This is a genomic window from Corynebacterium sp. MSK041 (assembly GCF_030232265.1).
Taxonomy (GTDB): Bacteria; Actinomycetota; Actinomycetes; order Mycobacteriales; family Mycobacteriaceae; genus Corynebacterium.
On sequence record NZ_JASPJK010000010.1, the window covers coordinates 1 to 89487 of the forward strand.

At 60.2% G+C, this 89487-nt stretch carries 82 protein-coding genes and 1 tRNA gene; 50 read left to right on the plus strand and 33 right to left on the minus strand.

Annotated elements, in window-relative coordinates; genetic code table 11:
* Positions 1–252: 252 nt before the first annotated feature.
* The 4 genes from QP968_RS08335 to QP968_RS08350 form a co-directional block, all read right to left on the minus strand.
* Entirely contained in the window at positions 253–708 is a 456-nt protein-coding gene (locus QP968_RS08335) for a DUF4442 domain-containing protein (RefSeq protein ID WP_284855945.1), read from the minus strand.
* Positions 709–800: 92 nt separating this feature from the next.
* Positions 801–1664 carry a DsbA family protein gene (locus tag QP968_RS08340; protein WP_284855946.1) on the minus strand — a complete coding sequence of 288 codons (864 nt, stop codon included), beginning with the start codon at positions 1662–1664 and terminating at the stop codon, positions 801–803.
* 60 nt (positions 1665–1724) lie between these two features.
* On the minus strand, positions 1725–2588 hold the full coding sequence (rfbA, locus tag QP968_RS08345) for a glucose-1-phosphate thymidylyltransferase RfbA (protein WP_284855947.1): 864 nt from the start codon (positions 2586–2588) through the stop codon (positions 1725–1727).
* A gap of 14 nt (positions 2589–2602) precedes the next feature.
* Positions 2603–3943 (minus strand): sugar nucleotide-binding protein, encoded by a 1341-nt coding sequence (locus tag QP968_RS08350; protein ID WP_284855948.1) that lies wholly within the window; start codon positions 3941–3943, stop codon positions 2603–2605.
* A gap of 111 nt (positions 3944–4054) precedes the next feature.
* On the opposite strand from QP968_RS08350, the gene prpD reads away from it, so the two are divergent.
* Together prpD and QP968_RS08360 are read left to right on the plus strand one after the other, a co-directional pair.
* Positions 4055–5566, plus strand: coding sequence for a 2-methylcitrate dehydratase PrpD (prpD, locus tag QP968_RS08355; protein WP_284855949.1), 1512 nt, complete (start codon positions 4055–4057; stop codon positions 5564–5566).
* A gap of 19 nt (positions 5567–5585) precedes the next feature.
* On the plus strand, positions 5586–6731 hold the full coding sequence (locus QP968_RS08360) for a bifunctional 2-methylcitrate synthase/citrate synthase (protein WP_284855950.1): 1146 nt from the start codon (positions 5586–5588) through the stop codon (positions 6729–6731).
* Positions 6732–6764: 33 nt separating this feature from the next.
* Here the strand turns inward: QP968_RS08360 and rfbB are convergent, their stop codons facing one another.
* The 7 genes from rfbB to QP968_RS08395 form a co-directional block, all read right to left on the minus strand.
* The gene (gene rfbB / locus QP968_RS08365) at positions 6765–7751 is read right to left on the minus strand and encodes a dTDP-glucose 4,6-dehydratase (protein WP_284855951.1); all 987 of its coding nucleotides are present in this window, start codon (positions 7749–7751) and stop codon (positions 6765–6767) included.
* 182 nt (positions 7752–7933) lie between these two features.
* Entirely contained in the window at positions 7934–8887 is a 954-nt protein-coding gene (locus QP968_RS08370) for a putative endonuclease domain-containing protein (protein ID WP_284855952.1), read from the minus strand.
* A 168-nt stretch (positions 8888–9055) separates the two neighbouring features.
* On the minus strand, positions 9056–10342 hold the full coding sequence (locus QP968_RS08375) for a Dyp-type peroxidase (protein ID WP_284855953.1): 1287 nt from the start codon (positions 10340–10342) through the stop codon (positions 9056–9058).
* Between the two features lie 27 nt (positions 10343–10369).
* The gene (locus tag QP968_RS08380; protein WP_284855954.1) at positions 10370–11008 is read right to left on the minus strand and encodes a copper chaperone PCu(A)C; all 639 of its coding nucleotides are present in this window, start codon (positions 11006–11008) and stop codon (positions 10370–10372) included.
* A gap of 74 nt (positions 11009–11082) precedes the next feature.
* Entirely contained in the window at positions 11083–13083 is a 2001-nt protein-coding gene (locus tag QP968_RS08385; RefSeq protein WP_284855955.1) for a prolyl oligopeptidase family serine peptidase, read from the minus strand.
* Positions 13084–13190: 107 nt separating this feature from the next.
* A complete protein-coding gene (locus QP968_RS08390) occupies positions 13191–14339 on the minus strand; it encodes an alpha/beta hydrolase (RefSeq protein WP_284855956.1) in 1149 nt (382 codons plus the stop codon).
* 481 nt (positions 14340–14820) lie between these two features.
* Positions 14821–16254, minus strand: coding sequence for an alpha/beta hydrolase (locus QP968_RS08395; RefSeq protein ID WP_284855957.1), 1434 nt, complete (start codon positions 16252–16254; stop codon positions 14821–14823).
* 159 nt (positions 16255–16413) lie between these two features.
* Between QP968_RS08395 and lpdA the strand changes: the two genes are divergently transcribed.
* From lpdA to QP968_RS08440, 9 genes are all read left to right on the plus strand, one after another.
* Positions 16414–17826 (plus strand): dihydrolipoyl dehydrogenase, encoded by a 1413-nt coding sequence (gene lpdA / locus QP968_RS08400; RefSeq protein ID WP_284855958.1) that lies wholly within the window; start codon positions 16414–16416, stop codon positions 17824–17826.
* Positions 17827–17977: 151 nt separating this feature from the next.
* Positions 17978–19576 (plus strand): DUF4352 domain-containing protein, encoded by a 1599-nt coding sequence (locus QP968_RS08405; protein WP_284855959.1) that lies wholly within the window; start codon positions 17978–17980, stop codon positions 19574–19576.
* A 455-nt stretch (positions 19577–20031) separates the two neighbouring features.
* The gene (locus QP968_RS08410) at positions 20032–20790 is read left to right on the plus strand and encodes a succinate dehydrogenase cytochrome b subunit (RefSeq protein WP_284855960.1); all 759 of its coding nucleotides are present in this window, start codon (positions 20032–20034) and stop codon (positions 20788–20790) included.
* Between the two features lie 20 nt (positions 20791–20810).
* Entirely contained in the window at positions 20811–22832 is a 2022-nt protein-coding gene (locus tag QP968_RS08415) for a fumarate reductase/succinate dehydrogenase flavoprotein subunit (RefSeq protein ID WP_284855961.1), read from the plus strand.
* On the plus strand, positions 22832–23581 hold the full coding sequence (locus tag QP968_RS08420; protein ID WP_284855962.1) for a succinate dehydrogenase/fumarate reductase iron-sulfur subunit: 750 nt from the start codon (positions 22832–22834) through the stop codon (positions 23579–23581). The genes QP968_RS08415 and QP968_RS08420 overlap by 1 nt, the downstream gene beginning before the upstream one ends.
* Positions 23582–23611: 30 nt before the next feature.
* Entirely contained in the window at positions 23612–23989 is a 378-nt protein-coding gene (locus tag QP968_RS08425; RefSeq protein WP_284855963.1) for a hypothetical protein, read from the plus strand.
* Positions 23990–24075: 86 nt separating this feature from the next.
* Positions 24076–25398 carry a DUF445 domain-containing protein gene (locus QP968_RS08430; protein WP_284855964.1) on the plus strand — a complete coding sequence of 441 codons (1323 nt, stop codon included), beginning with the start codon at positions 24076–24078 and terminating at the stop codon, positions 25396–25398.
* Positions 25399–25446: 48 nt separating this feature from the next.
* Positions 25447–25770 carry a DUF2516 family protein gene (locus tag QP968_RS08435; RefSeq protein ID WP_502870033.1) on the plus strand — a complete coding sequence of 108 codons (324 nt, stop codon included), beginning with the start codon at positions 25447–25449 and terminating at the stop codon, positions 25768–25770.
* Between the two features lie 5 nt (positions 25771–25775).
* Positions 25776–26351, plus strand: a complete 576-nt coding sequence (locus QP968_RS08440) for a hypothetical protein (protein WP_284855965.1) — start codon at positions 25776–25778, stop codon at positions 26349–26351.
* Here QP968_RS08440 and QP968_RS08445 read toward each other — a convergent pair.
* Both QP968_RS08445 and QP968_RS08450 read right to left on the minus strand, forming a co-directional pair.
* On the minus strand, positions 26332–27108 hold the full coding sequence (locus QP968_RS08445; protein WP_284855966.1) for an LmeA family phospholipid-binding protein: 777 nt from the start codon (positions 27106–27108) through the stop codon (positions 26332–26334). The genes QP968_RS08440 and QP968_RS08445 overlap by 20 nt on opposite strands.
* A 100-nt stretch (positions 27109–27208) precedes the next feature.
* Positions 27209–27700 (minus strand): DUF2505 domain-containing protein, encoded by a 492-nt coding sequence (locus QP968_RS08450; protein WP_284855967.1) that lies wholly within the window; start codon positions 27698–27700, stop codon positions 27209–27211.
* Between the two features lie 24 nt (positions 27701–27724).
* Between QP968_RS08450 and QP968_RS08455 the strand changes: the two genes are divergently transcribed.
* The gene (locus tag QP968_RS08455; protein WP_284855968.1) at positions 27725–28786 is read left to right on the plus strand and encodes a UDP-N-acetylmuramate dehydrogenase; all 1062 of its coding nucleotides are present in this window, start codon (positions 27725–27727) and stop codon (positions 28784–28786) included.
* A gap of 6 nt (positions 28787–28792) precedes the next feature.
* On the opposite strand, the gene QP968_RS08460 is transcribed toward QP968_RS08455, so the two are convergent.
* From QP968_RS08460 to QP968_RS08470, 3 genes are all read right to left on the minus strand, one after another.
* A complete protein-coding gene (locus QP968_RS08460) occupies positions 28793–29854 on the minus strand; it encodes a hypothetical protein (RefSeq protein WP_284855969.1) in 1062 nt (353 codons plus the stop codon).
* A gap of 344 nt (positions 29855–30198) precedes the next feature.
* Positions 30199–33582 (minus strand): HtaA domain-containing protein, encoded by a 3384-nt coding sequence (locus QP968_RS08465; protein ID WP_284855970.1) that lies wholly within the window; start codon positions 33580–33582, stop codon positions 30199–30201.
* 316 nt (positions 33583–33898) lie between these two features.
* Positions 33899–35689, minus strand: a complete 1791-nt coding sequence (locus QP968_RS08470; RefSeq protein ID WP_284855971.1) for a long-chain-fatty-acid--CoA ligase — start codon at positions 35687–35689, stop codon at positions 33899–33901.
* 320 nt (positions 35690–36009) lie between these two features.
* Here QP968_RS08470 and QP968_RS08475 point away from each other — a divergent pair, with 320 nt between their 5' ends.
* Together QP968_RS08475 and mshA are read left to right on the plus strand one after the other, a co-directional pair.
* A complete protein-coding gene (locus tag QP968_RS08475) occupies positions 36010–37026 on the plus strand; it encodes a MinD/ParA family ATP-binding protein (protein ID WP_284855972.1) in 1017 nt (338 codons plus the stop codon).
* 11 nt (positions 37027–37037) lie between these two features.
* Positions 37038–38318 carry a D-inositol-3-phosphate glycosyltransferase gene (gene mshA / locus QP968_RS08480; protein ID WP_284855973.1) on the plus strand — a complete coding sequence of 427 codons (1281 nt, stop codon included), beginning with the start codon at positions 37038–37040 and terminating at the stop codon, positions 38316–38318.
* Positions 38319–38330: 12 nt separating this feature from the next.
* Here the strand turns inward: mshA and QP968_RS08485 are convergent, their stop codons facing one another.
* Complete coding sequence (locus QP968_RS08485; protein ID WP_284855974.1) at positions 38331–39605, minus strand: chymotrypsin family serine protease; 1275 nt, start codon at positions 39603–39605, stop codon at positions 38331–38333.
* 131 nt (positions 39606–39736) lie between these two features.
* On the opposite strand from QP968_RS08485, the gene QP968_RS08490 reads away from it, so the two are divergent.
* The 3 genes from QP968_RS08490 to QP968_RS08500 are packed head-to-tail and all read left to right on the plus strand — an operon-like array spanning position 39737 to position 42442.
* On the plus strand, positions 39737–40483 hold the full coding sequence (locus QP968_RS08490; RefSeq protein ID WP_284855975.1) for a phosphoglyceromutase: 747 nt from the start codon (positions 39737–39739) through the stop codon (positions 40481–40483).
* A gap of 15 nt (positions 40484–40498) precedes the next feature.
* On the plus strand, positions 40499–41704 hold the full coding sequence (locus QP968_RS08495) for a sensor histidine kinase (protein ID WP_284855976.1): 1206 nt from the start codon (positions 40499–40501) through the stop codon (positions 41702–41704).
* Positions 41705–41743: 39 nt separating this feature from the next.
* Complete coding sequence (locus QP968_RS08500) at positions 41744–42442, plus strand: response regulator (RefSeq protein WP_284855977.1); 699 nt, start codon at positions 41744–41746, stop codon at positions 42440–42442.
* 52 nt (positions 42443–42494) lie between these two features.
* Here the strand turns inward: QP968_RS08500 and QP968_RS08505 are convergent, their stop codons facing one another.
* On the minus strand, positions 42495–43364 hold the full coding sequence (locus tag QP968_RS08505) for a DUF3109 family protein (protein ID WP_284855978.1): 870 nt from the start codon (positions 43362–43364) through the stop codon (positions 42495–42497).
* A 34-nt stretch (positions 43365–43398) separates the two neighbouring features.
* On the opposite strand from QP968_RS08505, the gene QP968_RS08510 reads away from it, so the two are divergent.
* The 4 genes from QP968_RS08510 (at position 43399) to QP968_RS08525 (ending at position 46723) form a co-directional block, all read left to right on the plus strand.
* Complete coding sequence (locus QP968_RS08510) at positions 43399–44322, plus strand: Ppx/GppA family phosphatase (protein ID WP_284855979.1); 924 nt, start codon at positions 43399–43401, stop codon at positions 44320–44322.
* A gap of 20 nt (positions 44323–44342) precedes the next feature.
* The gene (locus tag QP968_RS08515) at positions 44343–45353 is read left to right on the plus strand and encodes an Rv0497 family membrane protein (protein WP_284855980.1); all 1011 of its coding nucleotides are present in this window, start codon (positions 44343–44345) and stop codon (positions 45351–45353) included.
* A gap of 73 nt (positions 45354–45426) precedes the next feature.
* Entirely contained in the window at positions 45427–46239 is an 813-nt protein-coding gene (proC, locus tag QP968_RS08520; protein ID WP_284855981.1) for a pyrroline-5-carboxylate reductase, read from the plus strand.
* A 280-nt stretch (positions 46240–46519) separates the two neighbouring features.
* Entirely contained in the window at positions 46520–46723 is a 204-nt protein-coding gene (locus tag QP968_RS08525; RefSeq protein WP_284855982.1) for a helix-turn-helix domain-containing protein, read from the plus strand.
* Positions 46724–46806: 83 nt separating this feature from the next.
* Here the strand turns inward: QP968_RS08525 and QP968_RS08530 are convergent, their stop codons facing one another.
* Positions 46807–47565: a hypothetical protein gene (locus QP968_RS08530; RefSeq protein WP_284855983.1), complete on the minus strand. Its 759-nt coding sequence runs from the start codon at positions 47563–47565 to the stop codon at positions 46807–46809.
* Positions 47566–47967: 402 nt separating this feature from the next.
* On the opposite strand from QP968_RS08530, the gene QP968_RS08535 reads away from it, so the two are divergent.
* Complete coding sequence (locus QP968_RS08535) at positions 47968–48069, plus strand: 30S ribosomal protein bS22 (RefSeq protein WP_003855542.1); 102 nt, start codon at positions 47968–47970, stop codon at positions 48067–48069.
* A 176-nt stretch (positions 48070–48245) separates the two neighbouring features.
* Here the strand turns inward: QP968_RS08535 and QP968_RS08540 are convergent, their stop codons facing one another.
* On the minus strand, positions 48246–49202 hold the full coding sequence (locus tag QP968_RS08540; protein ID WP_284855984.1) for an HAD family hydrolase: 957 nt from the start codon (positions 49200–49202) through the stop codon (positions 48246–48248).
* Between the two features lie 95 nt (positions 49203–49297).
* On the opposite strand from QP968_RS08540, the gene QP968_RS08545 reads away from it, so the two are divergent.
* From QP968_RS08545 to QP968_RS08575, 7 genes are all read left to right on the plus strand, one after another.
* Positions 49298–49516 (plus strand): glutaredoxin family protein, encoded by a 219-nt coding sequence (locus tag QP968_RS08545; RefSeq protein WP_284856017.1) that lies wholly within the window; start codon positions 49298–49300, stop codon positions 49514–49516.
* A 187-nt stretch (positions 49517–49703) separates the two neighbouring features.
* Positions 49704–51452 (plus strand): bifunctional uroporphyrinogen-III C-methyltransferase/uroporphyrinogen-III synthase, encoded by a 1749-nt coding sequence (locus tag QP968_RS08550; protein ID WP_284855985.1) that lies wholly within the window; start codon positions 49704–49706, stop codon positions 51450–51452.
* A 63-nt stretch (positions 51453–51515) separates the two neighbouring features.
* On the plus strand, positions 51516–52109 hold the full coding sequence (locus QP968_RS08555) for a hypothetical protein (protein WP_284855986.1): 594 nt from the start codon (positions 51516–51518) through the stop codon (positions 52107–52109).
* A 20-nt stretch (positions 52110–52129) separates the two neighbouring features.
* Positions 52130–52660 carry a hypothetical protein gene (locus QP968_RS08560; RefSeq protein WP_284855987.1) on the plus strand — a complete coding sequence of 177 codons (531 nt, stop codon included), beginning with the start codon at positions 52130–52132 and terminating at the stop codon, positions 52658–52660.
* Positions 52661–52700: 40 nt separating this feature from the next.
* Positions 52701–55418, plus strand: a complete 2718-nt coding sequence (locus tag QP968_RS08565; protein ID WP_284855988.1) for a heavy metal translocating P-type ATPase — start codon at positions 52701–52703, stop codon at positions 55416–55418.
* The gene (locus QP968_RS08570) at positions 55411–56445 is read left to right on the plus strand and encodes an FAD-dependent oxidoreductase (RefSeq protein ID WP_284855989.1); all 1035 of its coding nucleotides are present in this window, start codon (positions 55411–55413) and stop codon (positions 56443–56445) included. The genes QP968_RS08565 and QP968_RS08570 overlap by 8 nt, the downstream gene beginning before the upstream one ends.
* 31 nt (positions 56446–56476) lie before the next feature.
* Positions 56477–57265: a DedA family protein gene (locus tag QP968_RS08575; RefSeq protein ID WP_284855990.1), complete on the plus strand. Its 789-nt coding sequence runs from the start codon at positions 56477–56479 to the stop codon at positions 57263–57265.
* A 14-nt stretch (positions 57266–57279) separates the two neighbouring features.
* On the opposite strand, the gene galK is transcribed toward QP968_RS08575, so the two are convergent.
* From galK to QP968_RS08600, 5 genes are read right to left on the minus strand one after another with little or no spacing between them, the layout of a single operon-like run.
* Positions 57280–58491, minus strand: coding sequence for a galactokinase (gene galK, locus QP968_RS08580; protein WP_284855991.1), 1212 nt, complete (start codon positions 58489–58491; stop codon positions 57280–57282).
* A complete protein-coding gene (gene galT, locus QP968_RS08585; RefSeq protein WP_284855992.1) occupies positions 58488–59597 on the minus strand; it encodes a galactose-1-phosphate uridylyltransferase in 1110 nt (369 codons plus the stop codon). The genes galK and galT overlap by 4 nt, the downstream gene beginning before the upstream one ends.
* Positions 59598–59858 (minus strand): hypothetical protein, encoded by a 261-nt coding sequence (locus QP968_RS08590; protein ID WP_284855993.1) that lies wholly within the window; start codon positions 59856–59858, stop codon positions 59598–59600.
* A gap of 14 nt (positions 59859–59872) precedes the next feature.
* Complete coding sequence (locus QP968_RS08595) at positions 59873–61516, minus strand: sodium:solute symporter family protein (RefSeq protein ID WP_284855994.1); 1644 nt, start codon at positions 61514–61516, stop codon at positions 59873–59875.
* Between the two features lie 54 nt (positions 61517–61570).
* Positions 61571–62464: an aldose 1-epimerase family protein gene (locus QP968_RS08600; protein WP_284855995.1), complete on the minus strand. Its 894-nt coding sequence runs from the start codon at positions 62462–62464 to the stop codon at positions 61571–61573.
* A gap of 183 nt (positions 62465–62647) precedes the next feature.
* Here QP968_RS08600 and QP968_RS08605 point away from each other — a divergent pair, with 183 nt between their 5' ends.
* The 6 genes from QP968_RS08605 (at position 62648) to QP968_RS08630 (ending at position 67863) form a co-directional block, all read left to right on the plus strand.
* Positions 62648–63256 (plus strand): histidine phosphatase family protein, encoded by a 609-nt coding sequence (locus tag QP968_RS08605; protein ID WP_284855996.1) that lies wholly within the window; start codon positions 62648–62650, stop codon positions 63254–63256.
* On the plus strand, positions 63257–63856 hold the full coding sequence (locus tag QP968_RS08610; RefSeq protein WP_502870039.1) for a TlpA disulfide reductase family protein: 600 nt from the start codon (positions 63257–63259) through the stop codon (positions 63854–63856).
* Complete coding sequence (locus QP968_RS08615; RefSeq protein ID WP_284855997.1) at positions 63857–64639, plus strand: cytochrome c biogenesis CcdA family protein; 783 nt, start codon at positions 63857–63859, stop codon at positions 64637–64639.
* A 74-nt stretch (positions 64640–64713) separates the two neighbouring features.
* Positions 64714–66420, plus strand: a complete 1707-nt coding sequence (locus QP968_RS08620; protein WP_284855998.1) for a cytochrome c biogenesis protein ResB — start codon at positions 64714–64716, stop codon at positions 66418–66420.
* Positions 66421–66481: 61 nt separating this feature from the next.
* The gene (gene ccsB / locus QP968_RS08625) at positions 66482–67498 is read left to right on the plus strand and encodes a c-type cytochrome biogenesis protein CcsB (RefSeq protein ID WP_284855999.1); all 1017 of its coding nucleotides are present in this window, start codon (positions 66482–66484) and stop codon (positions 67496–67498) included.
* Positions 67499–67614: 116 nt separating this feature from the next.
* On the plus strand, positions 67615–67863 hold the full coding sequence (locus tag QP968_RS08630) for a helix-turn-helix domain-containing protein (RefSeq protein WP_284856000.1): 249 nt from the start codon (positions 67615–67617) through the stop codon (positions 67861–67863).
* A 100-nt stretch (positions 67864–67963) separates the two neighbouring features.
* On the opposite strand, the gene QP968_RS08635 is transcribed toward QP968_RS08630, so the two are convergent.
* Positions 67964–68248 (minus strand): hypothetical protein, encoded by a 285-nt coding sequence (locus QP968_RS08635; RefSeq protein ID WP_284856001.1) that lies wholly within the window; start codon positions 68246–68248, stop codon positions 67964–67966.
* 60 nt (positions 68249–68308) lie between these two features.
* Between QP968_RS08635 and QP968_RS08640 the strand changes: the two genes are divergently transcribed.
* Positions 68309–68647, plus strand: a complete 339-nt coding sequence (locus tag QP968_RS08640) for a DUF4229 domain-containing protein (RefSeq protein ID WP_284856002.1) — start codon at positions 68309–68311, stop codon at positions 68645–68647.
* An 8-nt stretch (positions 68648–68655) separates the two neighbouring features.
* On the opposite strand, the gene QP968_RS08645 is transcribed toward QP968_RS08640, so the two are convergent.
* Positions 68656–69597, minus strand: a complete 942-nt coding sequence (locus QP968_RS08645; protein ID WP_284856003.1) for an AEC family transporter — start codon at positions 69595–69597, stop codon at positions 68656–68658.
* A 42-nt stretch (positions 69598–69639) separates the two neighbouring features.
* On the minus strand, positions 69640–70611 hold the full coding sequence (locus tag QP968_RS08650; RefSeq protein WP_284856019.1) for a 1,4-dihydroxy-2-naphthoate polyprenyltransferase: 972 nt from the start codon (positions 70609–70611) through the stop codon (positions 69640–69642).
* A 100-nt stretch (positions 70612–70711) separates the two neighbouring features.
* Here QP968_RS08650 and QP968_RS08655 point away from each other — a divergent pair, with 100 nt between their 5' ends.
* Positions 70712–71593, plus strand: a complete 882-nt coding sequence (locus tag QP968_RS08655; protein WP_284856004.1) for a glycosyltransferase — start codon at positions 70712–70714, stop codon at positions 71591–71593.
* 4 nt (positions 71594–71597) lie between these two features.
* On the opposite strand, the gene QP968_RS08660 is transcribed toward QP968_RS08655, so the two are convergent.
* The 3 genes from QP968_RS08660 to menE form a co-directional block, all read right to left on the minus strand.
* Positions 71598–72743 (minus strand): type II toxin-antitoxin system HipA family toxin, encoded by a 1146-nt coding sequence (locus QP968_RS08660; RefSeq protein WP_284856005.1) that lies wholly within the window; start codon positions 72741–72743, stop codon positions 71598–71600.
* Positions 72740–72955 (minus strand): helix-turn-helix transcriptional regulator, encoded by a 216-nt coding sequence (locus QP968_RS08665; protein WP_284856006.1) that lies wholly within the window; start codon positions 72953–72955, stop codon positions 72740–72742. Before QP968_RS08665 ends, QP968_RS08660 begins: the two co-directional genes overlap by 4 nt.
* A gap of 202 nt (positions 72956–73157) precedes the next feature.
* Positions 73158–74306 (minus strand): o-succinylbenzoate--CoA ligase, encoded by a 1149-nt coding sequence (gene menE, locus QP968_RS08670; RefSeq protein WP_284856020.1) that lies wholly within the window; start codon positions 74304–74306, stop codon positions 73158–73160.
* A gap of 75 nt (positions 74307–74381) precedes the next feature.
* Here menE and QP968_RS08675 point away from each other — a divergent pair, with 75 nt between their 5' ends.
* The 5 genes from QP968_RS08675 (at position 74382) to QP968_RS08695 (ending at position 79998) form a co-directional block, all read left to right on the plus strand.
* Complete coding sequence (locus tag QP968_RS08675) at positions 74382–75536, plus strand: sensor histidine kinase (RefSeq protein ID WP_284856021.1); 1155 nt, start codon at positions 74382–74384, stop codon at positions 75534–75536.
* A 1-nt stretch (position 75537) separates the two neighbouring features.
* Positions 75538–76188: a response regulator transcription factor gene (locus QP968_RS08680; protein ID WP_284856007.1), complete on the plus strand. Its 651-nt coding sequence runs from the start codon at positions 75538–75540 to the stop codon at positions 76186–76188.
* 58 nt (positions 76189–76246) lie between these two features.
* Positions 76247–76960, plus strand: a complete 714-nt coding sequence (locus QP968_RS08685; protein ID WP_284856022.1) for an ATP-binding cassette domain-containing protein — start codon at positions 76247–76249, stop codon at positions 76958–76960.
* Positions 76961–76964: 4 nt separating this feature from the next.
* Complete coding sequence (locus QP968_RS08690; RefSeq protein WP_284856008.1) at positions 76965–78404, plus strand: ABC-2 family transporter permease; 1440 nt, start codon at positions 76965–76967, stop codon at positions 78402–78404.
* A gap of 136 nt (positions 78405–78540) precedes the next feature.
* On the plus strand, positions 78541–79998 hold the full coding sequence (locus QP968_RS08695) for a PepSY-associated TM helix domain-containing protein (RefSeq protein ID WP_284856009.1): 1458 nt from the start codon (positions 78541–78543) through the stop codon (positions 79996–79998).
* Here QP968_RS08695 and QP968_RS08700 read toward each other — a convergent pair.
* Positions 79995–80960 (minus strand): 1,4-dihydroxy-2-naphthoyl-CoA synthase, encoded by a 966-nt coding sequence (locus tag QP968_RS08700; protein WP_284856010.1) that lies wholly within the window; start codon positions 80958–80960, stop codon positions 79995–79997. The two genes, QP968_RS08695 and QP968_RS08700, sit on opposite strands and share 4 nt — an antisense overlap.
* Before the next feature lie 160 nt (positions 80961–81120).
* Between QP968_RS08700 and QP968_RS08705 the strand changes: the two genes are divergently transcribed.
* From QP968_RS08705 to QP968_RS08730, 6 genes are all read left to right on the plus strand, one after another.
* On the plus strand, positions 81121–82158 hold the full coding sequence (locus QP968_RS08705; RefSeq protein ID WP_284856023.1) for an o-succinylbenzoate synthase: 1038 nt from the start codon (positions 81121–81123) through the stop codon (positions 82156–82158).
* Positions 82151–82735 carry a hypothetical protein gene (locus QP968_RS08710; protein WP_284856011.1) on the plus strand — a complete coding sequence of 195 codons (585 nt, stop codon included), beginning with the start codon at positions 82151–82153 and terminating at the stop codon, positions 82733–82735. Before QP968_RS08705 ends, QP968_RS08710 begins: the two co-directional genes overlap by 8 nt.
* 27 nt (positions 82736–82762) lie before the next feature.
* Positions 82763–84406, plus strand: coding sequence for a 2-succinyl-5-enolpyruvyl-6-hydroxy-3-cyclohexene-1-carboxylic-acid synthase (gene menD / locus QP968_RS08715; protein WP_284856012.1), 1644 nt, complete (start codon positions 82763–82765; stop codon positions 84404–84406).
* An 84-nt stretch (positions 84407–84490) separates the two neighbouring features.
* Positions 84491–84880: a DUF3592 domain-containing protein gene (locus tag QP968_RS08720; RefSeq protein ID WP_284856024.1), complete on the plus strand. Its 390-nt coding sequence runs from the start codon at positions 84491–84493 to the stop codon at positions 84878–84880.
* 51 nt (positions 84881–84931) lie between these two features.
* A complete protein-coding gene (locus QP968_RS08725; RefSeq protein ID WP_284856025.1) occupies positions 84932–86095 on the plus strand; it encodes a glycosyltransferase family 4 protein in 1164 nt (387 codons plus the stop codon).
* A 16-nt stretch (positions 86096–86111) separates the two neighbouring features.
* Positions 86112–86798, plus strand: coding sequence for a demethylmenaquinone methyltransferase (locus tag QP968_RS08730; protein ID WP_284856013.1), 687 nt, complete (start codon positions 86112–86114; stop codon positions 86796–86798).
* A gap of 20 nt (positions 86799–86818) precedes the next feature.
* Here QP968_RS08730 and QP968_RS08735 read toward each other — a convergent pair whose 3' ends face one another.
* Entirely contained in the window at positions 86819–88069 is a 1251-nt protein-coding gene (locus QP968_RS08735) for a geranylgeranyl reductase family protein (protein WP_284856014.1), read from the minus strand.
* A 92-nt stretch (positions 88070–88161) separates the two neighbouring features.
* Here QP968_RS08735 and QP968_RS08740 point away from each other — a divergent pair, with 92 nt between their 5' ends.
* Together QP968_RS08740 and QP968_RS08745 are read left to right on the plus strand one after the other, a co-directional pair.
* Positions 88162–89178 (plus strand): polyprenyl synthetase family protein, encoded by a 1017-nt coding sequence (locus tag QP968_RS08740; protein WP_284856015.1) that lies wholly within the window; start codon positions 88162–88164, stop codon positions 89176–89178.
* 71 nt (positions 89179–89249) lie between these two features.
* Positions 89250–89335: transfer RNA gene (locus tag QP968_RS08745), tRNA-Tyr, on the plus strand.
* Positions 89336–89487 lie beyond the last annotated feature (152 nt).

The following is an 89487-nucleotide window of genomic DNA, read 5'->3' on the forward strand; positions in this document are numbered from 1 at the left end:
GTTCTTTGGCATTGGGTAACCGAACCACCGCTGCTTAGCACATTGCGACAGCCACACCGTGGATTGAGCGACGATGGACCAGATATACGCCTGCAGAGCATATACTTTCAACGTTAATGCAGGTCACCTACTGGAAATCAGCCAATCCAGACACACTTTTTGACCCTTAAGCCTCAAAGTCGGTTGCACGTCCTGCGCGTTTAGTGAAATCCTGTAGCGTTTTCAAAATCTGATCGCGGGGAGCCACCCGATCTACTGCTGCTTGCGGCGGTAGTAGACCTGGCGGCGCACGTGTGCGACGACGTCGCCTTCCTCGTCGACGATGTCTACGTCGAACCAGTGGAGGTACTTGTCGCCGTTCGCGGTCTTTTCCTTGATCAGCGCGTAGGTTTCCTCCGGGATGCGCATGTCAGCGGTGATCTTGCCGCGGCCCGGCTTGACGTACTTGATCTCGCCGGCGGTATCCCAGATGCGGTACTCCTTGCCCAGGCGGTGCATGGAGGCAAGCATGAAGAAGGGGTCCGTCATGGCGGACATGGTGCCGCCGAAGGCCACGCCCATGGCGTTCTTGGTCAGGATGTTTGCCTTGTGCGTGACCACGACGCGGGTGCCATCATCGGCGAATTCCTTGACTTTCACGCCGGCGCCCAAGAAGGGAGGCCAGAAGCTCATGAAGTTTTTCAGCTGGCGTGCAGTGTAGTGGGGCATGAAAAAGCTCCGTCTGAGTGTTGGTAATCATGGATCAAACGGAGCTAACTATACCGGGGTGCGGGGTGAGGTGTGGATCACACTCAGCCCGGTTAGTTGGCGGCGAGTTGGGTGTTGATGGCGGAGCGGAAATCGTCGATAGGCATCGCACCGGCAAGGAATTTCTTACCGATGATAAACCCGGGCGTCCCCGTGATACCCAGGCCTTGTGCGTAGTTGCGTGCCTCATCGATCGCGTCGTCGTACTTATCGCTTTGGGCATCGGCGATGAACTTATCGATGTCAGGGACTTCAGCCTTCCTGGCAAAACCGATGAAGTCCTCGAGTTCAAAGCCCGGGTGACCACCCTTCTCAGCCGCGGCAGCCATGTAGGCATCCTTGTAGGCGGCGAAACGGCCCTGCTCAGCAGCCGCGCGACCAGCCTTGGCAGCAGCGATGGATGCAGGGCCCTGGACAGCCAGGTCATTCCACTCGATGCGCACGTACCCTTCGTCCACGTATTCCTTGATCAGTTCCGGTTCCACGGTGGTGGCGTGGCGAATGCAGAACGGGCACTCCCAATCGCTGAATTCAGCGATAACGACGGGTGCGTCCAAAGCACCAACCGCCATCGGGTCCTTGGGGTCGCGGCGAGCAGCGTTATCAATCTCATCCTGGGAGGTGATGGGGGCGCTCGGCCCGTGGATGGTGGCGTCGAAGAAGCCATTGGAATTGGCCTTCACCGGGCTGAAATCGGTACCCGGGGTGGCGCCATCAGGAATACCGGCGCTGGTTCCTTCAACCACCGCACCGTCCGGACCAACGCCACCGACCTGCTCCGCCATCTGGTTCAGGGCGTTCTGCTGCCCATCGCGCTCACCGATGACGTAGCCGCCTACGGCGGAAGCCAGGGCGAAAACAATGGTGAAAGCCCACATCAAGGGCGGAATCTTGGTCTTTGGGGTGTTGTTGGTCATGGGGTCTCCGGTTGAGGGGTGATTCGCGGATAAGCGTGCGACCGCACGATACCGCAATTCTTACTCGCGGGCGGCATCGAGTAGATACTGCCCGTAGCCCGACTTCAGCATGGGTGCGGCAAGCTCCTCTAGCGTCTCCGCATCGATGAAACCTTGGTGATACGCGGCAACCTCGGGCGATCCGATGACCGTGCCCGTGCGCTTTTGCAACACCTCGACGTAGGCGCTGGCCTCGCTCATGGAATCGATCGTGCCTGTATCCAGCCACACATCCCCGCGGTGCAGGCGATGAACCTTGAGCTTGCCTTGCTTCAGGTAGGCATCGTTGACGCTGGTGATTTCCAGCTCCCCGCGCTCGCTGGGCTCGATGGATGCGGCTATCTCCACCACGTCATTGTCGTAGAAATACAGTCCGACCACGGCGAAGTTGGACTGGGGATGCTCGGGTTTTTCTTCAATGGCGGTGGCCGTGCCGCTGTCATCGAAGCTAACCACGCCGTAGCGTTCCGGGTCGCTCACCTCGTAGGCGAAAATCGCGCCGCCGTCAGGGGCCGTCGCCTCATTCATGAGGCGGGTGAGTTCCGTGCCGTCGAAGATGTTGTCCCCAAGGACGAGGGCCACCGAATCATCCCCGATGAAGTCTTTCCCGATGAGGAAGGCTTGTGCCAGGCCATCGGGGGAGGGCTGCACCGCGTAGTCGATCATGAGGCCCCACGCGGAGCCATCACCAAGCAAACGCTCAAAAGCCTCACGGTCCTCCGGCGTGGTGATCACCAGGATCTCCCGGATACCCGCGCTGATCAGCGTGGACAGCGGGTAGTAGATCATTGGCTTGTCATAAATAGGCATCAGCTGTTTCGAGATGCCCTTTGTAATCGGGTACAGCCGTGTGCCGGAACCGCCGGCGAGAATGATGCCCTTCATGTTTGGAAGTCTAGCTAGCCCAGATACAAGGCGAGTGCCACGCGCCAATTCGTCGGTGTGAACCCGGTAGCCTCAATCTTGTCCAACGCCAGCGTTGATTCCGCCGGGCGGGCAGCTTCTGGGCCGTTGAGCTCCTGGTACTGCGCGGTGGTCACCGGGGTCACGCCCGTTGGGTCGGAGCCGGTGGCGATGAAGGTGGCCATGGCGATCTCATTCCGCGATGCTGGATCCCCGCCGGAGGTGATGTTGTAGATGCCATACTCCGCGTTCACATCTAACAGGTGCACGATGCCCTTGGCTAGGTCCTCCGCCCACGTTGGCCGCCCGCGTTGATCGCTGACCACCTTGACCGTTGTGCCATTGGCGGCCAGCCGTGCCATCGTGGCCATGAAATTCGCTCCGTCACCGAAGACCCAGGCCGTGCGCACGACGTAATGGCGCGGGCACACAGCAGCCGCCGCCTCACCTGCGCTTTTCGACGCCCCATACACCGACAACGGACTCGGCACCTCTTCCTCCGTGTGCTCTTTTACGGTGCCGTCGAAGACGTAGTCCGAGGAGACGTGTACCAACGTCAGGTCATAGCGCGCGGCGATCTGGGCCAGCTTCGCCGGGCCGAGCGCGTTGACCTCCCATGCGGCTGTTCGGCCTTCTGCGGTTTCGGCGCTGTTCACGTCGTTGAAGGCAGCGGCGTTGATGATGGTGGAGTACTGCGTCCAGTCCCGTGCCGCCAGCAGGTCTTCCACGGGTGCGGTGAGGTCAAAGTCCTCGCGGGTGCAGAAGTCGGCGCCAGGCAAAACTTGCTGTAAAGCCCTGCCGAGCTGCCCATTCGCACCCGTCACCAGCGTGCGGCGCGGTGCCACGCGCTGTGCTTCGCTCAGTGGTGGGTGGGCCAGGTCTTTCTCCGATACCTCGGTGGGCTCCAGTGGCCACTCGATCTCCCGATAGGAACAGAATGCGTACTGCGCATCCGGGTTCCAGCGGGCATTGCACAGGTAGATGTACGTCGTGCCGTCTTCGAGTGCCTGGAAGCCATTGGCCACCCCGCGTGGCACGAACACGGCGGTATCGGGGCCGATCTCGCAGCCGAATTTCGCACCGAAGGTAGGGGAGTCCTCCCGCAGGTCCACCCACGCACCAAACACGCGACCCGTGGCCACCGACACGTACTTGTCCCACGGCTCCGCGTGCATGCCACGGGTCGCCCCGCGCGAGGCGTTGAAGCTCACGTTGTTCTGCTCCACGCGCATCGGCGGCTGCCCCGCCCAGTTCTCCTTGAACCAGCCGCGGTTATCGCCGTGGACCTGCAGTTTTCTGATAACAAGCCCATCGATGCCCGTGTTCGTGTCAGTCATGCCCGCCATCTTAATCCCCTGAATATTCACTGAATCGCACACGCTAGATAGCTAGTTTTGCAATACTAACCAGCACCCACTTTGGAGACCCTTTGAGGAGGCTGACCACGCATGATCAACCACCAGGTGCGCACGCACCGTTCCGCAGAAGATTTCCCGTATGAAGAACACCTCGCGTACAAGGTTGCCCAGGTAGCGGCTGATCCCGTGGAGGTGCCGGCCGAGACGACGGAGATGATCATCAACCGCATCATCGACAATGCGGCGGTGGCCGTGGCATCGGTGGTGCGCCGCCCGGTGACCTCGGCCCGCGTGATGGCTCAAGCCCACCCAGTGGACAAGCAGGGCGCCACCGTCTTTGGCATTGATGGCCACTACTCCGCCGAATGGGCTGCGCTGGCCAACGGCACCGCCGTACGTGAGCTGGACTTCCATGACACGTTCCTCGCCGCGGATTACTCCCACCCGGGCGACAACATTCCGCCGTTGCTCGCCGTGGCACAGCACAAGGGGCTGGATGGTAAGGCGCTTATCCGTGGCATTGCCACCGGGTATGAGATTCAGGTGAACCTGGTCAAGGGCATTTGCCTGCATGAGTTCAAGATCGACCACGTGGCTCACCTCGGCCCCAGCGTGGCCGCCGGCCTGGGCACGATGCTTGATCTGGACGTGGACACGATCTATCAGTCCGTCGGCCAGGCGCTGCACACCACCACCGCGACCCGCCAGTCCCGCAAGGGCCTCATTTCCTCGTGGAAGGCCTATGCGCCGGCGTTCGCGGGCAAGATGGCCATCGAGGCCGTCGATAGGTGCATGCGCGGCGAAGGCGCACCCGCCCCGATCTGGGAAGGGGAGGACGGCGTCATCGCGTGGATGCTGCACAGCCCGGACCGCACCTACACGGTCCCGCTGCCCGCGCCGGGCGAACCCAAACGCGCGATCCTGGACACCTACACCAAGGAGCACTCCGCGGAATACCAGTCCCAGGCCCCGATCGACCTTGCGCGTCGCATGCGCCAGACGCTTATTGACGCGGGACGTTCTACGACGGATATTGCCTCCATCGTGCTGCACACCTCGCACCACACCCACTACGTCATCGGCACCGGTGCGAATGATCCGCAGAAGATGGATCCCACCGCGTCGCGTGAAACGCTGGACCACTCGATCATGTACATCTTCGCCGTGGCACTGGAAGACGGCACATGGCACCACGTGGACAGCTACTCCCCGGAGCGTGCTGGCCGTCCGGAGACGGTGGAACTCTGGCACAAGATCTCTACCGTCGAAGACCCCGAGTGGACACGCCGCTATCACTCCACCGATCCCGCCGAGAAGGCATTCGGTGCCCGCGCCGTGATCACCTTCGCCGACGGCGAGGTCATCGAAGATGAGCTCGCGCTTGCGGACGCGCACCCGGACGGCGCCCGCCCCTTCACCCGCCCGGATTACATCCGGAAGTTTAGGACGTTGGCGGAGGGGCTCGTCGATAAGCAAGAGCAAGACCGCTTCCTCGCGGCCGCTGAAAATCTGGAAAACCTCACTGATTTGAGCGAACTCAACGTGCGTCTCACGCAGGACGCGCTCGCCACAGCCCCGGCAACGCCTGAGGGCATCTTCTAACCCGACTAAGGAGCTGAACATGACTGAGCAACCCGACATCCGCAAAGGCCTCTACGGTGTTGTCGCTGACTACACCCAGATTTCCAAAGTCAACCCTGACACCAACTCGCTGCTCTACCGCGGCTACCCCGTGCATGAGCTTGCCGAGGGCGCCAGCTTCGAAGAAGTAGCCATGCTCCTGTGGAACGGCGAGCTGCCCAACGAAGACGAACTCAACGAGTTCTACCGCGTTGCCCGCGCGCGCCGTGGTCTTGATGAAGAGCTCATTGGCGTCATCGAGGCGATGCCGAAGGACTGCCACCCGATGGACGTGCTGCGCACCGCCGTGTCCTTCCTGGGCACGCGCGACCCGGAGAAATTCACCCCGAATTCTGACCACATCCGCGACATCGCGCTGACCCTGCTGACCAAACTGCCCACCATCATTGCGCTGGACATTCGCCGCCGACGCGGGGAGGGCTACATCGAGCCCGACGTGAACCGCGGCTACGCGGAGAACTTCCTGTGGATGGTCTTCGGCGACGGTGAAGGCTCACCCGCCACCATCCCGTCTGACGTGGAAGCCTTTGAGAAATCCATGATCCTGTACGCGGAGCACTCCTTCAACGCGTCCACATTCACCGCGCGTGTGATCACATCCACCCAGTCCGACACCTGGTCTGCCGTCACCGGGGCGATCGGCGCGCTCAAGGGGCCACTGCACGGTGGCGCCAACGAGTTTGTCATGCACAACTTCGTTGAAATCGACGACCCGGCCAAGACCGAAGAGTGGACCCTGAACAAGCTCAAGAACAAAGAGCTCGTCATGGGCTTCGGTCACCGCGTGTACAAAAAGGGCGACTCCCGCGTGCCCACCATGGAAGCCGCGTTCAAGAAACTCGCCTCCGAACACCCAGAGAAGAACGCCGACAAGTGGGTAGAGATGTACGACATCATGGCCAAAACCATGTACGAGAACACGTCAATCAACATCATGCCCAACCTGGACTTCCCAGCGGGGCCGGCGTACTACATCCTCGGATTCGACATCGAGTTCTTCACCCCGCTCTTCGTCATGGCGCGCATCACCGGGTGGACCGCCCACATCATTGAGCAGTTTGAGAACAACACCATCATCCGCCCGCTCGCCGCGTACAACGGGCCGGATGAGAGGCATTTGGACTAAGGGGCTAGTAGGCCATGGCTTGTTGTCCGTGGCCTACTGGCCGTGCGCGGCGTAGTCCTGCTCAACAGCATCTTTTGCGTCGCGCCACCAGGCCTCGTTCTCGCGATACCAGGCAATCGTCTGCTCGAGCCCCTCGCGCAGATCCGTGTAGCGGGGTTTCCAGCCGAGTTCCTCAGTGAGTTTGGTGGCGTCCATCGCGTAGCGCTGATCATGCCCAGGGCGATCCGCGACATGCTCGTAGGTGCCACCCATTAATTCGCAGATGAGCTCGATGACGTCCTTGTTTGAGTGCTCGCCGTTGGCGCCGATGTTGTAGGTCTCGCCGATGCGGCCGCGCTCCAAGATGGCCAGAACAGCATCATTGTGGTCATCCACGTGGATCCAATCGCGCACCTGCTCGCCTGTGCCATACAACTTGGCCGGGCGACCGGTGAGCAGATTGGTGATTTGCCGCGGGATGAACTTCTCAATGTGCTGGTAAGGGCCGTAATTGTTGGAGCAGTTCGAAATCGTCGCCCGCACCCCAAAGCTGCGCACCCATGCTCTGACCAGGTGATCTGACCCCGCTTTTGTCGCCGAGTAGGGCGAGGACGGGTTGTACGCCGTCGTTTCTGTGAACTTAGCCGGATCATCGATGGCCAGATCCCCAAAAACCTCATCTGTGGAAATGTGGTGGAAGCGCTTGTCATATTTTCGTGCCGCTTCCAGCAGTGTGAATGTGCCCACCACATTTGTTTTTAGGAAGGGGGACGGATCGCGCAACGAATTGTCATTATGGGACTCCGCTGCAAAATGCACGATCGTGTCTACCCGCTGGCACAGCTCATCCACCAGTACGGGGTCCGCAACAGAGCCCTTGATCAGCTCGACCTGGTTGCCTGCACCTTTGAGGTTTTCCGCGTTACCGGCGTAGGTCAGCGCATCCAGAACAATGACGCGAGTATCCGGATAGCGCTGCGCCACCATGTGCACAAAGTTCGAGCCAATGAAACCGGCACCACCGGTGACGAGCATAGTCATGGCACTCATGCTAGCTGGCCCCGTTTGGGCTGGCTCGGTTCGGGCTGGCTCCGTTCGGGCGGTGAAAGATTTTGCATCCGGCCGAGATGTGGCCAGGGATCGCAGTGGCCTGACCTGCACTGATGGAAACTGGTGTTGGGGTGGCACTAAGGGCGCGGCACTAAATCCTTCACCCAGCCTGATTAGGCCGCCTGCGCCGCCCGTGTCAGGAACTCAGGCAAACGTGGGAGCGTACCGGCAGTCACTCGGATGACAGTCCAACCCTGCAATGCGGCTTCAACATTGACCAGCGAATCCCAATCACGCTGTTCCCGTTTCAGGTGGTGTTCGCCGTCGTACATGATGGCCACTTTCAATTCCGGAATCGCCAGATCAAACACAGTGACCAGAGAACCGGCAGCCCACAGTGGGTGCTGCTCAACAACCATCAAGCCAAGTTTTTTGCACAATGCGTGGGCCAATAGGCGCATCTCAGTTTCTTTGGGTGAGTCCGCTTTGGCTGTAGAGAACCCCACAACTTTTTGGAGCCAGTGCTTGTTCACTCTGTCCTTTCCAGCGGTGAAAATGTCCTCAGGACTAATAGCTAGGAACCGGCGTGCAGCGTCAATGAGCTGGATGGACTGCATTTCCTGGTGCGTAATTCCATCAATATGCGAGGCTGCCCACCGGTGAACGTTTGCCCGGATCATGTTCAAAGCAGAAATAACGGCAATGGACGGTGGTGAAATTTTGAGGGGCACTCCCTCGAAGTAGACATACCAATGTTCCAAGCTGGTTGGCCTTTGAACGAGGGGGCTGAACTGGGTTGGCGGTTTGTTCCGTTTTACGGGGCCGAACAGTGTGGTGTGGCAGTGATCAGCAAAGTAGGGCATCCCGAACACAGCCAACGCACTCATCCCCGCAATGATGTGGCCGGGGTGTTCCATCGCCATGGCTATTGCACGCGCCGCAGCCGGTGCGGGATAGAGGGGGCGCGCGAGGTTTGTGGGTAGTGACGTGTAGATGTTCTCAGTGACTTGGGTTCCAGGACCACCACGGAAGAGGCCACCCGGCACAGAGGGGGTCACATCCATGGAATCGTGTAGTTCGCGGTAGGTCCGTAGGTTGTTCGGTAGGTTTTTCTGAACGTTGCTCATACCTACTTAGACCGCCGCTGACCCCGCTTCGGTTCCCTTGAACTTTGAGAGGGTGAAAGATTTAGCATCCGGACGCGCGCCAGTTTTTGTAAAAGCGCAGGTCATCGCAATCTGGTTGTCGGTGGCCTCCGCGGGAAGGCGCACATCCTTCACCCGGCAGAGTCTTAGCTAGACCTCAAACAGATCCTGGCCCCAGTATTCGCCCTCTTTCGTGCCGCGTGGCACCGCGAACACAGCGGAACCGATGTGGGTGATCCACTCGTTGAGGCGATCCGCTTCGTCGAGGCGTTTTTGGATGGGGTCGAACTGTTTCAGCGGGTTCTTTTGGAAGCAGATGAAGATCTGGCCGGCGTTGGAAGTACCGCGTGTGTCTGGGCCCGGTGGCATGTCGTAGTTGTAGGGCCGGCGGTAAATCCGTTCGGAACGGTCGGTGGAAAAAGCGCGCGCCATGTGGGAATTCGGGTCGATGACGGGCAGGCCGTATTCATCGAGCGCATCAAAATCGGGTTGATCGAATTCGTCGGTGCCAGTCAGTGGGGCGCCGGTATCGATTGTTCTGCCCATGGCCACTTCACGGGATGCGCGGTCAAGAATGTCCCATTCATCCATCAGCATGGCTACGCGCCGAATCACCATGGCGGTGCCACCGTGGAGCCACTCGGGGCCTTCATTGATCCACACGATATCGTCCAGCTCGTCCAGGGCTGGGTTGGCGGTGCCGTCGAGCTGACCGAAAAGGTTGCGTGGCGTGGTGCCCGGCTCGATGGAGCCACGGGCATGCAGGAAGCCATCCTGGACCCATGCAGCGTCAACGTAGGTGCGTGCCGTCTTGGTCATGAACCGAGCAGCGTGGGACAGGGTGAAGCGGTCATCAGAACAAATCTGGAGGCAGATATCACCGCCACTCCAGGTGTCTACGAGCTCATCCCGGGAATACTCAGGCAGATCATCGAGCCAGTCCGGCGCTTTATCGCTGAGACCGATTTTGTCCAGCAGGCTACGCCCGTAACCAACCGTGATGGTTAGGTTCGCAGTTGATTCGAGATTTTCGGGCTCCAAGTCGGCGAGCCCGGCTACACCACTGCACATGCGGCGTGCATCATCGGTCCAAAGGCGCATCAGCCGGATCACGTCGTCGCGGTTGGTTTTGCTGTCCTTGAGATTGAACGCGATGAGTTTGATGAAGGCCTGCTCGGGCGTGGAAATACCCGCTTGGTGGGGGCCATCAAAAGGAACCCGGGCTTCCGCAAGAAAGTCATTATCGCCGGATTCGTTTGAACCTTGGCCCGGCCATGTCTCGTTTGAAGGGGAGCCTTCAGCGCACCCGCCCAACCCCATCACCGTGAGTCCAGCGACACCTGCCGCACCGGCAGTACCTGCGCCACGTAAGAATTGGCGGCGGGTTGCTTCGGTTGGCTGCTGTTTCGCGTTCTCTGGATGGTGCTGTTCAGTCATGGCGGGTGGCGCTGCTCCTTTCGGGCTTTAGTGGCCGGCGTGGTCGCCGTGGTCCATGTGCTCCATGTTGTCCATGTCCCCTGCGTAGTTTTCTTCACCGGAAGGCTGTTCACGCACCGGGATTTCGGTGGTGATGGTGGAACCATCATCCAGCTTGAGCTCGACGGTCAGGCTATCACCGGCCGGGATGGCGTCAGGGTAGTTCATGATCATCAGATGGTCCCCACCCGGGACCAGGTCGTAGGTGCCGCCGGCCGGGATGGTGAAGCCGCCTTCCTTTTCGCGCATCATGCCGTCCACAGTCTCGTGGAGTTCGGTGCTTGCGCCCTCGAGGGTCGGGGAGGAGAAGGAAACCACGTTGATGTCTTTGTCGGACATGTTCTTGAACTGGCCGAAGCAAGCAGTCATGTCGGCGTGCTTCATGTCCTTCTCGGTCATGTGCTCATGTGCATCAGTGTCATCCACAGCTGCCTTGGCGCGACAGTAGCCGTCGACCAGCTGGATAGCTGCTGCGCTGTTGTCAGCCTCAACAGCTGTGGTGCTTTCCACGGCGGAGGTGGTTGTAGAGGTGTCAGTTGAGTCGCCGTTGTCAGAGCAGGCGGCCAAGCCGAGAGAGCCGGCGCAGAGTGCAGCGGCCAGAGCAATGGTCTTCTTTGAGTTCAGCATCGTAGTGGTCCTTCTGTCGGTGGAACGATGTGTTGGATTAGTCGCGTTAAGAATCCGGAAAGTTCCCGAAAAGTTTACCTTTCTTCCAACTTTTTATTGATCCATTGGTAGATGAGTGTTTCTACCCGTGCGACCTGTTGGTTATCCGCGGCACCGGCATGACCGCCGGCAGTGTTTTCAAAGTAGTCCACCGGTTGCCCGGCCTTGGCCAGCGCAAGGGCGAAGGTGCGTGCGTGGGCTGGGTGAACGCGGTCATCGCGAGTGGAGGTGGTCACTAGCGCCGGCGGGTATGGGACGTTGGAGGCAATATTCTGTAAGGGCGACCATGTCTCAATTGCTGCCCGCTCCTGGGGGATGTCTGGGTCACCGTACTCGGCCATCCAGGACGCGCCGGCGGACAGCGTGTGGTAGCGCAGCATGTCCGTGAGCGGGACTTGGATGACGGCGGCGCCGAAGAGCTCCGGGTATTGGACCAGTGCGCCGGAGGTGAGTAGGCCACCGTTGGAGCCGCCGCGAATGGCCAGCATCGAAGGGGTGCTGTAACCCCTAGCCACCACGTCTTCGAGGACGGCGCGGTGGTCTTCCCACACTTTGTGCCGGTTGGTCTTCACTACTTGGGAGTGCCATTCTGGGCCGAATTCTCCACCACCGCGTAGGTTGGGCTGCACGAAGAAATTGCCTTGTTCCAGCCAGGCCATGCCGCGGATGGCGGAGTAGCCCGGGGTCAGTGAGACCTCGAATCCGCCGTAGCCGCCGATAAGGGTGGGGCGCGGCCCACGTCTGAAATCACCGGTGATGAAGTAGGGGATCTTCGTCCCATCGGCTGAGGTTGCCCAGTGCTGGCGGGTTTCCAGCCCCGAAGCGTCGAACTGGGCTGGGGCTTGGCGCACCACCGCACCGTCGCGAAGCAGTGTTGAGGGGGTGGTGAAGTTGGACACGTTGATCCACACTTCCTCACCATGAATTGGGTCCAGTGGGCTGGTGGCCACGACGGACGCGGTGGCAGCATCCGGCAGCTCCACCTCAGAGCGCTCCCAGGTGCCCAGCTCAAAGCGGGAAATACGCGTCACCACATTGTCCAGGGTGGTCACCAGGAGGTGGGTGGAGGTGATGGAGAGGTCGTCGATGGGGGAGTCGCTGATAAGCGTGCGGATGTCCCTGTCGCCAGCGAGGAACGCGTCGAGTTCGATGACGCCGAGCGCGCCGGCGGGCAGGCCCGCGAAGGGGGTGCGGGGGACGAGGAAAAGCCACTGTTTGTGGGGGACAACCGTGCAATCGGTGGGGGCGTCGATAAGCGTCATGCGGCCGGTCGCATCGCCCATGAATGTCAGCGACGTGTAGAAATCCAGCGCGCGCGAGAAGGTTACGCGCTCAAAACCGGGGGTGTGGTCCATCCGCGCGCCCACGGCAACATCGCTGTGCTCGCCGCGGAAAATCATCGGTGCGTCGGCCAGCTCAGTGCCACGTGTCCAGCGCCTCACCTCAACCGGGTAACCGGACTCCGTCACCGAATCCGCGCCCAGGTCCGTGCCCACGAGCAGCGTGTCCAGGTCCACCCAGCTCACATCAGATTTCGCCTCCGGCAGTGTGAAGCCATCTTCGATGAACTCGCCGCGCGCCAGATCAAACTCGCGCACGACCACCGCGTCCGCCCCGCCGCGCGAAAGCTGCAGCAGCGCGCGGTCATGATGCAGTGGGCGCACGGTCGCACCCTTCCACACCCAATCCTCATCTTCAGCATGCGCAAGCTTATCGACGTCCACCAGCACCTCCCACCCCTCCCCACCAGCGAGATACTCCTCCGTGGTGGTACGGCGCCACACCCCGCGGGGATGATTCCGGTCACGCCAGAAGTTATACAGGTGCTCCCCACGGCGACTGACATAGGGGATTTTGTCTTCCGTATCTAAGGCCTCACGCATCCGTTGCTCCAGCTCGGCTGTGCCGAGTTGGGCGCGGACGGCTTGCTCGGTGGCATCCGACCATGTGGTGGCCCAGGTGAGGGCTGCGGGGCCGGTGATTTCGTCGAGAAGCTCCGGCTTAATGCTGAGGTCAGGGGTGAACTGTGTGCTCATGCCCACCCACACTAATCACGTGCTCGAAACAGCGAAAAGCCCCTGCTAGCCAGCTCAAGCTGGCAAGCAGGGGATTGGGCTGCCTAGCAAGGGGTAGGGAAGTGTTCTTACATCTTGAAGGCTGGCTTAATGGTCTTCCACCAGGAATTCTCCAGATCCTTGCGCCAGTCCGGCCAAGAGTGGGTGCCCACGTTGCGGAACTCGTAGTGCGCCGGGATCTGCAGATTCTCCAGCTTGGCGCGCAGGTCATGGTTGCAGGAGTTGATAGCGGCCTCAATGACGCCACCTTCAATCTGCAGGGTCATGGCAGCGGCGGAAGCCTCAGCCTGGGTTGCGCCCTTGCCTATGAGGGTGCCCATCATGTCATTCTCAGAGGCAAGGCCAGTAGCGGTGGACACGTACAGTGCGGTGCCACGCAGCTTGTCGGCGTTGACCAGTGCGTCATTCCAACGGTTGTAGTCGCCGCCCATCGGGCCCCACATCTGCTCCGGGGTGACGTTCTGGTAATTCGCACCAGCAGCGCCTGCACCACGGTTCACGGTCAGGCGAGCGAAGTTGTACGGAGCCCAGGTGGACGTTGCGGCACAGCCAGAGAAGGAAGCAGCAGCGTCATAGAAGCCCGGGATCTTGGTGGGCAGCACCAGTGCGGAGGTACCCGACATGGAGAAGCCGACGATGGCGCGGCGGCTATCTGCGCCGAGCTGCTTCTCAATCGGGCCCGGAAGCTCCTTGGTCAGGAACGTCTCCCACTTCTGTGGGCCACGGAAGTACTGTGCCTTCGGGGTGTTCAGCCAGTCGGTGTAGTAGGAGAACGCGCCCTCCATCGGGATGACCACGTTCACGCCCTTATCCGCAAAGAACTTTTGGGTGTCCGCGTAGGTCAACCAGTCATTGTTCTGCTCCGCGCCACCGGCACCGTTGAGCAGGTAGATCGTCGGGGCGTTCTGCACCGGCTGGCCAGCTTCATTGCGCGCCGGGATGACCGCGACTGGGATGTCGCGTCCCATGGACGGGGAAGTGACCCAATAGGCCTGCACCTTGTTGCCGTCAACCTCATTGACCCACTCTGCGGTCTCGCCGGTGGAGATGGCCTTGGGTGCCGGGTTGGCATTCCAATTTTTCACGGTGCCCAGTGCGGCATCACCGGCTGCCTGCTCGGCGGTGACGGTTGCGGCGTTCGCTGGGGTGGTAACGGTGGCGCCAAAAGCAATCGCGGATGCTGCCGCGATGGCGAGGGCGGAGCGGAAAAGCTTCATGGTGTTCCTTTACTGCTTCGGGTTCACTCACATTATTCGCTTGAGTGGCGGTGGGTGTTACCGAGAGATACTTTAAGATCGCACTTGACTTTAACTGTGCGATCCCTGACCGACAAGCGATAAAAGTTACTAAAGTGACCCAAGTGAATCATGTTATTGTGGGGATTGGCTGTAACGACACTTTGTTTCCTCACGAATAACCGCGTGAAGGTAACTTAAAACGGTTCGGCCCACGGGGCATCGAGAACCAACACTCAAGGAAAAGGACACCATGAATCCCATCGAGCAGATCCAGCTTACGATCAACGAGTTCCTCGGCGGCCTGGTCCACGGGGCATCCTCTATGTCCTCGGGCATCGCACTGGCTCTGGGCATGTTCTAAGAACAAGCTCACTGCAGATAACTGCAGATAGAAATCGGCCGTCCCCACCGTCTTCACGAGGCAGCGGGGATGGCCGATCTTGGCTTAAATGCGGAGCTATCAGCTGGATTTATCAGCATCCCAGGACGAGGAGTCCGGCAGTTTCTCCGAGTCGGCCACGAGCTTGTCGCCGAGCAGGGCGGGCCCGATCACGGTTTCCCAGGAGCGACGCATGTCGTCCTTCCATACCGGCCAGGAGTGTGTGCCGGCATTCTTGAACTCGTAATGGGCAGGAATATTCAGGCTGTTGAGCTTCGCGCGTAGGTCATGGGTGCATGCGTTGGTTGCTGCCTCGATGACGCCACCTTCGATAGTGGTGGTCATGGAACCACTAAGGGCATCCGAGGGGCTTTGGCCACGATCGTTGCGGCGGTAGCCGTACATGTCCTGTTCTGCGGCCAGGCCGGACGCGTTGGAGATGTACAGTGCCGAACCCGCGAGCTTGTCCGCATTTACCAGTGCATCGTTATACCGGTTGTACGGGCTGCCCATTGGGCCCCAGATATCTGCCGGGGTGATGGAGGCGTAATTCGGGTTCTTAGCAGCACGGTTCACGGTGAGTGAAGCAAAAGCCCAGGGTATAGAGGTGGAGGTGGCGGCGCAGCCGGAGAAAGAACCAACGGCCTGGTACTCGCCCGGGTAGTGCTCTGCCAGGAGGAGTGAAGATGTGGCGGACATGGACATGCCAACAACGCCGCGCTTGGTGGCGTCAGCCCCCAAGTAGTTCTCCACCGGCTCGCGCAGTTCGCGGCCCAAGAAGGTGGTCCATTTTTGAGCGCCCTTGAAGTAGTTGGACTTCTGTGCCAGCTCCGGACCATCGGCGAGCCAGTCCACGTAGTAGGAGAAAGCTCCCTCCATGGGGATCACTACGTTGACGCCTTTGCCAGGGAAGTAGGTATGAGCCTTACCGACGTTGACCCAGTCAGCGTTCTGTTCAGAGCCACCGGCGCCATTGAGCATGTACAACGTCGGTGCGTTGGGGATACGCGTTGTCTTATCCGGTCCGGTGGCCGGAATGAGGGCCACTGGGATCCAGCGGTTCATGGACTCGGACCAGACTTCCCAGGCTTCGACGTGGGAGTCCGCGCCTGTGGTGGTGGCAAACCACGCTTGGGTTCCACCACTTGCCGTCCGTGGTGGGGTGGTTAGCTTACGCATCTGCGCGGCGGCCGGGGCTTGGGCAGCGTGATCCGGCTGGGACTGGGCCTCTTGGACAATCTCCTCGGGAACGTGAGTTTCAGCAGCATCAGCCTCAGCAACATCAGCCTCGTCCACAACCTCCACCGGGAGATCAGACGCGTCTTCTTCCGTAGTAGAGACTTCCTGCTCGTCCTTGGCCTCGGGGGTTTCGGGTGTGTCGGCGTCGCTGTTAGCGGTGACCTCGGTCGCGTCGACAAGCGGTGCGAAGACTGGCGCTGACTCGCTGGCGACGAATGAGCCTGCGATGAGTGCGCCTGCGGTGGCAGCGGCCAGCACGGGGCGGGAGGGCTTCATAGGGGGTCCTTCTTGGATGACGGGGCAACTTCGTACATCATGCCAAACCGTTCAGGAAGGCTCTGAATCAGAGGTAAAGGCCCCTATTTGGGCGCGGAAAATTCGGTTTGAGTAAACCTGTCCGAGCGTTTAGGCGCAAGCGCACGTATCCTAGTGGGCGTGGCTAATGAACATTATGACGTTGTAGTACTCGGCGCGGGCCCTGGTGGCTACGTCGCCGCTATCCGTGCGGCTCAACTGGGTAAGAAGGTTGCAGTCGTAGAGAAGCAGTATTGGGGCGGTGTCTGCCTGAACGTGGGCTGCATCCCGTCCAAGGCCCTCATTAAGAACGCTGAGGTCGCGCATATCTTCAACCATGAGGCGAAGACCTTTGGCATTAAGGGTGAGGTGTCCTTTGATTATGAGGACGCGCACAAGCGTTCCCGCCAGGTCTCCGAGAAGATCGTGGGTGGCGTCCACTACCTGATGAAGAAGAACAAGATCACGGAGATCCATGGTCTGGGTTCCTTCAAGGACGCTAAGACGATTGAGATCACTGAGGGCGATGACAAGGGGAAGGAAATCTCCTTTGATAACTGCATCATCGCTACCGGTTCTGTGGTGAAGACCCTGCCGGGCATTGAGCTGTCTGAGAACGTGGTGTCTTATGAGGAGCAGATCCTCAACCCGGAGGCCCCGAAGAAGATGGTCATCGTCGGCGCGGGCGCAATCGGCATGGAGTTTGCGTACGTGCTGTCCAACTACGGTGTGGACGTCACTGTCGTTGAGTTCATGGACCGTGTCCTGCCGAATGAGGACAAGGATGTCTCCCGCGAGATTGCGAAGGCGTACAAGAAGCTCGGCGTGAAGCTCTTGACGGGTCATGCCACCACGGCTGTGCGCGACAATGGTGACTCGGTTGAGGTTGATATTCAGAAGAAGGGCTCTGACGACACGGAGACCCTGACCGTTGACCGTGTCATGGTTGCTGTTGGCTTCCAGCCACGCACGGAGGGCTTCGGCCTGGAGAACACCGGCGTGGAGCTCACTGAGCGCGGTGCAATTGATGTGGACGAGCGCATGCGCACCAATGTTGAGGGCATCTACGCCATTGGCGATGTCACCGCGAAGCTGCAGCTCGCTCACGTGGCTGAGGCCATGGGTATCGTCGCTGCGGAGACGATCGCGGATGCAGAGACGTTGGAGCTCGGCGATTATCAGATGATGCCGCGCGCTACCTTCTGCAACCCGCAGGTCGCTTCCATGGGTTACACCGAGGAGCAGGCACGCGAGAAGTTCGCGGACAAGGAGATCAAGGTTGCTACCTTCCCGTTCTCCGCGAACGGTAAGGCGCTTGGCCTCGCTGAGTCCCAGGGCTTCGGCAAACTCGTTGTTGACGGTGAGTTCGGCGAGATCCTCGGCTGCCACCTCGTTGGCGCCAATGTTTCGGAGCTTCTCCCGGAGGTCAACCTTGCTCAGCGCTTTGACCTCACCGCTGGTGAAATCGCACGTAACGTGCACATTCACCCGACCCTGTCTGAGGTGCTCAAGGAGATCGCTCACGGCGTTGAAGGCCACATGATCAACCTGTAAGCACTTGCTTATCGACGGCTGGTAGGCCCCAAACTCCACCTGCGCAGGTAGAGTTTGGGGTTTTTTAAGCGCCTATTAAGCCAAACTGTTTTGTGGACGGTAAAGTTAGCGATGTTATTTACCGTATGAACTGAGCAAGAAGGGTCAAGACGTGTCAACGAACAACCCCAATGGCGGCCCCACCCCGGGCCCGAACGATCCGAAGGGTCCAGTAGATCCCAAGGATCCGAAGACTGGTAATGACTCTCAAGCCGGCTCGTCCGGCACGAGCGGCTACACCCCGTCGAGGTATTCCACCGGCGCCGGCGGCACCAATGGCACTAGCAGCACTGGTAGCACCAGCAGCGCCAGCACTTCTTCTGGGTACACGAGTTCCCCGTACGGCAGCACGCCGTCATCGAACAGCTCGAGCCCCACAACCCCCTTCGGCCAGGCCAACCAGTCGGCTTCTGCTAGTGCTTCGGGCCAGTCCGATAAGCCAGCTTCGTCTGGCCAGCCCAGCAAGCCGAGCGAGCCAAGCCAGCCGACGCAGTCAGGCCAGCCCGGCCACTACGGTGCGGGTGCTGGTTCCTCGTTCGGTGGGCAGCAGTACGGCGGACAGCAGTCAGGTTCCGGTTACGGTGCCTCCAGCTTCGGTGTGCAGGGTAGCCAGGGTGGTCAGAGTCGCCCGACTACGCCGGGTGGCGCGAATGAGACCCGTGAGTTTGGTGCACCGCAGTCGGCGTATGCGCAAGGTGGTCAGAACTCTGGCTTCCAAGGTGGGCCACAGGGCGGACAGCAGGCTGGTCAGCAGGGCTTCCAGCAGGGTGGTTACGGCTCGCAGTACGCGGGCGGCCAGTACGGGGCACAGGGGCAACCTGGCCAGCAGGGCCAGTACGGCCAGCAGGGCCCATATGGTGGTGGCGGCTACCAGAACCCGTACCCGGGTATGACGCAGCAGGCGGATGGGGAGAAGCCGAATATTGCGGGCATCATTGGTCTGATTCTCGCGGTCTTCGGTTTCATTCTCGCCTGCATTCCGGTTATTCAGGTCATCGGCTGGGTCGTGCTGTTTGTGGCATTTGTCCTGGGTATCGTCGGTCTGTTTATTCAGTCCAAGTCGAAGGTTCCGGCTATCGCGGCGATTGTAGCTTCGGTTCTGGGTGGCATCGTGGGAACGGTCGTGTCCTTGGGCATTCTCGGGGCGGCACTCGGCACTGATGATCCGGAGCCGACCACTACTGCGCCAAGCACCACAGAGGGTACGGAGGCTCCGGCTGCTACGGACACTTCAGCGGCAAAGCCGTCGTCTGATAACAAGCCGGATCCGAACAGCTCGCACAAGGGGACGCGTGAAGATCCGCTGCCGATCGGCACTCCGATTCAGTCCGGTGACTGGGTGATCACGGTGAATTCCGTTGACTTGAACGCGCATAACACGGTCATGTCTGAGAACCCGTTCAATGATGAACCGGGAGCTGACATGGAGTACATCATGCTGAACCTGACTATTGAGTATGTCGGTGACAAGGCAGATGGTGACCACGCTATGGCGGACGTGGACTATGTGGGAGTGGACGGGAATACCTACTCCTGGACCGACCACGTAGCTGTGGTTCCGGATGATCTGGAACTGTACAAGACCCTGTACAAGGGTGGCAGCGTTACCGGCAACATGGCTATCGCGGTGCCGAAGGACACGAAGGACCAAGGCGTTCTGTCTGTCCGCGCGGACTTCATGGGTGACAAGAAGTTCGTCGCTGTGAAATAGTGCTGTGAAATAAAAGCCTGATACTGTGCCCCCGGTTCCGAAATGGAGCCGGGGGCATTGCCATGAAAGCGTGAACAACAGGCGGTTTTATGCCGATTGGCAGGCCATATTCACTTAGGTTCATCTAACCAACCAAAGGTTGACACCCTTCGGGGTGAACCTGGTGGGGGTGACCAAAATTAGGGGTTGAAAGTGGGAAACCTCACACCTATGGGTGGGGGCAATGGGGAAAGTGTTGCCAGGCTTGCCGGGTGGGAGAGAAACGACAGCGCAAAGGGGGTAAATGAGGGGGATTGGGTCGGGGGACCGTGGGGCGCCCGAAAGTAACTGTGAAGAGATGCGCGTCAAATGGCCTAAAAAGTGGTGAGAAGCGGGGGTAATAACCAGAAGCAAACCTGTTTGACTCGTGAGAAATCTCAAAGAAACCGTAAAGTTAAATCGACACTGGAGGTGCCATGACTGTAAAAAACGCAGATCGTGACGCAATTCGTCACGGCAAAATCACTGAGGAGCCGCTGCGTGAGCGGCCCGGAGTGCCTACCTGGGCACTCAAGCTCATCATGGCCGTGACCGGCCTGTTCTTCTTCTTGTTCGTCATCGGCCACATGGTCGGTAACCTCAAGATCTTCATGCCGGACCACGGCGCGCAGCCGGCTATCGACGAGTACGGTGAGTTCCTGCGCTCGATGGGCCAGCCCATTTTCCCAGGTGAGTCGCTGCTGTGGATCATCCGCATCGTGCTGCTTGCCTGCTTGGTGCTGCACGTGTGGGGCGCATTCGCCCTGCACGGTCGTTCCCGTCAGTCGCGCGGTAAGTTCCGTCGCACCAACCTGATGGGCGGCCTGCAGTCCACCGCTGCTCGTTGGATGCTGGTGACCGGCGCGATTCTGCTGCTGTTCATCATCTTCCACCTGCTGGACCTGACCATTGGTGAGGTTGTGGCCTCCGACAGCTTCGTCGCAGGCTCCATCAAGGCGAACATGATCGCTACGTTCGATCCTGCTCGCTGGCCGGTCACCCTGTTCTACGTGGTGGCAATGCTCGCGCTCTTCATGCACCTCACCCACGGTGTGTACCTGGCTGTGTCTGACCTGGGCTGGCTGGGTAAGCGAGGCCACGCGATCATGGTCGTCCTGGCTTACTGGATCCCGGCCATCGTTGTGATTGCCAACATTGCGATGCCGCTGGCTATCGCATTCGGATTGGTGTCTTAGGAACTGCTGGAGGAACGTCAATGACTACTGCAACTAACCCGGCTACTGACGCCGACAAGAAGGACTTCACTAACCCGCAGTCCAAGGCCAAGGGTGTAACTCCGGGCACCATCCTGGAGAACAATGAGCCCAAGGGCATCCCGATGCGTGACATGTGGAGCTACCAGAAGGACCACATGGAGCTGGTCTCCCCGCTGAACCGTCGTAAGTTCACGGTCATCGTTGTGGGTACCGGCCTTTCCGGTGGTGCTGCCGCAGCCGCATTGGGCGAGCTGGGCTACAACGTGAAGAACTTCACCTACCACGATGCGCCGCGCCGTGCGCACTCCATTGCTGCTCAGGGTGGTGTGAACTCCGCCCGCGGTAAGAAGATGGATAACGACGGTGCGTACCGCCACACCAAGGACACCGTCAAAGGCGGTGACTACCGCTGCCGCGAGTCCGACTGCTGGCGCCTCGCCGTTGAGTCGGTCCGCGTGATCGACCACATGAACGCGATCGGTGCTCCGTTTGCTCGTGAGTACGGTGGCGCTCTGGCTACCCGCTCATTCGGTGGTGTGCAGGTCTCCCGTACCTACTACACCCGTGGTCAAACAGGCCAGCAGCTTCAGCTGTCCACGGCGTCTGCACTGCAGCGCCAGATCCACCTGGGCAACGTGGAGATCTTCACCCACAATGACCTGGTTGAGTTCATCATCACCGAGAAGGACGGCAAGAAGCGCTGCGAGGGCATTGTTACCCGTAACCTGATCACGGGTGAGTTGGTTCCGTTCACCGCGCACGCTGTGGTTCTGGCTACCGGCGGTTACGGCAACGTGTACCACAAGACCACGCTGGCGAAGAACTCGAATGCTTCCGCCATCATGCGTGCGTACGAGCACGGTGCGTACCTGGCATCTCCGGCTTTCGTGCAGTTCCACCCGACGGGTCTTCCGATCAACGCCAAGTGGCAAGCCAAGACGACCCTGATGTCGGAGTCCCTGCGTAATGACGGCCGTATTTGGGTGCCGAAGCAGCAGGGCGATGACCGTCCGGCGAATGAGATCCCGGAAGAGGATCGTGACTACTTCTTGGAGCGCCGCTACCCGGCCTTCGGCAACCTGGTTCCACGTGACGTTGCGTCCCGCGCTATCTCCCAGGAGATCAACGCTGGCCGTGGCGTTGGTGCCCTGCACAACGCTGCGTACCTGGACTTCGCTGACGCGATTGAGCGTCTGGGCAAGGACACGATCAAGGAGCGCTACTCGAACCTGTTCGAGATGTACTTCGACTCCGTGGGCGAGGACCCGTACGAGTCCCCGATGCTCATTGCCCCGACTGTTCACTTCACCATGGGTGGTCTGTGGACGGACTTTAACGAGATGACCTCCATCGACGGCCTGTTCGCTGCCGGTGAGTGCTCCTGGACCTACCACGGTGCTAACCGCCTTGGCGCGAACTCCCTGCTGTCCGCTTCCGTTGACGGTTGGTTCACCCTCCCGTTCACGGTGCCGAACTACCTGGCTGGCCACCTCAACGAGCCGCTGCTCGACCTTGAGGCGAAGGAAGTCACCGAAGCTGTGACCCGCTCCCAGGAGCTCATTGACCGCCTGATGAACATCAACGGTGATGAGCCGCACGGTCCGGACTACTACCACGAGCAGCTCGGCGCGATCCTCTACGAATCGTGCGGTGTTGCCCGTAACGTGGAGCTCATGGAGAAGGGCCTCAAGGCTGTCCGTGAGCTGCGCCGTGACTTCTGGGCAAACGTGAACATCCCGGGTGCCGCAATGGACATGAACCAGACGCTGGAGAACGCCATCCGTGTGGCGGACTACATCAACCTGGGTGAGCTCATGATCATTGACGCCCTGGACCGTGACGAGTCCTGTGGTGCGCACTACCGTGAAGACCACCTCTCTGAGGATGGCGAGGCCGAGCGTGATGACGAGAACTGGTGCTTCGTCTCCGCTTGGGAGCCGGCTGGTGAGGAGAAGTTCGTCCGCCACGCTGAGCCCCTGTACTTCGATTCGATCCCGCTGATGACAAGGAACTACAAGTAATGAAACTGACACTTGAGATCTGGCGTCAGGCCGGACCCGACACTGAAGGATCCTTCGAGACCGTTCAGGTGGATGACGCTGTTGAGCAGATGTCCATCCTGGAGCTGTTGGATCACGTGAACAACGCCCGCGTTGAGGAGGGCAAGGAGCCTTTCACCTTCGCATCTGACTGCCGTGAGGGCATCTGTGGTACCTGTGGTCTGACCGTCAACGGTCGTCCGCACGGTGCTGGCCAGAACATCACTGCCTGCCTGCAGCGTCTGTTCAACTACAAGGACGGCGACACGCTGAAGATTGAGCCGTTCCGTTCTGCTGCTTTCCCGGTGATCAAGGACCTCACCGTTGACCGCTCCGCACTGGACCGCGTCATGCAGCAGGGTGGTTACGTCTCCATCCAGGCTGGTACCGCTCCGGATGCAGATACTCTGCACGTGAACCACGAGACCGCTGAGAAGGCGCTCGACTTCGCTGCCTGCATTGGCTGTGGTGCTTGTGTGGCTGCCTGCCCGAACGGTGCTGCGCACCTGTTCACCGGCGCTAAGCTGAGCCACCTGAAGCTCCTGCCACTGGGCAAGGAGGAGCGCGGCAAGCGTGCTCGTCAGATGGTTGATGAGCTGGAGACCAACTTCGGCCACTGCACCCTCTTCGGTGAGTGTGCAGATGTGTGCCCGGCTGGTATCCCGCTTGAGGCTGTCGGCGCTGTCAACCGTGAGCGTGCCCGCGCGGCATTCCGCGGTAAGGACGACTAGGCTTCGCTTTAAAGGAAGAGAGGAATTTCCATGAGTGGACACCACGGACCTGCACCTGTTGCGGATCGTTCCGTCGAGACCTTCCCGGAGTACGGCCAGAAGATCCAGGACAGCTACATCGAGGGCTATGACCCGGTTTCGTTGGGTGCACCGCACTCTTCGCTGATGCGTAACACCACCTGGATCGGCATGGGCCTGATGCTGGCTTCCCTGGCTGGTATGGGCACGTTGATCTACGGTGCTGGCACCTACATTTGGGGCCACGGTGCTTCGGACAACATCACCAACGAGCTCTTCATCGCTGGTGCGGTGATGACTGCGGTGATGGTGATTGGTTCGATTGTTCTGATCGCTGTTGGTCGCAAGGACTACAAGGCTTACCGTAAGGAGACTGGTCGCCGGAACTAACGGCGCCACGAAAGCCTAAACAGGGAAACCTCCCACTTCACGTGTGTAAACGTGAGTGGGAGGTTTCTTTGCGCTTTAATCAAGCTATGGCTGAATACACTCTCGATAGTGCCGCCGCCGATTTGAATAGGTTGGGGGTTCCGGGCTTGTCCCTTGCGGACCAGGCAGAGAAGCGCCGTTCGCTGCGGATCCATAAAACGATCATGACGGGCTTGCTCGTCGTGGCGGCGATTATTTTTATCATCTGCACGTTGTGGCTAAAGCACCTGGATGGAAATGCTGCATGGTGGGTTGGTCTGCTACGCGCAGGCGCTGAGGCCGGCATGGTTGGTGGTTTGGCGGATTGGTTCGCTGTTACAGCGCTGTTCCGGCACCCGATGGGACTGCCAATCCCGCACACCGCGTTGGTGCCTCGTAAGAAGGATCAGATCGCTGGGGACTTGTCTAAGTTCGTTGGGGATAATTTTCTGAATGCGGATCAGATCGCGCAGCAGATCTCTAATGCGAATCTCTCGGAGAAACTGGGTTCATTCTTAGCGCAGCCGGAGAATGCGGAGCTGGTTACGGACAAGGCGTGCCAGTTCACTGTGCACGCCATCAATGCGATTGATCGTACGGAGGCAGAGGCCCTGATTAATCAGCAGGTGATCAGCCGGTTTACGGAACCAGCGTGGGGGCCTCCGTTGGGGCGGATACTTGATGCACTCATTGCGGACGGCAAGGTTGAGCCGGTTGTGCAGGAGATCATTTCATGGGGCCGCGTCAAGGTGCGGGAGATGGAACCCACGGTGGTCACCTTGATTGATGAGCGTATGCCACGTTGGGCACCGCGTTTTGCCAAGGAGCTTGTGGGGGAGCGGGTGTACCGCGAGCTGGTTGTGTTCATGGCGGAGGTGGATACTGATCCGCAGCATGAGGCGCGTGGCGCGATCCGCCGTACGCTTTCGCAGTTCGCGCAGGACCTCCAGTTTGATGCGGAGATGATCACGCGCATCGAGGAGCTGAAGCAGGACATCATGGGGTCGCGTGCAGCAGCGAATCTTGCGGGAGAGTTGTGGGATGCGGCCTCAGAGTCGCTTATCGACGCTGCGGTGGACCCCAACTCCTACCTCCGTCGCCGTGGTGCCGCCTCCGCTCAAAGGTTGGGTGAGCGCATCAACAATGATGCATTGCTGCGGGAAGACTTGGACCGCCGTATTGAGGGCCTAGCCCGCTGGTCGGCGAAGTATGCCGCGGACGAAATCACTGGAATGATTGCTAAGCAGATTCAGAGCTGGGATGGCCAGGAAGCCGCGGAGAAGATTGAGGTGGAGGTGGGTAAGGACCTGCAGTTCATTCGTCTGAACGGCACGATTGTCGGTGCGCTCGCCGGCATTGCTATTTACACGGTGAGTCACTTCCTGCTCTAAGCTCAAACCCAAGACAATTCCTGACCGTAGAAAGGCTTTGATCCCGCCATGACCTTGCTCCAGCTCTCGAACCTTCCGCTTGAAGCGTGGATCATGCTTTCACCCACCTTGCTGCGCCAGTTGGTTATGGCGCTCGTGGGTCTCGCAGGCCTCGTGGGGGCGGGGATGGCGAGTGTCACGCGCGATGATGCGTTTACTGCGGCAGACCGTATGCAGAAGTGGGCGTGGGTGGCCGTCCTCGTAGGCAGTGGTGCTGCCTGCTTGAGCGGTTTCGGCTTCCTCGGCCTGATTGGGTGCGTGTTCATCGGTATTTACTTCTTCGATGTGCGCCCCCAGATCAATAACATCCTGCGCGGTAATTACGGCTGGTAGTCGGCGTGGACGTTTCCGCTGAGGATCTTGCGTGGCTCTCACAGCGCATCGGAGTCTTTGACCCGGGGGCCAAAGCGCCATCAAGCAGCAGCATTATCGACGACCCTCAGGCAGGCCTTGTCGTCGAACCCACCGGAGTGGCCGGGTCAGCAGCCCCCGTCATCGCGCTCGTGGGGTGGCCAACGGGACGCCACCACAGCCTGATCAAAGCGGCTGAGGCACGCCTGGCAGTCCAGGAAGGTGCAGGGGAGATGTGGCTAGCGGTGGATACTGATCTGCTTGTCGCCGGCGACAACAGCAGTGCCAGCGCCGTGCTGGCGGACATCATTGCAGTAAGCCAGGTGGTGGATGAGCCGGCGAGGGTGGGGGTGGTTGCAGGGAGCGTCGATAAGCAAAAAATTGAAGCTCTCGCGCGCATCGCGCAACGTGCAGAGGTAGCTGTCCTCGCGGTGCCTGCTGGGGCGGATCTACCGTCGACGGCCTGTGAACTGGCGGTCTATGGTGTGGAGACCCTTGAGGGGGCAGTGGACGCGCTCTACGCTGGCGCGCACCGCGTGTTTATTACACCTGCAAGTCGTTGAAGTGAACGTTCTCCCCGATGATGGTCACGGCAAAACCGCCATCAACCACGTCAAAACGTTCCACCTTCATGGGGCCAACCACCTGGTCATTGAGGCCACGCTCGAGCGCAACGCTCACTGCGTCTGAGAAGAAGTCCGGCAAACTACGCCCCAGAAGCTGAGTGGACACCGCCTCAAACACGGGCTGGCCATTCTGAATATTCGGGCGTAACTCTACGGCAAAAGCACCACTGGAAAACACGATGGTGAAGGTGCCACCATCCGGGTTTGCCTGCACGTTGGAGACATTAAGGATCTTGTTGTAGCCGGGGAACTGCCCATCGCTGGTCTCCTCCAGCGAGGCCCCAAGCTCGCGCTGCAGCATGTCGCGGACAACCGCCTGCGGCAAAATAGTGTGCACCTCAACCCGGTCTGCCCGAGGATCATCAGGATCAAGAATGAACCCAGTCGCATTGATTTTCGCAGCTGGGGTGCCAGCAATAGAGGTGCTATCAGGGGTGAGAGTGGACGGCAGATCCAGGTTGATGTGGTGGATCTTCCCAGTGGCCAGCCCAAACAAAACTGGCTGCGCACCGAAGTACACCTTGGGCTCACGCTCCACGGTCACGGTTTCGGGCGCGCCATCGAGAAAACTTGTTTTGATTTGCTGCGTGATGAACACTCGGATGGCTATTTCCAAAACGAAAAACAGCACGATCAGCGCAGCGAGGATTCCAAGGACAATTTTGAGTCCTCGGCGTGATTTCGTGCGCGTCATGGAACGTTATTGTTCATCACACACTTGACATTGCCACGTGTGCTCCCATCAAAGATCCTGTGAGTTTCCTGGGGGGAAGCGGTGTGGCGTGAGGCGGGGTTTAGAGGTTCTCGCTGATCCACTTCTCGGTCAGCTCGCCCTCCTGGTTGAACAGGTCACCCAGGGCTTCGCCCACCTTCGGCTCGATCGCCGGGCCCATGAACGGGATGTTCACGGAAACCTCGTTGTCGTAGCTCAGCGTGGTGGTCTCGCCAGCGCCGGCGAGCTTGATGGTGCCACCGAAGTCCACCGGGGTGCCCTTGACGTCAGCGGTGTAGGAGACCTCAGCTGCGTCGCCCTCGAGCGCGCCGATGTTGACCACGCGCTTGACCTTCAGCGCCTGGGAAACCATGGACTGCACGGCCTCTGGCAGGACGGTAGTGGGTAGAACCTCGAAGAGGGTAACGGAGTTATCGGTGAATTCGTTGACCTCGCCTGCCTCAGGCGACAGGTTTGCGGCGATGAACTCCCAGTATGCGCGGGAGGAGTATGCCTCGTGCACCTTTGCTACGGGCTGGTTGATGGTCACGGTGTTTTCGCTATGAGTTGCCATGCCAAACAGACTACCGTTGTTTGAGTGCATGAACATTCAGCGACTCCACCGGCCGAGCAAATTGACGGCGTGCGTTTAGCCGACCTGACTACGTTGCGTGTGGGAGGTTCCCCGCGCTACGCATATCGCGCCCGCACCTCTGACGAGCTTGCGCGCACCGTTTCGCTTATCGACGCCTCCCGTACCCCCCTCCTCATCATCGGCGGCGGCTCCAACCTCGTCGTGGCTGAGGGGGACCTTGATCTTGTTGTGGTGATCGCCGCCAATGACGGTATTGAGGTGAACGCCGATGGTGTGCCGGGTCTTGTTCGCGCCGGCGCAGGTGCTGTGTGGGATGACGTTGTCGCCGCCACGGTGGAGGCGGGACTTTCCGGTATTGAAACCCTGTCGGGGATCCCCGGCTCTGCCGGTGCCACGCCGGTACAAAACGTCGGCGCTTATGGTGCGGAGGTCTCCGACGTGCTCACCCGCGTCCACCTGTACAACCGCGAAACCGGTGCGACTGAGTGGGTGCCCGCCAGCTCTCTTGAACTGGCATACCGCTATTCCAACCTGAAGTTCACCGGCCGCGCGGTTGTCCTGGACATCGAGATGCAGCTCGCGCCCGCTGACCTGTCCATCCCACTGCGTCACCTGGGCGGGGAGCGCCTTCCGCTTGCCGACGCCCGCGCGGACATCCTCCGCGTCCGCGCCTCCAAGGGGATGGTGTTGGAGGCTGCGGACCATGACACCTGGTCCGCCGGCTCCTTCTTCACCAACCCGATCGTGCCCGCGGCCGTCGCTGACGAGGTCGCCCGTACCGTCGGCCCCGACGCCGCCACCATGCCGCGCTACCCCCAGCCCGACGGCATGGTGAAGCTGTCTGCCGCCTGGATCATTGAGCGCGCTGGCTTCTCCCGTGGTTTCCCCAGCGAAGACGCCCCCGCCCGCCTGTCCACCAAGCACACCCTGGCGCTAACCAACCGTGGCACCGCCACCGCCGACGACATCGTCGCGCTGGCCCGCACCATCCGCGACGGCGTCCGCGACCGCTTCGGTGTCACCCTCGTGCCGGAACCGGTGTGGGTGGGTGTTTCCCTGGACTAGCTTGCGTTAGTTAAGGCCGATCGGCGGCAAGTGCTTTCGCAGATCCGGGTATGCGTTCAGAAGCAGCACGCCCATGAGCGAAAGTGCGCTAATCACACTTGAAAGGACCACCAGCGTCCCACCGAGGATGCGAAGCCACGCAGGAACATCAGACGATTCCGAAGGGACGGGCTTCGGAGGCTCCGGCGAAGGAATCGGTGTGATGGTAGGGTCCTGCTCCGTCTTGGCGTCAAAGTCGACGGTTATGGGGTGCGGAACCTTAGCCGCGTCCGTGGAGCCTCCTGAGGTGTACCAGAACGACGACAGGCCTGTTTCAAATTGGAAGTCCACAAACTCTTGTGGCCACGCTCCCCACGCTGCTCCGGAGCGCACCTGTGGTCGGTTCCCTTGCTCTACCTCAATTTCGCGTCCCGCATATTCAGGCGAAATAACAACAGATCCAGTGCCGTCAATGTGGACATTCTTGAATGTCGCAATTTGAACATCCTGACGGGGTGCCAGTGGGTGTTTTGTTAGTTTGACGCGATCAGATCTGTAGCCTGACAGGTCCCCACGCAATTCCCCGGTGCCGCCTGAATTGACCACCAGGTGGGGGTTGGTGATGCTGAACACCGCCATCCCTCCGAAGAAGTTGAAGCTCATTGAGCCTTCCCACGCGATTGTGGCAGAGCCATCCGGATTGATAGCGCCGTGACCGCCCGAAAACTCAACTACCTGTTGCGCATTGCCCATGCGCAGGAAGTTGTTCTTGGTATTCCAGGTAGGGGAAGTGACGGAGTCGCCGTTGACGATCTTGATAGCCACGTCGCCGTCGTTGGCAGAGTAGGTCGTCTTCTTTCCGTCGGAAATACCAGCTGTGAGGTAGTTGACACCGCCTACAGGTGGCCGTTTTTGAAGCTGATCGCTGATGGACCAGCGCAGCTGTGCGTCCCTGATGGTCCGTGTTTCCTGCGGAGCGGGGGTTGCTTCCTGGGCATGAGCGCTTGTGGGAGGTGGCATGAGTGGGCCCAAAATGATCGCGAGCGCCATGAACAGCGCTACCCATATGCGCCTTGCAGAGATGGACATGAGCCTTCCTTGGGTTGAGGGGATTGAGAACATGACCGCGGGAACCCGCGGGATCAGATGAATAAAGGGTAACCTAAACGGGTGTCAATCGAAATATTGAGTGGCGCGTGGGGGTCATGTCAGATTGGATTTCGGGCTGGTTTGACTATGCGCCACACCGTCCAACCACGACCTGGGTTTTTGCTGCGCGCCGGGCGGCATAGTCAAACCGGTTCTGCAGAACCAACGACGAAGCCCCTCCCCGCCAAGTGAACTACTCCCCACTAGTCAGTAACTGATTTCTCAGTCCAACTTTCGGGGGCTAGTTCATTGGCGGGAAGGGGCTTTAGCGGTTGAGCGAGGCGTTAGTTGGGGACGATTGAAGGCAGGTACTTTCGCAGGTCTGGATATGCGTTGAGAAGCATCATGCCCACGAGCGAAAGCGCACTAATCACACTTGAAAGGGCCAGCAACGTCCCGCCGAGGATACGAAGCCAGGAGGGGCCATCAGAAGATTCTGAGGGGGTAGGCATTGGCGGCTCCGGCGTAGGAGTTGGCGTGGTGGTGGAGTCCTGATCTGCCGTAGTGCCGAAGTCGAAGGTAACCGGATGCGGAACCTTGGCACTGTCAGAGGAGCCTCCCGACGAGTACCAGTAAGAGGACAGGCCTGTTTCGAACTGGAAGTCCACAAACTCTTGCGGCCATGCTCCCCATCCTGCTACGGAACGGTTCTGCGGTCGATGTCCTTCGGGAACTTCAATCTCCCGGCCCGCGAATTCAGGCGAGACGGTAATGGATCCAGCTCCATCAATATGGACATGCTTGAATGTTGCAATTTGAACGTCCTTGCGGGGCTGTAGTGGGCGTTTTGTTAACGCAGTGCGATCAGTTTCGTAACCGGATAGGTTGCCACGTAGTTCTCCAGTTCCATCTGCGTTGGTCACGAGACGGGGGTTAGTGATGCTAAATACCGCCAAGCCTCCGTAGTAGTTGAAGCTCATTGAGCCTTTCCACACGATCGTGGCAGATCCATCTGGATTGATAGAACCGTGACCGCCCGAAAGCTCCACTACCTGTTGTGCTTTTTCCGTACCGAGGAAGTCAGCCTTGGTCTCCCATGAAGGAGACACTACGGAATCGCCGTTGAGAATCTTGATGGATACATCACCGTTGTCGGCGGAGTAAGTTGCTTCCGTTCCATCAGAAATGCCAGCCGAGAGGTAGTTAACGCCTCCAGCGGGTGGACGGCGCTGGAGCTCGTCGTTGAAAGCCCAGCGCATTTTGGCCTCTTTGACAGATCGCGCTTCTGGTTGGGTTGGTGTTTCGCCTGAGCTCCCTGTCTGCTTCACGGTCAGTGTTGCCGGAGCGGTGAAGATATCGCCCGCGTCGTTCACTGCGTGTGCTCGGACCCTCACTGAATTCATGTCGGGAGTGATCTTGGACAGGGTAAGCACCGAGGTGGTGTCATGGGTTTCTACCGTCGTGTCGTCGTCAAGCGAAATATCTGCCCAGAACCCGTTGGAGTAGCGCTGCCACACGACTTTGGTTGCTGGCGGATGGGATGCGAAGCTCGCGCTGAAAGCGGCTTGATCACCTGCCTTAACGGTGATGTCTTTGGGGTGTTGGGTCACAGCCGGTGCGCCTGTCACAGTGATGGTCGCGGCATCGGACACCACGTCCCCGCGTGCAGTGCGTTCGACCGCACGGAACTGTGTGCCGTTATCGGCCGCGGTGACATTGATTGTCAGCTCATCCCCTGTTTCTCCGGCGATATCCTCAAAGGAGCCTTCATTGGGGCGTTTGACCTGCCACTGGCGAGTGCTAGCCAGGTCTGTCTTCGTTGCCTCCGCGTTCAGGGTCACGGACCCTTCATGGTCACGTCCGAGGTTGATTGTGGCGGACGCTGGCGAAGCGGTGAACGACGGCGATGTTCCGAGCAGCTCAAAGCGCCTCAAGCCAGCGTTTTTGGTTTCAGGGTCTGTCACCTGGAAGACCACGGATCCGTCTGCGGTGACCGTGAGTGGGAACGTTGGTTGTGGAGACAAGCCGGCATTCGAGGTATCAGGGAATTGGTAGCGGTGGACAAACGCACCGTCACGGAGAACATACAGGGCTTTATCCCGGCCGAGCACATACTGGAATCCCGATGTTGGATCGAAGGTTGCGGCGTAAGCTGCAGTATTTTCCCAGTTAGGAAGGGTGAATTCTTCGCCTGCCTCGGCCTCGTCGTCTTCTACAGTGACTACCTGCAGGTCACCGTAGAAAAGGTCAGCGGTGCTAAGGAGGACGTGCTTATCGTCTATTCGTTGAGCAATGGAGTATGCAGTTCCTAGCAGTGCCTGCTTTGAAGGAGTGGTGCCTGCGATCGGTGTTGCAAATGTTTGCTTGCCGGCGCGCTCAAGGAGAAACGCTGGCATACCTTTACGTTTCGCGCTCCCCGCAGTTTGGTAGGTGCCACCGAGTGCAGCCACATAAACACCGTCGCCGATGGGAACGATATTCATTGGCTGGAATGACTCACTGGTGAACATTGACGGGCTGAGCATGAAGGGCTGTTGTTCGCCGATTCGACGGGATTCAAGGTTCAGCGGTGCGATCGTTTCGCTCCAGTCCTCCCCGTCCAGATACACGAACCCGATCTTCTTCGGATTGTTCGTGCCAGTGTCGATTGCGACAACAAGCTCGTTTTCGTGGGAGTCCCAGACGATGGAGCCGATACGGCGATAATCCGGGTCGTCGGTAAGCGTTGCGACAGTACTGACCTGCGTCTGCTTGGTTTCAGGATTGTATTGAGCCCTCTTGATGTCCACATTGCTCAGGCCAGAGCGGTTCGCACCAAGCGATAAATCACTGTAAAACACCGACTCGCTTTCCGGGTCGTAGGCAAAACGGGCCGAGGTTGACTTGCTCACCGGCAATGGTTCGGACGCAAGTTCCTCCATCGTGCTGGCCTTGATATGCCGGAGCGTCAGCGCAGGTGTGTCCGAGGTGATCTTGGAATATTCGATGACGTGCAACAGGTCATTTGTTGGTGAGGCGAAGGTGACAAAAGGTTGCTCGTCCTGGGTGTTGCTCACCCATGTTTGATTCGGGGACAAGACGGGAATGCCACCGGGGAGTTCCGGTTGGGATGTATCGGGCTTGCCACCAGGTCCTTCATACTCGATGGACACTGGGTCGATGGGTGTGCCCTCCGGGTAGAGGTCAATGAGAGAGGCCTGAAAAGCAGGAATCCGATTCCACGTGGTCGTATTGTTTTCCGTCGTGGGATTCACGTCGGAGAGATTCAGGGTCGCGTACGTGCCGGATTTTTCTTCCAGCTGCCCGGTCGACCGAGAGTTGCCCACGTAGTCCAAACGAATCTCTTGGGAGGTAGGAGAAATCACAACTTCAACGTTTTTATAGGTCGAATCGAGCTGGTACGTGCCGTCAGGCATTTTGTACTGCGTGAACCTAACTTGGCCTTTGGTTTTCACCTTTAGGGTGTTCGACTCCGGGTCGTACGTGCCGGATTCAATTGGCCAGCTGTACTCACCGCTGGGTAGCACTTCAACGCCCCCAGATACTGTTGCTGCTTGGGCACCGACGTAGTTGCGCCAAGACTCGTAGATTCCCCAAGTCACTCGGCCTTGAGTGATGGAGAAACTTTCTTGGGCATGGGCAGTTTTGGGCGGTGGCATGAGCGCACTCGAAATGATCGCGAGCACCATGAACAGTGCCGCCCATGTGCGCCTTGCGGAGATGGACATGAGCCTTCCTTGGATTAAAAAGATTGGGAAAATGGTCCTGGAAAATTACCAGATCAGGTGAATGAAGGTTAGCCTAATGTCACATCAATCTAAATGTTGAGTGGGTGGCCGGGGGTAGAGCTAGGTTCTTGGTGCACACGCTGCTTGGCGCCTCGAGCGGCTTTCGGGTCCGTTTGACTATGCACTTCGCTGTGTGTTTTTGACCTGGGTTTTTGCTGCGCGTGCGGTGGCATAGTCAAACCGGCTCCGCAGCCAACAACGACGAAGCCTCTTCCCGCGTTGGCGGGAAGAGGCTCGCGTGGCGTTGGGCTAGGCGTTAGTTGTCCTGCTTGCCCTGCTCGATCTGCTCCTCGGTCGGCGCCTCCGGGGTGCCGGCGGCGTTCTCACCGTCGGCAGCGGTGCCGGCGTTGAGGCGGTCGATCAGAGACTGCTGGACCTCACGGCGGCGGATCTTGCCGGTCATATCGCGGTTGAGCTCCTCGAAGTGGTAGAAGGTGCGTGGCACCTTGTACGCGGTGAGGCGCTTACGCGCGTAGTCCTGCAGACCCTTCGGGTCGAGCGCTGCACCCTCGGCGAGGGTGATACAAGCAACGACATCCTCGGAGCCATCATCGCGCGGGCGACCCACGACAGCGATGTCTTCGATGTCGCGGTGCTCACGCATGACGTTCTCCACCTCATCCGGGTAGACGTTGAAGCCGCCGGTGATGATCATCTCCTTGATGCGGGAGACCAGGCGGAGCCAGCCGTCCTCTTCCATGATGCCCATGTCACCAGTGCGGAAGTAGCCGTCGACAAACGCCTTCTCGGTAGCCTCGGGCTTGTTCAGGTAGCCCTTCATCACCTGCGGGCCCTTGACAATGAGCTCGCCCGGCTCGCCGTCCGGCATGAGCTCGGTCGGGTTGTCGGGGTTGACGATGCGGACGAGGGTGTTCGGGAACGGGATGCCGATGTAGCCGGGGCGACGGGTGCCGTCCATCGGGTTCGCGGTGACAATCGGCGAGGTCTCGGTCAGACCGTAGCCTTCCACGAGGTTACCGCCGGTGACCTTCTCCCATGCCTCCACCGTGGAGACCGGCAGCGTGGATGCGCCGGAGAAGGAGTTGCGGATGGAGTCCAGTGTGGTGCCGTTCTTGATGGCGGACTGGCTGATGCGCTGGTACAGGGTGGGCACGCCCGGCATCCAGGTAGGCGGGTTCTTCTTCAGTGCGTCCTGGATCAGGTCTGGCTCTGGTGCGGGCAGCAGGATGATCTCGCCGCCGACCATGATGCCCAGGCCGAGGTTGAGGGCCAGACCGTAGACGTGGAAGAGCGGGAGGACAGCGAAGATCTTCTCATCGATCTCGCCGAGGCCCTTCACCCAAGCCTTACCGGCCTTCATCTGGTAGTTGAAGTTGCCGTGGGTGATCTGGGCACCCTTGGGCTCACCGGTGGTGCCGGAGGTGTACAGGATCACGGCGGTGGTGTCCTGGTCAATCTCCGGGCGGGCAAGATCATGGCCTTCGCCGCCGATGGCGGAAGACAGCAGCATCTCAAATGCGATGGTGTCCGGTGCGGGGCCGGAGAGCTTCTCACGGGATTCGCGCAGCTTCTTCACCGGAACGTACTTGAGCGCGAGCTCCATGTACTTCGGCATTGCCTTAGTCATATCCACGGAGATGATGGTCTCCAGCGGAGTGTCCTTGCGTAGGCCTGCGAGGTTGCCTGCAGCCTTGTCCCACATGATGGCCACGCGTGCGCCGTGGTCCTGGAACTGTCCGCGCAGCTCGTGCTCGGTGTAGAGCGGGTTGTGTGCAACAACGGATGCGCCCAGCTTCAGTGTGGCGATGAAGGAGACAACAAACTGCGGGCAGTTCGGCATGACCAGTGCAACGCGGTCACCTGGACGGACGCCGAAGGCCTGGAGGCCGGCAGCACAGCTACGGACCTGACGGTCAAGCTCAGCGTAGGTGGTGGTTTTGCCGAAGAAGTACAGAGCATTCTTATGGGACTTCTTGGCCAACGTTTCGTCATAGATGTCCAAGATGGTGTCATCGCCGAGTTCTACCTCCGGCGGAGTCCACTCTGCGTAGCTGGATAGCCAGGCTCTTTCTTCGAATGCCGACATTATTGTCTGCCCTCCACGTTTGTTGTGAATTGGTTTACTCCCGCGAAGTATATATGTGATCCGTAAGCTATGGGGGAAATTTTGTAACTTAAATCACGCAACCTTTGCTTGTTCCGAGTAAGGCGCATTGGCGCGCTAGGATGATGGGCCACAGCGGGCTGTAGAGGGGCAGCGCGCACGGTAAAGGGGGGGGATTTTTTAAGTGACGGATACGCACGACCATCCTCAGCAGCACCGTGAGCAGCCTTACAGGCGGTTCGCTCACAACGGATTGGGAGAGTGGGTGCCAGAAGTTACAGCGTCCCGTGGGGGTGCAGCCAGTGCCACCGCAACCAGCACAACCAGCGCAGCAGGCCCAACCAACACCACCAGCCGAGCCAGCCCAACCACCGTCGGTGATGGAGGGGCCGAAGGCGTTGGATGGGGGAGTCGTCGTTAAGCCTGCAAAAGCTCCCCCGAAGTCTGGCTGGCGCAAGCTTGTGCACGGGGTGACAGGCGGGCGCGTGAATCCGGGTGCTTCTCCCCGCGAGCAGGAGCTCAATGATCTCACCGAGTTGATCCGCACCCCGCTGCGTGGTGATTACCGGATTGCGGTGATGTCGCTGAAAGGCGGCGTGGGTAAAACAACAACGACGGTGGCATTGGGTTCTGTGTTGGCGGAAGAGCGCGGGGATCGCGTGATCGCGATTGATGCGAACCCGGATTTTGGCACTCTCGCGCAGCGTGTGGCGGCGGATGCGGCGGGTGCTGCGACGATTCGAGATTTGTTGAGTGCCCCGGACACCAACCGCTACGGACAGGTGCGCGCTTACACCACGCAGGGCACGTCACGCTTGGATGTGATTGGCAGTGAGCGCGACCCGGCAGTGTCAGAAGCATTCAGTGAGGCTGATTACCGGCACGCGGTGGATATTCTGCAGCACCACTACAACCTCATTCTCACGGATTGCGGGACAGGGTTGATGCACTCGGCGATGGAGGGCGTGCTGGATTTGGCTAACACGCTGATTCTGGTGACCTCACCCGCGTTGGATGGGGCGCAATCCGCGGCAGCCACCCTGGATTGGTTGAGTCTGCACGGCTATGACCGTTTGGCGGCGAATGCGGTCGTGGTTGTGTCCTCCCCATCCCCCAAGGTCGCGGTGTGTATGGATAGTGTGGTGGGGCACTTCGCCGCGCGTACGCGGGCAGTCCACGTCATTCCGTATGACGCGCATTTGGCGGAAGGATCTGGCATTGATGTTGCACGGATGCACCGGCGCACTCTGCGTGCCTACCGGGAGCTCGCGGCCACACTGGCCACGGATTTTCAGCAGTGGCACAAGCATGCGCGCTAGGCTGGGGGACCATGCGCGTAGCCATGTTGTCCATGCACACATCCCCGCTTGAACAGCCGGGGTCGGGTGATGCCGGCGGTATGAACGTTTATGTTCTGAATATCGCCCGTGAGCTTGCCGCTACTGGCATGGACGTGGATGTGTATACCCGCGCCACGCGGCCAAGCCAGGGGGATGTGGTGCAGGTGTGTGAGAACCTGCGTGTGATCAACATTGTGGCGGGACCGTATGAAGGCCTGGCTAAAGAGGAACTGCCTACGCAGTTGGCGGCGTTTGCTGGCGGGATCGTGCAGTTCACGCGGGATGAGGGGCTGGAGTATGACCTCATTCATTCCCACTATTGGCTGTCCGGCCAGGTGGGATGGCTCCTGCGGGATCTGGTCCGTGTGCCACTGATCCACACTGGGCACACGTGGGCCGCCGTGAAAAATGCGGCGCGCCTGGGCGCGGCTTCTGCGGATGATGCGGATTCGCCGGAGACAGAAGCGCGGCGTATCTGTGAGCAGCAGCTGGTGGACAATGCCGATGTCCTGGTGGTGAACACGCCTGATGAGATCACGCAGCTGGGCCGCCATTATGACGCGGACCCTGCCCGCATCCGCGTGGTCACTCCGGGCGCGGATACACGGATGTTCACGCCGGGTACGAACCGGAATACGGAAGTGGCTCGGCGTCATCTGGGTATTCCGCTGGATAGCAAGGTGATTGCTTTTGTGGGCCGGCTCCAGGAATTCAAGGGGCCACAGGTGCTCATCCGGGCGGTTGCGGAGCTGCTGGAGCGGGATCCGGATAGCAATGTGCGCGCCATCATTTGCGGTGGTGCGTCTGGTGCTGATGCGTCGGTGGATTATTACCGCGCGATGGCGCACAAGCTCGGTGTGGGCCGCAAGATTCGTTTCCTCGGTCCGCGCCCGCCGGAGGAGCTCGTGCAGATTTACCAGGCGGCAGACGTCGTCGCGGTGCCCAGCTACAACGAGTCTTTCGGGCTTGTTGCCATTGAGGCGCAGGCGACGGGCACCCCGGTCGTGGCCGCACGTGCGGGCGGGTTGCCCATTGCGGTGGCTGATGGGGAGACCGGTGTGCTGGTGGACGGCCATGACCCGGTCGACTGGGCTGATGCGCTAGAGCAGTTGCTTATCGACGACTCCGGGCGCATCACCATGGCCGAAGCCGCCGTCGAGCGCGCAGCGCAGTTCAGTTGGGCTGCCTCCGCTGCAGCGCTTGCGCAGGTGTACGGGGAGGCCGTGAAAGGATTTGAGCCCACTCCACAAAGGCGTGCAGTGGGCAATTAGAGCCAGGAACTGTTAGTTCAGTCCGTCGAGCGCGGCGTACACGCCTGTGTTCACAATGTTGTTGACGTGGGCGCCGGCGTAGTTGCCTACGGCGTTGGCCAGGGTGTTGCCGGCATCAGCGATCTGGTCCAGGGGTACACCGGCAACGGCAGCTGCCGCGCCGAGAACAGCGAAATCACGCAGGTCTGCGGCGATCACATCCACATCAGCAGTGGCGTTAGCTACTGCCTGGTCGAACTGCTGGCGTGGCGTAGGCTGCGCAATCATCTCCGGGGAGAGACCCGGGTTGTGCTCAGTGAAGTACCGGTTGAACTCCACTTCCTCATCCTTGATGGACATGAAGTCAGCACGGTTCCTATTCGGCGCAGCCGGGGTGAAGTAGTCATTCACCTTGCCCGCAGGCAGTGCATAGGCGGATTCAATCGCACGGTCAGCGCGCTGTGCAGTACCCAGTGGGCCAAGACCAAGCGAGGTCACGCCGATGATCTGCCCAGTGTTGGGGTCAAAGTTCACACCGCCGGAATCGCCGGTGGCGTAACCCAGGTTCAGGGACCACACGTTATTAGCCGTGTAGAACAGCTGGACGCCACAGGTGCGGCCCTTCGTGGAACCGTCCTTGCACACCGGCTGCGCGAAGTTATCCAGAGCAATCTCACCCGGAGCGAGCGTGCGGTACGTACGCACACCCGTCAAGGTGACAGGGGCGCTGGGTCCACGGTTGAACTGGTCGCGGGAGGAGGCGGAGCCGTCGGCCCCCGCGCCGTCGTCAAGCACCACAATGCCCCAGTCTTCCGCGCGCAGAGCTTTCTGCGTGGACTCGCCGAGCGTCTCGTACCCGCTGGGCAGACCGTTGGTGTGCACGAGGTCGATGGAACCGAGCTTCTTGTACCCGCCACGCACCGGCGCGTCGACGTTACGGCCCATGAGCATGCCGCTGACATCTTCAGCAACAAGGCAGTGACCGGCGGACACCATGATGCGCTGCTGTGTGCCATCCGGAAGTGTCACAGTGCCCACAGGGCCCTGGGTGCACACGCGGGCGAGCATGTCCGGATGCACGTCAAGGCCGGTGACCTCCTTGAAAGTTGCATTGCCGGGGCCAAACGGGGACGCCGCATCAAAGGGGCGCAGGCGCATGGGCGCGCCGGGAGCAGCAATGGCAGGGCTGGCCGTTGTTCCTTGATTACTCACTGGCTCAGCAGCGGCAGAAGGAGCCTGGGTAGCGGGAATGAGACTACACAGGACGGCGAAAACGATGGCGGGGGAGGAAAAACGACGCAAATTCACACCAGTTAATTTAGACCACAGGGGGCACATCTGGGGAATAACAGCGCCGGTAAGTTTTCGTACTACCCTATTTCGGTAGGGGAACCCCGTTTCACCGGCGAAGAAGCCGATGTTTTGGCATGCTGGGCAGTATGAGTAACGGAAAGCTAGTCCTTGTCCGTCACGGACAAAGCAAGTGGAATGAGTCCAACCAGTTCACCGGCTGGGTGGATGTGGATTTGACGGATAAAGGTGTGCAGGAAGCTATCAACGCTGGCAAGTTGATGGCCGAGAAAGGCGTCCTCCCGGACATCGTGTTCACCTCGCTGCTGCGTCGTGCTATTCGCACCGCCAATATTTCCTTGAATGCGGCTGACCGGCACTGGATTCCGGTTGTGCGCAACTGGCGTTTGAATGAGCGCCACTACGGCAAACTGCAGGGCCTGAACAAGGCTGAGATCCGGGACAAGTTCGGTGAGGAACAGTTCATGTCCTGGCGTCGCTCCTACGACACCCCGCCGCCAGAGATTGACGTGGATGACCAGTACGCGCAGACGAATGATCCGCGTTACGCATTCCTGCCTGAGGTCCCCCGCACGGAGTGCCTGAAGGATGTTGTGCAGCGCTTCCTGCCTTACTACATCGACGTGATCCTTCCAGAGGTACTCGAGGGCAAGACTGTCATGGTGGCCGCGCACGGCAACTCCCTGCGCGCTCTGGTGAAGTACCTGGACAACATCTCCGACGAGGACATTGCGGCGCTGAATATCCCGACGGGTATGCCGCTCGTGTACGAGATTGACGGCAAGGGCAAGGTGCTCAACCCTGGCGGCACCTACCTGGACCCGGAGGCAGCAGCTGCAGGTGCCGCTGCTGTTGCGAACCAGGGCAACAAGTAAGGCCTGCTTGTCCTGGTGAACACGGTTGTTGCCTTCCTTGCTGGAGGCCTCGTTGTTGCCCTCGCCGCTTATGGAGTAAAGCTCTTCAATGAACGGCGAGGGCCTCGTCGTGCTGCCCCGGGCCCGGATGAGAATCGGGTGCGTACGGTCAGTCAGATCCTGCACCTAGTCATCCAAAGCTCGCCGACAGGTGTGACTGTGGTGGGACGCAACGGTGACGTGATCCTGTCCAACGCGCGAGCACATGAGATGTCCATCGTGCATGACCGAGCCCTCAACCCGCAGGTGTGGGAGGTTGGTCAGCAGGTCTTTGAGGACCGGGAAACGCGGGTGCTGGACCTGAACATGAGGCATCGCTCGACGGGCAGTCGGGTGAACAACGTTCGCGCAGTCATCCAGCCAATGTCGTTGGCGGAGGATTCCTACATCATCGTCTACGCGGCGGATGAGTCGGAGAATGTGCGCATGGAATCAGCGCGCCGGGACTTTGTGGCGAATGTGTCGCACGAACTGAAAACTCCGGTGGGTGGTATGTCGTTGCTGGCAGAGGCGCTGCTGGAAGATCCGGATGATCCGGAGATGGTCAAGTACTTCGGCGACAAGCTCCTCGGTGAGGCTCATCGGATGGGCGCGATGATCACGGATCTGATCAATCTGTCCAAGCTGCAGGGCGCTGAGGCGTTGCCGGAGATGTCCCCGTTGCGGGTGGATGATCTGATTGATGCAGCGATTGAACGCAACCTCATCGTGGCGGATAACCATGAGATTGAGCTGACCCGGGGCGAGCGGAGCGACACGTTTGTCATGGGGGATAAATCCCTGTTGACTACGGCGTTGGCCAATTTGATTACAAATGCGATTAATTATTCGCCGAAGGGTCAACCGGTCAGTGTCACACACAAGCTTGTACGTGATTCGGTGGTGCTCATCCGTGTAACAGACCGCGGAATCGGCATTGCCCCAGAGGATCAGAAGCGCGTGTTTGAGCGTTTCTTCCGCGTGGACAAGGCCCGTTCGCGTCAGACGGGTGGCACTGGCCTGGGTTTGGCCATCGTGAAACATGTGGTGGCTAACCACGGCGGTAATATCAAAGTGTGGTCGCGCTTGGGCACAGGCTCGACGTTCACGATTGAACTTCCGGTTTTCGCTCCTGACTCCATGGCCTCAGCGGTGGTGCCGGAAGAAATTGAACAAATTGAACAAGAAAACCCAGATAAATAACCATCAGCTGCACCTGTGAAGCAGAGGTAGGAAGAATCGATGACATCGACCATCCTGATTGTCGAGGACGAGGAATCACTGGCGGATCCGCTCGCGTACCTTCTGAAGAAGGAAGGTTTTGAAGCCGTTATTGCGGTGGACGGTCCGACGGCATTGAAGAAATTCGAGCAGAACCAGATTGATCTGGTGTTGCTTGACCTCATGCTTCCGGGAATGTCTGGCACGGATGTGTGCAAGAAGCTGCGCGCCACGTCGGATGTGCCAATCATTATGGTGACGGCGCGTGATTCGGAGATTGACAAGGTGGTGGGCCTCGAGCTCGGCGCCGATGATTACGTGACTAAGCCGTATTCCACCCGTGAGCTCATCGCGCGTATTCGCGCTGTGTTGCGTCGTGGCAATGGAGCCGCCGAGGCCGCGCAGGAAGCGGAGGGCGATGATGTGCTGGTGGGCGGTCGCGTCCGCCTCGACGTGGAGCGCCACACGGTGTTTGTTGAGGATCAGCCGGTGGCCATGCCACTGAAGGAATTTGATTTGCTCGAGTACCTCATGCGTAACGCCGGGCGCGTGCTCACTCGTGGGCAGCTCATCGACAGGATCTGGGGTTCAGATTATGTCGGTGACACGAAGACTCTAGACGTGCACGTGAAGCGTCTGCGCACGAAGATTGAGAAGGAGCCTTCGCGTCCAGAGCAGCTCATCACAGTCCGCGGTTTGGGGTACAAGTTCGAGGCTTGATGCCCCTTGTAGGGGCATCAAGATAGTAGGGGCATCAAGATACTAGGGGGCATCAGGATTCAGCGGCGCGCGTCGCTGGGTGAACCGCCTTCGCATCCGCGGGGAGGGCGGCACGTGCTGCGCAATGCTTTTCGACGATCGCGTACGGCCCCTCCCCAATCAACTGCGTCAGCTCCGCCTTCATGGATTTCCACACCGGCTGCGCATCTGGCCCACCGTGACAGGCGGGATCATTGGTGCACCACCAGTCAAAGTCCTCACCACCGTTGCCCCACTGGCGGCGGTCATATTCACCGATAGTGGTACGCAGGATCTCCTGACCATCGCTGCGTTCCTGCCACTCATCCTCACGCGAAAATGGCACCTGCCAGCACACTTCCGGTTTAGAGCCAATGATGTTGCGCCCTTCTGCCATCGCCCATTGGTGCAAGGCACAACCGGCGCCGGTTTCGTGGCCGTGGCGGTTGGCAAAGATACACGCGCCGTCGATAAGCGTGGTCTTGAGCGAAGGTTCCTCTTCATCCTCATCCCACTCGAGCCACGGCTCAAGCTCCACTGGATCTCCTGCGGCGAGGTAGCTATCCACGCTGTCCGGACGGAGCTGCCAATATTTCGCGGGCATCGCCGCGACGGCGTTGTACAGATCATCCCGGTCTGTCTCATCGGACAAATACGCGCCGTGAATACAGCACCCCACCACGGGTAGATCCTCCGAAATGCCACGGCAGGTTGATGTGCCAAAGCGACACGACCACGTGGATTCCAGCCAGGTCAGATCGATACTGAAGTAGTGCAGAGGATCATCCGGGTGGATGAATTCGAACCACTCGCGGGGAAAGTCCGGCGGCAACTCATGGCCGGCGCGAATGGATTTCCCGGCGGGCGAATTTTTTGGAAAACCCAGAAATACAGGTTGGTTCACACTTGACCACGGTAGACGGTCTACTGTGGAACGCGTGCGACTAGGTGTATTGGACGTGGGCAGTAACACTGTTCACCTCGTAGCGGTGGATGCCGTGAGCGGTGGGCACCCAACCCCCATGAGTGATTGGAAGCAGTCTTTGAGGCTGGTTGAATTGCTCGATAAGAAGGGGGCTATCGAGGAAAAAGGCGTAAAAAAGCTTACCGACGCTGTTCAGGAAGCCGCCGACCTCGCCGGCAACCTGAAATGTCAGGAATTCCTCGCTTTTGCTACTTCCGCAGTGCGTTCCGCGACGAATGCGGATGAGGTCCTAGAACACATTGAGAATGTCACCGGCGTGAAACTCGATGTCCTTTCCGGAACGGATGAAGCCCGCTTGACATTCTTGGCGGTGCGTCGCTGGTACGGCTGGTCTGCCGGCCGGATTACCAACCTGGATATTGGCGGTGGCTCGCTGGAACTCAGCACTGGAAGTGATGAAGAGCCGGACATTGCTCGCTCCCTCGACTTGGGCGCAGGTCGCTTGACCCACGAGTGGTTCGACTCCGATCCACCATCAAAGCGCACCGTGAATACCCTGCGTGACTTCATTGATGCGGAACTGGCCACGGTTGCTGATGAGTTCCTCGCCCACGGCGAAGCCGGCCTGACGGTGGGCACATCAAAGACATTCCGCACCCTTGCGCGCCTTACCGGTGCCGCACCCTCCTCAGCCGGCCCATACGTCAAGCGCACACTGACCGCACCCGGCCTGCGCCAGCTCATTGCCTTTATCACCCGCATGACGGCAGCCGACCGCGCGGAACTCGAAGGCGTGAGCCCAGATCGCTCCCACCAAATTGTTGCGGGCGCGCTGGTCGCCGAAGCAGCGATGCGAGCACTTAAGATAGAGAAACTAGAAATCTGTCCATGGGCATTGCGCGAAGGCGTGATCCTCCGGCAGATTGACAAGGGATAGAAGCAAAAGGAGACGCTCAATTGGCTGACAAGCAACTCACCGTTGCCGAGTTGATGGCCCGGGCACAGAAAGAAAACCCGGACATCCAGCCTCGGCGCCGTCGCCGCCGCAGCCTCGAAGAAGGCGGCATCTCTGTCGCCGAACTCACCGGCTCGTTCCAAGCGGTTAACGCTCGCCCGGCTGAGCCTAAGCACTCCAGCGCTCCCATCGACGCTGAAAACACCCAGCGTGATGAACCCCAGGCTCACGCTTCTGCGAAGCCCGCTGAGGCCGAGAAGCCTCAGCTAAAGCCCGCTACTTCTGCTGAGCAGGCTGCTGAGAAGCCGAACGTCAAGGTAGTCAAGGTTGAGCCGACCGCGCCGACAACGCCGACCAAGACCCCTGAGGCCGAGGCTGAGCCGGCTCAGCCGGACGCTGCGAAAAAGGCTCCGGAGACCCCAGCTACGACCGATGCTGTGCCTGTGCGCCAGGTTGAGGTGGAGGACCAGAAGCAGAAGCAAGAGGCGAAGCTTGCCGAGAAACCGGTCGAGAAACCTGCCGCGGATACCGAAGAAACCCACGTGATCCCCGTTGTGCGTGAAACCCCGGCGCAGGCAGCGTTGGTGGCGCAGCCTAAGACTGAGCCACAGGAAGCTGTGGTGGCTCAGCGTGCCCACGAAGACGAGCTCGAGGACGAGTTTGAGGATGAGGCTGACGTCGACGAGTTCGTCGATGGAGACCTTGAAGATGAATACGAGTACGAGGACGACGAGGACATAGACCTCGAAGAGGACGCGTCTGTCAACCCGGTCATGCTCGTCCTCATGGTCTTCGGTGGTCTGCTGGTTGGCGTGCTCGTGTTCCTGGGCTTCCAGGCACTGTGGGAGAACTTCAACTCCATCGTGGTGAGCGTGCTCGCTGTTGTTGTGACGGCAGCCATCGTGCTGACCGTGCGCAGCATGAAGACGGGCCGCGATGGTTTCACGTTGGCCCTGGCAGCGCTAGCTGGTCTGGCCATGACTGTCGGTCCGGGCCTTATCACCGGTTTCTAAATAACCTCTGGCCACAGGCCCCTCGCAGAGGAAAATATCGCCGAGTTGCGTGCACTGTGGCACGCTAGTGCGCATGAGTAACATCGCAGTAATCGGTGCAGGCAATATTGGCGAGGCCCTGATTTCCGGCCTGGTGAACTCCGGAATCGACCCGGAAACCATCACCGCCACCAACCGCACCGCGGAGCGCCGCGAAGAGTTGGCGGGCCGTTATGGGATCAACACCACGGAAGACAATATTGAGGCTGTCACGGATGTTGATGTGTGCTTCCTGTGCGTGAAACCGCATGACATCACCACGGTTATTGAGGAGCTCTCGGAGCCCATCGCAGCATCAGATACCCCGACGGTGGTTGTGTCCATGGCGGCGGGGGTGACGCTGGAGACGATGACGGAGGCGTCGCATAGCGCAGGCACTCCCATCGTGCGCGTGATGCCGAATACCCCGATGCAGGTGGGCAAAGGCGTCTGTGTCGTCGCGTTTGGCAAGTATGTGGACGAGGACCAACAGGAACTAGTCACCGATCTGCTCGCTGCCGCAGGCAAGGTCGCCGTGGTTCCGGAGAAGCTCATCGATGCCGCGTCGACGATCTCGGGTTCCGGCCCCGCGTACTTCTTCCTCATTGCAGAAGCGCTTATTGATGCCGGGGTGGCCATGGGCCTGCCCCGCGACACCGCCACGCTGTTGGCTACTTCCACGGCCGAAGGCGCTGGCGTGATGCTGGCACATTCCGGCAAAACACCGGTGGATCTGCGTGCGGGCGTGAGCTCCCCGGCGGGCACAACCGTGCAGGCGATCCGTGAGTTGGAGGAGTCCGGCATCCGCGGGGCTTTCTATCGTGCGACGGAGGCTGCCGCCTCCCGCGCTGCCGAGTTGGGGGACTAGAAGCGGGTACGCCGAGGGGGTAATTTCAAAAAATCTTTCGTGTCCGGGAGGTCACTTCCACATCCTGTTGCAAGGTGTGTTCTACCAGCTGGAATGAAACAGTTGACCCAGAATGGCCCTTGAGGGAGCAGTGGGGATTTTGTGAATAGTGTGAATCTTTTCTTGCTTTTGAGTCGCATGTGACACTGGTTTCACGCTAAGCTCGTTCAAGCACGTGCGTGTTCATTCTGTGGGAGGGGAAGCCTACAGCGCGCACAGATGCTGGAGGTTAACTACACATATGGCAAATGAAGATAAGGGTAAGTTCCTGACCGTTGCTGAGGTCGCGGAGATTATGCGCGTATCCAAGATGACGGTGTACCGCCTGGTTCACTCCGGTGAGCTGCCGGCTGTTCGGGTTGGTCGCTCGTTCCGTGTGAACGAGAAGGCTGTCTCCGAGTACTTGGACTCCTCGGTCTACGACGTCAGCACCGACGTCGGATAGTTATCCCCAGAGGGCACGCCCCCTGGTTTGTGGAAGGGTCAGCTTCGGCTGGCCCTTCTAATATTTTTGGGATTGACCCGTGTTTAATCCCGTGATGAACGATTCCCACGTCTCGGGTCATTGTTCAAGATTCTGGGGATCGGGTCGTTTGCGGAGTAGTTTTCTAACACTGCTGGACTAAGGCAGTTTAAAAGCTCGAATATCTCTTTTCGGTATCGTCGACAGTCAATATCAATGAGGGACTCTTGGTGTCCGATTCTGTTTCGGAGCAGGACGACATGGTTCATGATGAGACTGGCTCGATCAGGGGAAATAGACTTTGGGCCTGAGGAAAGTGCACGAACTGTAATCTCTTCATAAACGCGTTTGCAGTCGTTGTAATTAGTCTCATTGGGGTAGAACTTGTACGAGCCATCGGGTAGCTCCTCGGGATCGCGGTAGAAGAAGTTGTTTTTCCATTGAGTGAGAGTTACTTGCGCAACCACATCATCTCGAGTGATTGACTGTCCTTTTCTAGGGTGGTTACCGATAAAGAGTCCATCCCCTTCATCGCGTAACTTTTTGGCCTCGAGGGCCTTCCTGAGTGCATCCTTTGCAACAGACGCCGCGACCTTTGACAGGGGCTCTCGGACGTTCACCCGAGGGTGTCTGATCCATTGTTTATTGCTTTGTGGGCGCTGTTCCTCGCTCCATTCATCGACTGCCTCGCAGATCTTGTTTCGCAGAACGACCTCAAAAATAGAAAGCAGGTTCCACATGGCGCCAGAAAGCTCTGCGTCCCATTTATAAAGCTGCAGCGCGCGTCCTGCGTGGTTTCCCATCTGTGATAGATACTTCTCCATGCGTTGTTTCCCCAACGCAGTTACAACAGATTGTTCGTTTCTGCTTCCGTGCATGACTGTGACTCCCCCTAGCCTTCATCTTTGGCTCTTGATGTAGTTTACCTTTTGCGCTATCCTTCTTAGCGAGAGAACGGCTAGGGCCAGAAGGGCCCTTGAACCGTTCCGGTAGAGAGGGCCACGTCCGAATACCGGCTTTGTGCCGAAGCATCGGAAGGGGTCCTTTCGTTTTGTCCTATTTTTGGGATTGACCAAAACCGGCGGTAAACTCAAAACCCATTCGTGCCGGATGTTCGGCCCGCGCGTTGGGAGTGCACCCCGTGCGCACCAGGTGAAGACCCAATGGTTTTCACTTGGGTCCGGGTCCGGCGGGAACTGTACGTACAAAGAGAAGCGAGGTAACCCATGGGTTCAGTGATTAAGAAGCGCCGCAAGCGTATGTCCAAGAAGAAGCACCGCAAGATGCTGCGCCGTACGCGCGTTCAGCGTCGTAAGCTCGGCAAGTAAGCCGTTGCTGGTTGCATAACCTTGGATTCCCGTTCACCTGGTGAAGGTGGGCGGGTTTTCTTTTGGTTTGGGGCCAGCCCCAGTGTCCGCGTGCCCTTAACTCCCCGGAATCGTGCACGGATCCCTCTAAAACCCTAGGACTGCCCTTAAGCCCCCGGAATCGTGCACAAAGAACCTTACTTCTTCCTCCGGGCGGCTTTCCACCCCTTCGCCAGGGCCACCACCCCACCGGCAACCAACAAAGGAACGAAGGCCTCGGTGAAGGCGCGACGGACCGGACGGTAGTCGCGGATGAGCCAGCCATTTTTCTCGGCGTGTTTGCGTAGTTGGCGGTCAGGGTTGATGGCTACGGGGGTGCCAACGAGGGAGAGCATGGGGATGTCGTTGACGGAATCGGAGTAGGCGGTGCACTCCTTGAGGTCTAGGCCCTGGGCTTCCGCTAGTGCTTGGACGGCGTGGGCTTTGCCGGGGCCGTGGAGGATGTCGCCGACGAGGCGGCCGGTGAATTTGCCGTCTTTTTCTTCGGCGACGGTGCCCAAGGCGCCGGTGAATTCGAGGCGTCCGGCCAGTGCTTGTCCGACTTGGACCGGGGTGGCGGAGACGAGCCACACTTGTTCGCCGGCGGCGATGTGCATGGCGGCGAGTTCGCGGGTGCCGTGGTAGGTGCGGTCCACCAGGTGGTTTTCCACGATGTCGGTGCACAGTTGCGTGAGTTCTTCCACGCTTTGCCCCTTGACCACACTGAGTGCTTTTTCCCGGCCTGAGGCCATGGCGTCGGGGAGTTCGGAGCCGAAGACGCGGTAGCGAACTTGGGCGATGAGGTAGGGGAAGATATCCCCAAGTTTGATGTAGCGCCGTTTGAACAGTTGGTAGCCAAGGGCGATGAGGGAGTTGCCTTGGATGAGGGTGTTGTCTACGTCGAAAAAGGCGGCGGCGGTGACGTGTTGGGGGATGTCGGGGTCGGGGGTGGTGATGCGGATGCCACCGGCTTCGACGGCGGCGCGGGCGGCGGCGAGGCCGGCTTTGCGCTGATGGTCATCGTCGATGGGCGGGAGTGCGGTGCTTTCGATGAAGCGGCGCACGTTGCCCCGCGAGTGGGACCACTGTGAGCGGGGTCCATTGATTGGGCTCACGGGGTGTGTCCTTTCGGTCGTGCTGGTGGCGGTAGCCTAGTCCATCGTAGGCGCCCAACGCGTTGGAGAGGGGTTGGAAGGTGCTGGTTGAACTCATGGTGCGTGCGACGTGCGGTTCTTGTGAGCGTGTGGCCGCGCAGATTGAGCCGGTTGTCGCGGATGCGGGTGCGCAGTTAGTGCTTATCGACGTCGACGGGGACCCCGAACTCGCCACCGAATTCGGCGACCGCGTTCCCGTGGTGGTCATTGATGGTGAGGAATTCGCGTGTTGGGAAGTGGATAACGCGGAGCTTGCCGCGGCACTTCAAGGGTGATGGTGTAGGCGCCAGTTTTTTATTTCCGGCTGCTCAATTTAAGGTGTAACTACCACATGCCGTCGGCACTGCTATTCATATGGTCCCCTGAACGCTGATTCGGAGGATCTAGCAGGCGCGACGGCTGCCCTGTGAATTTTTAGGTTCACCCAGTTTTAGCAGTCTGTTTTAGAAGAGATTTGTGTCAATGACGAGTGCCTCCACGCCCTTAGCCGCGCCCAAAAAGGCAGCTACCGCTAGTTCTGGCGACCCAGAATTGGCTGCTCTGCGGGGGAAGGTCATTTTCGTTGGCGCCGGTCCGGGCAATCCGGATCTGTTGACTATCCGTGCGCGTGACGTGCTGGAGCGCAATGCCGTTGCGGTTGTTGATCCGGATGTGTCCGCAGGCGTGCGTGATGTTGTTGGTTCGGTGCTTCCTGTCCCGGCGGAGAAGCTTGAAGCGGCTGCAGCTGCTTATGAGGAGATGTGCGCCAAGGCGAAGGAAGCCGGTGCGCGCCGTAAACCGGCTAAGCCGGCTGATCCGACGGCGGCGGAGGTGTCGGAGTGGGCGCCGGATGGGGAAGGGATCGTCGAAAAGCTTGAGGCTGCTTTGGATGAGGCGGCTGCTGCGATTGATCGCGGTGATGCGGGCGATGGTGACGTGATTCGACTTGTTGCGGGTAACCCGTTGACCCGAAATGCTGTCATGCAGGAGATTTCTGCTGTGGCGGCTGCCGGGATTGAATTCCAGGTTGTGCCGGGCATGTCGTTGCCGTCGACCGTGCCGTCCTTTGCGGGCATCGCGCTGGGGTCCACGTACACCGAGGCTGACCTGGCTAATGAGCCGATTGATTGGGATGGCCTGGCTGCCGCACCGCAGCCGCTTGTGCTTCAGGCGGAAGTTGAGCACCTGCCGGTGATCAGTGCGGAGCTCACCGCGCGGGGCTTTTCCCCGGAAACTCCGTTGACGGTCACGGTCAACGGTACGACCCGACTGCAGCGCACGTTTGATGCGACGTTGGGCACGGTGGGCAAGCTGGATGCGGATTTGGATGGCACGCTCGTTGTCACCATCGGTACCGCGGTGGATGACCGTTCGAAGTACTCCTGGTGGGAGAACCGCCCGCTGTACGGCTGGCGCGTGCTGGTCCCGCGTGCGAAGGAGCACGCCGGGCCGATGAACGCGCGGTTGAACTACTACGGCGCTATCCCACAGTCTGTGCCCACGATTTCTATGGAAGCGCCGCGTAACCCGGCGCAGATGGATCGCGCGATCAAGGGCATTGTTGAGGGCCGCTACCAGTGGATCGTGTTCACCTCCGTCAACGGTGTGGATGCCGTGTGGGACAAGTTTGAAGAACTCGGGCTGGATGCGCGCTCCTTTGCTGGAGTGCACCTGGCGGCAGTGGGGCAAAAAACCGCTGATGCGATTCGTGCCCGTGGCATGATCCCTGAACTGGTGCCACATCGCACGAAGCAGACCGCCCAGGGCCTGGTCGATGTCTTCCCGGATTACGTGGAAGAGATCGATCCGGTGGGCCGCGTGCTGCTCCCGCGCGCTGATATTGGTGGCGACGTTTTGGTGGAAGGCCTCAAGGAGCGCGGCTGGGAGGTGGACGATGTGGTGGCGTACCGCACCGTCCGTGCCGCCCCGCCGGCACCGGAGGTGCGCGACATGATCAAGACTGGTGGTTTTGATGCCGTGTGCTTTACCTCCGCATCCACCGTGAAGAACCTGGTGGGTATCGCCGGTAAGCCACATGCCCGCACCATCATCGCCTGCATTGGCCCTATGGCCGCGGCGGAAGCCAAGGAACAGGGCCTGCGCGTTGATGTTGTGCCGGAATCGGCTGACGTACCATCCCTGGTTGATGCGTTGGCTGAGCATGTTGCTGGACTGCGCGCCGCTGGCCAGCTGCCGCCGCCGCGCAAGAAGCGTCGCGCGCGCCGTTCTTAAGCCTCTAAGCTCATTTGTCAGCTCGGAGATTCCGGGACTGGAAGGATCAGTGACTTCATCACTATGACCACACCTGATCGGGGCACGCCCCCAAGCCACATTGCCCCAGCTGCTGCCGAGGAGCCGGGGAAGCCGGAGGCAGTGCGCCTGTTTGTGCTCACCGCCATTGTCATGCTGTGTGGTGAGGTGATTCACCAGATGTTCTCCGTAGCTGCGGTCCTGCTGGATCCATCCGCGATGATTGAGCAGGCGAAGCAGGCTCGTCCATCCGCGGTGAAGGAGGTTGGAGATGCAAACATGATGCTGCTTGCGTACGCTTCCGTGGGCATTGCGGCGCTGTTTGCCTTAGCCATCGTGGTGGTGCTGGCTATTGCGGTGCGGGCAGTGGCTAAGCAGGCCTCTTGGGCGGAAAACGCACTGAAGTTGCTCATGGTTTTCGGCGGTTACTTCGCCCTACGCGTCATGCTGATCTTTGCAGTGCCAGTCAGTGGCAGTGCTGTACCGACACCACTGATTGCTTTAGATGGGGCGATGCAGATCATCGCGGGAGTGGCCGGCGTGTGCGCCATTGTTTTTGCCACCCAGGATGAGGTGCGCAAGTGGACAGCCAAGCCCAATACCTCAAAGGATGCGAAGACACCGCACGGCCCCAAGTGATCTGAGGCAGACTAAAGACCATGGCCGGTATGTTTCCCACGATGGTGACGGATCCGAATGATCCAAACCGCAATCACAGGTCCTCAGCGTGGACAGCAGGGCAGGGCTGCCCACGCAACCTGCGTGTGGCGTTCTATCTCATCTGCACCGCGGGTGTACTGATGCTGCTCACCGCGTTCACGCTGTTGTCCAACGGATATCCCGGTGATGACGTGATCCATGATGTGAGCAAGCTCTTGGGTGATGTCGCCGACGAAGAATTTCGCCAAAGGTACATGACCAACATGCGGGTCACGGCGTGGGGCAGCATTATTCTCACGCTGTGGCTGGTGTCCGCAGCAGCGTATCTCCCCAAAGGTAGCCGTACCGCGCGCCGTTGGGCTGGTGTGGGCGTGGCTTTAACGTGTTTCTTGCACTTGGCGTCGTTTGTGGTGCAGTTAACGGCGTGGGTGTCCATGGTTGTGGTGGTTCTGCTGGTTGTGGCTATGCTTCTAGCGTTTCGTCCGGATTCAAACGCGTATGTGGATGAGATGAGTCCACGCTTCCAATGAAGCCAAGAATGAAGCCAAGAATAAAGAGCAAAGAGTAGCCATGACCAACCCAGAGAACAACGGTGAACACCCGGACCCGGTGACGGAGTCCCATGAGCAGCTTGGCCGTTCCATCCAGGATGCGATGGATGCTGCGCGTGAGGCGGGTATTGGCGTGGAAGAAAAGCCGGGGGAGGCATCCGTTTGGTTTGCGGCGGATGTTGAGGACAGGCCACATGTGTCCTATTCCTTCGTGTTGAAGAATCTGCCACCGGCGCCGGATATTGACATGGTTGAGGCCGCGGTGGAAGAGCTCGACGGGGTGGAGTGCCGTGTGGTTCATCCGCGTAAAACGGCGTGGGTGACGGCGACGGTGGATACGAGGCCGGGGGTGATCGTCGATAAGTTTGCGGAGCTTGGCATTGAGGCTTCGTTGACTGATACGTCGATGTTCCGTTACGCGGCGGCGGTGGAAAGTGCTGAGCATTATGTGCGGCGTAAGGCAACAAAGGATGTTCCGATTCAGTTGCGTCGTCGCCGTCGTTCAGCACAGCGTTCCTTGGATCGAGCGCGGCAGGCGGGTTTCGGTCCGCGGGCGCGACGCGAGGAGGCGCAGCGGAAGAACCAGAGCAAGGACCCGGTGAAGCGGGACAGGAAAGACGATGTTCTGTACACCGCACGTGATCTGATTACGCCGGCGCGCATGTGGGTTGCGCTGGTGCTCACTCTTCCGGTGTTGGTGCTGGCGTATGTTCAGGCGGCGCAGTTTGATGGCTGGCAGTGGATTGAGCTCGCCTTGGCCACCCCGGTAGTCACGTGGTGTGCGTTTCCTTTCCACCGTGCGCTGGCGGGTGGTGTGCGGCGCGGTATTACGGCGCTTGATGGCGCGAGTTCTGTGGCCATCATCATTGCTTATTTGTGGTCCGCCGCGGTGATTCTTCTCGCGCCGACGGGGCAGCGTGGTGGGCATTCAGGGTTCACGTGGTTTGCTACGACGTTGGGTACGGATCATGGCCCCGAGTTGTTCCTGGATGTGGCGTGCGGGATCACGTTGTTGCTGCTCATCGGCCGGAGGTATTCCATTCGTGCGCGCCGGTTGTTGATTGATGAGATGGCGGATCAATCACTCAACCCGGAGGTTGAGTACATCCGCATTAATAAAATGCGTGGGCGCGCGGAGATTGATAAGGAGCTCATCCCGGTCGCTGAGATCAACCGCGGCGATGACATTGTGGTGCATGTTGGTGAGGTCATTCCTGCTGACGGCAAGGTCATCGGTGGCAAGGCTCGTTTGAAGCAGGGGCTTATCGACGTCCACGAGCCCAACGACGTCAAAGTCGGCTCTACCGTCTATGCCGGTTCCGTGATTGAATCCGGGGAGATCAAGGTGCGTGCGCAGCGCACCGGCCATGCAACGCGCTGGTTGGTGGTGATGCAGTGGCTGCGGGATGTAGAGGTACGTCAGCGGTATGCCTCGGTCCAGTATGCCCAGAGTGCTGCACGGCTGTTGCCGGTATCTATGACCGTGGCCTTTTTCAGTTTCATTTTGTGGGGCTTGATTTCGGGCGATTACAACGCGGCTTTGCGTACTTCTTTGGCGGTTCTAGCTGGCGTCGCACCGGTGGCGTTGGCATTGTCCCCAGCGTTGGCGCTGCGGTTGGGTATTGAGTCCGCGGCGCGCAACGGTGTGTTGTTGCGTGATGGTAATACGCTGCGTTCGTTGGAGACGGTGGACACGGTTGTGTTCAACCGCGTGGGCACCCTGGCAAAGTCCCAGATGTGTGTGGAAACGGTGACACCGGCGGAAGGGGAGAGCGAGGAGATGATCCTCCGCATCGCCGGTGCGGTGTCCATGGAATCGGACACCCCGGCCGGGCGCGCGCTGGTGCAGGGGGCACGTGAGGCGAAGACTCAGACGGACAACAATCCGGATCTACCCACGCGCTATGAATTGGTGAATGTGGCCACGGAGCCGAGCGGTGATGTGAGCGCGCGCGTGAATCTGGTGTTTGTGGATGAGGAGGGCCGTGAGACATCCACCCAGGTTGATGCCTTGTTGTGGCGGCCGGTGAATCTGTCTCACCTGCGTGGCCGTTTGGCGGTGGCTGCCACCTCGGGCGGTACCCCCGTGGTTGTGCGGTGGAAGGGCAAGGACCGTGGCGTGATCACGTTGTATGACCCGTTCAAGGACGACGCCGATGAGGCTGTGTCCCGCTTGGAGCAGATGGGCGTGGAAACGGTGATGCTCACGCGGGATACGTACCCGGTGGCTCGTCGTTTTGCGGATTTCTTGGGTATCTCCAACGTGCTGGCGGGTATTACGAATAACCGGAAGGCCGGGGCAATCCGCAACCTTCAGGCGGCGGGGGCGGAGGTCGCTTTGGTCGGTGATGCGTCCGTACGTGATGCGCTGCGCGCAGCAACGGTGAGCATCATGTATGCGGATTCGGAGGAGCTGGAGTTTTCCCGCCGTCGCGGGCGCACGGTGTCTGCGGTGTTGTTGCGCCATGATGTGATGGCGGTGCCGCAGCTTGTGTCGCACGCCCGCAAGGTGTGTGAGGTCATTGACCGCAACTTGGCGCTGGCGTGGATCTACAACGGCCTCATGTTGGTGTGTGCGGTGGCCGGTGTCATTCCGCCGATCGCGGCAACCGTGCTCATGCTTGGTTCTTCGCTGCTCATCGAGGGGTTGTCTATGCGCGCGCGTAGTTTCCCGAATGAGGATCGCGTGGAGCCGGAGACTATTTCTGAACTGGTCAACGGAGAGAACAATGGCTAAAACAAACATCGCTGTTATCGGTGCCGGGTTGGCAGGGCTCACCGCGGCCAAGCACATTAGGGGCGCGAGCGTCGATGTGTATGAAGCAACCGATCGCATCGGCGGCAAACTCCATACCGTCGCATTCGAAGGTGGCCCCACGGACATCGGTGCGGAATCTTTCATTCCCACCGACGTCACGCGCGCATTCGTCGAGAAGCTCGGCCTCACCGGGTCCCTCGTCGAACCCAGCGATGCGCCAACCATGCTGTGGGATGGCAAGGAGCTTTCGCTTATCGACGTCCCCCGCACCACCACCTTCCGCCACGGCCTCCAGGAGCTAACGGAGAAGCTCGCGGAGGAATCCGGTGCTGATATTTACATTGATGCGTTCATCTCCGGCATCACGCGTGCGACGGATAAGGAAAGCGGCAAAGAGGGCTTCCGCCTCAAAGGTGGGGAAGACAAGCTGTACGACCACGTTGTCCTGGCTGTGCCGGCACCGACCGCCGCGCTTTTGCTCAAGCAAGTGGATGCGGATGCTGCACAAGCGTTGGCGAAAGTGAAGTTGGCCAACAGGGTTGTGGTGGGCATGCGCTTTGCCACCGGCGAGGGCTTGCCAGAGGCTGCGGAGATCCGCATTGTGGACGGTGGGGACGGTGCGCAAGGCGTCCATACCGAATCTTTCGTGTTCTCTTCCCAGCGTTGGCCACATCTCGCGCAGCGCGAGGGTGCACTGGTCCGCGCAACTCTCAATGCCGAAGCGCATGCGGATGAGGATGACCTGGTGGATTGGGCCCTAGATGACCTGACAAAGGTCACCGGCTTTGATGGCCGTGCTGCCGGACTGGAAGAAATCTACGTCCAACGCTGGTTCGGTGCCTTCCCGGAAGCCACCGATGCCAACAAGGCTGCGGCCACCGAAGCAGACGAAATGATCGCGCAGATCCCCGGTATCTCTGCAACCGGCGCATGGGTAAGCGGCCCCGGCATCCCCAATGTCATCGCCCATGCCCGTGCGACCGCGGATGAAGTGCCCACTGCGTAGATCGCTTCAACCCCGTGTAGTTTTGGGTGCCATGCACAAAGAGCAGGAGCCAACAGGCAACGAGGAGATGGCTGATCCGGTGGAACCCGATCAACCAGATACGTCAGGTGTGCCAGAAGGTTCGGACAAAGAAGAACCCGAATGGTGGGAGCAACCCGGTCTGCCGTGGAACTCTAAGCCGACGAAGTCGGACTACTGGTGCCTGGCCTGGTTTGGTTTCGTGGGCATCTTTGGCATGTCCATGATCCCGCTGCGCGCGTGGCTGCTCGGTTTGGATCCACCGATCTTGCTGGCGGTGACGGGCTCGCGCATTGGTGCGGCCTCCACGGGCGCGCTCGCCGCGGTGGGTGAAGCACCAGGCTGGTTGTGGTTTCTGCTCATTGGTTCGCTGGTGAACATCAAGTTTGACTGGGTGTACTGGTGGGCTGGCAAACTGTGGGGCCGCGGCATTTTGGAGGTGCAGGCGCAAAACTCCAAGCGCACGGAGAAGAATTTCAAGCGCGTGGAAGGCTGGTTCCACCGCCTCGGCTGGGTAGCCATTTTCCTGGCATACTTGCCCATCCCGTTGCCCATCGCGTTCGTTGTCTTTGTTTTGTGCGGTGCAACCGGTATGGATGTGAAGAAGTTCATGGTCCTCGACTTTGTGGCGAAGACCATGTGGTCCTTCCTCTACTTCGGCCTGGGCTGGTCGATCGGCGAGCCCGTCGTGTTCGTGCTTGAGCAGTACTCGAAGGTGGCCAACTGGATCGCCATCGGTCTTATCGTCGTGGTGTTCTTCGGTGTCTTCCGCGGGCAGTCCAAGACCACACGCAAAGCGTGATCTGATACCGCGAGCTAATCCACGCGCCGGGCGCCATCCTGCGCACTGGTCGCGTAGATCACCGGAGTGGGGTGGCCTTGGGCGGTGGTGTCAGCAGTGATAGCTGCGGCCACCGCATCAACATCCTCATCTCGGCATAGGGCGATGATGGACCCACCAAAACCACCACCGGTGATGCGGGCGCCCACTGCACCAGTGGACAGGGCAGTTTGAACCGCGGTTTCGAGGGCGTCCGGGACGATCTCAAAATCATCACGCAAAGAGGCGTGGCTTTCATTCATCAGCTGACCAAACTGAGGGATATCGCCAGCCTTGAGTGCCGCAATCGCACGGAGAGTGCGGGCGGTTTCCGTGTGTACGTGGCGCACACGGCGACGTACGACGTCTGCAGTGAGGTCAGTGGCACCGGATCCAGCTGAAGATGCCCATTCCACGGCGCGGTCCACCACATCGTCCTCACGGAACGTGCAGTCAAGGGCAGCAGCAACCTGGTCGATGAGACCGCGCCGGGAGCTGTACTCGCCCGTCACGTGGGAGTGTTCAACACGGCTGTCAGAGACAAGGAGCTGGTAGCCCTCCCAATTGCACGGAACCTGCTCGTGGGTGCCAGCCAGGAAATCGAGGGCCAGGGCAAAACCTTCACGGCCACGAACCACGGCGTTTTGGTCCAAGCCACCGGTGTTAGCACCCACGTAGTGGTTCTCAGCGCGCATGGTGGCGGCGATGATCTGATCATCAGTCGTCTCCGGCGCTAGTAGGTCACGCACGGCAACAGCAACAGCGCACTCCAAAGCAGCGGAGCTAGATAGACCAGAACCCAACGGCACATCGGAGATCACCGCGATGTCCAGGCCGGATGTGGCATCACCGATGAGGGCATGGACAGTGCCGGCGATGTAGCCACGCCAATCAGGCAAGCAGTCAGACTCCGAGCTGGCGGTAGAGAGTTCTGCCAGATCCACTTCGGCATCGAGGATCTCGCCGTTGGGGGAGTGGGAGACCATACGCACAATGCTGTCCTCCCGCGCGCGGGCAGCCACGGCGGTGGCCATGGTGGTGGCAAAGGGCAGGCACACACCGAAGGCATAGTCCACGTGATCACCGATGAGGTTCACCCGGCCAGGAGCAACCCACACTCCGGTGGCGGTGCCGCCAATGTGCTCAGTGAAGAATGCTCGCGCATCGGTGCTGAGACGGTCGGGGCTGCGGGTGGAAGAAACAATCACTGGTAGGCCTCCTTCAACGTGGTGGCGATGACCTCAGGGGTGGTGTCATTGATCCACGCGCCCATGCCGGATTCACTCCCAGCCAAGAACTTCATGCGGCCGGGGGAGCGCATGAGAGAGAACAGCTGGAGGTGGAAGCGCCCATCCTCCGGGGCATCCACCGGCGCTTGGTTCCATGCGGCGATGTACGGGGTGCGTTCAATGCCGGGGAAGAACTGATCCACAGCGATGAAGAGCTTGTCGCAGATCACCGCAAGATCATCACGTTCAGCAGTGGTCAGTTCAGCGAAATTCGGCACCGCACGCTTAGCCATCACCATGACTTCTAGTGGCCACTTCGCCGCGGCGGGAGTGAACACCACAAAGTGGTCCGTCTCCTCGATGATGCGGCGGGCGGAGGTGAGTTCGGCGGCCAAGAGCGCGTCGAAAAGCGATGTGCCATGCGCTGCGCGATGAGACTGTGCCTGGCGTGCAATCGCGGCCATGCGGGGTGGGACGAACGGGTAGGAATAAATCTGACCGTGCGGATGGTGCAAGGTCACGCCGATTTCCTCACCGCGGTTCTCAAACGGGAAGACGGCTTTGACCGGTTCGAGGGCGGAGAGTTCGGCGGTGCGGTGGGCCCAGACGTCGATAAGCGCGCGCTTGCGGGTAAGTGGCAGATCCTTGAATGAGCCATTCGCGTCCGGCGTGAAACACACAACCTCGCAGCGTGACCACGCAGGAGCGCGCTCGAAAAGCTCTTGGCTATCGACGAACGGGCTATACCCCTCCGGCACATCCAACCGCATGCTCAAGGACGGGAAGCGGTTTTCAAACACGACAACCTGGTAGTCATCCTCTGGGATCTCACTCGGCTTCTGGCCGGGGCGTGTGGGGGCCAACGGGTCCTCATTCGCGGGCGGGAGGAAGGTCCGGTTCTGTCGGTGCGCGGCATAAATCGCCCACTCACCGGTGAGCGGGTCACGCCGCATCCAGGACTCGGTGAGAACCTCCGGCAATCCGCGCTCATCGGTGGCGGTGCGGTCCGGTGTGCCGGGCTCATCAAAGTAGATGAGCTCACGGCCATCAGACAATGTCGTGCGCGTGATCTTCAACTCAGTCATCTACTCTGCTGCTTCCAATGTGTCGGGGTTGAAGGCGATTGGGCGCAACCGTGCCCACAGGAAGAACACCAGCGCAGTGACAGCAAGGGCGATGCCCACCCACAGATTGTCGCTGGATTCTTTAGGGATCTTCTCGTCCACATTGAATCCCGGGTCGAGTATGAAGGAGCAGATGATCAGCACGATCCCATAGAAACCCAGCAGCGCGCCAATGACGTTGCGGATATCAAACGTTGCGGTTTCTGCTTGTGAATTAGCCATAAGAATCACTTCCTTTAGAGGAACATCAAGTTCAGGCCGATGACAAGGACAAGAGCGATCACACCAAGCGGGATGGTGCGCTGGTACCACGGCAGGGCGGCCTCAGAAGCATCAACGAGCTGGTCCTTCGGGGTGACGCTGCGGACAAAGCCCACGAGCTCCTCATCCGGCTTCGGGGTGGTGAACAGGGATACGATGACGGACACGAGGATGTCCACTGTGAACGCCAGGGAGGCAGCGACGAATGCGGTGCCCTGGCCCGGCAGGCTAACCAGCGGGTCTTCGCCCAACGAGCAAGCCCAGAAGATGATGGCGGCAGCGGTACCTGCCACCAGGCCGGACCAACCGGCGTGCGGGGTCATTCGCTTCCAGAACATACCCAGGATGAAGGTGGCAAACAGCGGGGCGTTGAAGAAGCCGAACAGCGTTTGCAGGTAGTCCATGATGTTGCCAAAGTTTGCGGCGAGCAGCGCCGTAAAAACAGCGATCACGGTTGCGCCGACGGTGGCCAGGCGGCCAACGCGCAGGTAGTAATCATCGTCCTTGTCCTTGACCACGTAGGTCTGCCACAGGTCATAGCTGAACACGGTGTTGAAGGACGAAATATTCGCTGCCATACCGGCCATGAATGCAGCCAGCAGGCCAGCGATACCCACGCCGAGAAGACCATTGGGCAGCAAATCGCGCATGAGGTACAGCACCGCATCATTCGGATTGGCAGCACCCTCCATGATCGGGGTGACCAGGACGGACGCGACCATTCCCGGCACAACCACGATGAAGGGGATGAACATCTTGGGAAATGCGCCGATGATCGGAGTCTTGCGCGCCGAGGACAACGAATCAGACGCCATAGCGCGCTGAACTTCAACGAAGTTGGTGGTCCAGTAACCGAAGGACAGCACGAAGCCGAGGCCGAACACGATACCCACGACGGACCACACCGGGTTGTTGAATCCGGAGATGTCTTGGCCAGGCCAGGTGGAGAAGTGGCTCGGATCGTTGATAGCTTCCTTCAGTCCACTCCAGCCACCCACGTGGCGCAGACCAATGATGGTCAGTGGCAGCAGCGCGGCAACGATGACGAAGAACTGCAGCACCTCGTTGTAGATCGCTGCAGACAGACCACCCAGTGTGATGTAGGCCAGCACGATCACGGCGGCAACAACGAGCGTTGACCACAGCGGCCAACCCAGCAGTGCTTCCACCACCGTGGCCAGCAGGAACAGGTTCACGCCGGCGATGAGTAGCTGTGCGACCGCGAAGGAAATCGCATTAACCAAGTGTGCGGCCGGGCCGAAGCGTTTGAGCATGAATTCCGGGACGGAGCGGACTTTGGAGCCGTAGTAGAACGGCATCATCACAATGCCGAGGAAGATCATGGCGGGCACGGCGCCGATCCAGAAATAGTGCATGGTCTGCACGCCGTATTCCACACCATTGGCAGACATGCCGATGATCTCCACCGCGCCGAGGTTCGCCGAGATGAAGGCCAAACCGGTGATCCAGGCGGGTAGCCCGCGGCCGGAGAGGAAGAAATCAATCGACGAGGACACGCCGCGCTTCGCGGCCCATCCAATCCCCAGCACGAACGCGAAAAATACCGCGACGAGCATGTAGTCGACCCAGGAGGCGTCGAGCCTGAGGGCTGTATCCATGGCGGACACTCGCTTTCTGTTGAGTTACGGGTTCCGTATTTAGTTACTCGTTGTTCAATTATTAATCGCCCGCACGGTCCAGCTCACGCTTATACGCTCACCAGGTTCCAGCACGGTCAGGTCTTCGCCCGTGGCCAAGGCATTCGGAGGCGCGGTCATCGGTTCGACAGCCAACTCCCGCTGCGGGGAGGTGAAGATTTGGGTCCAGGGCATGTTTGCGTGCGCCTCTAGTTCCACCCCGCGCCCATCCCCATCCACCAGCCGGGCAACGTGTGGGTGTTCCACCGAATCAAACCCCGCGTCGTCGAGGTACACCCCGTTCATGTGCATCGGGCTGGCCGGCCACGGTTGGCGTGGGCCGGTGGGAATGTTGCGGGAGTCCACCGGTTGGCGCTCTTCGATGGTGTGGTGCAGCGTGCACTCATCGAGAGGTGCACCCTGGGGGTCTAAGTAGGTGTGCACACCCAAAGCGCATGGTGCGGGGCCGTGGTCACTGTCAGCCGGGGTGATGTTGCGCGCTGTCATCGTGCCGGTGATCCCGGTATCCGTCAGCGTGTACGTCACGGTGAGCTCAATCTGCCACGGCCAGCCAGGCTCCGGGCCCAGGACGGTGCGCAGCGTCGCGCTGTTGTCCGTGTGATCCACGATGTCGAAGATCCGCCCCCACGTGAACCCGTGGATGGCATGCCCACGTTCAGCTTCGGTGACCTCCAATTGGTGGGTCACGCCGTTGAAGGTGAACGTTGCATCCGCGACGCGGTTTGGCCACGGTGCCAGCACAATATTGGCTGCACCCGGTGGTCGGGGAGTGGGGTCGAAGCTCTTGAGTAAAGGGCGTTCGTCTACCTCCAAACGTCGAATAGCAGCACTTGAGGCCGTAATAATTGCGGTGACCTCGTGGTCCGCGTCCTGTCGAAGCGTGACTTCCGGAATTGTCTGGGCACCCATGCATCAATTATCCACGGGTGCACCCTCCTGCATGCAACCAGTATCAACCAATAGGATTAGTAATCGCGTTGTGTCTGGGTTTGTGTCCGTGACTATGTCCCAGGCACACTTTGACTTAATCGGACGCACCCCCTGCGTCCAGCAATTCCATGAAAACTGCAGTTTTAAAGAGGAGGGCTTGTCATGGTTGAGACCGTTGTCCACCTCGTCCGACACGGGGAAGTGCACAACCCGCAGAAATTGCTCTACGGGCGACTCCCTGATTTTCACTTGAGTTCCCGTGGCCGCTCCATGGCGGCACGTACCGCCGCGAGCTTTGAAGGCAAGGACGTGACCTACCTGGCAGCGTCCCCGCTGGAGCGCGTGCAGGAAACCGCGGCACCGATCGCAGAAGTGCTTGGGTTGGAGATTCAAACGAACCGGGACCTCATTGAGTCCGGCAATATCTTCGAGGGGCTGCGCACGAAGGGGCTTCGTAGCCAGCTGTTCAACCCGATCCGGTGGCGCCACATGGTCAACCCGTTGAAGCCCAGCTGGGGTGAGCCGTATACGGAGATTCTGGAGCGGATGCGACGCGCCGTGGATAAGGCTCGGGCTGAGGCTGAGGGCCATGAAGCAGTGCTCGTGTCCCATCAGCTGCCCATCGTGATGGTGCAGCGTTGGGCCCAAGGCAAGCCTTTGCCACATAGTCCGGCGACGCGAAAGTGTGACTTGGCCAGTGTGACCTCCTTGGTCTTTGAAGGGGACACCCTGAAGTCCTGGTCCTACGCTGAACCAGCGAAGGGGATTTAGATGCGTCGCTTTCATGCCATGGTTCTGTCAAGCGTGGCACTCCTCGGCGCGTTCGGGATGTCTGCCTGCGCTGTGCCTGGTTCGAGTGAGACTTTTGCCTTCCACTCACCCGGCGGCCAGGTAGAGATTTTCTACGACGAGGCGGATCGTGCTCCCTTGTCGGAATTTTCCGGCGAGTCTTTGATGGAGCCGGGCACGCAGATTTCCTTGTCGGACTTTGAAGGACAGATGGTGGTGCTCAACGCATGGGGCCAGTGGTGCGCGCCGTGCCGTGCGGAGGTGGATGACCTGCAGGAGGTGCAGGAACACTTGACTGGCCAGACTGTGGACGGCAAGCCCTCCGGCACGATCCTGGGCATCAACGTCCGTGACTACCAGCCGGAAATCTCCCGGGACTTTCTCACGGACAACGGGGTGACGTACCCGTCCATCTATGACCCGCCTTTCCGGACTGCCGCGGCCTTGGGTGGTATTCCCACCTCCGTCATTCCCACCACGATCATCCTGGACAAGCAGCACCGCCCCGCGGCAGTGTTCCTGCGTGAGGTAACCGCGTCCGAGATCATTGAGGTCACGGACCGCCTGGCGGGTGAGAACTAAATGGGTCATACGTTTGCGGACCTAGTTTCTAACGGCCCGCTTTTCGCGGGTTTCTTCGCAGCAGCCGTGGCCGGTCTCGTGTCCTTTGCGTCCCCCTGCGTGATCCCACTGGTGCCGGGGTACCTGTCGTACCTCACCGGCATTGTCGGTGGGGAAGTGAAGATGAAAGACGGGGAAATAACCGTGGGCAAACGCCGCCAGGGAGCGGTGGTTGTTGCAGCGGCGCTGTTCATTGCGGGCTTTACCGCGGTGTTCCTGCTGGCCACGGTGACAGTCTTCGGTGCTATCAGTGTTATTGCGTTGAATTCTGACACCTTGATGCGCATCGGTGGTGTGGTGACCATCATCATGGGCCTGGTGTTCATGGGGAGTGTGCCGATTCTGCAGAAAGACACCCGCATGCAGCCTAAGAAGTGGGCCACGTGGTTGGGTGCGCCGCTGCTCGGCGGTGTGTTCGCGCTCGGTTGGACACCGTGCGTGGGCCCCACTCTCGGCGCGGTGATTTCAGTCTCCGTGGGCACCGAAGGCATGACCGCTGCTCGTGGCATCGTGCTGGTGATTGCTTATTGCCTTGGCCTGGGCATTCCCTTCCTGCTCCTGGCACTGGGCTCCGCCAAGATGGTGGAGGCCGTGGGCTTTTTGCGTAAGCATTCGCGTACCATCCAAATCATCGGCGGTGTTGCCATGGTGCTGGTTGGTTTGTTGCTGCTCACCGGGGCCTGGAATGTGTTCATCTCCTGGACCCGCCAGCTGGTTTTCGGTTACGGCGCCACCGTGCTCTAGAACTACTGAATAGTCGATAGATTCTTATGCTCTCTCCCGCGAAACCCTCCGCGAACTCTTCCGCAAGGTCTGCCATGACATTGTGGGCTAAGCGCACCTGGCACTGGTTGACCAGCATGCGCACGGCGCTGGTGTTGTTGTTCCTGCTGTCCGTCGTTGCGGTGCCGGGTGCGCTGTTGCCTCAGCGGGAAGTAAACGCCAGCAAGGTGGATGAGTACATCGCGGCGAACCCGACGATGGGCAAGATCTATGACGCATTGAGTTTGTTCGATGTGTTCGCCTCCCCCTTCTTTGTGGCGCTGCTGACTTTGCTGATCATCTCCTTGATCGGCTGCATCATTCCGCGTTCTATCGACCATTACCGCGCGTACAAGGCGAAGCCGACGCGCGCGCCGAAGTACCTGCACCGCATGCCATTCCATGCTGATGGTGATGTGGATGTGCCGCTCGAAGAGGCAGTGCAGCACGCCAAAGCCCAGTTCAAGCGCTGGCGGGTGGCGGAGTACACCGCTAAGGAAGATCGCGCGGGTGCTGTGTCCATCTCCGCGGAGCGCGGTTATTCGCGTGAGCTGGCCAACCTCATCTTCCACGTGGCCATCGTGGCCATCATCGCGGTCTTCGCGTTCGGCCGGATGGTGTTCTACGAAGGCCAGGTCATCGTGGTAACCAATTCAGAATCAGAGTTCGCGGTGCCCGTGGAGCAGTCGCGCGAATTCTGCAATACGTCCCCCGCCAACTTTGATACCTTCCGCGCCGGCCCGCTTTTCGACGGCACCGGGCTCACCCCCTTCTGCTTCGTCTCCCACGACTTCACCGCGGATTACCTGCCCAATGGCCAGGCAGACACGTTCTCCTCCACGGTCTCCTATGCGGAAGGGGAGGCGATGGCTTCCACTCCGCCGAAGAACCCGGGGGAGAACCAGCGCGGTTGGGAGGACTACACCCTGCGGGTAAACCACCCGCTGCGTGTGGGTGGGGACCGCGTGTATCTGCAGGGCCACGGTTTTGCCCCGCAGATCACCGTGACGTGGCCTAACGGTGAAACACGCACCCAGATGATTCAGTTCCGCCCCACGGATCTGACCTTCTTCCTGTCCACCGGCGTCATGCGCTTTGACCCGCCGGCGGGCATGTACCCGGATTTGATGGAGCGCCGCCAAAACCAGATTGCCATTGAGGGCGTCTTCGCCCCCACCGCCGCGTGGACGGGCCCGAACGGGGACATGCTCCAGTCGGCTTTCCCATCCATGAATGATCCGGCGGTCTCCCTCGACTTGTACATCGGTGATGCCGGCCTGGACACCGGCCGCCCGCAGAATCTCTTCGAGCTCGACCAATCCCTCATCGCCTCCGGTGAACTGGAGCGGGTGGAACGAGTGATGCTTAGTGCTGGTGAGGAGGTCACCATTCCCGCAGGGGATAACCCCGAAGGAGGGGAGATCACCGTGCGTTTCGACGGCGCCGCTGAATACGCCAACTACCAAATCTCCCGCGACCCCACCCAGGGCTGGGCACTCGTTGTCACCACCCTGTTGCTGGGTTCCCTCGTTGGTTCTTTGCTGATCAAACGTCGCCGCGTGTGGGTCCGTTTCACCCCTTCCGCTGCTGGCGGAACGCACATTGAACTCGCAGGACTCGCCCGAACGGATCGCGCCGGGTGGGGCAGTGAGTTTGATGAGGTGGTGGAGGCGGTGCTCCGGGGCGTCGATAAGCAAGAGCTCGATGGCGCCCCACACGAGGCTGAGCTTGACGACGACTCTGATGCCGAAGAGTGGCACTGACGTGCAGTGATATGCCCCACAGCCTTGGTGCGTTGAGGGCGCGTGGAGTAGGGTTATTCGCATGTTGGTCAACTCCACCCTCGCCGACGTTTCCGATTTGTCGCTGCGTACGGCATTCGCTGTTTATATTGTTTGCCTGATTCTTTCCTGCATTCACTACATGCGCGCGCAGGCCGTCATCGACCTCAAGCGTGAGCGTGCTGCGGTGGAGGAGAAAGAACTCGTCGCTGTCGGTGGCGGTGCTGGGGTGGAGAAGCCACGTTCGTCTGAACTAGGCAGCATCACCGTTACTGACGAGGACATTGATGCCGCTCGCCTGCGCGCCCGCAAGATGGCTGGCAGCACCCAGTACCTGACGTGGGTGGGCATCATCTTCCACGTGGTCGCTGTGGTCACGCGTGGCATGTCCGTGAGCCGTTTCCCCATGGGCAACATGTACGAGTTTGTGATCACCTCGACCGCTGTGACCATGGTGGCCGCCGCCGTGATCATCCAACGTCGTGGCTGGCACACCACCTGGCCGTGGCTGCTCGCACCGAACATCGTGCTGCTCTTCCTAGCCGCCACCGTGCTGTATGCCCAGGCTGCTCCGCTCGTGCCTGCACTGCAGAGCTTCTGGTACCCCTTCCACGTGTCCACCGTGTCCGTGGGTGCTTCCATCGGCCTGATCTCCGGCATGTTCTCCCTGCTGTACCTGCTGCGCATCTGGCAGCCGCGCGGGGAGGAGAAGGGCTTCTTCGGCGCGATTGCGAAGCCTCTGCCCAGCGCTAAGAAGCTGGATTCTTACGCCTACCGCACCGCGATTATCACCCTGCCTGTCTTCGGTATTGGCATCATGCTCGGCGCGATCTGGGGTGAGGTCGCATGGGGTCGCTTCTGGGGTTGGGACCCGAAGGAAACCGTCGCCCTGATCACCTGGATCCTCTACGCCGCGTACCTCCACGCCCGCGCTACCGCCGGCTGGAAGAACGCCAAGGCGGCGTGGATCAACGTGGCTGCTTTTGCAACAAGTATCTTCAACTTGTTCTTCATCAACCTCGTTGCATCTGGCCTTCACTCCTACGCGGGGCTCAATTAGCCTGTAAAAATCCTCAGGGGCGGGTATCTTGTAATAACAAGTTAGGTTTTCGGATGGTTAGTCCGCTGAAACCCTGTTAGAACTCTGTTATGCCCTGCCCATGAAGGAGCCCTCGCGTGCCTAATCCCCGCAATAAACAAGGCAAGCCCGCCAGCGACATCCCCGTCTTGATTGAACTCGGCGCCGCCCTTGCCCAGTACCGGCGTGAGGCTGGTCGCCTACAGCAGGAAGTCGCTGATGCCGCAGGCGTCTCGCGCTCAACGCTGCACACCATCGAACGTGGCGGTGCCGGGGTGCGCTGGGAGAAGGTCGTTGCCGTCGCCCAGGCCCTGGGGCTTGAGCCGCAATGGACAGAAAAGAAATAGTTGCGGGGGATAGTTGTGATCGACTTTGGAAAGTCGGTCGCATGTCCAGCGAGTTTAATGAATTCCTGCAGCAGATCAGGATCTGTGTAGCGCTGGCCCTCTAGTCGTCTTGTTCCTTTTCTCGCTGCTGCTCGCGGCGCAGCCGGCGTTCCTCTTCCTCCCGGACGCGGCGCTCGGCTTCTTCCTTTGCGCGGCGTTCTTTGAACCGGTTCTTCTCAATGTTCCACAGGAACTCTTCATCATCGTCCGGCCCTTTAATGGCGGGCGGCTGCTGCACATTCTTGGTCCGCAGCGGGCCGTAGCGTTCAGAACTGCCTGGGCCGAAAGCGCGCCATAGCAGCCAGACGGCCAGAACGATCAGAAGCAAAAGAATTAACCGACCCATGCCTTCCAACATACTGGCTTGAACTGGTTCGCCACACAACGCCAGGGACGGCTAAGGTCAATGGCTGTGACAGACCCAAAGACGAACCAGACCACAGACTCCGCGCCAACCGTTGACCCGGAGGCCCGCTCGCGCGCTAACCGCGCCGCGTTGAAGTACGGGGCGCTGCGGTTCGGCCTTTTCGTTCTGCTTGCCGTGGTCATTCAGATCGTGGCTGTGGTGATTGATGCGCCGGTGCCCATTGTCATGTCGGCGCTGCTGGCCCTGATCGTGGCGTTCCCGCTGTCCATGCTGGTGTTTACCAAACAACGCGTTGAAGCCACCGAGGCGATGGCGGTGTGGAATAGCCAGCGCAAGGCCCGTAAGCAGTGGGTGAGTGATGAGCTGGCGGGGCGTTAACGCCCGTCTCAGATTCCTTTGCCAAACAGCAACGCGATGACCACCATCGCGGGCAGCGACAAGAACGTGGTGATGAACACGGTGTCTCGCGCCACGGTCTCACCGGCGCGGAAGTTCGCGGTGTAGTTGTACACGTTTTGGGCGGTGGGCAGAGCCGACAGAATGACCGCGGCGTAGAGTGCTGAACCTTCAATGCCAGCCGCCACGCCAACAGCCCAGGCGACAGCGGGCATCACCGCGAGTTTCAAGAACGACGCGGTGATCGTCGCTGGCCGATCCGGCCCCGGTGACAGCACCGCGCCGCCGCGGAGGCTGGCGCCGAAGCTCATGAGGATCATGGGGATGGAAGCACCCGCCAGAATTTCCAGTGGCGCCATCACTGGGTCCGGAATTGTCCACTCCATTGACGCGAACACCAAGCCAAGGAGCGGTGCCACAACAACGGGAGCAGTCAGCCCTGATTTCACGGCTTCCCACGCATTCCGCCCACGGGACCCCGGTGCGGTGGGGTCCGCGCTTAAGCCAGCGATGACGATGGGGGAGACAATCACCATCTGCATGAGCAGCACCGGCGGCATGTAGGCGGCATCACCGATGACGTAAATGGCAATGGGCAACCCGATATTCACCGAGTTGAAGTAACTAGCGGACGCAGCGCCAGCCATCCGCGTTGGCACATCTGCCTGGAAGAACAGCCGGGAGATTACCCAGAACACCGCCATGGTGATCGCGGTGGCAATGAACACCACGACCACGACGGGGGAGATAAACGTCGCCGCATCAGAGGTTGCCACCGTGGTGAACAGCAGTGCCGGGGAGGCAACCCAGTACGCGACGCGGTTGAACATGAGGCGCTGATCCCCAGCGCCAATGACTCCTCTTTGCGCGAGCACATAACCAGCGCCGATCACCACGAAGATGATGGCGAAGCCGGTTAAGACATCAACCACGTAAAAGCGCCTCCTTGGGAAACGTCGAAAAGCTTGCTTTGGCTACCGGTCGATGTAGACGGTCCACCCAAAGTCCTGGTATCCATCCACGGTGTAAGGGACTGTTTCACCCACCCACCACATGGGGGAGGCAGCGGTGAGTGCGACCGCAGTGACCAGGGACCACACCAGCATGGCGCGCCCATTGCGCCCCAGAACGGGGATGAGATCCGGGCCTTGCGCGCCACGTTGAACCACCATGATCGAGCTGATCGCCCACGGCAGCGCCACGAGAGCGAGCAACGTCGTGAGAAGGGTTGTGGCCAAAATAAGCGTAACGACGAAGGGGACCAGGGTCAGCACACTAAACAGGATGCGGGCGCGCTTATCCCCGAGCTTTACAGCGAGGGTGACCTTCCCAGCTTCCTTATCCGTGGGGATGTCTCGGATGTTGTTGGCCAGGTTGATTGCCGCGGAGATCGCACCCACCGCCACGGCACACGCCACGCCCACCCACGTCACGGTGAGTGACTGCGTGAACTGGGTGCCCAGCACCGCCACGAGGCCGAAGAAGATGAATACGGCGACCTCGCCCAAACCCCGATAGCCGTACGGGTTCTTCCCACCGGTATAAAACCACGCGGCAAGAATGCACACCGCGCCAACGAGGATGAGCCACGGTTCAGAGATCAGCGCTAGCACCAGGCCAGCAAGGCCGGCAATACCAAAAGAGATGAACGCAGCCCGCTTCACGTTCTCCGGGCGGGTTTTCCCGGAAGCGGTCAGGCGCGCGGGGCCCGAACGGTCATCATCGGTCCCGCGCACGCCGTCGGAATAGTCATTGGCGTAGTTCACACCAATGATGAGCCCCATGGACACGATGAGCGCCAAGAAGGCTAGGGGGAGGCTCCACCAGAACTCATAAGCCGCTGCACCAGTACCCACGACAACGGGGGCTACCGCGTTGAACCACGTGTGCGGGCGTGCCGCCTGCCACCAGTCACGGAAAGTAGCTGATCCACTATCTTCTGGCATGTCAGCAGGGTCGGAGGAAGGGCTAAGGGGCGCGGAATCCATGTTGTCCATCATGCACTCAAAGTGGGCGCGGAGGGAAGCTGGGATAAAGTAGCGCTTCATGTGGATCGACTATGCCGTCCGCCAGGTGCTCCACACGGCGGGCACTTTCGCGCGCCAACCGGGTTTGTTGTTGGCAACAAAGGCGCACGCATTGTCGTTCCCCGACGCATCCACGGCAAGGGAGGGGGACACCGTCATTTCCCTGACCACCTACGGCAAACGCCTGTCCACCGCGGTGTACGCCATCGCGTCGCTCCTCGTGGGGACGGTGCGCCTGCCGGTGATCTTGTGGCTCGATGCGGAGGACTTCAATGGCCCGTGGCCACCGAGGTTGAAGCGCCTGGTTCAACGCGGCCTCGATGTGCGGTGCTCTGACGGCAAGTACGGCCCGCACACTAAGTACTACGGCACCTTCCAAGAGTTCGCTGGCAAGGGCGTGCGCGTGATCACGGTGGATGATGACATGATGTATCCGCGGTGGTTCGTGGAAAAGCTACTGAATGCGGCGGACGCATCCCCGCGCAACGTTGTTGCCTACCGTGCGCACACGATCACGATGAACGAGGCCGCCCTCGCTCCGTACCGCCTCTGGACCGCCACCTTCACCACAGACCCCTCCTTCCGCCACTTCGCCACCGGCGTGTCCGGAGTGATCTACCCAGCGTCGATGGTGGAATTCGTCGCTGCTCGCGGCAAGGAATTTCAAGGAAAAGCACCGCTTGCGGACGACGTCTGGCTCAACCACTGCGCCCTCCGCTCCGGCCACCGCGTCCGGCAGGTGTTCCCCCACCCGCGAGAGTTCTCCATCATCCCAATGTCCCAGCGCCAAGCCCTAGTGCGCAGCAACCAGTGGGGTGGGGGCAATGACGTTCAACTCGAAGCCACGTACATCGATGAGGACATCGCTGTGCTTCTCAACGAACCCACGGACGAGGACTAGCCCACTAGAGCCATAGTTGGCGGCGGTGGCTCAGAACGCGGCGGAGATCCCGTGCGCGGCGGGCATCAAAGTCAGTCGCCGCAATAATCTGCTCTGCTGCATCCTCTGTGGCGACAAGGGCAAGACGCATAACAGAGTCCGTCGCCCTTGCATTCAAACCGATCTCGGCGCAGAAAGCCCGAAAAATCTTTCCACTGATGCTGTCCTTTTTGCCCTGGATGGACAGTGCCATCGTGGTGTCGCCGTAGGGGAGGGTGGACGGAATGTCGTAGATGGGGGAGACCTCTGCCATTCCATCGCGCCAGATCAATGACATGTTCTTGGCGTGGAGATCGCCGTTGCCCGTCAGCCATGCCAACGCCACCTGAAAAGCGAGATTGCGAGCTGTCAATAATGGTGAAGAGCTCACCGCCATAAGTGCTTGCACCACCTCCTCCATTGCTGGGTTGTACTTCTCACTGGGGTAGAGCCCCATGATCTGGGCGCCGTCTTCGACATGAAGCCGTTCAACCCCCACGCGGTCGAAGCGGGAGATGAGGAGGCCGGGGCGGGAGGAGGTGTCGGTAAGCAATTGCACCTGCGCTAACGGAAACCCTGCGGTGCGGGCAATGCTGAAGCACGCTGCTTCATTTTCCACGAGCTGTGGGTACTCAGGGGGCGAAACTTTGAGAATGTACTCGGTGCCAGCGCCGCGGACTGGGGCCGCGATTGTGCGGGCGGATGCTTTATCCTGCACTCCCGGCACGGCGATCGGGTCGGTGATCCCCGCGGTGGTCAGTGCTTGTGAAAAGTCGAGTTCACCATCTAAATCGATGGCTGCGGAAGTTGACTGGGGTTGCTGCCCATGGGGAACCACCACAACGTCCCCAACCGTGTTGGATCCAACGGCAAGGAGCAACGCCAGTTCGTCATCCAACGATGCCTTCACTGTGCGCTTGAGGCTAGAAAGACGCCGACCTTCCGGCAGCAAATTGGTGAAAAACGGGGGAATCGCCCCACCAAACGTGGTGTAAGGCGAACCCTGAATAGGCAAACTGGTTGCGACCGCGCCAGGGGCGTCCGCCACATAGTGAAACTCGGTGACACCACCTGGCTGCTTGGAGAAATAGCCGGCAAGCACGCCTGCCTTGTACACATCCGCGACAATCACAGCAGATCACCCCGGTGGACCCGTGGCTCTAAGTCGAAGCCGAGGGTGGATAGCACGGTGAAGACCTTGCCCACTTCGGCCGTTGGTTTGCCCTTCTCCAGCTCTCGCAGGAAACGATCCGACACCCCCGCCAGGTCGGCGAGGTCTACCTGTGTCAGGCCGACGCGTTTACGTTGGGCCCGAACGAACTGGCCAAGCGCGCTGACATCCATGGGGTGGCTCCTCTCGTGGTGGTTTTGATGTGGGCGTGGCGGAGCGGCCGTTCCGAATTTTCTTGGTTGTGGTATCAGGTTACCTGTGGGCCGCCAGAAACGGAATGGGCGATCCGAATTTCGTGATTCTCGGGCGGACTGAGTCTTGATGAACGCTGGATCGGTGCGTGCGTTCCGAATTTGGTGGGCGGGGCCAGGGACTTTAGACCTCCCCGGCGAAGATTGCCGCGACGGCTCGGCGGTCGGGTTTGCCGGGGCCGGTGGTGGGGATCATGCGGAAGTGGCGGAGGTCTTTGGGGATCTGCCAGCGGGGGAGATCATCAAACGCCTCGATGAGGTCACCCAATTCGGCAGAGCCGGAGTAGGCGGCGCAGACGCGGTGGCCGAAGCGGTCGTCGGGAACACCGACGACGCAGGCGCCGGTGACGCCGTCGAGGGAGAGCATGAACTCCTCAAGCAGTTCAGGCTGGAGTTTGAGTCCGCCGGTTTCAATGAGGTTGTCCAGACGTCCACTGACGGTGAGAATCCCGTCCGTGAGTTCACCAGCATCGGAGGTGATGAACCACCCTGGTTCGGAAAAAGCCTCGTGGTCAGGCAGGTTGCGGTAGCCGTGCGCGATCATGGGGCCGCCGAGGTGAATACGGCCATCGCGGACGCGGACGTGGGCGCCGGCGATGGGGCGGCCGTCGTACACGCAGCCACCGGAGGTTTCAGAAGAGCCGTAGGTGGTCACCACATTGATGCGCAGTTTGGCTGCCGAGTCGAGCATTTTCGGGTTGATGCGGCCGCCGCCGACCAAGATGGCGTCGAAAAGCCTTAAGGCTTCGATCCCGGCGAGGGTGCTCATGATCTTGTTGAGCTGCATCGGGGCGAGCGAGGTGTACATGCGGTCGCCGGTGGCGGCGAGTGTTTCGGCGCGTGCGACGAAGTCAGAGGTGTGGAAGCCGTCGGTGAGGTCGACGAATTCCGGCTCGACGCCGGCGACCATGCTGCGCACGAGGACCTGCAGGCCCGCGATGTGGTGCGCCGGCATGGCCAGCAGCCACTGGCCCGGGCCACCCAAAGCCTGGTGGGTGGCATCGGCGCTGGAGATGAGATTCACCGGTGTGAGCTGTGCACCCTTCGGCGTGCCCGTGGAACCAGAGGTAGCCACCACTACTGCGATGTCATCCGCGATGGACTGGCCCGCGCGCATGCTCACGCGGAGTTTGTCCGCCCGCGTCGGGTCATTCGCCGGGACCGGGAGCAGCGCGCATTCGCCAGAGATCGCCGCTTCCAGGTCCGGCATGATCGCCAGGGGATCAGCCAGGTCAACGGGGAGGAGTTCGAGCATGTTGGGCACGCGCGTCATCCTAGCGTGAGTCAATCTCCTCCTGTGGGAGGAGGAGTCGGGCTGGGGCAGCGGGATAGGCTCATGTTTGTGCGTATGAAATCCGGTGAGCTCGTTGTCACTTCGCTGGCGGCTGGGTTGGCGCTGGTGTACACGGTACCGCTGTTCACTGGCCATGTAGCTGCCCAGGATTGGGTTCAAGTGCTTCTGTCCTGGTGTTTTGTTGGGGCGCTGTCACGGTGGCAGAGAAATCCGTTGACATCATCAACATTGATGGTGTTGTTGAACGTGGCGTGGTCAGTGCTGTGGGTAGCGGCACCGACGAATATTGGTTACACGGTGTGGGTGGTGTTGGTTCCGCTGGCGGTTTATACCGGACGCCGCCATGCCCAGGACATCCACGGCGGCAAGAGGGATGGTGGGTCCAATCGTGGGATGTGGCGTGCCACGCTACTCACCGCGGTTGCGGCAGCGTGGTGTTTCATTTCCCCGTTCATGTGGACGTGGGACGAGGGCTTCATGCTGTTCTACCGGCGACCGCCGGATGCAGCGTTGACGTTGTTGTTTCACTGGGCGGTCATTGCTGTGGCGTATCTTCTTGCGGCGAGTGGGGCTGCTGAAGAGGAGGCGGAGAAGCATAGGTCGCGTATGCGGGAGCAGCGTTTGGTTGCGGCGCGGGAGGAGGAGCGGCTGAACACGGCCCGCGATATTCACGATGTGCTGGGCCATTCGCTGACGCTGATCAAGGTGCAGGCTAATGCGGGGCTGGCTGCAGGGACGGAACGAGAATCGCTTGAGCTTATCCGGGACACAGCGGGGGACGCGCTTGCGGACATTCGCTTGTTGGTCAAAGGGCTCCGGGATGAGGGGCCCGGGCTCGCGCCTGCCGTGACGGCTGAATCGCTTCCAGCGGTGATTGAGCGTTTTCGTGCCAGTGGCATGACGGTCACGCTGGATGCGCCGGAGCGGTTGAGCGTGCCTACTGTGACGGCCCAGGCGCTCAACAGGATCGTCGCGGAAGCGCTCACCAATGCGGTCAAGCACCAGGAGAATCCGGTGGCGCGGGTTGCGGTTGAGCAGGGCCCGGAGGCGATCGTTGTGACGATTGCGTCGGTGGGCCGTACGCAGCCGCAGCCGGGAGCGGGCACGGGGATCGTCGGTATGCGGGAGCGTGCACGCGCGACGGGCGGGACCTTCGAAATTGAACACGAAGACAATAAGGTTACTGTCACCGCAGTGCTGGGAGTTTGAGATGCGCATTTTGCTTGCCGACGATCAACCGCTCCTCCTCCACGCCCTCACCACCATCCTGAACGCGCAACCGGATTTTGAGGTGGTGGCCACTGCTGCTGATGGTGAGAAGGCGGTGGAGCAGGTGAAACAACACGACATTGATGTGGCTGTGCTGGATATCCGTATGCCAGTGCTTGATGGGATTTCCGCGGCACGTCAGATCATGCCACTTGGCCCGAAAGTGATCATGTTGACCACCTTTGATGATGATGCGTTGGTAAAAGCTGCGATTGAAGCCGGCGTTCACGGATTCCTGCTCAAGGACGCTGATCCGGAGGTGCTGGCGGAGGCCATCCGGACGGTTTTTCGTGGTGAATCTGTCCTGGCTAGTGGTGTGACAGGGAAGGTGCTGGAGTGGGTGCGAGGTGGGGTGGATAGGCACAACGCTCTAAGTAACGAGCAGAGGCAAGCCCTTTCCTTTCTCACCCGACGCGAGGTGGAGGTGCTGGCCGAAATTGGAACTGGAGCAACGAATGCGGAGCTAGCTCAGCGGCTATTTATCGCGGAGACCACAGTGAAAACACATGTGAAGAATTTGCTGCACAAGCTCGGTGCACGCGACCGAGTTGCCCTGGTGCTCTTTGCGCAGCGCGCTGGGATAGTGGACTAGAAAATCCTCCCACGGGGGGATTACACATCTGACCTGGACAACAAAGATGGTGTGCATGATCAGTTCGCACCTTGCTTGTTCAGATGTTTCCGTTACTTTTGGTGACCACCATGTCTTGAAAGATGTGTCGCTGACAACGTCACCTGGTCGTGTGCATGCGCTGCTTGGCCCGAACGGTGCCGGCAAGTCCACGCTGATGTCGATGCTGCTTGGCCTGATTAAGCCCGATCATGGCAACGTGACGTTGATGGGGCAGCCTTTCAAGCGATCCCAGTTGCGTTTTGTTGGGGCCTCCATCAATGACCCGGCGTTTTACGGCCACCTCAGTGCCCGCGACAACCTGCGGGTACACACAACATTGCTCGGTCTGCCGGATTCGGAGGCAGATCGAGTCATTGAGCTTGTCGGGCTGGAGGCCGCGGGGAAGAAGAAAGCGTCTACTTTCTCCACCGGCATGAAGGGGCGTCTCGCTCTGGCACAAGCACTGCTCGGTGAACCACCGGTGTTGGTGCTCGATGAACCTCAGAACGGTCTTGACCCGGAAGGCATTGCGCACTTGCGTGAGTATTTGAAGGACTATGCCCGCGCCGGGCGCACCGTGCTGGTCAGTTCGCATCAGCTTGGTGAGGTCCTTCACCTGGCCGATGATGCGACCGTGATCGCCGATGGCACCGTGCGTTTTGCAGGTGAATTACGCGAGCTCGGCCCGAACTTGGAGGAATCCTTCTTCCAGCTCACCCGTGGCACTGCTGCGAACGGGGAGGTGCTCTAAAACAATGCGGGAACTGCGTGCTGAATGCATCCGTGCGAAAGGCTCCGTCCTGTGGTGGCTCGCCGGCAGTGGTCTAGTGCTGGGCTTAGTCCTGTCGGGAATGTCGCTGGCCGGCGTTGTTGAAGACGCTTCCGACATGCTCAACTGGCAAGCATTGCTGGTCACGGGCATGCTCGCGCCGATCGCCGCACTGTATGCGGGGCTGGTGGAGCAACGGGAAAAACAGTCGCGCTCGGGCGGAACGCTGTGGCGCCCGGCTTCGCAGCATGCGACACGCGCGGCCCGGCTTGTGGTGGTGTGGGTAGCGCTTGGTTTGTTTTTCTTGCTTGATTTCGGTGCGACATGGGCGCTTGCTGCGCTTTTCGGTCTCGAGCACGCGGCGCGCGTCCTATTGATCGGAGTTTTCACGTGGGTCGGTTCGCTCGGTGTTGCTGGCGTAGCTGCGGCAGTGAGCCGCCGCTACGGTCTTATCGTTGCGCTCGCTGGTTCCCTCATTTGGCAGTTCCTCGGCTATTCCGCGGAGCATGACTGGTGGTGGCTCAGCCCCGGCGCGTGGCCTATGCGTCTCGTGCTGCCCACGATGGGGCTGCACTTCAATGCAACACCATTGGAGGCAGATTCGCCGTTGCGGTATGAGTCACCGTGGCCGGCCTTCGCTCTGTGCGTGCTGCTCGCCGTGGTGGGGATGGCGTGCACAGTGCTTGTTCCAGCGCGGCCGACGCCTCTGCGCTTGCGCCGCCAAACCGTCCATGCGGTGACCGCGCCGGTAGCTGATAACCCTGCAATACCCGCTGTGAACCGTCCGGCCGCCGTGCCACACCTGGCAGCACTTCGTGGCATTCATCGCGCTGCGTTGAATCCGGCGGTGATTGGGTGCGTGGTCTTGTCCGTGCTGGTCATGCTGCTCGCACTGCGCTACGACCCATCCGTACGCACGGGCTTGTTCACCTATGCGATCCTGCCCGTCGGTGCGGGTCTTCTCCCAGTACTCGTGTGGCCACAGTTGCGGCCGGCCTGGTCGCTCATGCAGATCGAGCACGCGCGCGTCCGCGCAGCACTTCTTGGTTGGCTGCTCATTGTGGTCACGCTCGTTGCGCTCGTTGCCACGGTGACCTGCGGGGCAATGCCTATCGACGCTGCGCGTCGCCTCCTCCTCGCCGCCCTCATCGGCGGCGCGATGGTATTCCTCTCACTGGCCGTTACTGTTCGTTGGGGCGTGGGGTGGACACTCGCTCTGACACTGGCCGTGACCATCTTCTCCGCCACGATTGGCGGAGATGTCCTTGCCAAGAGCGCGCTCTGGGTGATCGCGCCGACGGCTTGGCCGGAAACTGCCACCACTTATCCTCGCTTCATCACAGCCGTTGGATTGGGGCTTGTGTTCTTGGTCAGCAGTGCTGCCACGGCTCACTGGCAGCTCCAGGGACCACAGCGTCGGCGTTAGCTGGATTTGTGTAGGTGGGGGTAAATAATTTTCAACCGCTGACGTTTGTGTTTCTTTAAAAAACATATTTTGGGGAACTTGTGCGTCACAGGATGCGACTTTTATTGCGTCCCAATCTCAATCGAAAGGTGCACATGTGTCTCGGACAACACGCCAACGCAGCGGCTTGCCCGCGCTGACCAGAAGAATTCACTTTTATGCCGGGCTGTTTATCGCCCCGTTCATTTTCATCGCGGCACTCAGTGGCGCGCTGTATGCCATCGCGCCCACCCTGGAAAACCTCGTGTACAAAGATGTGCTGACCGTGTCCGCGCCGGAAGGCGGCGATGCCACGGAGGTGCCGCTGGCCAGCCAAATCAAGGCCGCGCAAAATTCGCACCCCGACATGGATGTGGCGCAGGTCTGGCCGTCCTCGAAGGCTGATGAGCCGACGCGCGTGCTGCTTATCGACGAATCCTTGGCCGACAACAGCGAACTCCGCAGCATCTTCGTCGACCCGTACACCGGCTCGGTGATGGGCGATGAGCCGAGCTACTCCGGTTTGGGTGAGCTGCCGCTGCGCCACTGGATTTCTGCTACACACAAAAATTTGCACCTGGGCGAGGTGGGTGAGCTCTACTCCGAGATCGCCGCGAGCTGGTTGTGGGTTGTGGCCCTGGGCGGCTTGTTCCTGTGGTGGCGCATGGCCCGCAAGCGTGCGCTGACTGGTCTGGAGAACAAGAGCGGCCGCCGCCGTAAGGTTCTCAACTTGCACGGTGTGGCCGGCACCTGGTTGCTGGTGGGCATGCTTGGCCTGTCCGCGACGGGTATCACCTGGTCTGTGTTTGCCGGTGGCAACGTCGATCGCACGATTACGTGGCTTGGCGGCAAGGCGGAACCGATTGAGACCTCGCTGGTTGCCCAGCCTGAGGCTGCTGAAGCTGATCCGCATGCGGAACATAATCACTCTGGTGCTGCGGCTGCCGGCGGCCTGACCCCCGCGCAGATTTCCGATCAAGCAGCGACCGTCCTGGACACCGCACGCGCTGAAGGTCTGACAGGTCAGCTCCGACTCTTTGTCCCAGAAGACACTGACCACGCATGGCAGGCCAGCGAACGCTGGGTGCCGTGGCGTCTCACCTCCGACGCAGTGAGCGTCAACGGTGAAACCGGTGAGGTTGTAGACCGCCTGCCGTTCTCGGAGCTGCCACTGTTTTCCAAACTCACCCAGTGGGGCATCTACATGCACATGGGCATCATGTTCGGCCTGGCTCTGCAGATCACCCTCGCCCTCGTTGCTCTGGGGATCTGCGCGATGGTGGTGATGGGCTACATCATGTGGTGGCGCCGTCGCCCCACCAAGAACGGTGTTGCCGGTGTTCCGGGCCGCGCTGATCTGACCCGCACGGACTGGGTCATCATCGCTGCCGTGGGTATCCCAGTGGGCTTGTTCCTACCGTTGCTGGGTCTCAGCTTTGCGGCCATGCTGGTTGCAGACAGGCTTCTAGCGCGCCGCAGGAAGCCCGCCACGGAGTCCGCTGTGGAGTCCGAGAGCGACCTGAACGCAGGATTGAACCCGGAGCCAGAGCCGGAGAAAAAACCCCAGCTCGCCTAGTAATAGAACGGGAACTCGTCCCAGTTCGGCGGGCGCTTCTCTAGGAAGGAGTCGCGGCCTTCCACCGCCTCGTCGGTCATGTAGGCGAGGCGGGTGGCTTCGCCGGCGAAGACTTGTTGGCCCATGAGGCCGTCGTCAAGCAGGTTGAATGCGAACTTGAGCATGCGCTGGGCAGTGGGTGACTTGCCGTTGATTTCGCGGGCGACCTGGATGGCCTCGTTTTCGAGCTCCGCGTGGTCGGCGACGATGTTCACGGCGCCCATGCGGTGCATGTCTTCAGCGGAGTAGCTGCGGCCGAGGAAGAAGATCTCGCGGGCGAATTTCTGTCCGACTTGCTTGGCCAGGTAGGCGGAGCCGTAGCCGCCGTCGAAGGAGCCGACATCGGCGTCGGTCTGCTTGAAGCGGGCTTCCTCGCGCGATGCGATGGTCATGTCGCACACGACGTGGAGGGAGTGCCCGCCGCCGGCCGCCCACCCGTTCACTACAGCGATGACCACCTTCGGCATCGTGCGGATGAGACGCTGGACCTCCAGGATGTGTAGGCGGCCGCCCTCGGCTTTTACGCGGGCTTCATCGACATGCTCCGCGGTGGCGGCTTCCACATCACCGTCGTGGCTGGTGGCGTACTGGTAGCCGGAACGGCCACGAATGCGCTGGTCACCGCCGGAACAGAACGCCCAGCCGCCATCCTTCGGGGAGGGGCCATTGCCGGTGAGCAGCACAACACCGACAGACGGATCCCGGCGCGCGTGGTCGAGCGCCCGGTAGAGCTCATCCACCGTGTGCGGACGGAAAGCATTGCGCACTTCTGGCCGGTTAAACGCAATGCGCACGATGCCGTTCGCGCGGCCCTCACCGGCGTGACGGTGGTAGGTGATGTCGGTGAAATCAAAACCCTCAACGGCCTTCCACTGTGACGGGTCGAAGGGCTGGGCGGTGGAATAAGTAGCGGAGTTGGTCATTCCGTCATTGTGCCATTGAGTGTGTTTGGGCGCGGTCGAGATATCTGCCCGTTTACCGGATCCGCTTTTGAATAACGCCTGGTCGCGATTTTTGGGATGAGAGAAATCTCGGATCCCTTGCGTGGCCCACTAGAGTAAACCTCCAGAACACGGCGTGGAGGTGAAGGATTTGGAGCTGGCGGACATTCTGGACCGCGCCCATGTGGTTGCGTTGCCGATGGTGGTGCCGTTTCGGGGGATCACTACGCGGGAGGCCCTGCTCATCGAGGGCCCGGCGGGCTGGGGCGAGTTCGCACCCTTCGTGGAGTACGGCCACGAAGAATCTGCCGTCTGGTTGCGCGCCGGGTTGGAGGCCGCCTACCAGGGCTATCAGGGGATTGACCTGGGAGATCGCGCCGTGCGCATCAATGGAACGGTGCCCGCGGTTGCCGCCTCTGAGGTCGAGGGGGTGCTCGAGCGTTTCCCGGGGGTGGGCACCTTCAAAATCAAGGTGGCGGAGAAAGGGCAGACGCTTATCGACGACATCTCCCGCATCGCCGCCGTCCACACCCACCGCCCCGATGCGGAACTGCGCGTGGATGCGAACGGTGGCTGGTCAGTCGACGAGGCGGTCCAGGCGGCTGAGGCCTTGGCGGATGCCGCTGGTGGGATGCTGCGCTACATTGAGCAGCCGTGCAAGACAGTGGAGGAGCTGGCGGAGGTGCGTCGCCGGATAGACGTGCCGGTTGCTGCGGATGAGTCCATTAGAAAAGCCGCGGACCCGTACCGTGTTGCCGAACTTGATGCAGCGGATGTGGCGGTGGCCAAGGTGGCGCCGCTGGGTGGGGTGGGAAACACCCTGACAATTGCGAAGGATCTTGCCGCGCACAACATGAGCATCACCGTTGCTTCGGCGCTGGATACAGCAGTGGGAATTGGTGTGGGGTTGATCGTGGCGAAGGCGGTGGAGATGTCCATGGCTGGTGTCACTGTGAATGCCGCTGGGCTGGGCACACAAAGGTTGTTTGTAGAGGATGTTGTGGAAAAGCAGGAGCTTCGGAACGGCTGCTTGGAGGCTGCCCCGTGCGTTCCTGATCCGGACCGCTTGGCGGAGTTGGCAGCGCCCGGGGAGCGTAAGGATTTCTGGTTTGACCGGCTACGACGATGCTGGGACATTCTTGATGTCGCGGGTGGAAGCTACGATGTGCCCTATGGATGATCAGACGCGCAAGTTCCCGCGGGATAACTCAGACGACCGGACGGAATACTTGGGTTCGACCTCGCCGGCGCCACGGCAGTACATGCCGGATGAGGATAATCAGACGGCCTACATTGGTAATTATTCCTCCGGGTACGAGGACCGCTATAGCGATCCGCAGCCATATGACGAGCCCTATCGTCCGGCTGGCTACAACGGGCAGCAGTTCGCGCCTGAGAATGCCGGAAAATCAAACAGCGCCGCAATCGCATTGGGGATTATCGCGGTGCTCATGGCGCTCGCCGGGGTGGTGCTGTTCTTCCTGTGGCGTGGTGCGGAATCGCGCGCAAACCAGCCGCCACCAGCACCGGTCACACTCACCGAAACGGAAACGGTGACGACGGGGAAGGATGGCTTCTGGGAAAGCCTGTTCAACAGTGATAAAGACGGCGACGGTGAGATCACAGTGCCCACTGAGCTGCCATCGGAATTGCCCACTGCGATTCCCACGGAGGTCCCGGAAGATGTCAGGGATGATTTCCAGAGCATGCTGGATGATTTGAAGAAGCTTATTGACGAGATGAAGGCGTCCAATTAGATCCTCATAGATCTGATGAGAAAGAGAGTGTCTAACTCAGTGGATTCCCTAGACTCCCTCACGCTGGCACAGCATGTGGCGCAGGTGCTGGCAGAGCACGTCACGGATGTGGTGTTGAGCCCCGGCTCGCGTAATTCTCCTCTTGCGTACGCCTTACTGGCACGTGAGGACATCACAGTGCACGTGCGCATTGATGAGCGTTCGGCAGCGTTCACCGCCCTTGGTCTTGCGCGGGTGCAGCGGCGCCATGTGGGTGTGGTGATGACGTCGGGCACTGCCGTAGCCAACGCTTTCCCAGCGGTGGTGGAGGCTTACATGTCCCACACGCCGCTGGTGGTAGTGAGTGCGGACCGTCCAGAGCGCCTCGTGGGTACCGGTGCATCGCAGACCATCTGGCAGCAGGGCATCTTTGGCCGCTACGCAGAAACCCAACAGGTCACATCCCCAGCCGACCCGATTTCCTTTGCAGCGGATCAAGTACACATCAACGTTGCTTTTGACACCCCGCTCGTGCCACAGGCACTGCCGGAGCCGGCAGGCCAGCCGCGCAGGGTGGGGCCGGGTCGACTGGTCCGCGACGGGGCAGCTTTTGTAGACCACGGCGTGGTGGACGTGGACCTGGACAAAAACACCCTGGTCATTGCTGGTGATGAGGCATGGGACGTGCCTGGACTGGAGCACGTGCCCACCATTGCCGAGCCCACTGCGCCAACCCCATTCCATCACGTCCACCCGCTGGCGGCACGCTTCTTCGTGCAGGATGAGGTGGCTATTAGTCATGACGGTGGGGACTTCGCGGCGTCGACAAAGCCCGAGCAGGTCATCGTGGTCGGGCATCCGACGCTCCACCGGGATGTGCTGGCGCTCATGGGGGATTCGACCATTGAGGTCATCGGCCTGTCCCGCACGGACACGTTCACCGGTAACCCGCAGCGCCGTGGCAGCCGGGTGAACGTTACGGGGCAACCCAGCGACACGTGGTTGAAGATCTGCGAGGCAGCTGGGGATGTCGGCGCGCAGACAGTGCGTGACGCACTGGCGGATGAGAAGTTTGGGTTCACTGGCCTGCACGCCGCGGCGGCGGTGTGTGACACGTTGGGCGTGGGTGACACGATGGTGCTGGGTTCTTCCAACCCGGTGCGCGACGCCAGCTTGGTGGGTATGCGCTTCGATGGCGTTTCGACGTTTGCGGCACGCGGCGCAGCCGGCATCGATGGGACGATCTCCCAGGCCGTTGGTATTGCCATGGCAACTCAGGCGCTTCACCCGGAGGAGATCCGCGCACCCCGCACTGTTGCGCTGATGGGGGACCTGACGTTCCTGCATGACATTGGTGGGCTCCTCGTCGGTGGCGAAGGGATTGTGCAGCCGCGGCCGAGCAACCTCACCATCGTGGTGGCCAATGACAATGGTGGAGGCATCTTCGAAGCACTAGAGGTGGGTGCGCCGAGCGTGCGCGACCAGTTCGAGCAGGCTTTTGGCACCCCGCATGATGTGGATATTGAGTCCCTGTGTGAGGGCTACGGCGTTGCCTATGCGCGGGCAGAAAGCACAGCTGAGCTGACCGATGCGTTGATGGACAACATCGATTCCCCGCACCCGGTTCTGGTCATTGAGGCCGTGACTACGCGCACGTCCCGCCGGGACCTGGCTGAGCGGTTGAAGAAGTAGGGCGAAAGGGCACACCGAGTGAGAATTGTTGTGACGCGGGAGACCGCCCGCCGCCGGCTCCACCAACTGATCATCGCGCTGTACATGTGCGCGATGCTCGGTAGCGTGGCCATGGTGGCTGGTCCGGCGTACAACGATTACCTCATTGCCAAGGACCCAGGCCGCGGCATCGCCACGGTGAACAGCGTGTCCACTCTGCGCATGTCGGTGGAGTACCAGGATGAGCAGGGGCGCTTCCACACCCCGCCGTACGGCTTGCTGTACCCATCCGGGATCGGGGAGGGGCAGCAGGTGTGGGTGGCGTATGCCAAGTCCAACCCCGACATCGTGAAGGTGGAGGGCCGTCAGTGGACGTTGGCCATCATCCCGGCGCTCTCAGTTGCTGCTGTGTCTACCCTGATTGCGGCTCTTGCTTGGTGGGCAGTGAGTGCTCTTGCCACCCCGCGTGATCGTCGGAAAAGAAAATTAACCTAAGGTTTCCCGTAATTCCATGACCAGTTCGGCGCAGGCATGGATAATGCCATCATGCGTGTTGCCATTGTTGCCGAGTCCTTCCTACCCAATGTCAATGGCGTAACCAACTCGGTTCTGCGAGTGCTGGAGCACCTCAAGGAGACGGGGGTAGAGGCAGTGGTCATCGCCCCCGGTGCTCGGGAATATCAGGAAGAAATCCCGGATTACCTTGGCTTTCCTATCGTGCGGGTGCCCACGATCATGGTGCCTCGCGTGGACTCCTTGCCCGTGGGTGTGCCCAGTGGCCGGGTGCTTCAAACGGTGAAAGATTTCAAGCCGGACATTATCCATTTGGCCAGTCCGTTTGTGTTGGGTGGGATTGGGGCGATCGTCGCTAAGCAACAAAAAGTGCCTTGCGTTGCGCTGTTCCAGACGGATGTGGCGGGCTTTGCTGCGAAGTACCGTCTGGGCTTGCTGGAATCGGCGGCGTGGCGGTGGACGCGCAGGCTGCACAATCTGACGCAGATGACGCTGGCGCCATCCTCGGTGGCGATTTCGGAGTTGGAGGCCCACAAAGTACGAAATGTGCACAAGTGGGGCCGCGGGGTGGATTCGGTGCTGTTCCACCCGCAGAAACGCCGTGAGGATCTGCGCGCGAAGTGGGATCCGACGGGGCAGAAGAAGCTGGTTGGCTACGTAGGCCGGTTGGCGTCGGAGAAGGGCGTGGAGCGTCTCGTGGCACTGTACGGCGATCCGAATATTCAGCTGGTCATCGTGGGAGATGGGCCACTGCGGCGTGATTTGGGCAAGCTCATGCCGGGCGCAGTGTTCACGGGGCAGCTCGGCGGTGAAAAGCTCGCCGCCGCCTACGCAAGCCTGGACCTGTTCGTACACCCAGGCGAGTTTGAAACCTTCGGGCAGACACTCCAAGAAGCGCAAGCTTCAGGCGTGCCGACGATTGGGCCGCGCGCCGGTGGCCCCATCGACACCATCCAGGAGGGCTACAACGGCCTGTTGCTGGATGTGGAGACCTTCGAACGTGACCTGCCGGCAGCCGCAGCGCATATTCTCGCCGACGAGAACCTGGCCACCATGAGCGCTAACGCGCGCACATCCATCGAGGACAAGACATGGCCGGCGCTGTGTGATCAGTTGTTGGGCTACTACAACGATGTGCTCGATGCGTACCCCAAACACAAGGGTATAGACCGTTTCCCGCGCATTCACCCTGCGTGACTTAGACTCGGTGGCTATGGCCAAGGCGAACCTGGAGAAGGACCCACACGATGTTGCGGGAATGTTCGATGATGTGGGAAAGAACTACGACATCACCAACACGGTGATGACGGCTGGCCTGGACCGCTACTGGCGCAAGCGCACTCGCGAGCTGCTGGACGTCAAGCCGGGGGAGAAGGTCCTCGACCTCGCCGCCGGCACCGCCGTGTCCACCGTCGAACTGGCTAAATCCGGCGCATGGGTTGTGGCCTGCGACTTCTCCCAGGGAATGCTGCGCGCCGGGGCGCACCGCGATGTGCCGAAAGTGTGCGGGGACGCGATGCACTTGCCGTTCGCGGACGAATCTTTTGATGCCGTGACCATTTCCTACGGCCTGCGTAACGTCCACGATTTCAAGGCAGGTCTGCGCGAGATGGCACGTGTAACCAAGCCGGGTGGACGCTTGGTGGTCAACGAGTTTTCCACCCCCGTCGTGCCGGTGTTCTCCCAGCTGTACAGCCGCTATTTGCCCAAGATGATCCCACTTTTAGGCAAGGTGTTTTCCTCCAACGCGCCGGCGTATGAGTACCTCGCCGAATCCATCAAGGCGTGGCCCGCGCAAAAACAGCTCGCCGCTGACATCAATGCCAACGGCTGGGCCGAGTGCGAGTGGAAGAACCTGGCGTTTGGCATCGTTGCCCTGCACCACGCAGTAAAAAACTAATACCTCGTGTGAGCGTCAGCTCACACGAGGCTCCACAGAGGCGTATCCGCGCGCAAACCACTGACAACTTTCCCGGCGGTGCGCCAGGCGCGGGCGATGAGGTCCTTGTCCTCCTCCGTGATCAGGTTGCCCATGAGGCGTGCTGCCGCCGGCATGAGGTAGCGCCCACCAAGGTTGCGCATGGCCACCGGCCCGGCGATGGGGAGGAACTGGGGGTAGGTGAGCAGACGTGCGGCAGTGCGCGCAAGCATGAACGCCTCGCCGTAGCTCTCGCGCAGAACCCATGGCCAGGCCAAGGTAGCGTCCGCGCCGGGGCCTATGGATTGGATGAGGTCCACGGCCATGATGGCCGTTTCTAGTCCGTAGTCAATGCCTTCACCGTTGAGGGGGTTGACGCAGGCAGCGGCATCCCCGATGAGCATCCAGTTTGGGCCGGCCACGCCACTGACCGCGCCACCCATCGGTAACATCGCCGAGGTGATGTTCTGTGGCTCACCCAACTGCCACTCCTCGCGCACCTGGTCCGCGTACTGCACCAGGAGTTTCTTGGTGTTCACCTTCGCCGGACGGGCATCGGTGGACAGGGCGCCACAACCAAGGTTGACCTGGCCCGAGCCCAGCGGGAAGATCCAGCCGTAGCCGGGTTGGATCTGGCCATCCGCATCGTTGAGTTCGACGTGGGAGTGCATCCAGGGTTCGCTAGCAAGCGGAGAAGAGCAATACGAGCGCGCAGCGATGCCGTAGACCTCCCCACGGTGCCACTGGCGGCCGAGCTTCTTGCCAAAGGGGGAGCGCACACCGTCCGCCACGATGACCCAGCGCGCCAGGATCTGGCCGCGGGGCGTTTCCACCGCGGAGATGGAGCCGTCCGCACCGAAGGAGACGCCTGTGGCAGGGCAGTCATAGAACACGTAGGCGCCGGTGGTGGCTGCTAGTTCGGCCAAGGTGGCGTCGAAAAGCGTGCGTGGGCTGGCAGACCCTTCCGTGCCGTACACGCTGCGTGGCCACGGTGCGGTGACGGAACCCCCATAACCGTGGAGTTTCAGGCCACGGTTGCGGTAGGCGGGCAGCGCTGATTCGAGGCCGAGCTCTTTCAGCGCGTGGACCGCGCGGGGGGTCAGACCATCACCGCACGTCTTATCGCGGCCGGCGGGAGCGGCATCCACAACCACCGTGCTCATACCAGCCCGAACCGCGGCGATCGCGGCGGCGGAACCGGCGGGGCCAGCGCCGACAACCACGCAGTCATAGCGGCCTAAAAACGAATTCACGGTACTCACGGTACATATTGCCCTAATTGGATGTGGGGTGGACTACGGTAAAGGAGGTTCATATTCTCGCTGTAGACCCGCAAGGACGATAGATGACTCACGGCTCTCCTACGCCGCCCGCAGCCAGCAACCAGCTGGATCTTGGGGATGAGGCGCTGGCGGCTCGCGTTGCTGACGGGTTGGCCCGAGTGGAACAGCTCATGTTCCAGCGGCTCAACAGTGGGCAGGATTTCCTGTCCGCCAAGGTCACACACCTAGCCAAGGCTGGCGGTAAGCGATTCCGCCCGGTCATGGCCATGCTGGCTAGCGAGTTCGGCCCGCACCCCCAATCCGCCAACGTTGTGCGTGGCGCCACCATCGTTGAGATGGTGCACCTAGCCACGCTGTACCACGACGATGTGATGGATGAGGCGGACAAGCGTCGCGGAGTCGAGTCTGCCAATTCGCGGTGGACGAACACGGTAGCCATACTCTCCGGCGACTTCCTGCTGGCTGAGGCCTCCCGCATCATGAGTGAGATTGATACCGCCACCGTGGCTCACTTCGCCGAAACCTTCGGCCAGCTGGTCACCGGCCAGATGCGGGAGACCCTCGGCGCCGGCGACAACGACCCGATCGAGCATTACTTAAGCGTCATCCGTGAGAAGACCGGCGTGCTCATCGCCTCGGCCGCCCATCTCGGCGCGGTTCACTCCGGTGCGGATCAGCCCACGATTGATGCACTGACCAGGCTCGGCGAGGCCGTGGGCATGGTGTTCCAGATCGTCGACGACATCATCGACATCTTCTCCGACACCGATCAGTCCGGAAAAACACCTGGCACGGACCTGCGCGAAGGCGTGTTCACCCTGCCCGCGCTCTATGCCATGCAGGATCAAGGTCCCGCCGGGGAAGAGCTCCGTGCGCTTCTCACGGGGCCGCTTATCCACGATGCCGAGGTCACACGTGCCCTCACCCTCATCAGCCACACCGATGGCCGCGAACGTGCCCTCGACCGTGTCCGCGACTACTTGGCCGTGGTGGATGAGTGCCTGGATCAGCTCCCCGACATTCCGGCCAATGCGGCGATGCGTCAGATCGCCCGCTACACCGTCGACCGCGTGGGCTAAAGCGCGGAAACGTTTGTTAGCCAGCTGATTTGCACTTTGTCTGGGAGGCTACTGTAGAGTAGTCCAAGCACGCCAGGTTGCCCGAGCGGCCAAAGGGAGCGGACTGTAAATCCGCCGGCATTAGCCTTCAGAAGTTCGAATCTTCTACCTGGCACCAACACACCGAGAGGATCATTCCCTCGGTGTTTTTGTTTTCCCGGTCGGTCGCGCAGTGATGGGTTAGGGTTAAGGGGGGTTAAGGGTCAAAAAGTGTGTCTGGCCCCGGCGTGTCGTGGGGTTAGATTTGGCCTTTTTGGATGCCGATTGAGT

What these genes read in the sequence shown, in the direction of transcription:
- QP968_RS08335 (WP_284855945.1), bottom strand. Translation starts at nt 708, where the DNA reads ATGCCCCACTACACTGCACGCCAGCTGAAAAACTTCATGAGCTTCTGG.
- QP968_RS08340 (WP_284855946.1), bottom strand. Translation starts at nt 1,664, where the DNA reads ATGACCAACAACACCCCAAAGACCAAGATTCCGCCCTTGATGTGGGCT.
- rfbA (WP_284855947.1), bottom strand. Translation starts at nt 2,588, where the DNA reads ATGAAGGGCATCATTCTCGCCGGCGGTTCCGGCACACGGCTGTACCCG.
- QP968_RS08350 (WP_284855948.1), bottom strand. Translation starts at nt 3,943, where the DNA reads ATGACTGACACGAACACGGGCATCGATGGGCTTGTTATCAGAAAACTG.
- prpD (WP_284855949.1), top strand. Translation starts at nt 4,055, where the DNA reads ATGATCAACCACCAGGTGCGCACGCACCGTTCCGCAGAAGATTTCCCG.
- QP968_RS08360 (WP_284855950.1), top strand. Translation starts at nt 5,586, where the DNA reads ATGACTGAGCAACCCGACATCCGCAAAGGCCTCTACGGTGTTGTCGCT.
- rfbB (WP_284855951.1), bottom strand. Translation starts at nt 7,751, where the DNA reads ATGACTATGCTCGTCACCGGTGGTGCCGGTTTCATTGGCTCGAACTTT.
- QP968_RS08370 (WP_284855952.1), bottom strand. Translation starts at nt 8,887, where the DNA reads ATGAGCAACGTTCAGAAAAACCTACCGAACAACCTACGGACCTACCGC.
- QP968_RS08375 (WP_284855953.1), bottom strand. Translation starts at nt 10,342, where the DNA reads ATGACTGAACAGCACCATCCAGAGAACGCGAAACAGCAGCCAACCGAA.
- QP968_RS08380 (WP_284855954.1), bottom strand. Translation starts at nt 11,008, where the DNA reads ATGCTGAACTCAAAGAAGACCATTGCTCTGGCCGCTGCACTCTGCGCC.
- QP968_RS08385 (WP_284855955.1), bottom strand. Translation starts at nt 13,083, where the DNA reads ATGAGCACACAGTTCACCCCTGACCTCAGCATTAAGCCGGAGCTTCTC.
- QP968_RS08390 (WP_284855956.1), bottom strand. Translation starts at nt 14,339, where the DNA reads ATGAAGCTTTTCCGCTCCGCCCTCGCCATCGCGGCAGCATCCGCGATT.
- QP968_RS08395 (WP_284855957.1), bottom strand. Translation starts at nt 16,254, where the DNA reads ATGAAGCCCTCCCGCCCCGTGCTGGCCGCTGCCACCGCAGGCGCACTC.
- QP968_RS08410 (WP_284855960.1), top strand. Translation starts at nt 20,032, where the DNA reads ATGACTGTAAAAAACGCAGATCGTGACGCAATTCGTCACGGCAAAATC.
- QP968_RS08415 (WP_284855961.1), top strand. Translation starts at nt 20,811, where the DNA reads ATGACTACTGCAACTAACCCGGCTACTGACGCCGACAAGAAGGACTTC.
- QP968_RS08420 (WP_284855962.1), top strand. Translation starts at nt 22,832, where the DNA reads ATGAAACTGACACTTGAGATCTGGCGTCAGGCCGGACCCGACACTGAA.
- QP968_RS08425 (WP_284855963.1), top strand. Translation starts at nt 23,612, where the DNA reads ATGAGTGGACACCACGGACCTGCACCTGTTGCGGATCGTTCCGTCGAG.
- QP968_RS08430 (WP_284855964.1), top strand. Translation starts at nt 24,076, where the DNA reads ATGGCTGAATACACTCTCGATAGTGCCGCCGCCGATTTGAATAGGTTG.
- QP968_RS08435 (WP_502870033.1), top strand. Translation starts at nt 25,447, where the DNA reads ATGACCTTGCTCCAGCTCTCGAACCTTCCGCTTGAAGCGTGGATCATG.
- QP968_RS08445 (WP_284855966.1), bottom strand. Translation starts at nt 27,108, where the DNA reads ATGACGCGCACGAAATCACGCCGAGGACTCAAAATTGTCCTTGGAATC.
- QP968_RS08450 (WP_284855967.1), bottom strand. Translation starts at nt 27,700, where the DNA reads ATGGCAACTCATAGCGAAAACACCGTGACCATCAACCAGCCCGTAGCA.
- QP968_RS08460 (WP_284855969.1), bottom strand. Translation starts at nt 29,854, where the DNA reads ATGTCCATCTCTGCAAGGCGCATATGGGTAGCGCTGTTCATGGCGCTC.
- QP968_RS08465 (WP_284855970.1), bottom strand. Translation starts at nt 33,582, where the DNA reads ATGTCCATCTCCGCAAGGCGCACATGGGCGGCACTGTTCATGGTGCTC.
- QP968_RS08470 (WP_284855971.1), bottom strand. Translation starts at nt 35,689, where the DNA reads ATGTCGGCATTCGAAGAAAGAGCCTGGCTATCCAGCTACGCAGAGTGG.
- mshA (WP_284855973.1), top strand. Translation starts at nt 37,038, where the DNA reads ATGCGCGTAGCCATGTTGTCCATGCACACATCCCCGCTTGAACAGCCG.
- QP968_RS08490 (WP_284855975.1), top strand. Translation starts at nt 39,737, where the DNA reads ATGAGTAACGGAAAGCTAGTCCTTGTCCGTCACGGACAAAGCAAGTGG.
- QP968_RS08500 (WP_284855977.1), top strand. Translation starts at nt 41,744, where the DNA reads ATGACATCGACCATCCTGATTGTCGAGGACGAGGAATCACTGGCGGAT.
- proC (WP_284855981.1), top strand. Translation starts at nt 45,427, where the DNA reads ATGAGTAACATCGCAGTAATCGGTGCAGGCAATATTGGCGAGGCCCTG.
- QP968_RS08525 (WP_284855982.1), top strand. Translation starts at nt 46,520, where the DNA reads ATGGCAAATGAAGATAAGGGTAAGTTCCTGACCGTTGCTGAGGTCGCG.
- QP968_RS08530 (WP_284855983.1), bottom strand. Translation starts at nt 47,565, where the DNA reads ATGGAGAAGTATCTATCACAGATGGGAAACCACGCAGGACGCGCGCTG.
- QP968_RS08535 (WP_003855542.1), top strand. Translation starts at nt 47,968, where the DNA reads ATGGGTTCAGTGATTAAGAAGCGCCGCAAGCGTATGTCCAAGAAGAAG.
- QP968_RS08545 (WP_284856017.1), top strand. Translation starts at nt 49,298, where the DNA reads ATGGTGCGTGCGACGTGCGGTTCTTGTGAGCGTGTGGCCGCGCAGATT.
- QP968_RS08550 (WP_284855985.1), top strand. Translation starts at nt 49,704, where the DNA reads ATGACGAGTGCCTCCACGCCCTTAGCCGCGCCCAAAAAGGCAGCTACC.
- QP968_RS08555 (WP_284855986.1), top strand. Translation starts at nt 51,516, where the DNA reads ATGACCACACCTGATCGGGGCACGCCCCCAAGCCACATTGCCCCAGCT.
- QP968_RS08560 (WP_284855987.1), top strand. Translation starts at nt 52,130, where the DNA reads ATGGCCGGTATGTTTCCCACGATGGTGACGGATCCGAATGATCCAAAC.
- QP968_RS08565 (WP_284855988.1), top strand. Translation starts at nt 52,701, where the DNA reads ATGACCAACCCAGAGAACAACGGTGAACACCCGGACCCGGTGACGGAG.
- QP968_RS08570 (WP_284855989.1), top strand. Translation starts at nt 55,411, where the DNA reads ATGGCTAAAACAAACATCGCTGTTATCGGTGCCGGGTTGGCAGGGCTC.
- QP968_RS08575 (WP_284855990.1), top strand. Translation starts at nt 56,477, where the DNA reads ATGCACAAAGAGCAGGAGCCAACAGGCAACGAGGAGATGGCTGATCCG.
- galT (WP_284855992.1), bottom strand. Translation starts at nt 59,597, where the DNA reads ATGACTGAGTTGAAGATCACGCGCACGACATTGTCTGATGGCCGTGAG.
- QP968_RS08590 (WP_284855993.1), bottom strand. Translation starts at nt 59,858, where the DNA reads ATGGCTAATTCACAAGCAGAAACCGCAACGTTTGATATCCGCAACGTC.
- QP968_RS08595 (WP_284855994.1), bottom strand. Translation starts at nt 61,516, where the DNA reads ATGGATACAGCCCTCAGGCTCGACGCCTCCTGGGTCGACTACATGCTC.
- QP968_RS08600 (WP_284855995.1), bottom strand. Translation starts at nt 62,464, where the DNA reads ATGGGTGCCCAGACAATTCCGGAAGTCACGCTTCGACAGGACGCGGAC.
- QP968_RS08605 (WP_284855996.1), top strand. Translation starts at nt 62,648, where the DNA reads ATGGTTGAGACCGTTGTCCACCTCGTCCGACACGGGGAAGTGCACAAC.
- QP968_RS08610 (WP_502870039.1), top strand. Translation starts at nt 63,257, where the DNA reads ATGCGTCGCTTTCATGCCATGGTTCTGTCAAGCGTGGCACTCCTCGGC.
- QP968_RS08615 (WP_284855997.1), top strand. Translation starts at nt 63,857, where the DNA reads ATGGGTCATACGTTTGCGGACCTAGTTTCTAACGGCCCGCTTTTCGCG.
- QP968_RS08620 (WP_284855998.1), top strand. Translation starts at nt 64,714, where the DNA reads ATGACATTGTGGGCTAAGCGCACCTGGCACTGGTTGACCAGCATGCGC.
- ccsB (WP_284855999.1), top strand. Translation starts at nt 66,482, where the DNA reads ATGTTGGTCAACTCCACCCTCGCCGACGTTTCCGATTTGTCGCTGCGT.
- QP968_RS08635 (WP_284856001.1), bottom strand. Translation starts at nt 68,248, where the DNA reads ATGGGTCGGTTAATTCTTTTGCTTCTGATCGTTCTGGCCGTCTGGCTG.
- QP968_RS08640 (WP_284856002.1), top strand. Translation starts at nt 68,309, where the DNA reads ATGGCTGTGACAGACCCAAAGACGAACCAGACCACAGACTCCGCGCCA.
- QP968_RS08650 (WP_284856019.1), bottom strand. Translation starts at nt 70,611, where the DNA reads ATGCCAGAAGATAGTGGATCAGCTACTTTCCGTGACTGGTGGCAGGCG.
- QP968_RS08655 (WP_284856004.1), top strand. Translation starts at nt 70,712, where the DNA reads ATGTGGATCGACTATGCCGTCCGCCAGGTGCTCCACACGGCGGGCACT.
- QP968_RS08665 (WP_284856006.1), bottom strand. Translation starts at nt 72,955, where the DNA reads ATGGATGTCAGCGCGCTTGGCCAGTTCGTTCGGGCCCAACGTAAACGC.
- menE (WP_284856020.1), bottom strand. Translation starts at nt 74,306, where the DNA reads ATGACGCGCGTGCCCAACATGCTCGAACTCCTCCCCGTTGACCTGGCT.
- QP968_RS08675 (WP_284856021.1), top strand. Translation starts at nt 74,382, where the DNA reads ATGAAATCCGGTGAGCTCGTTGTCACTTCGCTGGCGGCTGGGTTGGCG.
- QP968_RS08680 (WP_284856007.1), top strand. Translation starts at nt 75,538, where the DNA reads ATGCGCATTTTGCTTGCCGACGATCAACCGCTCCTCCTCCACGCCCTC.
- QP968_RS08690 (WP_284856008.1), top strand. Translation starts at nt 76,965, where the DNA reads ATGCGGGAACTGCGTGCTGAATGCATCCGTGCGAAAGGCTCCGTCCTG.
- QP968_RS08700 (WP_284856010.1), bottom strand. Translation starts at nt 80,960, where the DNA reads ATGACCAACTCCGCTACTTATTCCACCGCCCAGCCCTTCGACCCGTCA.
- QP968_RS08710 (WP_284856011.1), top strand. Translation starts at nt 82,151, where the DNA reads ATGGATGATCAGACGCGCAAGTTCCCGCGGGATAACTCAGACGACCGG.
- QP968_RS08720 (WP_284856024.1), top strand. Translation starts at nt 84,491, where the DNA reads ATGTGCGCGATGCTCGGTAGCGTGGCCATGGTGGCTGGTCCGGCGTAC.
- QP968_RS08725 (WP_284856025.1), top strand. Translation starts at nt 84,932, where the DNA reads ATGCGTGTTGCCATTGTTGCCGAGTCCTTCCTACCCAATGTCAATGGC.
- QP968_RS08730 (WP_284856013.1), top strand. Translation starts at nt 86,112, where the DNA reads ATGGCCAAGGCGAACCTGGAGAAGGACCCACACGATGTTGCGGGAATG.
- QP968_RS08740 (WP_284856015.1), top strand. Translation starts at nt 88,162, where the DNA reads ATGACTCACGGCTCTCCTACGCCGCCCGCAGCCAGCAACCAGCTGGAT.